Raw genomic sequence first — 115,343 nt, forward strand, 5'->3', positions numbered from 1 at the left:
TCAAGGCCATTGCCCATCAGGGCAAGTTCCTGCTGCAAAGCCAGCATGACGATACCGAAGTCAACGCCGCCAAGAACGTCCGCCTCACCGCCACCGATGGCAAGTTGATCGGCCTGGCCCCGGAGATCGTGCTGATCGCCAATGATGGCTCCTTCATCAAAATCGGCAACGGCATCACGCTCGGGACACAAGGCACCATCGAGCAGAAGGCCGTCAGCTTCCCGCATAGTGGGCCAGCGACCATGGCCGCTGAACTGCCTACGTTTGACAAGGGCCAGACGGATCAAAAGTTCATCCTCCAGTATCAGGCGTTCTCTGAAGCAGCAGAAGCCGCTGCCAATACGGCCTACCGTATCCAGCTGTCGGATGGCAGCGTGGTGGAGGGCAAGAGCGACGAACAGGGACATACCGAGTTGCTACAACGTGATGTCATGCGAATCGCCAAGATTGAACTGTTCAGGGATAAGGAATAGGCCATGGGGCAAGCCAAATACGCCAGCGCAAAAGCGGCACGGTCGATCGGTCGTGATCAAGCACTGACGCAGACCAGCAGAGAGCGCAATAAAACCGTCAATGTGCAAGGCGACATGCCGGGCAACATCATCGTCATTCACGGCGTGAACGATGTCGGTACCGGTTATGGTTCAGTGGAAGGCGGCTTGTGTGAAGGCTTGCGTGAGCGGCTGGGCCGCAACGACATTCTGCCTTGCCAGTATCGCGAGCCGACGGAAGCAGAACGACAAGGTTACTGGCCTGACCCGGATGCCGTATTTTTCAAGCGCGATGACAAACAGATCGGCAAAACACCGGTTATCCCCTTCTACTGGGGATTTCGGGAGATCAAGGATTTAAGCCGACTGAAGTACGGCCAGTTCGTAGATCGTTTTGGCAACCGGCTGGACAAAGACTACTCCAAAGGCGGCGGCCCGTTCGCCAATGCCACCAGTTCCCTGCCCGATATGTGGAATCGCGGTAAATGGGCGGTATGGGGGGCATTGGATGCAGCGGCCGACGATCCACTCCGCCCCGTGCTCAATGCACCAGGCCGGTTGTATATGGTGTTGGCGGCCAAACGCCTAGCTGCACTGGTCGATATGATCCGCGACTATGACACCAATGAGACGGTCACCATCGTGGCGCATAGCCAGGGCTGCATGGTCAGCCTGCTGGCCCAGGCCTTTCTGCTGGAACAGGGCCTACGCCCAGCTGATGTACTGATTTTGACCCACCCACCCTATAGCCTGGAAGAAGGGCGTCCCGTGACCGCCCCCTTGGATCGCGGATCCGCGGGTGAGGATGATCAGATGCGGGGTAACGATAAAGGCAAACGTTACGACTATCTCAAAGGTGGCCAGACTTTTGAAGCCCGCCTGCAGACATTGGTCAACATCGTGCAGGGGGTATGTCAGCATAAACATGCCACGCCGGCATTTCAGTCTATCAAGGGGAAAGACTACCATGGCATGGTCGGCGGTAAATGGCAGCCGACAGCCAATAAAGAACGCGACAACCGGGGTAAAGTCTATCTGTACTTTTGTCCGGAAGACATGACCGTTGCCCTGGAAAACGTGCAGGGCATTGGCTGGCAAGGGGTGCCGACCCGAAAAGGTGGGACCGCCATTACACTGGAAAAAACGGTGCTCCCGCCCGGGGTGACCACCCAGCAATACCAAAGCAAGACCATCTGGCGTGAGCCCTTGAAAGAACTGGGCATGGGGTTTTTCCAGCGGGTATTTACCGCCAAAAAGCGACCTGACCCCAAAAACGGGCAGCCCCCCTTGATCGGTCAGGATCAAGCTCATGACTTCACGATGTGGTTAAAAGGTGAAAACTTTTTTAGCCATGTTGCCACTGGCTGGGCCGGCACATCGAAAATGGATGTGAGCCGGTCCGAACCTGATGAATTGCGCTTTGAAGACCCACAACGAGTGGGCGTGCGCACCATCAATGGCGAGCCGTTGAATAAACCGGTGACAGCAGTGATGTACGAAGGGGCGTATACCGCCAAAGGCGGGCCAGTCGGGGCCAAGGAAAGGGTTGACATGCTCGACCCGGCCATCGCCATCAGCACTGATCGCGGATTCAGCGATTGCTGGCGGTTGGTGCATGACCCCGATCAGGATTCCTTCCTGGGCAGGCTGGGCAATTTGAAGTTGGATAAAGACAAGGCGATAGACAGCCCCCATCCCCCCACCTGGAAACACCAAGTGGTACCAACACCCGATAAGCGCCTCGAAATCGAGAAAACACTCAACCACGGCAAGGAAACCATTGACCAGGTCAAGGTGGTTGATGTCTACGCCTGCTTCACAGACAGCTTCAATCCGTCGCCTACCGGGCAATTGCTGGTCAAGCACAAGGAAAGCCCCAGGCAGGCGCAGCTCCGTTGGCAGAACAGCTACTCGGAGCGATCCTTCCATGGTGCCATCTTTGGTAGCTGGCAGAATCACCGACAGGTCACCGCCTACGATGTGGCGATCGGCCAAGGCAAAGCCAGTAGTGACCCGGAATTCGCAGCCTATCTGTGCGCAGTAGCTGATTGGCGGTTGCAGCAAGACGAGAAATCTAAGCGTCCCGGCATTTTGAAATGGACGAAGTTTTTGACAAAATTCGCCAAATGGTGGGCGGTAGAAGACCCCACACGCAAAGCGTTGATTGAAGACAATGCCAAATACTATTCCAGTGGACAACTGCCTCCCTTGCCCCTGTTGCCTGAAGGGCTACCCAAGCAGGTGATCTGCCAATCGCTGGATATGGCGGGTAAAGTGGCCAATGAATATTCGCATCCGCCACGCATTGGCCCAGCCGGAGCGACAAAGGGGGCCGCATGAAGCGAATGGATACCTGGCTGATGGGCGGGTTGACGGTGATGCTGGTGCTGATCGCCATCCTGTTGGTCAATGAAGCAATACAGTTCAACGAAGCAGACGGCTGGGAGCCGATGATGAACAATCGACTATTATGGGGCGCGGTGGGTCTGGCGCTGATGTTGGGTAGCGTGGCGGCTTGGCGCTGGCGCACTCCCGCACAAAAGGCGGCGGAGACGCCCACTGCTGTCACAGCCCAGGCCCAGCAACGCGACTATGTGCTGGAGATCATCGGCCTGGGTGTCACGTTGGACAAATACCGCCAGAGCGCCTTATGGGAAACCCTGGCCAAGGGCAATGCCTATGTCACCATTCGGGAGCAGAACCCCGAGAAATACCCATGGACAGATTTGGATAAGATTGGTGTTGGAGGCGGTCGTCAGGGTGACTCCCTGGAAAACGGTGCCAAGCGCCTGCCAATGAACTGGGTTGCACCACTCTTCAATACCGGGCCACTGATACGCAATCCCGCCCATATGGAAACCCCCGATTTGCCCGAAACAGGGTTTGGCTCAAGTGTTGAATCATCCGGTATGGCGTGGACCTTGTTTGCCACCGGGCCACGACGTTGGGCAGACCGACCGGATCGGATATTGGATGAAGTGTTCGCCTTCTTTGATACCAACCCGGATGTACCCTACATCGTGCTTACCACCCAGGACGATGCAGATGAGCAAGACAATGCCGCCCCACCCGGCACCCCACCACTATTGCGCGATGGCCACTATGTCACCGCGGTGCCAGATGCGTCTGCACTATTTGTGCTGGCCCGTCGCGAGCGGGTGGATCGATTGCGGCCTTTTGTGTTTGAAGAAAAGGACTATGCCTTTCAAGATGGCGATCATGACCACCCGGGCCCGGCCCGCAAGTTGTTTCTGGACTATATCCAGTTACAACAGAGTGTGCCGCATCCGAGAAAAAAACGAACCGACGGCGGGGATACCTTTTCACAGCGCAACCCCACCATCGAAGAATGGCTACCGTTTGCCGCCAAATTCGCCAAGCGGCCCGATCTACGGGAAAGTGTGGTGTCAGCCCTCAACCCGCTGGATACCCCGCGCATCCCCAGCAACTGGCAGCCCACCCCGTGGTTTCCCATTCCGTGGAATACCTTTCAGTTACAGACCTTCGACGCTCTGCCCACACTGGGCTACCTGCACCGCCCCACCTGGGTCAAGCTGACGGATGCCGAGGGTAAGCCGTTGACACGGCGTGATGACCGTGTCAAAGCCATGCTTGACGGCTGGCAACAGGCCTTGACCACCCTGCCGGAAGCCGAGCGCAAAACCGGCCCGGCACGGGTGATTGTCGGCACAGGTGATAAAACCGACCAGTTGTTGATGCTGCACGGCATGCTCAACCAGTACCACAGCCAGGGCGGCCCGGCTTACGATCCAGCCAAGGCCAACCAGTTCATCGACACCGACAAACGCCTGGGCAATACCGGTGCCGCAACGTGGTTCATGCAGATGGCGATCGGCACCATGGGTAGCTATCTGGAGGGTGGCCCGAGTGCAGCGATCAATCTGCGTGACGAGAATGAGGCGAGCATCATGATGATCACACCGCCATCGGAAGCCAAGCGCAAGCAACAGGGAACCGCGGTATGGGCGCACAAAGGCACCCCCATGATCGATCCCGCGAATTACCAGCAGCCATAGGCATGAGTTGCACAAAACTTTCTTTGCTGGGCAACACTTTCTGGGAATTTATTACTTCCGATGAATAATGCTGATCGTAATCAAGAAAATCGCTGGGATCGGTATTTTTTGAACTGCACTGCTGTAACCATTCTTTTGGGATTATTGACTTATTGGTTTATCACTGACGGGCCAAGCTGGCATTGTTCAATTGGTTGTGCTCCTGTCGTGATGATGGCAATCATGCCAGTGTTCTTTTCTGGGTTGGCGACGATTTTGTGTGCGTGGTGTGTCGTGCTATCAAAAGGCAGGCACCGTCTTGTAGCCGTACTGGTTGCTATACCGTCTACAGCTGGTTGCATCATACTTCTGGTAGAAATGAGCGGTTGGTTTACCGCATGGTGAGAATGAGCGTGTTATCAGTGGAAGGATCGTGAGAAAAGTCATCCGTCTCGGCGACCCGCACCATACCATCGATGGCATCCTGGTGGCGTATGAAGGCCACCAAACCAGTTGTGGGGCGGCGTTGTTGGCCACCGCGCCCAACATGGGAAAAGGTTGATGAGCAAACTCAATACCAGTGTGACAACATAGTACATGGCTCGATGGGTTCGATCTGCAACATCACGCGGTTCACACAAGATGGGCAAAACCGTTTGGACGACGCCACGGTTGCGTCAGGTGGGCATCGCTACTGGTAGCGGTCGTCAAGCACACGATAACGCACATTGCCGGCTCGACCTCACACTTTGTACAATTTCACCAGGGCGGAGAGATGCGCTTTGCCTTTAACTAGCAGGGCCAACTGATCGCGCTACATCTCCACGGGGTCGCCAGCACGGTGAATGAACATGGCATGATGCGCCACCTCCTTGAAACCAATCATCACCCGACAAGTTACAGCCCTTAAGCGACCGTGTTACTCAGCAATGTACAACGCGGTCCCGGCGTTCTCCAGCTCTTGCACCAATCGATCAGATGGCCGCAGGTCGGTAAACAGCGCGGTCACTTGGCTGACATGTCCCATCCGGACCATGGCATTACGGCCAAATTTGCCGTGATCCGCCACCAGGAAAATCTGCCGCGCATGCTCGACGATTGCCTGAGCCACCCGCACTTCCCGGTAATCGAAGTCCAGTAAGGTACCATCCTCATCAATACCTGAAATCCCGATGACTGCATAATCCACCTTGAACTGACGCACAAAGTCGATCGTCGCTTCACCAATGATGCCCCCATCACGTGGCCGCACCACACCGCCCGCGATGATCACTTCAAAATCCTGACGATTGCCAAATATCGATGCCACATTCAGGTTATTCGTAATGACACGCAGCGACTTATGATCCAGCAATGCACGCGCCACCGTTTCCACCGTGGTACCAATGTTCATGATCAGGCTGGCATTATCAGGAATTTGCTCGGCCACCAACTTGGCGATTCGCTCTTTTTCGGATTGATTCCAAACTTTTCGCATTGCGTATTCTTCGTTCTGCACGCTGGAGCCATTTCCCGCTCCACCATGATAACGCTTGAGCACACCTGATTCAGCCAACATATTGATATCACGACGAATGGTCTGTGGCGTGACATCCAGTTCCTTGGCCAGCACCTCGATCGACATATACCCATTTTGCCTGACCAGCTGAACAATTCGTTCATGGCGTGGTTGTCGCATGAATCCTCCGGACATTGAGTTTTTACCATTTCCAAATCAGTCGCATGACAAGCTGCAATCTGTCAGCATTCCGCTGAAGCGCCAACATATATAAGGATTGGCAACTCATTTGGAAATGGCACTACTCTGATTCTACCGGCAGATGGCCGGTATTCAAGCAAATGAGCACACTACACCAATCAGATTGTGCCAAAATACCCTTCAAATATGTTCGTTAATGAAAACGGAGGAGAGTATGTCAGTCTTTTTACTTGCCATTGACCAAGGCACTACCAGCACCCGAGCCATTGTCTTCGACCGCCATGGCGTGGAGCAGTCCAGGTCGCAAGCGGAGCTGACACAATACTTTCCAGCAGAAGGTTGGGTAGAACACGATCCGGAAGAAATCTGGCGCCATACCCTGACTGTCTGCCGTGAGGCACTGGGCAAAAACGGCGCCGGCGCAGATAACATTGCCGCCATCGGCATTACCAATCAGCGTGAGACCACCGTGGTATGGGATCGAGCCACTGGCAAACCGGTACACCATGCCATCGTCTGGCAAGATCGTCGTACTGCGGCCTTCTGCCAACAGCTTTATAGCCCGGAACGCGAGAAGATGCTGGCTCATAAGACAGGATTGGTGCTTGACCCGTATTTCTCTGCGACAAAAATCCGCTGGATTCTCGATAACATACCAGGTCTTCGCAAACGTGCAGAACAAGGTGAGCTGGCGTTCGGCACCATCGACAGCTTTCTGCTATGGCGTCTGACGGGCGGCCGTGTCCATGCCACCGATGCAACCAATGCTGCCCGTACCATGCTGTTCAATATCCGAACCCAGCAATGGGATGAGGAACTACTCACGCTATTTGGCATCCCTCCCTCCATGTTGCCGGAAGTCAAAGATAGTGCTGCTGACTTCGGACACACCGACGAAGCCTTGTTTGGTGTTCGCATCCCCATTCGCGGTATTGCAGGTGATCAGCAAGCGGCCACCGTCGGCCAAGCCTGCTTTGCCCCTGGCATGATCAAAAGTACTTATGGCACCGGCTGCTTCATGGTGATGAATACTGGTGAACAGTTCGTGGAATCCAAGAATCGCTTGTTGACTACTGTGGCCTATCGCCTGAACGGTAAAGCGACTTATGCCATGGAAGGCAGTATTTTTATTGCCGGTGCGGCAGTACAGTGGCTACGTGATGCCCTGAAACTGATCAGCAATGCAGGTGAAACGGAAGCATTGGCCAGACAGGTGGCAACAACCGGCGGGGTTTATCTGGTGCCGGCCTTTACTGGTTTGGGCGCACCTTATTGGGACCCGCTGGCACGAGGCTCCATAGTAGGTCTGACACGAGACTCCGGCATTGCTCATATCGTACGGGCTGCACTGGAATCTGTGTGTTACCAAACCCGTGATTTGCTGGAAGCCATGCGAGCCGATGGGGCCAGCCTGCCACAAGCCTTGCGCGTGGATGGCGGCATGGTGGGCAACAATTTAGTCATGCAGTTCTTGAGTGATATGTTGACAGTGCCGGTGGAACGACCACGTGTCACAGAAACCACCGCACTAGGCGCAGCGTATTTGGCCGGGTTGGGGATTGGCATATACCAGTCGCTGGATGAATTGTCCGCATTATGGCAACTGGAATGCGCCTTCCGCCCCGAAATGGACGAACAGCGCCGTGAGGCGCTGTATCGTGGTTGGCAGGACGCCGTCTCGCGCACCCGCAGCCGCTCCTGAAAGGGGACGAACAGTTGCGGGTGGCACCTGCCTCAAGCTCCTGCATAGTGATCAACAGTGGGGGGAGCCATAGCTTCACCCCTCTGTAGAACATGCATAACTTGATAGCAGGTTTTCGGCAATCACACCGTTGGCGCTGGCGACACTGTGGTCGGCGTTGTGGCTGCTGCACGTACCGGCAAGTACTCGACGTTAGTCGACTGCGGTGTGGCACGAGCATGTTCAGCACCAATTGGGCGATCTGGCATGGTAGCCAAACGGTTCAGGTCACGCCCCAGCATTGAAGCCTGTTCACCACTGTGTGTCATGGTCTGCAGGACCTGGAAAGCCCAAGCGGGCAGTTGTGGATGCAGGCGATAATGTTTCCACACGCGGTCACGGCGAACGCTTACTACGCGTGCATCACGTAGCTTGGCGAGGTGCCGCGATGCCTTGGGTTGCGAGCAGTCAATGGCATAGCACAGCTCTGCTACACTTAATTCATCCTCTGCCATCAACAGAGCGAGCATACGGCGGCGCGTGGTGTCGGCCAATACATCGAAGACATCGTCGGCGTTGATCATGATTTCGTCTCCCGGGGTAACCGCCCCAATCGGTAAGCTATTTAGCTTCAAATCAGTGAGAACCCCGATGGGCTCGGGGCCGTTCATTTGCTTCTCCATGGTTAGCATTCAACCCTTTGTTGCGCATTGGCACAATCCGACAAAGGTCTGAAACTGGCTCCGACATATGGTTGAGCGTAGTCATCCAAAGGTCGGAAAAATCCATATGAAAATTTTCGCTTACGAATTGAGAAAATCGATTGATAAAACAAAAAACGTCAATAAAATCATATGTAAATTAGCAACTACAGACAGTCACCATCGCATGCCAACGTGCTATTTAAAGCAGACTTCTGACCCTATTGGTCAAAGAGTAAATTCAACAAAATCAAGCACGATTCCAAACAAACATTTCAACAAAGCCGATTTTTCGGTCATCGCGCCAAGATACACGGCATCTTTCCCCTGCAAATGACCTGCCATTTCCAGTGGTCTATCCACCATTCAGCCATTTGGCGGACCGAATCAACCAGTTCCGTGCATTGCAAACAGGGTATGGCCCATTCTCAATCCCCGCATTAACACAACCTTGGCACCACTCAGACAACGGGTTACCCCCTTCTCGGCTTAATTGCGACAAGATGCGCGGCATCGTATGATTAAGCAGTACAAGTGACACAATTGCTTGTACTGAGTCGCCGATCAATCGCCATGTAATTGATCAGCCAATGCCCAAAAACACAATTTTTGTGGAACCCATCGCATGTATTTCCTGGTACCCGCCGCAATATTGCGGTGACGCACGGTTTGCCCGTTGCGTCATCTGCCTTGTTATCCAATCGAATTCAGTCAGGTGAAGTAACCGCGCAAATCGGCACAGTATGGCGATGGCCCCTTGAGGAGCCGACATGTCCGTATTTACACACATTGATTTTGATCAGCATGAGCAAGTCGTTTACGCATACGATGCCCAAACCGGCCTGAAAGCCATCATTGCCATTCACAACACCCAGCTTGGTCCTGCCATGGGCGGATGCCGCATGTGGGCGTATGCCAATGAAAACGATGCACTGACTGATGCATTACGCCTGGCTCGTGGCATGACCTATAAGAATGCCGTTGCTCAACTACCAATTGGCGGTGGCAAAGCCGTTGTGATTGGCAATGCCAAAACAGACAAGACCCCTGAACTGTTTCAAGCCTTGGGTGAAGCCATTCAACACCTGGGCGGACGCTACATTACGGCTGAAGATGTCGGCACTTCGCCCGCGGACATGCGGGAGGTGAATAAAACTACCCGTTTTGTACTGGGCACTTCGCAAGAGACAGGCGACCCCTCGCCGTTTACCGCGCTGGGTTGCTTTGTTGGCGCCCAGGCAGCAATCAAGCACCGCCTGAACCGTACGGACTTCGATGGCTTGACTGTAGCACTGCAAGGCCTGGGACATGTCGGCTGGCACTACGCAAAATATCTGCGCGAGGCGGGTGCCAAACTGGTGGTGACCGATATCGACAACATGATTCTGGAGCGTGCCAAACATGAACTGAATGCAGAAATCGTGACACCCGACGCCATCTATGATGTCGATGCCGATATCTATGCCCCATGCGCCCTGGGTGCCACTGTGAATGAGTCCACGCTGGCACGCTTGAAGTGCAAAATCATTGCAGGTGCCGCTAACAATCAGCTAAAGCATGCAGTGTTAGGTGAAGCAGTGCGTAACAAGGGCATCCTGTATGCACCAGATTTCGTGATCAACGCTGGCGGCATTATCAAGGTATGCTACGACTACCTCGGCAAATCACTGCCCGAAATCGATACTCATGTCCGCAAGATCCATCACACCTTGCTGGAAGTGTTTGAACGTGCCGACAGTGAAGACCTGCCAACCAGCGTGATCGCCGATCAACTGGCAGAAGCTCGCTTCAAGCAGGAGCACGCCTGCCTGGCTTAAGCAAATCACCGGGGCTGAGTTCATTCAGCTCCGGTCAATCTACTGGATCCCACCACCCTCCGATTCTTAAATCGCGCCAGTCATTTGGCATGATTGCACATCGACACCCACCCCACTCCTGACTACGATTACGCAAGTATTCAAGTAAATGGAGCTCCCATGACCTTTGACCCCGGACTGTTCTTGCTGGGCTTGGCCCCGTTGTTCGTATTGACTGTCGTGCTGGAGGCTTGGTACTGGCGCGGCAAACGGGCCATGTACACAATACGGGACACGCTCTCCAACGCCACCCTGGCGTTGATGCATCAGGCTGCAGATACTCTGTTTCTGTGGGCATTCGTCAGAACTGTCTACCAATGGTGTTACGACCATGGCGCACAATGGATCAACTTACCCTCCATGTGGGGGGTGCTGGTACTGTTCCTGTTGCAGGATTTTCTCTATTACTGGTTCCACCGCGCCAGTCATCGTATCCGGTGGATGTGGTCATCGCATGTAGTTCATCACTCATCAGAACGGATGAATTTTTCTACCGCTTTCCGGCAAAGTTTGACTTACCCATTGTCCGGCATGTGGCTCTTCTGGGTACCTCTAGCTCTGATCGGCTTTCCGCCGGATTGGGTGATTCTGGCTGTAGGCCTGTCTCTGGCCTATCAGTTCTTTGTCCATACCCAGGCAGTAGACCGCCTGGGCTGGATGGAGCAACTGTTCAACACACCATCGCATCATCGTGTACACCATGGTCGCAACTCGCAATATATTGATAAGAATTACGCTGGCGTTCTGATCATCTGGGACAAACTGTTTGGCACTTTTGTCGATGAACAGGAAGCTCCTGACTATGGCATCGTCCGCCCTATTCACAGCCACAATCCGCTACTGCTGACCTTTCACGAATGGCGAGATATGTTCTGTGATGCTTGGACACATCGTGATCTTCGCTATCTATGGAAACCACCAGAATGGGGTGAGCAACAATTGCATCCCGCACGACAGGAGGAATGTAAGCTGATCAACCGGCAAGCCACGCCACACTAGCCCAGAAGATCTCACCGCATTTCCCTGAAAAGCCGAGGTTGACGAGGTCAGGGACGGCAACTAGACTTGCGCCCATGAAAACCGAACTCAACGAGCTCGAAGCAAAGATCCACCAGCTCGCGAGCCTCTGCCAACATCTACGTCAAGAAAACAACGAATTGCGTCAGGCGCTTGAAATGTCGCAAGAGGAAAATCGTCGACTGAATGACAAAGTCGACGGTGCCAAGATGCGAATCGAGCAACTGTTGCAATCCATGCCGGAAACCCCTGCGGAATGAAAAATCTCGACATCACCATCATGGGGCGGGATTTCCGTATTGCCTGCCCTGAACAGGAAGAAACATCGTTGATGATGGCCGTCGAATTGCTCGATGACCGCATTGAACAGATCAAGAGTGCTGGTAAAGTAGTCGGTGCCGACCGGATCGCCATTATGGCAGCACTCAATATCACCCATGAAATGCTCAATCTGAAAATGGCTAACAGTGATGTAGGCATGGCTGAGTTCCGACAACGGATTCAGCACATGCAGGAAATCATTGATCAAGCCATGCTGGAACAGAACCGCCTGTTCTAATCGTAAAACAACCTTCGCTGGCGTTACCGCGCGAATTTTCTCGTGCCGTCAGCGCCAGCAGATTTCATCTACCCGCCAAGCCTTTACAGCACTCGCCCCAGATCATTTTTCATTGCTCCACAAAAAAATCCCAAAATGATGGTTTCAGGAATGCCGCGGACGATGATAGAATCAACTTCAGGTCCCCTGCGGTGTTCGTTCAAGGCCTAATATTCTTTGAACCAATATAGCAGAACTGGTTGCAATCCTTGATGCCCTGTTGTGCGCGTCGCTTCTGCGATGCACCTGATGGGTTCGGTGTGCAACCGCCTTGAACCTTACGGTTCAAGATGAAGGTCGTACGGCACAGGCGGGGGGCTTTTCCTGTCGACTTCACATGAATGATCATTCACCCTATTCAGGGTCCGTTCCTTCCGACAAATCCAAACTACGCCGCCAACTGAAACAGGCGCGCGCTCAGTTGCCTCTCATAACACGTCAACGCGCTGCCGATCAGCTTTTGCGCCAAGCATTGCACCATGGTTTGCTACAACGATTTCGACGGATTGGCTTCTATATACCAATGCCCACGGAAATCGACTTGATACCATTGATCAATCAGGCATTGTGGATGGGCTGTCAATGCTATTTGCCAGTCGTGCCACCAGCTCGCAGTCGCCATATGCGATTTACCCAAATCCATCAAAACCATGATTGGTATCTAAATCGTTTCCGTATCCTCGAAGTAGCCGCCCCCAACAGTGTCAGCGCCAAACAATTGGATTTGATTTTTGTCCCCCTCGTTGGCGTTGATAGTGAAGGTTTCCGTCTGGGGATGGGTGGTGGCTTCTATGACACAACCCTTGCCTTTCGCCGCCATCGTCATCATTGGCGTATGCCCATGCTGATCGGTGCTGCTTTCGAGTGCCAACGGGTTTCAGCGGTACCGCGCGAACCCTGGGACATGCCACTGGACGCACTCATCACAGAATCTGCATATATAGATTTCCAGAGAAAAATAGCAAGATAATTCAGAAACAGCCACTTGCTGAAAAACCGCTGCAATATTCGGCATTGATAATTAGTGCCTTGGTTATTCATGACATCAATCATCATGCGCACATTACTGCAATTGGCCAGCCTGCTAGCAACTTTGCTGTTCTCATCCCTGACAATGGGCGAGACTTCACCGATTCATATCGTACAGGTGCTGGATCTATCTGGTCCCAATGGCGATACGGGCAAAGATTACATGACCGGTGCCAAAGTCTATTTTGACTCAGTCAACGCTCGCGGTGGCGTTGATGGCCGCCGGATCAATCATGTCTTCCGCGATGATCAAGGCAATACCGCGCAGACAGTCAGTCTGACAACCAAACTATTGGAGGAATACCCAGCTACTGTCCTGTTTGGTTATATGGGAAATGAATCAGTCGCCGCTGTTCTGAAGGATACCCAAATCGCCCGAACTGGCTTGGTGCTGGTGGCCCCTTATACCGGCCTGGACTCAATGTCGGATAGCGCCCGTGTTTTCCATGTCCGCGCCAGTCTGGAAGATGAAACCAGAAAGATTGTGCGTATGACCCTCAGCACGGGACTGGAAAAGCTGGCCGTATTTTATGGAACCGATAGCCTAGGGCGCGCGGGCCTGAAAGCAGTGGAAACAGAACTGGCAAAAGAAAAACGCACCATATTGGCCAAATCACCCTACCTTGGTGGCGGGATTGCTCAAGCCGTGCGGGACATTTCCAATCACCATCCACAAGCCGTCATCCTTGCTGCCCCAACTATTGCCAGCGCCAATTTCATTCGTGAATACCGCCATATCAGCCCTGGTACACAATTTTTTGTCCTGTCTTCCATCAATCATCAAACGTTGCAGGAATTTCTCGGCTCACCTCAAGCCGCGCAAGGCATTGCCGTTACCACCTTGACGCCATCTCCCTCCAATCTGACCACCGGTATCGCACGTGAACATGCCAAGGCCATGAAGACCTACCGAGACGAAGTACCTTCCTACGCCTCGCTGGAAGGCTTCATTGCAGCCAAATTTCTGGTCGAAGCATTACGCAAGGCAGGTACGCCAGAACCACAGCAAACAGCCAAAGCGCTAGCCAATACACGACGTCTTGATTTAGGTGGTTATCTGATCGACTTCAGCAGCGATGGGAAACGTGGCTCTCGCTATGTGGATCTGGCTGTCTTCAGCGGCGCAGGCGTACTAACCAATTGACCATTTCCTTGTCGGCAGGGAGTCTCCAGCACATCGACTGAATCAACCAATGGAGCAACCACGTCATCACAGCTTACCCCGCATTCCCAGTCTGATCTGTACCTTGCGCCCTGCTTGGCTTTACGGCAAAGTCATTGCCTGAACTCTTTCTCTGCCGAGCCCGACGTGATACGACTTGCCACCTTGTTGACTTGCCTGGTTGCCAACACCAGCGATGCGGCAGACCAGCCGCTTTGGGAGGCAGGGCTAGGTGCTGCCGCCATCAGCCTGCCAGACTACCGCGGTGCGGATGAGCAACGGGGCTATCTACTACCCATTCCATATTTTGTATACCGTGGCGATCGTCTCAAGATTGATCGGACCGCTGTGCGAGGTGTGGTGTTTGAAGGCCAACGACTGACTCTGGAATTGAGCGGCAACGGCACACCACCAGTCAACAGCAAAGACAATACCGCACGCAAAGACATGCCTGATTTACACCCGACCATTGAGTTAGGCACAGTCATGAAGCTGCGGCTGTCAGACGATACCTGGCTAGGCGCCACACCCACATTGGTATTACCAATACGTGCAGCCTACACTATTCAACGTCACCCTCGATCTATTGGAACCTTGGCAGGCATCAAGCTAAATCTGGACTGGGCAGCTCGAGCCGCCACATTGGGCTGGAACACTGCCTTGCAGTTTGGTCCCGGTGTATCCAGTCAGCGTTACCAACACTATTTTTACGGTGTGGACAATACCAATGCCACAGCAGACCGACCCACCTACCGCCCCAAAGGTGGTTATGACGGCTTACAACTGACTTGGTCTGCGTCACGGCGTTTGGGCCAGACTTGGGTAGGTGCATTTGTCAGGGCAGACAATATGGCTGGCACGGCATTTGATGACAGCCCATTATTACGTCGCCGTACCACCGTCAGTGCCGGTTTAGGTGTCGCATGGGTATTGGGCCAGTCCAGCATCCGCGTGCCAACCGAAGATTGATCAACCACCGTCAGGAGACCGACCCCATGCGCTATTGGTTGATGAAAAGCGAACCCGATGACTGTTCCATTGATGATCTGGCCCAACTGCCAGAGCAGAGCGTAGCCTGGTATGGTGTGCGCAACTATCAAGCACGTAATTTCATGAGAGATCAAATGGCAGTCGGTGATCTCGCACTGTTCTATCACTCCAGCTGTGCCGAACCAGGTGTTGCTGGCATTGTACGCATCAGCAAAAAAGCCTATCCCGACGAGACGCAGTTTGATACTTCATCTCGCTTCTATGACCCCAAAGCAAGTCGTGACAACCCTCGCTGGCTGAATGTGGACGTACAACTGGTCCGCAAGACCCGCTTGATGCCATTGTCAGAAATGCGCAGTTATCCGGAACTGGAAACAATGATTGTCCTGCAAAAAGGCAACCGGCTTTCAATCACTCCAGTTGATCCAAAACATTGGCAATTCATTGAAGCACGGCTTGTGTAAACATTGGTGTGCATACAGCCTGTCTTCGTCGTCCAGCTGATTTTCAATGACGACACGCATTACCTCTCACCTGCTCACAAAGGCGTTAAATGGAATTCATTTTGACATACCTAGGTATCGGTATTGGTGCGGGTTTTCTCGCCGGATTATTAGGCGTTGGCGGCGGCTTGATCATTGTTCCACTCCTGGTTTTCTGTTTTGAACGGCAAGGCTTTCACGATCCCTTACATATTGCATTAGGTACATCACTAGCCAGTATCCTTTTTACGTCACTTTCCAGTATTCGTGCCCATCACGGCCGCCATGCGGTCAATTGGGGCATCGTCAAACAGATCACACCCGGAGTCCTGTTTGGTACTTTCGTTGGCGCCTGGGTTGCCGGCTCACTCCCCACCAGGCCACTAATGTGGTTTTTTATCGTATTCATTTTCTATGTAGCCTCACAAATGCTGCTCAACATCAAACCCAAGCCGAGCCGTGAGCTCCCTGCCATGACAGGCATGACGGCAGCCGGGCTGACAATTGGAGGAATATCCAGTCTGGTCGGTATTGGTGGTGGGTCACTGTCAGTGCCATTCATGAGCTGGTGTAACGTGAAGATTCATGAAGCCATCGGAACCTCTGCAGCCATCGGGCTTCCGATTGCGTTGGCCGGCGCTGCAGGCTACATCAGCAGTGGCTGGACAATTGCCGGACTGCCAAAGGGTAGCCTGGGGTATGTTTATTTGCCTGCTTTGGCTGGCATTGTGATCACCAGCATGATGATGGCTGGGCAAGGTGCCAAACTGGCCCACAAGTTACCTGTAGCGCACTTGAAGAAAGCGTTTGCCTGCCTGCTACTGACAGTAGGCGGCAAAATGTTGATCGGCATGTTTTAGCACACAACGACATCGAGACATCTCATTATGCGAACCCAACTCTATCCCGCTATCCTCCCGTTCAATCAAGGCATGCTGCCACTGGACGATACGCACACCATGTACTTCGAAGAATCCGGCAACCCACAGGGTATGCCAGTAGTATTTCTACATGGTGGCCCTGGTGCCGGCGCCAGCGCCAAGCATCGGCAGTTCTTCGATCCTGCGTTCTACCGTATCGTGATTTTTGACCAGCGTGGTGCTGGCCGCTCTACCCCATTGGGCGAGCTCAAAAACAACACCACGCCCCATCTGATTACCGATATCGAAACGCTTCGATCCCACTTGGGCATCGATAAATGGCTGGTATTTGGCGGGTCTTGGGGTTCTACGTTGTCACTGGCTTATGCTGAATTCCACCCTGAACGGGTACTGGGGCTGGTACTACGCGGAATCTTCCTATGTCGAGACAGTGAGATCGACTGGTTCATGCGAGGTGTCGGTAATATTTTCCCGGATCAATGGCAAACCTTTGCCGAATTCCTTCCAGAAGCAGAACGCAGTGATCTACTGAATAATTATTACCATCGGCTGACTGACCCGAATCCAGCGGTGCACATGCCTGCAGCACGTGTCTGGAGCCACTATGAAGGGGCCTGCTCGACCTTGCTGCCAGACGATAGTCTGCTCACAGGACACTTCGATGACGATACCGTCGCATTGGGCTTGGCGCGCATTGAAGCCCATTACTTCATCAACAAGATTTTCCTGCCGAACAATAGTTTGCTCAACAATATTAGTCAGATCCGGCATATCCCTGCCGTGATTGTTCAAGGACGCTATGACATTGTCTGCCCAACAGTCAGCGCATGGGATCTGCATTGTGTCTGGCCCGAAGCAGAATATATTGTAGTGCCGGATGCCGGCCATGCAGCTTGGGAGCCAGGTATCTGCAGCGAGTTGGTCAAAGCTTGCGAGCGCTTCAAGGAACGATTGGCTTGACGCGATCGATCCGTTGGGCCAAGGCAGATGACTGGCCTGCCATTTCGTTGTTCCGTTACGAGAGCAGCATGGTGCACTATGCCACCATGCCGCAGAACTTTGGACACCAGCCGCCAAAGCCAATGGATGAAAACAGCGTAATGGGCTGGATAGCCCGCCATTCACTGGAAGTTTTACTCGCTTGCGATGATGGCGTGCCAGTTGGTTTCTGTGTCATGGAAATTCGCCACCCACCCCATGACCAATCCCATTTCACGGCCTATGGCCTAATTCTGGATGTATTTGTCTCGACAATGTACCGCCGTCACGGTATTGCCCGACAGTTGATAATTGCCATGCGCGATCATTTACGTGCACAGCAAGTACACGAGCTGATACTGGATGTTTACGAGTACAACACCCCAGCCAAACAACTTTACATCAATCTGGGTTTTCAAACGGAAAAGACCACCATGGCCTGGAAATTCTGACCGACCAGTACCTCAACCATAAGGAGTACACGCATGTTGAAAGCTTTTGGGATGTCCCTTTCCGGTAACTGTTACAAGGTGAAACTGGCACTGACCCAGCTGGAACTACCTTTTGAATGGCACGAGGTCGACCTGCGTCACGGTGAGCACAAGCAACCAGCCTTTCTACGCATGAATCCTAATGGCCAGATTCCGGTACTGCAGATTGATGAACAGACCTTTCTGCCGGAATCCAATGCGATCCTGTATTACTTGGCCCATGGCACAGATTTGATGCCACAAGGCAAACTGGAACAAGCGCAAGTGATGCAATGGATGTTTTTTGAACAGTATTGCCACGAACCCAATATCGCAGTGGCACGGTTCATTGTGAAGCTCGCAGGCCGTCCAGCCAGCCGCGAGCAAGAACTACAAAAATGTATTGTGGGTGGTTACAAGGCGCTGGATGTAATGGAGCAGCATCTCGGTAAAAACGTGTTCTTTGTCAGCAATCGATACTCAATCGCAGACATTGCACTGTATGCCTATACTCATAAGGCGGAAGACGGCGGCATTTCTCTCGACAACTACCCTGCCATCCGCGCTTGGTTACAACGTGTAGCCAGCCAGGATCGCCATATTGCGATGTAATCGGAGATTGAATCATGAAGCCTGTTCTGCTGACCGCCTTGTGGATGCTTAGTCAAATTGCATTAGCCAATCCAACAAGCGAGTTCAATACCGCCAAACAGCGGATTGATAATGACTATAAAGCCGCCGTGAAGAGTTGCGGCGGCCAACCCAAAGCAGAGCAGGCTGCATGCAAGCGTGATGCCAAATCCACCATGCAAGCCAGCCTTGCCGACGCCCGCAAGCAGCGTGATGCCAATGCCAAATGTCGAGAGTGCGGAACCATTGCCGCAATTAATGAATATGAGGTCAAAGGTGAAGGCTCTGCCCTAGGGGCTGTAGCAGGTGGTGTTGCTGGTGCGCTACTGGGCAAACAGGTTGGCAAGGGTGATGGCAATAAGGTGGCAACGGTTGCCGGTGCAGCTGGTGGTGCTTACGCTGGTTATAAACTTGAAGAACATATGAAGACGCAAAAAGCTTATGAATATGAGGTGAAATTGACAAATGGAAAGACCCAGACCATTCGTCCGGACCCCGCGCATGAACAGCCAAAGTTCCAGATAGGTGATAAGGTCAAACTAAGTGGACAGGAGCTTCAGGCCAGGTAATCTCAACTAAATGTGCTGTGGGCCAAGTGACTGGGTATTGTAGCTTGGCATGACGTTAGCCTAATACCCACAGGCTGGTCGAATCTGTATGAATCCGGTACGCAATTATCTTAAGCTCGTGCCACTGGGTTGCTTTTTGTCCATGCTGACAACCCACGCCACATCGATTTATACCAACCGCGATTTCAGTGCCATTGATCTCCATGCGTTACGAGCCCCCGACTCAGCCAGCGATACACCGGAAACCCTGGTGCGCTATCTGATTGGCCCTGCCAAAGACGATGTTGACAAAGCCCGAAGTATCTTCCGCTGGCTCGCCAACAATATCGAATATGACACTGATGGTTTTTTCTCCGGTCACTATGGTGACTTGAAGCCTGCTTCGGTCCTGAAACGTCGGAAGGCAGTCTGCACAGGCTACACCGACCTGTTTGCAATATTGGCCAAACAGGCCGGACTGAATGTAGTTACGGTAAGAGGTTATGTGAAAGACGTCGCCCATAGCGATGGCGAACCATTTACCGACACGAATCACGACTGGATTGCCATTGAACTTAATGGGCACTGGCATCTGATTGAACCGACCTGGGGGGCCGGTGGTGTAGATGACACAGGGCGCTTCAAGAAGCAATTCTCACCACAATATTTTCTGGCACAGCCAGATGATCTGGCCGACACACATTTTGCCGAGGACTCACGCTGGCGAGCCACTACCCACTCGTCCCTGGGCGCATTTCTGCAGCGTATCCGTCCCTTCCCATCATATTATCAATATCAATTGAGCGACCCAAGCGAGATGAGTTATCGGGTTCACATCCCGTGCAGTGGCTGGCGCCTGACCTTACACGCCCCTGACGATGTCTACTTGACCAGCTCGCTGGAACAAGGCAATCGAAACTTTGAACAACAAACATTTATTCAACGTTTGTCTGGGCGACACCATATTTTAGTCAGTGCACCACAACCAGGCGAATATCTGTTACGCGTCTTCGCCAAACGCAAGAGCGAACCTGGTCATGTGTTTGCACAGGCCCTACGTTATCGATTGATATTCGAACAGGGGAGCAGTTTTCAATTTCCAGTGCATTTCGTCACACTACGCGAACATGCAGGGACATTACTGGCTCCCTTGCGCAGCACTCTAAAATTGGGATCAACTGTATTATTTGCCGTTGGCTTACCTGAAGCCAAAAGCGTCATGGTAAGCAATGGCAGCAATCCATGGACCGAACTTAAGCAAGAAGCATTTGGAGTATATGAAGGCCCAGTCGAAATCAAAGGTAGTACGGTCGTACTCGCCAAATTTGATGAACACTCCAATGACTATTTAAATCTTGTGAGCTACGCAGTAGTAAGCGACCCGAACCCCGTAGGCTTTATGACATGTCAGCCGGGGATGGAGTGATGAGACAGTCGGTCATATGCTGCCAATGCTTCATCCACCGAAATATCCGCCACCTGCTTCGACGCAGGCTGTACAAGCTCAAACGGCACACCCCATGGATGCCATACATGCGCATCTGATTGGCCGAAGAAGCACACCATGGGCTTACCCAATCCTGCAGCAACGTGCATTGCCCCGCCATCTGAACAGACCATGGTGTCCACAACCGATAGACTGGCGATCAGTTCCTGCAAATGTTGTGTCGGGCAGGGCAATATAGGTAATGACTGCAACGCAGCAATAATGCTCGCCGCTTTTCGATCGTCACCTGGGTGATGCGGATTGTGTTCATCCCCGGGAGACCAGAACAACATGAAGCCACAGCCGGTCTGCTGGTGCAAACGCCTTGCCAATGCCACAAAATGCTCAGTCGGCCACCGCTGGCTCGGCTTCCGCGCACTGATGTGCAGGCCTACCATTTTCGTTTCTGGCCGGTACCAGCTCGTAGACTTCAATAGCCGGACAACCTTTTCCACTTCAACAGGATCAGGTGCCAGTACCAACCCTGGTGGCGATCCTTCAATCTTTAAAGGCGCAACCAACGGTGCCATAACCTGCACACAATGCATCGGCACAGTCGGTACGGTTTGCGGCAAATCAATGCCATTCACAGGTTTGCCATCTGGCGTGAAACCAATGATATGACGTGGTAACAGACGTCGTGCCATCCCGGCCGCACGTCCAATATAACCATTACCCGCCAGAATGATGTAGTCATACCGGCAAATCAGCAACTCAATATATAGTCTGAAGCGACGCCACATGTTGGCCCATGCCGACTGCCCAGTTGTCAGGTGTTTGCCTTTGGTATAGGCATAAACGTGATCCAGATGCGGGTTATGGGAAAGTACAGCAACATTGTAGCTATTGACCAAGGCATCGATTCGCGCATTGGGATAATGTTGGCGCAAACTGGCAATCATCGGTGTCGTACACACCAGATCACCGATATTATCTCGACGAATGATCAGAATCTTGATCTGTTCAGGCAAAGCGGCGTGGGTCATGCAACGTGTTGTCTCATCAAAGCAAACGCAGACTGCGTCTGACAAAAGCATCAAATCAATATCGAAATGGAATGACCGAGTAACGCCATCACACAGAAAAACAGGCCTCCGCGACTTGCTCCGTCAACGATAAGCATCAAAACCGGGAGCGGATGAAGCACATTAGGTCAAGCTATTGGCGGTGCTGGTGGCCCGCTGTCGATAAAAGAGTGATACAGCCACTCCAGCCAACAGCCAAAATGCCCAACCGACATCACGGTGGAAGAAGTCATCTGTCTGTACTTTAAGTAAGGCACCACATAGTGACATCGCCAATACTACTCGCCAGCCAGTCATCTCCGGATCGGACTTGCGGAACAGACCGCTGAGCGCCACCACAATCAACGTGGCCCAAACCAGCATGCCCGGCAGCCCCAACTGAACATATTTGTTCAGGAACACATTATGGGCATGGGTATACAACTCTGTCCCAGGCTGATTGGATAGTTCTGGATACAGCCGCTTGAATGTGGTGATCCCATATCCTGCACCATGCCACCATGGTGTTTTCGGGTTTTCCAACGTATGCGTCCAAATCATCCAGCGCGGATCACGCTGTAAGGAACTTTGCACCATTTGTGGTGAGACCGATGCATTCGGCCCGATCTCTTGCGCTGTGCGTTGCCAAAGCTGAACATACATCAAGCTGATTACTACCGTCAGGGCGGCCACAAACATTGCAGCTACCGACCATCGCCGCCGCGTACTCAAATCGGGTAGTACCATCAGTGCTGCCAGCGTCAATTGCGATGCAATCACGATAAATGCCATACGATTACCGGTCACGACCAACGCAAATGTGCTGCCCATCAATAGCAAAATGGATAAATTCCGTTCCACACCTTTTCTGACCAATGACATCATCAGAAAAGGCATGGATATGATCAGGTAACTGGATAATTTACCGACACCAACTAGATAACCCCCTGTCATCTCTGGCATATCACCAGTTGCAAGATAGGCCCTGATCAAATAAAAACCCAGATCAGCCAACATAATACCCGCCATCAACATCATGGTCCGACGCAATAACGGCAACGCCTCTCGTTGGCCCAACCAATTGACACCAATCAGAAAACCAAGCAAACCATGTAATAACTCGGATTTGATATCGCCCAAACTCTCTGGTCGGTCAACAGCCCAAATCAATGACAGGAACGCTACCGTTAAATAAGCCAACCAGTATTTTTTCAATGGAAAACGAAGCCGCCAACGTAATCTGACAACCGCATAACCTGTCAACATCAACAACAGGGTGGCCAACACGTTTCGCAATGCTGTGGTATGCGCCAATGGCAGAATCAACGTCAATAGTGCCGCAATAGTCAATCCCATACCCTGCCACGGCTTATCACCGAACGGCCTGAGCCAACTCATGCAACCGCCAAACGACGATGCTGGCGCCACGCATCAACGGTATTGACCAGCTGTGTCGCACGATGAGCATAAGTATGTGCATCTTGCACACGCTGGTAAGCAGCTTTGGCAAGCTGCCTAGCCTCATCGAAATGCGTCAGATAGTACTGAATCTTGCTCACACAATCATCCATTGATTCGAATTCCACATAATCCGCACCTAAAGTAAAGCTATCACGGCTATGCGGTCTGCGATCGCTGAGCAAAAAACCACCGCAGGCTTGCACACCAAAACAGCGTTCAGGAAGTCCCCCTGGCTGATGGCCCGGATATTCACACGTCGCACCATATTGCAGATTGATTCGTGTCCGTTGAATCAGATCGATCTGCCCCATTAAGTCCAATCCCTTACCATCATTAAAGTAATGGGAAATGCCTAGCTTATCTAGGCGAGCAGCCAATTCATTGAAGAACTGAACTCGCAACCCTTGCCCCCGATGGTTGGCCGCGTCCAAACCACCAAAAAAGCTGACGTCATATTGATAGAAAGCAGGATCTGCCAACATTTCCCAAGTTCTTCCCGCCAAATTGTAGCGTGTGATATCCGTCGCATTGGGCATCAACAATTGCTGTTCGCCAAATCCCATCCCATCCGACAACGAATGACTCATATATATATCAAGCAACTTTAGCCGGGAAAGCAACCACAATCGCCATGCAGGGCGGCCTTTGTAACTTGGAGCATCGCGATTCCAAGCCAAAACAGGCACTCCCGCCGAATTCATTCGCTGCTTGAACGCCGCAATACGCCACGGCCGCTTCGGACATTCATAGAAATTGACCCAAGCCAATTCGGTACGTCGCAGTTGTGCTGACGTAGGGTGCCACACATCCTGAGCAATCTCGTAACCCGCCACCTCAAGCGCATCAATCAACGGATTGCGGCGTTGTTCATTGAACAGGATCAGATTACGCTTCTCCATTGCGTCCTTATGCTTGAGTACTGGCCGTAAAAACCTGTCGATAAACTTGCTCTATGCCAGCAACCATTTTGTCGGCATCGAAATCCTGTGCACGTTGTTGAGCGGCAGCAGCAAATTTCTGCATCCGCTCCGGCGCAGCCAGTAATTCGGCCAACGTCTCCGCCAGAGTCACAGCATCCCCCGCCGGCACTAAACAACCATCCTTGCCATTACGCAATACTTCCGCCATGCCCCCGACACGTGACGTCAGCACTGGTAACCCGGCCGCCATCCCTTCCAGCAAAGCGAGACCCAGGCCTTCCCACAAAGAAGGCATCACATAGAGGTCACCGGCCCGCAAAATGTCTCCCACATCCGTTCGCGTACCAAGAAAATGTACTTGCTGAGTCAAACCCATAATTCGCACTTGGTCTTCCAGACGTGACCGCCAACTCCCATCTCCAGCAAAAACAGCATGAACCGTCGGATCGGCCAATTCAGCCAGCGCCGTCAATAACACCGTGTGCCCTTTCTGCTCCACCAATCGACCAATCGTGACTAATACCTTTGCATCGACAGGCAAGCCAAGCCTTGACCGCGCTACATCACGCGTCAGTTGAGACTGACTACGCTTCAAATCAATCCCATTCATAATGGTCACCACACGCTGCGGACTGATGCGGTCATACCGAATGACATCCTCGCGAATCGCTTCGGATACCGTAATTATCCTGGCAGTACGCTTGCCCAAGTACCAATTGAGCATTTGCCGATGCCATTTTCGCTTGGCATAAGTATTGTGAATGGTGATTACCACCGGGATGCCCGTTCTATTGGCAGCAAAGCGCGCATAGAGGCTGGGGTGGTAAAGATGGCTATGCACCAGATCAATCCGGTGTTGTTGTATGACCTTGACCAAGGCGTCGACAATCGTGCCATCCCATCCACCACGTTGTAGCTTGTGTAATTCGATGACTGGGATACCCAGGGCCTCGACTTCTCCCCCTAATGCGCCTTTTTCCTGCAAGCAACATACGACGGATTGATACTCTTTACCAAGCCTTTGCAGAGTGGAAAGCAACACGTTCTCGGCCCCGCCCACTGGCAAGGTTGCGATCACATGCAGCACGCGTTTAGGCAAACTTGGCCTCCAGCAGTGCGCTGACATGTGGCATCACCGTATCCACGCTGATTTCCGCCATACTATGCTGCGCCGAGCATTCCACATCGGATGCTGGGTGTTCGATAACTACCAGCTTTGAATGTTCCCGAGGCGCCAGCCAACGCCCACGGTGCATGCAGTGATAAAGACTGATCATCGGGATACCCAAGGCACCCGCCAAATGGGTTGGACCCGTATCGACACCAATGTACAGATCCAGCAGGCTCATTACAGCCCCGCTTTCACGCAAACTGAGTTGCCCAGCCAATACGGTAACGCGATCTCTCAGCGCAGACCGCACTTGCGCCACCTTGTCGGCCGGCAATTCCCCACCCAGCAACACAAAATGGGCATTAGGGAACTGACCAAGTGTACGTTGGGCCGTTTCTACAAAATGGCTGATTGGCCAGTTTCGGTAAGGTTTGGTTGGAAAGCTTTCCACCACCATTCCCACCAATGGGTCCCGGTCATTGACACCCGCAGCCAACAATCTACCTTGTGCTACGCTGCGCTCCGCATCACTGACCTGATAAGACAGGTAACGACCGTCAGGCTCAACACCAATAATCTTGGCCAACGGCAGTTGTACATCAACAGCAGGTACTGAATCCAGCTCTGGGCGCCGAATGGCCCGATACAGCCGTCGATTGAGCTGCTCATCGGCTTGATGAAATGCCACAACGCGATCACTGACCCTAAGCGCATAACGTACAAGCGCTTCGTCGAAACCATGCACTATGGCCAAATCCCAACGTTTCCCCGGCAACCACCCTTGCCAAATCGCCGTTTTCTTGGTGATTGAGCCTACCTCACGCACAAATGGTAAGTGCTCCAACACTTCTACCCGCTTGGGATGACCAAGGCAGGTTAATTCGGCGTTCGGATAGCGGGTTGCCAGTGCACGAATCACCGGTGTTGCCAGCAAGGTATCACCGATACGGGTCACGTTGATGTGCAAAATGCGACGCGGTGGTAACAGTTGCTCACCCTTCGCTTGGCGAAAGACCCGCTCCATCTTTTCAACCATGATATCCAGGCTGAAACGACTCACCGCACGTTCACGACCCGCCTCGCCCATCCGTTCAGCCAATTCACGATCACCCAACAGACGGCGTATGGCAGCAGCCAGTGGATCAACTTGTTCAGGCTGAACGATCAGGCCAGTTTCACCATCTGACACGATTTCAGCAATTGAACCGACGGGAGTAGAAACCACTGGCAAGCCAACCAGCATCGCTTGCATGATGGATTGCGGCACACCTTCATTGGCGTAGCTAGGCAACACGAAGATATCCATGGCCTGTAGCCACGGCACCACGTTGTCCTGATTCCCCGCAAATTTCACTCGGTCTGTCAGGCCCAGCTCCTTGACCATTTCCCCCAGTTGTTCACGGCGTGGTCCATCGCCCACAATCAACAATTGCACATCGGATGGTAAGGTTTTGAGTGCCTGCAATAAGTAGTTGTGTCCCTTCCAGCTACGTAGTGTCGCCAGAATGCCCAATGTCGGCACATCCAACGACAATCCCAGCCGTTGTCGGGCTTGGTACTTGTCACCTGGGACAAAGCGCTGGGTATCAATCCCAGTCGGAATACTCTGAATGCGCTGGCCGGCATAGCCATTCTCCTGCATCAAGGTTTCCCGAAGCTTTTCACCTGTCGTCACAATAAAGCAGGTTGCGTCCTGATACAGCCAACGTGTCGAGGCCTTATTATTGATCGGTGCTGAAATATGGCGTGTTCGGACAATCGGTGCCGCATTACGTAACATTTTGCAAGCCAGCGCTGCCAACCATGAGTCGGTCGAACTATGTGTGTTGATAACATCAACGGGATTTTGTTTAAGCCAGTTACGCAATGCCAACAAACCTGGCAGACGCTTTCTACCGATTGGCAATGCATAAACCTCCAACCCACGTGCCTTACCTTCACGATAAATGTTGGCTTCTGGCGGGCAAACCAGAATAGTTCGGTGGCCACGTGCATTCATGCCGGCCATTTCGGTGAGAATACGAATTTCCTGCCCACCCCAGCCACAAGAAGCTTCGGTGTGCAAAATCGTCAAAGGTTTGTCCATCAATGTCTTTCTTTGATTATGTCAGTGGCGGCTACTTGCTTCACAGTGTGGTGCAATTGACCTATCGGTAGTCCATCTCGAACGGCAGACTCAAGGCTCACGAAACTGCATTTGGTATAGCAGCGCATAATGCCCTCCGAACTTCAGGAGCTCCGCATGGGTTCCCACTTCAATGATCTGTCCCTGATTCATCACCACGATACGATCCGCCTTTTCAACCGTCGACAGACGGTGTGCGATGACGATCGTGGTGCGATTTTGCATCAAACGCTCAAGCGCAGCTTGGACTTGACGCTCAGATTGCGTATCCAACGCTGAGGTCGCCTCATCCAGAATCAGAATTGGCGCATCCTTGAGCAGAGCACGGGCAATGGCCAAACGCTGACGTTGCCCACCAGATAAACGAGTACCCTTCTCACCGATCACCGTATCAAAGCCATTCGGCATCTGTTCTATGAAATCACGGGCGTATGCCATCTCGGCGGCCTTCAGGATCTTTTCTCGTGACACGTCTTCGCGGCCATAAGCAATATTGGCGGCCACAGTATCGTTGAACAGCACCACATCCTGTGATACCAGCGAGATATTGCTGCGCAAGCTCTTCAAGTCAATGTCGGCCATAGGCTGACTGTCCAACCAGATTTCACCTTCGGTAGCGTGATAAAACTTGGGTAACAAATTAACCAGCGTTGTCTTACCACTGCCTGACCCACCCACCACCGCCACAGTTTGACCAGGGCGGATGGTCAACGTGATGTTCGACAGTGCCGGGCGATCGCCTTCACGATAGGTAAAGCCGACATTTCTGAATTCGATCTGCCCCTTGGCACGCTGGATCACATGCTGACCCTGATCTGTTTCCGGTTCCGCATCAATCAACTCGAACACCGATTCGGCAGCAGCCAGACCGCGTTGCAATGCATCAGCAACGCCGGTGATTCGTTTGAGTGGTGCAAACAGCGCAGCCATCGCCCCCATGAAAGCGACGAAGCTACCTGCCGTAAAGCTCCCCCCCGCTGCGCGAGTGCTGGCAAAATAAATGATCACCGCCAGTGCCACTGCGATCATGAACTGGGTTATCCCCGTATTCGCAGACGATGCTGCGGTCTGCTTCACGCCAAAGCGACGCAATTTGTCTGCCAGCACCATGAAACGCGAACGCTCATATTGCTGTCCGCCAAAGATTTTGACGATGCGCTGGCCTTCGATGGCTTCTTGCAACACCTGTGTTACTTCACCCGTCACCTGTTGCTGGCCATGAGACAATCCCCGCAAACGCTTTGCAGTAATGCGAATGCTGATGGCCACCACAGGGATGATCAAGAAACAAACCAAGGTCAGCTGCCAGTCCGTAAACAACATCAGACCCAGCAGGCCAATGATCAAACTGCCATCACGAATGGTGACGGTCATGACATTGAAACCTGCCTGCGTCACATTGTTGACATCATTGGTGATACGCGTCATCAAGCGGCCTGAGCCTTGGTCGTCGAAATAGCGAACTGGCAAGTTCAACAGCCGATCGAACATTTCATAACGCAAGTCAGTTACGATTCGGGTGGAAAGCCAACTGGAACAATAGTCGTTGAGAAACGTGGCAACAGCACGCAACAGGTACAAACCGATGATGGTGGCCGGCAGCATATACAAATCGGTATTGCGTTTGGCGTGAACGAAATTTTCGTCCACCAGGGGTTTCATTAGAGACGTGAATGCCGCTTCAGTACCTGAAGCCACCAGCATGGCCACCAGTGAGATGGTAAAAATCTTCCAGTAAGGCTTTGCATAACCTAGCAGGCGGAAGTACAGTTCACGGCTGTTTTGTTTGGATATGGGATCGGACATGCCGTACCAACGGTCTGAATAATCGGCGGATTATACCGGAAGCAACTGGCACGGCCTATGTTTGCAGCCAGCGCTGATCCGGCTTGATTCAGCATGATGTATTGTGGAGAAGCTCCCGATACAGGGCGGTCATCTCGGCAGCCATTTTCTCTGGGGTCATGGTTTCGACAAGCTGGCGGGCTGAAGCCCCCATCTGGGCCGCCAACACTGGATTGGTCAATTGCCGAAGGGCATCCGCAAGACCTTCGATATCCAATGCATCACGCACAAATCCTTGCTTACCCTCCTCAATCAACTCTGCCGCACCACATTTACGGCTGGTGACAACAGGCAGACCACAGGCCATGGCCTCCAGTACCACATTCGGGAAAGGATCGTACAGGGTTGGCAACAGCAACGCGTCGGCCGCTGCATAATAAGGTTTGACATCGCGCTGGGCACCAACAAAATGACAGTGATCGGCAATTTGTAACTGTTGCGCCAATGCCTGATAACACTTGGTATTTTTGTCGTGACCAACAATGACCAGTTGGGCATTGTCTTTTAGTGCCGCAAGTGCCTTTAGTGCAGGTGCAACCCCTTTGCGCTCAAAACCTGAACCGACATAGACAAATAATGGCGTACCCTCATCCACGCCAAGCTGTTGACGTACCACAGCACGATGCTGTCTGCGTAGACCCGGATTGAATTGCCGACAATCAATCCCGCTGTAGATGACCCGCAGCTTTTGTGGCGACAGATTGAAATCTCGCCGGATTTCATCCGCAACCATTTGCGAATTGCAAATCACAGCCTTGAGTCGTGGACTGGTAAACATCGCCGTTTCGGCGTGCAGTACATAATGATGATAGGGATTCAACCAGAGGCTCAACCGCCCCAATGGCGACAGTACCTGCCGCCGCTGGCGTAACCATTCGCGATGCACACCATCACCTGCCCGGTAGACATCACATGCGATCAACCGCTCATGTGATTGCACCAGGTCAAAGCCTTGTCCGTGTTGCGCCTTTGCCACAGCACGTGCAAATCCCCAATCTCGCCAGACATTACCCACATAGAAAGGATTGACACGAATCGCTGTCATGCCTTCCAATTTTTCCCACTTTCGTGTCAACAATGTCACTTTGGCACCGCTCACCGACAAGGCCGCAATAGCACGTGACACAAAACGTTCCGCACCACCAGCTGCATTGTATTTCTGACGGATCAAAGCAATGTGAGGGACAGTATTCATGTAGGCAAAATCAGGAATCAACTGAGAATCAACAAGATGCGTGGCAATATATTTGCGATTTCATCGCAAACAGGGCGTGAGCATATCACTTTTCTCTGATGTGCCCCAACATGGTGCCTTTAACGATCGGTCAGCCATTGCTGAGCGACCTTGGCTACCCGTTCCACTGGAATGGCCTCCAAACATTCACTCCGCTTACCACCGCCACAGCCATCCTTACCACATGGCCGACAGGGATGATCAGATGTCAGCACCTGTGCCGCCACTTGCCATGGCGCCCACTCGATATCGCCACTAGGCCCGAACAACGCCACTGTCGGGGTCTGCATCGCCGCAGCAATATGCATTGGCACTGAGTCCATTCCAATAAACAGGCGGGCCTGGGCAGTCAATGCTGCCAATTCCTTGAGATTGAGCTGTCCTACCAGATTCAGGACTGGCCGTTTCAACCGGCTTTCAATGTCAGCGACAAGCGCACGTTCTTTATCATCCGGCGCACCTGTCAACACAATGGTTTGCCCGGCAGCGGTCAACTGATCAATCAGCTCAGCCATGTGCTCGGCAGGCCAGCACTTGAACCACCACCGCGAAGCCGGATGAATCTGCACAAATGATTTTGGCGTCAGCCCTTGTTGTCTTAACCATCCACCCACTTTGTCCTCGGCCGCCAGTCCTGGTACCAATACCAAACGACGCTCATCCAGATCAGGATACAAACCGATACGACGCAATGCATCCAGATGAATCTCGACGGTATGGCGACGGTTTCCACCAATAATGGGGTAAAGATGGGTGAAACTCTGCTTCCAGAATGTCGGTTTGTTGGCTTGCCCTGCCACTGCCCAACGCACACCCAGCAAGCGTGCCAACCAGGCACCGCGACTGCTGTCGGTAAGATGAATCAGCAAATCATAATGTCGACTACGTAGCGCTTGAAATAGCTTCCACTCAGCAACAACACCAGCGCCTTTCCGTAACGTGACATACAACTGACTGAGTGCCGGATGATCAGCCAACATCGGGGCTGTATCGCTGTAAACCAATGCATCGATTTCAAGATGCGGATAATGTGCCTTGAGCACTGATAAAACAGGAGAAGTCAACAGTACATCACCGTGATGGCGTAACTTGACCACCAGTACACGGCGCACCTGTTCGAAAGGAATTGCGTCAGGAACCATTTGGGGAAATACGATCTGCCTTACATGGCATTAAGCTGGTCGAGCAGATAACGCATCTTGTCAGAATCTTCTGCCTTCAACATGCGATTGATGTGCTGCTGAATTTCAATCAGATCAGTGTTCAACACTTTTTGCTTCACATCCAGCAGATGTGCCGGATGCATCGAGAATTTGCGCAGTCCCAGGCCCAACAACAAGCGTGTCAGGTGATGATCGCCCGCCATTTCACCACAAACCGACACCGGCACACCCACCCGATCCGCCGCCTTGATGGTTTGATGGATCAAATGCAACACAGCCGGGTGGACCGGTTCATACAAATGCGCGACGGCATCGTCACCCCGATCAATGGCCAAAGTATATTGGATCAGGTCATTCGTACCGATCGAGATGAAATCCACGTACTTCAGGAAACTGGAAATCATCACAACGGCGGCAGGCGTCTCCACCATCGCACCAACACGAATGTTCCTGTTGAATGGAATACCTTCGTCAGTCAGGCTTTGTTTGGCCAATTCGATGTGCATCAGCGTCTGCGACAACTCGGTGATCGAGATCAGCATGGGCACCAGCAATTGCAGGTTACCATAGTGTGATGCCCGCAGCAGTGCACGCAGTTGAGTACGGAACATCTGTGGTTCGGCCAAACATAAGCGAATGCCGCACAAGCCCAGCGCCGGATTGATGCTTGCATCGTCCTTTTGCCATTTGGGTATCTTGTCAGCCCCTAAGTCGAGTGTACGAATTGTGGTGGGTAATGTACCCATTTCTTCCGCCACTGCCCGATAGGCTTCAAACTGCTCGTCCTCGCAAGGCATTTCATCGCGGCCCAGAAACAGGAACTCCGAACGGAACAGACCCACGCCAGTTGCACCATTGGCACGTACCTGATCAAGATCGGAAGGCAACTCGATGTTGGACAGCAACTCGACCGCCACCCCATCCTTGGTTGTCGGTACCTTACCCTTCAGGCCTTTCAGTCGTTTACGTTCTTGTATCCAAGATGTTTGCCGTTTCTTGTATTCGGCAAGGATCTTGTCATCAGGATCGACGATGACTACGCCTTGAATACCATCGACGATCAGCAGCTCACCTTCCTGAATCAGCTCATGGGCATGGTGCAACGCCAACACGGCCGGCATATCAAGACTACGCGCCACAATCGCAGTATGTGAAGTAGCGCCGCCAACGTCCGTGACAAAAGCAGCAAACTGGTGATCCTTGAACAACACCATGTCTGCCGGACTCAGCTCATGCGCGACCAGGATGCTATTCTTGGCGACAGGTACCAGCAGGCCATTGGAACCGGGCTGGCCAGCCAGTGCCTTGAAGATTCGCTCGGTAACCTGCATCACATCAGCACGACGCTCACGGAGATATTCTTCTTCAATCTCGTCAAACTGGGCAAGCAACATGTCCAATTGCTGCTTCAATGCCCATTCGGCATTACAGCGCTGCTCTTCGATCAACACACGCGGCTCACGTGACAATGTGTTGTCGTTAAGGATCATGATATGCAGGGACAAAAAGGAACCCAACTCAGCTGGCGCATTCTCCGGGATGCTGCCCCATAGCATCTCGAGTTCCTTACGGGTAGCACGAATGGCCTTGTCAAAACGGACTTGCTCGGCTGGCACCTGGTCAGCGGGAATTTCATAGTGAGCAACATCGATTTCTTCATGCGACATCAAATGCGCATGTCCAATCGCAATTCCTCCTACAACGCCGATGCCGTGCAGCGAGATCCCCATTCAGCCATTCGCTCCCATATCTGAATTATGCGTTACCCATCAGTTTAGGCGTTGCCAGCGCAAGTTTCACGGAAGCGAAACCCGCTTGCAGCCCAGAGGTGATTACTCACCCTCACCGAATTTATCATTGATCAAGGCCTCCAATGCTGCCAACGCATCTGCCTCGTCAGCCCCCTCCACCTCCAGCTGTATCACGCTACCGCGCCCTGCAGCCAACATCATCACGCCCATGATACTTTTGGCGTTGACCCGGCGGCCATTACGCGAGATGAACACATCGCTTTTGAATCGGGCTGCTGTTTGCGTCAGCTTGCTAGATGCGCGCGCATGCAAACCCAGCTTGTTGATGATTTCAATATCACGTTGCAGCATTGCATTCCCCTGGCAAGACGTATCGCACCCCTTCCAGACCACCCGTGATGGCCTTGCTGACGGTGATATCCAATGTCGCATTGCGATAAGTGATGGCCCGCACCAACATTGGAAGGCTGACACCAGCAATGGCTTCGATGCGGCCGGCTTCAATCAGCCGACAAGCAATATTGCTGGGCGTACCGCCGAAAATATCGGACATGATCAGGACCCCATCGCCCTCATCTAGTTCCCGCAGCATATTGCGCGCGCGCGCCAGTGCATCCGCCGGGTCATCCTGCTTGCTGATGGCCATAGCAGCCACGCCAGGCAAATCAGGCCCAAGAATGTGTTTGACGCACGAGATTAGGCTGCTGCCCAACTCGTCATGTGTTATCAGTAACAAACCAACCATTAGTTAATCCAGATCACAGCGTATTGAAATCCGCCTAGGCCAAACTGACGGTTCAACATGAAAACCATGTCTTTACAATTGGAAGACATGGCAGTTTCGCAGTCTTGGTCGACTGGCTCCACCCTGTATTCAGCCTTGGCGGGCGTGCTGCGCCAAGCTTAAGCGGCACCGCACAATTGACTGATTCTACGCGTTTGTGCACAACAGCAGAAGAGGTGCTCGTTTTATGGCAACTTGGCCACTTCAGGTTGTTCATCAGCCCATTTCAATCGTTTCAGCATGCTATCACTTGCATACACCTTACCCTTGGCGTCGATCATCAACACATCCGCTACCTGAAACTGGGTGATGAAATCACGTGCGCTGGCTGGCCCACCAATAAACAGTGGTTTGGTGACAATATCGGAGAGCAGGCCTGCCTGCGATCCGGCTTGTACCAGAACCGTGGCAGCCTGCATACCTTGAGCTGGATATCCGGTTCGTGGATCGATCAAATGGTGGTAGCGTTTGCCAAACAGTTCGAAATAACGTTGATAATCCCCCGACGTACCGATCGCTTCGCCATCCCGCAACTCAACTGTCGCAATGGGGCCATTCTGGCTCGGATGTTGAATCCCCACGACCCAGGCATCATCCCCTTTCTTACCAATCGCAATGACATTACCGCCAAGGTTCAGTAAAGCACTCTTGATGCCCATCTTTCGTAACATGGCCACCTCGCGATCAAGCGCCCAACCTTTGGCAATGCCACCCAGATCCAGTTGATTCGCACTGTTATGACTGGCGACTGATTGGTCGCCAATGGCCAGTGACTGCAAGCTGGGCTTGGTCGCGAGCAGGCGCTTGATCTCGGCGTCATCAGGTAATTTGGATTCGAACGTATCGGCATGAAAACCCCAGGCCTTGATCAAACCACCCATGGCCGGATTGAACAAACCATTCGACCAAGCCTCGAAACGACGAGCATCGCGCAATAGTTGCAACAAATCTGCCTCAGCCGGTTGGGGCTGCGCGCCACGGGCAAAAGCTTCGTTCAGTTGGGTAATCTCGGAAGGCTGCCATGCATGAAAACGCCGATGCAGTTTGTCCAAATCCGCCAATACGGCCGCAGCAGCTTGCTTTGCCTTGACTTCATCCTCATCCAGAATGGCAATTTCGACGCGGGTACCCAATACGAAACTTTCCTGCTTATATGGCTCTTTCGAACATGCTGCCAACAGCACCAGCGCCAATCCAGCCAGACAACGGCTGATAGTTGTCGCCCAGGAACTCATGCCACCGCCCTTTCCAAACCATCGATAAACATACTTGCCACATCAAAGCCCATTTGTTGTGTGATTTCCTGGAAGCAGGTAGGGCTGGTGACATTGACTTCAGTCAGGCAGTCACCAATTACATCCAGCCCTACCAGCAACAGGCCTTCTGTCTTCAAATGCGGCCCTAGTGCGCGGGCGATTTCCCAGTCCTTGTCAGACAGAGGTTGCGCCACACCACGACCACCAGCGGCCAGATTGCCGCGGGTCTCACCTTGTTTGGGGATGCGTGCCAAGCAATATGGGACTGCTTCACCATCAATCAACAGAATCCGCTTGTCACCACGAACAATTTCAGGGATGAAACGTTGCACCATCACGGTCCGCGTCCCTTGCTGCAGTTGGGTCTCCAAGATGCTGCCCAGATTCGGGTCCGACTGTGTCAGACGAAAGATGCCCATGCCCCCCATACCATCCAGTGGCTTGAGAATGATGTCACCATGCAGCGCAAGAAATGCCCGGATCTGATCTGGTTCACGCGTCACCAAGGTTGGTGTAATGAATTCAGGGAAACGGAGAATGGCCAGCTTCTCGTTGTAGTCGCGCAACGCACGCGGATTATTGAACACCCGGGCACCTTGCAACTGCGCCAGCTCCAGCAGGTGGGTGGTATAGAGGTACTCCGTATCAAATGGAGGGTCTTTACGCATCAGCACCGCATCAAAATCACTTAGCGGCCGCTCCAGAGTGGGCGCCAGACGATACCAATGCGTTTCGTCCCCAGTTAGATGCAGCTGACGGATCGTAGCCTGCACCTTGCCATCACATACAAACAATTCATGCTGCAACAGCACATGAATCTCATGACCACGGTCGGCTGCCTCTTTCATCATGGCAAAAGTCGAATCTTTGTAGATTTTCAGGCTGTCGAGTGGATCAAGCAGAATTGCAATCTTCATTATGGGCTTTCATGTCGATAAGCGACTAGCGGTAACGTACCTGCCTGCCACGCCAGTGATAACAGCAAACCACAGCGCCCGGCAGGCCATGCAGGTTTTTCGTATAGTGAGATTATTCATGGGTTCCACCGGCTCGCCAACCATTACGACAAAAACCATACGATGCTGACCTTCATTCCACCACCACCCGAGCATGAATCCGACCCGCGCACACAATACCCTGCGGTATTACTGAAAGCGGCATTGACTGCAGCCAGCATACCGTTCGATTATCGCCCGTCACCAGTACGCATGCCGCAAGGGCGAGCTTTGAACGAGCTGGAGCAAGGCGGAATGGTCAATATTGTCTGGTCAGCCACTTCGGTGGAACGTGAACAGCGCTTGCGGGCAGTACGCATCCCCATCTACCAAGGCCTGATTGGTTGGCGGGTTTGTCTTTTGCATTATGAACGGCAAGATATCCTGGCCAATGTGCAGGACGTTTCCAACCTGCGTAGATTGATTTTTGGCCAAGGTCATGACTGGCCGGATACAGGTATTCTGCGTGCCAACAATTTGACCGTGCAGGATCTACAACGTTATGAAAGCCTGTTCGAATGGTTGCGTGACAATCTGATCGACGTATTTCCGAGATCGGTGATCGAAGTACTGCCCGAGTTAGCCCGCCACCGTAACAAGGGAATCGAGCTGGATCGGCACATCGTGCTGCATTACCCATCTGCGTTTTACTATTTTTTCCACCTCGACGATACCGAACGCGCCCAAGCCGTTGAACGAGGATTGAACAAATTGATCGAAACTGGCGAGTATCGGCAATTGCTGAAGGACCATTTCAAACCCAACATTGATGAGCTGGCCGTTGGTCACCGTCGCATCATTGAACTCAAGAATCCGCTGCTCCCACCTGACACACCACTTACCAACCCCAATTATTGGTTTACGCCGGCCAGCATGACCTGAACAGTATGCAATCCAGCTCGTCACCTACTTGAGCGACAAGGTGATTCAATCACATTGCGTTCATCCAATATGTCTTGAACCAGATAATAAGTAATCAGGCGTACACAAATCATCAGGCTTCATCAGCACAATGCACCTGTCATGACAAGGAGGCCCCTGATGAAAACACGCTATTTGACAGGCTTGGTACTGGTTACTAGCTTAACCATCGCTATGGGTCATGCCAAAACGATCAATTTCTCCGGTTATACATGGGAGGTACGCAATGCCGCCACAGGCGGCCCCGGCCCCAATCGCTGGGATGAAAACAATGTCTGGGTAGATTCGCAGGGCCACCTGCATCTGAAAATATCTTATCGAAACGGCCAATGGCGTGCCGCCGAACTATTCCTACCACAACGTCTTGGGTTTGGTACCTATCAGTTCAAGCTGATCGGACGACCAGATCTGTTTGACGATAACGTGGTCCTGGGTCTGTTCAATTACACCCGGCCAGATGTAGGACCTGATGCCACCAACGAGATCGACATCGAATTTGCGCGCTGGGGCAGTGCAGCCAATCCGATGGGCAACTATACCGTCTATCCCGCTGTTGCCGGCTTGCGGCATTCCTCACGTACCTTCGATGTCCGCCTGAATGGCGATTACAGCACACATCGTTTCAATTGGACGTCACGTCAGGTGGCTTACCAGTCGTTACACGGCCACCAAGATGGAAACCTATATGAGATGAGCCGATGGTTATTCAACCCAATTGATTACAAGCGACTGGTACCACAAAAACCACTACCTGTTCACATGAACCTTTGGCTATTCCAAGGCAAACCGCCCAAGAATAGCAAGGAGGTTGAAATCATCGTGTCCGAGTTCAAATTCACTCCCACACCTCGTTGATCGGTAACCGGCCCAATCGGGCCGGCTCATCCGTTCAACCGATCAATTGGCCTTACTTACCCTGTGCGACATCCATGATCAATCGCGTTACCAGATACAGACGTGGTTCAATTGAGCTCACTAGGATATATTCCGCGTCGGCTGTATGGGCGCCATAACCCTGTAACCCCATACGTTCCAACACTGGTGCTTTGGTTTTGAGCGCGGCAAACGCCGCATCCGTACCACCGCCATGAGCTTCCAGGTCAATCACCAAATTCTTACCCAATTCCTGATAAATGGATTTGGCATGGCCTGCCAAATCCCGCGTGGCTTGCGACAACTCCAACGGAGGGCGACGACGCTCAAAATTCAACTCAACCTTGGCGTCAGGTAATAGCTGCTTTTTCACCCGTTCACGCAGTGTTTGTTCAACCTTGTCGTAGTCTTCCACCTTCAATACACGTACATCAGCCGAAGCTTTCGCCCCTGCAGGAATGACATTACGAGTCAGGCCTGCGTTAGCGATAGTCCAATTCACTTTCACCCCATTGGCCGGATCGGACAAATCTCGCATCTGCAATATCTGATGAGACAACTCATACAGTGCATTGACCCCCTGTTCCGGTGCTGCCCCCGCATGAGAAGCCTTACCTCGAACCACTAGATTGGCCGAGGCAATACCACTGGTTGCCAGCTCCAGCTTGTCGGACGCAGCGCGTGTGGCTTCAAACGAGAGTACGACATCATGTTCGGCCCCCAGCTTCGCAATCATGTTGCGCGATCCGGGCGAACTCAACTCCTCGTCAGCATTGATCAGTACCGTTAAGGTGCCATAATCCTGGAATCGCAACGAATTCAGGATTGAAATCGTGTGCATGATCACTGCAATACCTTGTTTATCATCCGAGATACCCAAGCCGTAAGCTTTGTCGCCGTCTATCCGGAATGGCTGTTGCGCTAATTGGCCAGGCTGATAAACGGTATCCATATGAGCAATCATCAGAATCTTCTTGCTGCCTTTACCTGTGAAGGTGGCCTTGACCATTTTGCCCAACTGATCCGGCGTGTCTTCCATCCGGTACACATCAGCATTGGCATCCAGCATGTCGACCGTGCCCCCCAATGCGGTCAGTTTGCTGGCAATATGCATGGCCAGTCTGTCCAAACCCTCCAGATCGCGACTGCCGGATTCGATTGAAACCAGGTCCTTCAAACTATCCAGCAATACTGACTTTTCCTTTCTGGCTAGCTCCAAAACCGGTTCTACAGCCGCACCCTGAGCCGTTGTGGCCCATAGCACACATGCCGAAATCAACAGATTCAGTTTGAATGGAAAATGCATGCAGTCCTCCCGAAACGATCAATGACGCTGCCACACGACAGCGGGATGAAGGCCGATGTACCGGCTGATTGTTCTGATATTTTTATCTGAGATACCAAGGTAGAGCAGATGCGGCCCAATACCGCTTGCTGCTCATCCCGTCTAAAGTGAACGACTGATTACTTGTATGCCACCCACACCTTGGCGCTGCTGGCCGATGTCAGCGATTGCCAGCTCTTGAGCAGGTTTGACCATTCCTCTTGTACCGTCAGCCATCGTTCATAGGTTCTTCACCGTCAAGATGACCTGTACTGCCCTTGTTATTCACGGTACCGCTTGATGCCGGAGGCATGCTACGGCAGCCCGTTCAGGCTCGCCAACTAGATTCGATCATTCAAAAATAAGCAGGAAGTCACAGCTATCCTCGTGCCCCTCCTCGATACCTTGTTCTCACTCAGCCAGACATCGGCTCGAATGTTTGCCCTGACTGGTCATATCCACCTATACCTAACTGGATGAGCATGCCAATGCCCCCTGAAACAACTATGCCTTTTTGCTGACATCCATAACGCAACCGGAGTGAGACCATGCCATTCTGTGTTTCCAAGCCAATTCAACGTTGGCTGTACATCTATCTGTTACTGGTCGGCAACGCGTTTGCCAATACCACTGTGACCTACCCTGCGCCAGAATCTGCCGATGACGTCCGTTTCCGGGATGTAATCGAACTACTGAAAACGGCGCTGGATAAAACTGCTGGTGAAATGGGTCCCGCTATATTGAAGCCTTCCGACAGTGGCATGACCGAAGCGCGGTATATGGAAGAACTGAAGGCAGGCCGCAGCATCAATGTGGCCTGGAGCTCAACCTCGGTAGACAAGGAAAAAGAGTTCATCCCGATTCGCATCTGCCTTCGCAAAGGCTTATTGGGCTACCGGCTATCGTTGATCTCAAAAAACAAACAAGCAGAAATCGACAAGGTGAAAACGCTTGATGACCTGAAAAAGCTGACATTGGGCCAAGGAATTGGCTGGGGAGACGTCAAACTGTATGAAGCCAACGGCATCAAAGTCACCACAGCAAAGTACGATGGCTTGTTCCCGATGGCAGCAGCTGGCCGGATTGATTTGTTCCCACGTGGTATCACCGAAGCGATTGACGAATATGAACAACGCAAAAAGGCCAACCCGGATCTGGTCATCGAAAAAGGGTTATTGATCCACTACCCATGGCCGTTCTATATCTTCGTCAACAAAAAAGATAAAGCCTTGGCTGATCGCATTGAAAAGGGCTTCCGTACCATGCTGAAAGATGGGTCCTATGATGTGATCTTCAAAAAGTACAACCAGACTGCCATCGATAAAGGCCAAGTGAAGGGCAGGCGGGTCATCGAAGTGGCCAATCCGATGCTACCGAAGGAAACACCATTGTCCGATGCCAGCCTATGGTTCGATCCAACCAAGTAATGCATCACGAGCGGTAATACATGCAAAGCTGCGCGGCCGCTGTCGGCCGCCACTTCGCGTCAGGAGCTCACCATGTGGTATCTGCGCTACACAAGACACTGGCATGTTGTTTGGCTAGCACTTTGCCTGCTGTTCCCTGTTCAATCCATCGCGATGTTGACGGTCATTTACCCCCAATCGGAATCAACCAGCGATCCACGCTTCGAAGATGTCCAGACACTGCTACGTACAGCACTGAATGCCACTACACCAGAATTCGGCCCCTATGAACTGCTGCCATCCAATCAACCTATGAACGAGGCACGCTACCTACGTGAACTGAAGATTGGTAAAACCGTCAATGTCGTCTGGAGCTCCACTTCCGTGCAAAAAGAGCGGGATTTTCTGCCGATCCGCATCCCATTACGGAAAAGCCTGATGGGCTATCGTATTGCCCTGATCAATCAGGATAAGCAGGATGACCTCAATCGTATCCAAACCGTTGAAGATCTGGCCAGTCTGACCATTGGCCAAGGGATGGGATGGGGTGATGTAGACCTTTACAATGCGAATGGCCTGAAAGTACTGACCACCCGCTATGACAGCTTGTTTGCCATGGTCAACATAGGACGGGTGGATATATTTCCACGTGGCATCAATGAAATATTCAAGGAGCAAGAAACGTTTGGCCCGCAATTTAGCAAGTTGGCTATCGAGAAGCATTTAGTGATCTATTACCCCTGGCCCTATTACTTCTTTGTTAACCGCAACAATCCGGAGCTGGCCAAACGACTGGAAACAGGCTTGCGCCAGATGATCTTGGACGGAACATTCGAACAAATCTTCCAGCGCTACCATAAACAGTCCATGGAACGAGCCAATATTCGCCAACGCCGCATCATCCGGCTGACCAATCCGTTCTTGCCGCCTGACACTCCGCTACAAGACAAAACCCTGTGGAACGACCCTGAAAGGTAAGCTGTATTATCAAATTGGTATTACATTCGGATATGGCAATCAACGGATTATAATTATTCAACTTGGTCATGCTGATTTGCAGACTGGCCTGCTCTGACTGGCTCAACGTAGAAAATGTAGCCCAGCAAATATTCATGTTGGCGCCAAATTGTCTATTAGTGACCGGCAAGGGCAACCAGCATTGCATTTATCAGCCGTACGGACCCACCCTGTACCCAATATCAGTCACGAAACACATCACAATAAATTACATTGGCATGTATTTTGCATTCCGGCCCGTCGATACATCTGGTATCGATGTAGGGAACTTTGGCCAGAGCCGCAAACCCAGGAGCAAGCCGCATGTCATCACAATGGATACCTGTAGCCACCGTGACGGTAAACCCGTCTCGTGCCTTACCCTGCTTCAGCTTACCCCCAATCGCATTGGGTTTGCTTCTGGCATTTGCCCCGGTTGCCGAAGCAGCCCCGCCCGTCATCGGCAACTGCCGCATCCTGCCGGCTGACCATATCTTCAATACACCGATTGATGCGCTTCCTAAGCACCCCAGCTCTGACACCTTCATTCGCACCATTCGCAGTACACCGCGCAACCTGCATCTGGACTTGGGAACGCAGATGGATCAGACCAAGGATGACTTCTATGGCATCCCTTGGCAGAACGTGCGTGGTAAAAGCCTAGTCTGGAAAAAACTGGGATTCGATGCCCCATGGGGCGGACAAGGCCGCACGGAAAGCGATTGCGCCGTCAAGACGGCCAGTGGCTATCTCAGCATCAGCCCCTGTACCGCTGCCAATGCAGCCAACCCAATCTTTCCGATTCCCGATCACCCCATTGTCGAAGGCGGTATTCCGACTTCTTCCAGCGATGAAGGTGATCACCATATCCTCGCCATTGATCAGGATAGTTGCGTACTTTGGGAGGCCTATCACGCCTTCCCACGCACCGATGGCGGGTGGAATGTCCATTCCACTGCCCGTTTTGACTTGAACTCCAATGTATTGCGGCCAGACGGTTGGACATCGGCCGATGCAGCCGGCTTTCCCATCCTGCCATTGTTGTTGCGAGCAGACGAAGCGAGCCGCGGTGAAATCAACCACGCACTCCGTTTCACCATTCAATCAAGCAAAATTCGCAACAGCCATGTCTGGCCAGCCCGGCATGACACCAGCAATGGTGGCGGATCACTGGACAAGCCGCCGATGGGCCAGTTATTCAGGCTCAAGGCCAGTTATGTGATTCCGGACAATTTCACCCCACAGGCCAAGGCCATTCTCAAGGCGCTGAAGAAATACGGCATGTACATTGCCGATGGCGGGTCGGATATGTATATCACCGGCGAACCCAGCAACCGTTGGCAATCCGCCACCATTTCGCAAGTGCAATCGGTACCGCACACGCAGTTCGAGGCCGTAGACATCACGCCCGTCACCAAGCGTCCGGGGTTCGATCCGAATTCTGGCTCGGCCCGCACCGGCACCCCACCAGTCGATACTTGTGCGCCATCCGGCCTGGATACCACGCAAAGTTACCAATTGCAGGCAAGGCATAGCGGCAAGGTAATGGATGTGGCCAATGGCAGCACCCTGGCCATTCAGAGCACTGCCAATGCCACGATTGCCAGCCAACACTGGCACTTTGAAAGTGCTGGCAACGGCTATTTCCGCATCGTGTCGGACAAGGATGGCAAGGTACTGGGTTCAACCGGCAGGCAGGCTATCGTCTTGACCAAAGCCAACAACAATAGCCAATTATGGTGCCCGCAAGCGACGGACAACGGCTACTACAACCTGGTCCAGCGCAATAGCAAAGCTGCGTTGGATGTAGAAGGCAGTGCCAAAACCGATGGTGCGCGTGTCATGGTGTGGCCGAAGCATAGCGGACACAATCAGCAATGGAAACCTCAGAAGCCGACGGGCGGCAGCGGCACCCCGGTTGCACAGCGCTGGGTCAACGGTTATTACGTGGGCTACCAGCGCGATTTGTACCCGGTTGATCGGATTGATTTCAAATCTCTCACCCACCTGACCATTGGTCGTATTGAGCCCAAAGCCGACGGCGGCTTGCTGACGACCTTTGATATTGACCCGGTCGAGGGACCTCGCTTTGCCAAAGACCTGGCAAAACGCACCAAAGCCGCAGGCAAGAAAGTCATTTTGATGATCGGCGGGGCTGGCACCCATGAACAGTGGGTATCAGCCGCAGACCCTAGCCGTTTAAACGGCTTTGTCACCAATCTGTTGAAAGCCATGGACGAATATGGCGCCGATGGACTCGATCTGGATTGGGAGCCGCTCGAAGTGGCCGACCAAGCCGCCTTCAAGGCACTGGCGCAAAAGTTGCGCAGCAGCCGGCCCGCCATGCTGCTGACGGTGCCCATCGGTTGGATCAGCCGCAACTTCCCTGATGAAGCCCGACCCTACTTTGCGGAAATCGCCCCGCTGTTCGATCAAATGAATATCATGAGCTATGACATGGCGTCAGGTTTCTGGGGATGGGATACCTGGCACTTTGCGGCGTTGTATGGCGATACACCCAACACGCCTAGTTCAATTGACGTCAGTATCAGCAATTACCTGCGGATTGGCGTACCCGCCAATAAATTGGGCGTTGGCATCGGGTTTTATGGATCATGCTGGCGTCGGGTCTACGAGCCGCATCAGAAGGTGCTGCCCGGCAAACCCGGTGAACTGCCGGTCAATGGCGACAGCGACAATGCAATGAGCTACACCAACATCATGGCGCACTATGCCAAATCGGCCACCCGCAAGTGGGATGCCACCGCCAGGATGAGCTATCTGACCTCACCCTCGCCTTTCGGGCCACAACAATGCAATTTTGTGTCCTTTGAAGACGAGCGTTCGATTGCCGAAAAGGGCGCCTATGCGAAAGCCAAGAAATTAGGTGGCACCATTATCTGGACCATCAATCAAGGCCATCAGCCAGGCAACCCGGCCGGTATGCGTGACCCGCTGTTGTCAGCGACACGCAAAGCGTTTTTGGAGTAATTCAGGACGCAACGTGCGGTTCGGTTGGGCTTGTCAACAGACAAACTGGTCGAACCGCTAGCCACAGTGCCCCTTGGGCCCAGCCAGTTTGGCTGGGCTTTTTTTTCAACAGTGTGCCACCAGCTGGACACGACACGCAGCAAGGCACCGCGCATCCGTGGTCATGCAGTCGCCAGCTCCAGCGGTGCCGTCTGTTCAATTTCGATACTCGCCGCCAATAAGGCAAGGCGAGCCACCACACCATAGGAATAGAAACGGTTCGGCGGACAGTCAGGATCGCCACTACAGTCGGGAATGGAGCACGGTGCCACAAACGACAGTGGTTCAAAGTGCATGCCAGGCGCATTCAGGTTTTCGTCCACACCACGGCCAGTATGTACGCGGTAGAACCCGCCCACCACGAAGCGGTCCACCATGTAAACCACAGGCTCGGCCACGGCATCGTTCACATTTTCGAAGGTATAGACCCCTTCCTGAACGATGACTTCGTGCACTTCCTGGCCTTCCTTGATCACGCTCATCTTGTTACGCTGCTTGCGGTTCAAGCCAATTACTTCATCCGGGCTCTTCACGCTCATCACGCCCATGCCATAGGTGCCGGCATTGGCTTTAATGATCACATAAGGCTTGTCGGTAATGCCATACTGCTTGTATTTCTCGCCAATACGATCCAGCAACAACTCTACCTTGGCAGCCAGACATTCCTCCCCTTTACGCTCCTGGAAGTCGATGCCATCACAGCGGTCGAAATACGGGTTGATCAACCATGGGTCAATATCCAGTAGCTTGGCAAAATCTGCAGCCACCTGATCGTAAGCTTCAAAGTGGTTGGTCTTCTTACGGGTTGCCCAGCCTGCATGCGGTGGCGGCAACAAATTCTGCTCAATGTCTTGCAGGATATCCGGCACCCCTGCAGACAAATCATTGTTCAACAATACGATGCACGGATTGAAGCCATCCACCTTGACCCGATTACCATCACGCCTCAACGGTTCCAGCAACAAGGAATCACCGGAAGGCAGCTCAATAGTGGTAGGTGCGGTTACTTCAGGCGAGATACTGCCCAGGCGTACATTCAGCCCGGCCATTTTCAGCACGGATTGCAGTGTTGCCACGTTCTGTAGATAGAAGGTATTGCGGGTGTGGTTCTCCGGAATCAGCAATAGGCTGCGTGCATCTGGACAGATCTTTTCCAACGCAGATTGAACTGCTTGCACACACAATGGATGAAACTCACGGTTCAAGTTGTTGAACCCCCCCGGGAACAGGTTCATATCCACAGGCGCCAGTTTGAAACCAGCATTGCGCAGATCAACCGAACCATAGAATGGTGGTGTGTGCTCTTGCCATTGAGTGCGGAACCAGTGCTCGATCTTGGGCATGGCTTTCAGAATGCGACTTTCCAGCTCAAGAATCGGGCCTTTTTGCGCAGTAATCAGGTACGGGACGGTCATGGAGCCTGTTCTCTCGTCAAAGGGCCAGCCGAAGCTCGGCAGGCCGGGGATGAATGAAGGGCGGGTATCCAATCAAAGTTGGGGACGCCCGGCCGGATTTCAAGATGGCCGCACCAAGCCCAGTGCCGCCATGCGCCGATACAAGGTATTCCGGCTGATACCCAGCCGACGGGCTACTGCAGATAAATTCCCCGGTGATGCAGCCAGTGCCGCTTGAATAGCTGCCACCTCCTGCTTTGCAAGACTGTCAGGCAAACCAGCCGGTGACTGCAGCAACGCCTGAATATGCTCTACCTGAATCAGGTGATCATCTTCATCCAATAATGCCAGTGCCGCCACTAACACATTACGCAACTGCCTGAGGTTACCCGGCCAGGATTGAGCTGTAATGATCGCCATTGCCTCGTGACTGACGTTGACAAGTTTCGCGACTTCTTTAGCCAACAGCCGTTTCACGATCTCGGGCATACCCTGTCGTGTACGCAATGCCGGCAGTGTCAGACTATAACCATTCAACCGGTAATACAGGTCTTCACGAAAACCACCACTTGCTACCAGTGCCGACAAGTTACGGTGGCTTGCAGTAATCAGACTGAAATTCAATGGGATGGTTTCCACACTACCCAATGGCGTCAGCAAGCGTTCCTGTAGCACTCTCAATAATCGAGCCTGCAACAACATGGACATGTCACCAATCTCATCCAGAAACAGAGTACCACCATGTGCTTGCCGTAACTTACCCACCGCACCTTTTGGGTTGGCGCCGGTGAAAGCGCCAGATACATAGCCAAACAGTTCGGCCTCAATCAATCCGTCAGGCAATGCAGCGCAGTTGACGGCCACAAACGGCCCATTCGCATGAGGCCCAGCAGCATGTAACGCACGAGCGACATACTCCTTGCCGGTACCTGTTTCACCTTGCAGCAATATCGGCAAGCCCCGCCTGAAGACCTTGACCACACGCGCCAATTGCTCAGCCAGTACCTTGTCACCCATTACCGCATCAAGCATGGCGGTAGTCGGCATCGGATGAGCAACAGCTGATTTGGTAACCGGCAAGACACTCAAACCATCACGCTGTGCATACACTTGCACACCGTTGCTCATCAACACCAGTTTGGATCTGACCAGGAACTGCAGACTATTCAAACCACCATCGAATACATCATCACAATAGGTCTGCCCAATATCTGCCCAATCCAATCCCAACTGAAATAAAGCTGCTCGATTGGCTGCCAACAACACCCCATCGCCCCCAAATACGGCGATACCTTCAGCTGGAGTGCCCAACATCTCATGCAAACCATGAAACCGCAAGGTAATAGCCCCAGCAACACCATGATCAAAAAGGCGATTTTCAATCTGTTGTGCGGCCAGACAAACCAATGCCATCCGATGAGCATGACGCAACCGCCGGTCACCAGAGATATCAAGAACACCCGCCAACCGACCTTGCGGATCAAAGATTGGGCTAGCAGTGCAGGTCAGAAAACCATTGCGCTCGAAATAGTGTTCAGCACCATTCACCAATACTGGCTTGCGCTCAGCAACAGCGGTTCCAATTGCATTGGTCCCCATCTGCAATTCCGACCAACTCGCACCCGGCGCCAACGCCACGCGCCGAGCCCGATCAAGAAAACCACCGTCACCACGTGCCGCCAACACCACACCCTCCGGATCGGCCAGTAGTACCAGCGAATCGGTATTGGCTACCTGAGCATACAAATGATCTAGTGCCGGCATAGCGAGGCGACATAAGGCGCCATGACGAGCTTGCAGGTGATTAAGTTGCTGCTGATCGATGCGATTCACCTGCAACGGCGCATCTGGCTGCAAACCTTGTTGCGCACAGCGTTGCCAGGACTGCTGGACCAGCATGGGTAAGGCATAGGGCATTTGCCCCTGAACAAAGAAGGCTGCCCGAGCGGCAGCCGTTGTAGCAAGATCCAACGACATAGACAGACCTCCTCCTGCGCAGGCTCAGCAAGACTGGTGCTGCCCGGCCATGCAACACCTGTGTCAATTTGGTACAGCTTTGCATGGCACACATTACCATGACATTGGCACAAAGCCTTGTGTGATGGCCAATACGACAAGGCGGTGCCAAGTGGCACAACCATTGCAATACAACCACTACCGTCATGGTGCAGACGGATTGAAACCACAGTGTTGCAGACAATCATCAAGGAGACAACATGCTTTACGCCCCCCCCAATCAAACCGGTGCCAAGGTCGATTTCAAGCCACGTTATTCCAACTTTATTGGTGGCGAATGGGTACCACCAGTTGAGCAACGCTACTTTGAAAACATTTCCCCCATCACAGGCAAAGCTTTCTGCGAAATTCCCCGTTCGTCAGATAAAGACATCAACCTGGCACTGGATGCAGCACATGCCGCCCAAGAAAAATGGGCCGCAACATCAGTCACAGATCGCGCCAACCTGCTGAACAAAATCGCCGATCGGATGGCAGCCAATCTAGAGCGCCTTGCTGTCGCCGAAAGCTGGGACAATGGCAAACCCATTCGTGAGACACTTGCCGCCGACATCCCTCTTGCCATCGACCACTTTCGTTACTTCGCCGCCTGCGTCCGCGCTCAAGAAGGATCGCTGGCCGAAATAGACGAACACACCGTTGCCTACCATTTCCACGAACCACTAGGTGTGGTCGGGCAGATCATTCCATGGAACTTCCCAATCCTGATGGCAGCCTGGAAGCTAGCGCCCGCCTTGGCAGCCGGCAATTGCGTCGTCCTCAAACCTGCAGAACAAACACCCGTCTCAATCCTGATCTGGGCTGAACTAGTGGGTGATCTGCTACCGCCAGGCGTGTTGAACATCGTCAACGGCTTCGGACTGGAGGCAGGCAAACCCCTGGCCAGCAGCAACCGCATCGCCAAAATCGCTTTCACTGGCGAAACCACTACAGGTCGTCTGATCATGCAATACGCCAGCCAGAACCTGATCCCTGTTACGTTGGAATTAGGCGGCAAATCACCCAACATCTTTTTCCCTGACGTAATGCGTGAAGATGACGACTTCGTCGATAAAGCTGTCGAAGGCCTAGTGATGTTTGCCTTGAATCAAGGGGAAGTCTGTACCTGCCCTTCCCGCGCCTTGATCCATGAATCGATTTACGACCGCTTCATGGAAAAAGTCCTCGCTCGTGTCTCTGCCATCAAGCAGGGCCACCCACTGAATACCGACACCATGATCGGGGCACAGGCTTCCAGCGAGCAATTGGACAAAATCCTCAGCTATATCGACATCGGCAAACAGGAAGGTGCACAAATCCTGGCAGGGGGTGGTCGCAAACAACTGGAAGGCGATCTGGCCGGTGGCTATTACGTGCAGCCCACCATCTTCAAGGGCCACAACCGTATGCGGATTTTTCAGGAAGAAATCTTCGGCCCGATTGTTTCGGTCACTACATTCAAAGATGAATACGAAGCACTGACCTTGGCCAACGACACGCTATATGGTCTGGGCGCAGGCGTGTGGTCGCGTGATATCAATACCGCCTACCGATTCGGTCGCCACATTAAAGCCGGTCGCGTTTGGACCAACTGCTACCACCTATACCCCGCACATGCTGCTTTCGGTGGCTATAAGCAAAGTGGTATCGGCCGCGAAACCCACCGCATGATGCTGGATCACTACCAGCAGACCAAGAACCTATTGGTAAGCTATTCACCCAAAGTGTTAGGTTTTTTCTAACAACGCCATTATGGCATTGCTTTAAATACACCGCGCTGTAGCATCTTGCACTACAGCGTGGTGTTTAGCGGAATCACGCCATCAATCAATTCTCCCATTCATCCAAAGGAGTCCAACATGCCAGACGTCCTTCAAGTGCTCGCCACATCTGCCGCCCTGGCACTTATTGATCAGCTGCGCCAACAACATGGAGACCTGATGTTCCACCAATCCGGTGGTTGCTGCGACGGCAGCGCACCCATGTGCTATCCAAGAAATGAATTTCAAATTGGCGACCAAGATATATTACTCGGCCACATTGGCGAACAACCGTTCTACATCAATGCATCTCAATACGAGTATTGGCAACATACCCAACTCATCATTGATATCGTACCCGGGCGAGGCGGTATGTTTTCATTGGAGGGACCGACTGGGCAACGGTTTTTAACACGATCCAGGTTATACAGCGAAGAAGAATGGCGCTGGCTGACCCATCAAAAACGAGTAGTACAAGCCCCCTAACCAACAATACCAACTGGCAACAAAAAAGAAATCTGTCAATTTCTCTCAAAACCAATCTAGTCGAGAATATCCACCACCAAACACAATTTCAAGAATCCTTACTATATATGCAGTCTTCTCAACTAAACTCGCTACAACAGCCTTCTCTATAACTGCTGAACGTTGGGTTAGTTTCGATACGAAGTGGGACATTGACGACTTAACCTCCTGGCACGGATAGCCTGGTCAGGAAAAAAACCCAAAAAACAAAAGCCCTTCAACAAACTGTTGAAGGGCTTTTGAAACTTAACCACAAACCAGATTACAACGCCGCATTATATGGCGAGTCAGCAATAGCACAATTCGGTGCTACATCTTCTTTAACGGCCGCTAAGCGGAAGATGTAATTTGTCCGAGCTTCTGTGCCAGCAACGAATGTTCGAGCACTTACACGAACAACATGCCAGAACGCACTGGACTTCGGATATGAATATGTAAAGTTCACCTTACCATCTGCGCCTGTTACAACTTCCGCAGGGACAGTACCAGCGTTACCATTTGTAGGTTGAAGTGTTGTCGGGAACGCATCCGAACGATCTGCCGTTTTTGTTGCCCCACCAAACGAAATACCACGCCAAACCCCAGCACGCGAAAGGCTAAGCCCCTGAGACACCAGGAAAGGTTCTTCCTCCGGCCACTCTGTGGTATAGGTTCCCGTAACAGAACAACTGATACCTGTGCTGAAATAAATCGGATTCACACTTAAGGTCACTGTTGCACCAGGAACAGGGTTACCCTTGATGTCCACTACATATGCCGACATTGCAAGATAGTAGTTTGGATCATTGTCTTTCACTTGCAGCTTGGTATCTTGCGCCAAACCAATTGTAGCCGCTTGCCCGCCAACATCGATTGTTGCAGAACCTTCTGTAACACCAACACCATCCACAATACCGGCTTTGACAATTACTTTGCCTGGCTGAGTACCGGAAGTGAATGACGATGTAGCAACACCAGCTGCATTAGTAAATGCCACTGTTGGCCCAACCACTTCTCCGCTGGAGGTAGAAGTTTCAAGGCGGAAAGAAACAGGTGCATTGATTACAGGGTTATTGCTAGGATCTACAACTCGTGCACTCAAAGTAATACTGTTCTTCTTCTGGTCGCTGCTAACAGCAACTGCGGCTGGCGAAGCCTGCAAAGTTACAACCGAGCCAGTTGTATTACTTGTTCCAATATTCAATGTCAGTGTTGCACGAGATGAAGGCGCGGACAAATCGTAAGCATCCACTGTTGCTACACCAGCATTGGCAGAACTAAACGTTGCATTGGCAACACCACCTACAGCATCAATGGTAATTGTATTTTTACCATTTGCTTTCCAGGTACCCAAAGTGGTGGCCAGTACCACTTTTGTCGTAGTCGTCGGAACAGATACCCGTACATTTCGTTCTTCAGCAACAGCCAGCAGAGAATTATTTGCAGGCTCCGCAAACGAAACACCACCCGTACCTGGTGTAACCGTCAGATCAAGGCTTGCACTTGCACCGGCTGCGCTAGTGATCAGTGTGGTTGCACCTACGCTCTGACCCACAACTGGTAGTAAAGCTTCACCATTCTTATCTGTAGATACTGCTGAACCAGCACCAACACTACCGCTTCCTGTCGAACTTACAGATACAGGGACGCCATTAATGGGATTACCACCTGCATCTTTTAGCACAACAGAAATATTGACCGTAGCGCCTGTTGCAACTGAGCTACTACTACCTGGTGCAAGTTTTGCAGTAACTGTTGTACCTGTTACATCAATGGGAACAAGTGATGTGATTCCATTACCCGATGTAACGGTAATTGTTTCGGTATGATTAACTTTTGATTCAGCGGAAATACCGGCACTGAATTGAGCTGTAATCTTTCCCTGTGCATCCGTCACACTAGCCGCTGCTTGCAGCTCACCGCCAGCGCTACTGAATGAAACAACAGCATCTTTTACTGCTACATTGTTTGCATCCAGTGCTGTTACTGCAACGGTAACCCGATCGCTATTATCGGTTTTAACAGAATTCTTGGGTTGGGTGCTATTTGCATCAGCAATTGTAACAACCGAAAGCTTGGCTACCTGTGGCCCCGTAGGTGTCGGTGGTGTCGTACTACCTCCTCCACCTCCCCCACTACACGCAGTCAAGGCCACAAAGGCCAACGATGTTGCGGCCAACAGCGCACGCTGCATAATCCGCGGAACAAATGACGTCTTCAATTTTGTATTCCTTATAGCGCTGGTTAACTCAATGTAGGCAGGAATGATCCAGACTATCTTGATCTTCTAATGTATTCGGAATTTAAGCCCAAGATTCGCAACAGCGCAAGCTTATGCTCACATCAATGTAGAATAAACGAAAAAAGAGCCCCGCATCATGCGGGGCTCCATTATATGACAGATTAATGCCAAATGGGATATTACATATCCATGCCGCCCATACCGCCCATTCCACCGCCCATTGGCATAGCAGGCTTGTCTTCCGGTAGTTCAGCAACCATACAATCAGTCGTCAGCATCAAACCAGCCACTGATGCAGCATTTTGCAGCGCAGAGCGGGTAACCTTGGTCGGATCCAATACACCCATTTCAACCATGTCACCGTACTCACCAGTTGCAGCGTTGTAACCGAAGTTGCCGCTACCTTCCAGAACACGGTTTACAACAACTGATGGCTCATCGCCTGTGTTGGCAACAATCTGACGTAACGGCGCTTCGATTGCCTTCAGAACGATCTTCACGCCAGCGTCTTGGTCATGGTTGTCACCCTTCACCGCAGCCAGAGTGGAGCGCGCACGCAACAATGCAACGCCGCCGCCAGCAACGATACCTTCTTCAACCGCAGCACGGGTAGCATGCAACGCATCTTCTACACGCGCCTTCTTCTCTTTCATTTCAACTTCGGTCGCAGCGCCAACCTTGATTACAGCAACACCGCCTGCCAGTTTGGCAACACGCTCTTGCAACTTCTCGCGATCATAATCGCTGGTCGCTTCTTCGATTTGCTTGCGGATGGTTGTAACGCGAGCCTTGATGTTGTCTTCGGTGCCAGCGCCATCGATGATGGTGGTGTTTTCCTTGCCAACTTCAATGCGCTTCGCTTGACCCAGATCTGCCAAGGTAGCCTTGTCCAGAGTCAGGCCCACTTCTTCAGCGATAACAGTACCGCCAGTCAGGATCGCGATATCCTCCAGCATTGCCTTACGACGGTCTCCGAAGCCAGGCGCCTTAACAGCAACAGTCTTCAGAATGCCGCGAATGTTGTTCACAACCAGCGTAGCCAGTGCTTCACCTTCAACATCTTCAGCAATGATCAGCAGCGGACGGCCAGACTTGGCAACTTGTTCCAGAACCGGTAACAGATCACGGATGTTGGAGATTTTCTTGTCGAACAGCAGAACATATGGGTTGTCCAGCGAAGCAATTTGCTTGTCCGGATTGTTGATGAAGTATGGGCTTAGGTAGCCACGGTCAAATTGCATACCTTCAACCACTTCCAACTCGTTGTTCAACGACTTGCCATCTTCAACAGTGATTACGCCTTCCTTGCCAACTTTATCCATTGCATCAGCAATGATTTGGCCAATGGAGCTATCGCTGTTTGCGGAAATGGAACCAACTTGTGCAATTTCCTTGCTGGTAGTAGTCGGCTTGCTGATTTTCTTCAGCTCTTCAACCAAAGCCACAACAGCCTTATCGATACCACGCTTCAGGTCCATCGGGTTCATACCGGCAGCAACGTACTTCATGCCTTCTTGAACAATGGCTTGCGCCAGTACGGTAGCGGTAGTTGTACCATCACCAGCAACGTCGGAAGTCTTGGAAGCAACTTCCTTGACCATTTGTGCGCCCATGTTTTCGAACTTGTCTTTCAGTTCGATTTCCTTGGCAACAGATACGCCATCCTTGGTGATGGTCGGTGCGCCGAACGAACGATCCAGCACAACATTGCGGCCTTTCGGGCCCAGAGTAACTTTTACAGCGTCAGCCAGAATGTTGACACCAGAAATCATTTTTTGACGAGCGGAATCGCCGAACTTTACGTCTTTAGCAGCCATTTAATATCTCCTGATTCAGTATTCGCTAAATGGGTTGGCCTGATTAGCCTTCAACCACGCCCATGATGTCTTCTTCACGCATAACCAGCAGCTCTTCGCCGTCTACCTTGACAGTCTGGCCTGCATACTTACCGAAAATCACCTTGTCGCCGACCTTCAGTTCGAGCGCACGGATGTCACCATTTTCGAGAACCTTACCCTTGCCAACAGCAAGGATTTCGCCCATGTCCGGCTTTTCAGCAGCGTTGCCCGGCAGAACGATACCGGATGCGGTCTTTTCTTCAGCTTCGAGGCGCTTCACGATTACGCGGTCGTGCAGAGGACGAATTTTCATAGATATCTCCTGACATGAAGTTAATGTTGAGTCAGCGTGTAAAAAATAGATTGGTGCTGGTTTCACCAACACCACGATAAAGCTATTGTTAGCACTCAACGATTGCGAGTGCTAATAATAGGGGTGGGTATAGGGGATTTCAAGCCCCCGAGCGCAACTAAATGATGGAAGGCACCGATGCCTTTCCTTTGCCTGTACAGAATCGCTGTCTATGGTTCTGAGATTTTGATCCACTGCAACTTGCTTTACACCCGCCCTTGGCATGAAAGCAAACGTGGATTACGGAGCCCGAGGCCAGTCTCCCATATAGTCCGGCATCAACTAAAACGTAGCAGGCTAGCTACACCAGTCGACAGGTTACCTAGCAACGCGCATCGTGAAGAAACATGTCAAGCCTGTCCGTTTCAAGCCAAACACATGATGATCGATCTTGACCCCAAGATACATAATCGCAGGAGAATGTCACCCTTGACATATCTTGGGCGATTTACAACTGCATTTATAACGGCCGCCACATGAACAAGTCACCGCAAAAAACCTGCAAGAATATGATTAAAAATAGAAATCCATACAGCAGCCAAGCAAACTGAAGTCTGATACCTGGGACCTTGCTTGAGTCTACTTGCCAGGACTCAGTCATGGGCCGGGAATCGACTTCACGTCCGTGCAGATACGTTTGCAGATTCCGGGCCATGACAATAGAATTTACAAATCATGCGCACATATCCCAACTTCCGCTCTACCTTGTTTACCCTGGCTTGTCTTGTTCAGGCGCCATTTGTCATAGCCGCATCCGATCCTTGGTTGCCGTCACCTGGCGAGTACCAAATCGATATGACCTCGACCACTCGCACATCGACTCCAGTGGGTGTAATAGAACGTATAGAGCGGCATGACGGTGCCACTGGCAACACCACCGTTACATTGAAAAGCCCCGAATCAGCCAACCCCATCGTTATGACCTATCCCGGCAAAGGACCGGTACGGTATTGCCAAATCGGATACGCGGCAGCACCGGTAAGTACATGTGTCGCCAACCTGACAGCATCCGGCGATTCGGCTATTGCTCAATCATTTTGTCAAGGACAGCAACAAGATATGACCTTCCGCAAGCTGGGTAATGGTGTGTGGGAGAAACAGATACGTGTTGTACCTACTACCACCCCTCCAATGCCTGCGAATGTCGCAACCGCGATGACACCGGTCATTGAAAAAATGGAAGCTCGTATAAAAGTCGCGCCACCAGCCGAAGCTGCCGCACTTCGCCAGCAATTACAGTCAATCAAAGGGGCAGGTACACCGGCAGCAGGCCCTGAAGTCGAAAGCATTCAACGTTGGACGCTAGTCTCCAACCATTGCAGCAAGAAGCCCTGAGTAGTAAGCCACCTCACATTGGGAGAACATCTCGCTATCCTGTCGCTACTCACCAGACCAAGCCATAGAATCGCCAGGGTACTCAAGCATACAGGGACACCTACGCCAGTTAGCTCGCTAATATTTCAGTGACCATCTGTTTTCGCTTACTTAATTCGCTGCAACCACCTAAGGAGATATGCATGAAGATCAGCGTTGAAACCACTGCTGCTGCCCCTATGGAGGAAGTCTGGCGCGCTTATACCACCCCTGAGGATATCAAACAATGGAATGCTGCATCCGACGATTGGCATACAACCACGGCCATGGTGGATCTGCGCGTGGGTGGGTCTTTTTGCTCGCGAATGGAAGCAAAAGATGGCAGCATAGGTTTCGATTTTGCCGGCAATTATACGAATATCATGAGCCAAAAGTTAATCGAATATACCTTTGGCGATCGAACGGCACAGGTCGAATTCGACAATACGCCGACTGGCGTGAGGATCCGTGTGACTTTCGACAGTGAGCCCACACATTCCATTGATCAACAACGCGATGGATGGCAGGCCATTCTCAATCGCTTTACGCACCATGTTGAGACTAGCTAGCCGGTCGCTCAGTAACTAAAGCATGTTCAACTTTGGCCCGCAAACATGGCACATCTTGTTTGCGGGTCACTGCAATCTTAGGTACCACAAATCCACGCTTAACCTTGGCTTGGTACCGATCACCCACAAATGGCCTCTTGACGTCTCACATTCATCCTGTGATTTTCATCTGATTCTGGTTCAATCACCATCAAAGTCGTCCAGCAGTAATGGCCTGTTAGTTGATAGCATTCTGTGAATCCAGTTAATTACCCTCTGCAAACATTTACACAGCAGGAAAGCCACAGCCACATTTCTTTCGCAGTGCAGCTATGTAGATAACCGGCAAGAGTGGCATCCAGTTTGCATTTACAATCTAGGTGTCTGTACACCAATCGCTAACAATGGGCGAATAGCCGAGTCTGACTGCCCGCACTCGCATCTCCACATATCACTGTTGGCCGCTCCCCAACCTCTCCACCAAGAACTCTACAGCCACTCGCACTTTTGGTATCTGGTAGCGTGTCTGTAGGTACAGCAGGTAGATACCCGCCTCCCCACCACGATTAACTGATATCGGCTGATCGAGTATGACTTTCACTAGCTCACCACGACTCAAGCAACCCTTCAACCCCCATTCCGACAGCAATACCAAGCCACGATGCTTGCAGGCCATGGCGATCAGACTGGCGCCATCATTGCTAATAAAGGTGGGTGTGATAGGTATTTCACGCCAACCGTCATTTCCTGAACCTTGCCATTTGATCACTGCATTGGGGCCACGATACATCAGTGCATAATGATTTTGCAGATCATCCAATGTGCGCGGCGTACCCATCCGCGCCAAGTATTGCGGCGAAGCAGCAAGAATAAAGTAGTTGGGATCGAGCTTACGCACCACCACACGGTCTTGTGGCTGACTACCACCGCGGACGGCAATATCGATCTGATCACGTCCTAGGTCAACCAAGGCATCACTCAAATGTACGTCCAACACAATATCTGGGTAGCGGCCACTGAAATCCTGCAGCGCGGGCATAAGCAGCAATTGCCCATAACTCGGCATAGCACTGATTCGCAGAGTACCGCTGGGAGTGCTGTTACGTAAGCCAACCAACTCGTCAGCGTCGTTGAGCTGGGCCATGCCGGCACGTACCTGTTCTAAATAAAGGGTTCCGACCTCAGTCAGTCTCACCGTGCGCGTCGTCCGGTGCAACAACTCCACACCCAGCTCCCTCTCCAGGTCAGCAATACGCCGGGAGATGGATGACGCCGGTACACCAAATATCTTGGCTGCTCGCGAAAAGCTAAGGGTATCAGCTACTTTGAGCAGGTATTGCAGGGCACGTAGTTTGTCCATGGATTTCATCCTTGTTAACTCAATTATTGTCATAAAGACAAAAGAATTTGGCAAATACAACAGATTCCATCCTGAGTTAGCTTGCACTACGATGTTCTCATCGCAAACACATGCCAATGAAAGGCACAAAGGAAACCGATATGTCCATCATGCTCAAAGCCCAATACGCCGAACGTAGCCTGGTACCGCAAGCCGTCATCGAAGCGGTCCCATTTGATCGCCCGACCTTGGCTCAAGGTCAAGCCTTGGTGGCGGTGTTAGCTGCACCCATCAACCCCAGCGACGTACTAATGCTAACCGGCCAATACGGTCAGCTCCCATCCTTGCCAGCGGTGGGCGGCAGCGAAGGTGTCGGCCGCGTGGTGGAATTGGGGCCAGATACACAGGGGCCAGCAGTGGGCCAAACTGTGCTGTTGCCCGTAGGCACCGGCACCTGGGCGACGCACGTGGTAGTACCTGCTACTCGCCTGATCCCATTGCCGAATGAGGCTGATCCCAAGCAACTATCCATGCTCACGGTCAATCCACCCACCGCGTCTTTGTTGCTCAGCGACTTTGCTAACTTGCAGCCGGGTGATTGGGTTCTCCAGAATGGTGCCAACTCAGGTGTAGGAAGCTACGTGGTGAAATTGGCCAAGCTACGAGGTCTGAAAACGGTCAATATCGTACGACGTGAATCAGCCCTGGCTGGTGTACAAACACAAGGGGGAGACATAGTCTTGATTGACGGTGATGACTTGGCTGAACGTGTAAAAGTAGCCACTAGTGGCGCCGCCATTAAGTTAGGCATTGATGCTGTGGGCGGCACCGCTACCATGCGACTCGCCACCAGCTTGAGTGAAGGCGCCACTATTGTGAATTACGGCGCACTCAGCGGTGAACCATGCAACATATCGCCACGCGAACTGGTATTTCGCGACATCACGCTCAAGGGCTTTTGGCTAGCACGATGGTTCCGCACCGCGCCACAGCCGCTGCAAATTGCACTACTAACCGAACTGGCTGGCCTGATTGCTACCGGTAAACTCAGCACACAGATCCAGGCAACCTATGATGTTGCGCAGATTAAAATAGCCATCGCCACTGCAGCCCAAGGAGAACGTCAGGGTAAGATTCTGATCACGCCATTTCACGCCTGACCAACGCTATATTATCAAGTATTACACCGGCATCCTCGGCGAGATGCCGGCCGCTGGACATGAATCTGGGAGTAGTGGCAAGAACGGCTATGTCGATACACCAGCGAATCAGCATACCCTTCCCATTCACAACTGAACCATGAGCAAAGGTCAACGTCGTACAAAACTATGGGCGATAACTTTTTTGACCGCCTCTCCCTCCCTGATCAAGGCTGCCACATCTACTGAGATGGTGTCTTGCTTCCGATTTGGTAGTGCAGTTTCAACCAAGCGGCTCCAGCGTAGTGTCTTTTCACGTTGCAAGTCATGTCGATACTCGCTTCGTTCGACAAATAAAGGCCGTTTGTCCCCATCGATTTCGATCCATTCACTTGCTGAGACACGGCCATTATAAGTTTGCCTGCGTCGGTAGATGAGCCGCCCCTCTTCGAATCCATAATAACGGACCTCTTCATTTGTCCCCTGTTGTTCAGGGATACCCTCAGCCTTGATTGCAACACAACCAGTCCAGTTGCCAAGGTGGACTGGCTGCATTTCACCAAGACGATTCATTTGCGGTGAGTCGTACACACGACTGTGAGCCACCCCCGCAAAGGGCTTTGCCCATGCCAGGTCAGGATGCTGATCCGGCTTGACAACCAATTCCGGATCACCCCCAACCCAAGGTTCACTGCAGGAGCCGTAAAAACCGAACAACTCAATAAGCGCATTTGGACTGATATGCCATTGCCCCTCCTTATCCTGCAATACCCGCAACTTTTGTATCTCGTCCTTACGAAACGAATCGGTAAGTGCAGCTTGACTCCCCCCAGCAGGCACAAGCGCCAACTGTTTTCCTTCGTAGGCTGCACTGAACACACTCGACGCAAAAGTGGTACGTATGTGCAATGCATCTGCCAACCTCGAAGCTGGTTGTGTACGCAATTGCATAGTCAATGTAGGAATGGCGTTCGGATAGATGCCTCGGTTGCATGCTTCATCAAAACACGGCAGCTGCAGGCCGGTCAATCGATAGGCACCAGGACCGGCTAGTGATTCCGGCACCCGGATTACCATGGTGCTTGGTCCCATGGAACTTAGCCAGCCAGGGTCAAGTACTACCGATCGTTGGACCACAATTTGGTATTTGTGAGTAGTACATCCAAACGGCACGGGAATCTTTGGACACGATCGGCTTTTGCGTGTTTCCTTGCGCACCCCCTTCTCGTCCGGCTTGCTGGCTTCGTAGATTGCGGTGATATGCAACTTTGCTGGGTCAAAACCCAGTGTCGCCCGATTAAGGAAGGTAAGACGAACAATACCGTCAGGCGTCAATCGACTGACGTCGTCATTGTTCTTTGTCGAGAACCAGCCAGCATGAACCTGCCCAATTATCGGTACTGCCAGCAGCAAGGAAATAATGATATGAGCATGATTACGGTGCACACGAACCCTCACAAATATTGCTTGATGCCACGGAACAAGCTGAATGTCGATAGCACGAGAAGTCTGTTGCTCGACTCAATGAATAGCCTAGTGAAGATCAACAGCAGAGGCCATCAATTCATACCCACATCATTCTGAATTCTACGGTGAGATAGCTGTTAAACGCCCTCCATTCACCAAAAAATGGCACACACCCCCCTCTTTCGGTAACCACACACCGCTAAGCCCAAACCTAGTGAAACCTCATGAAACTTGACGATAGCCGTGCAGAGATATAAAGTGCGCTCCGCTTGGAGGGATTACCCCAGCGGTCAACGGGTCCGGACTGTAAATCCGGCGGCTTAGCCTTCGAAGGTTCGAATCCTTCTCCCTCCACCAGTGAAAAAACCAAGCGCTATGCTTGTTTTTTTTATTTGCCGCCAGCGACAGCCATACAAGCAATAACAGCCATTCGCCATACAAACAAGGTTGCAGATAAAACACGAATTTTTGAATACAGGCTGATCTGTAACAGTCTTGATCCAATCAATAGTCAGCCCCAATTTACTGGAAATCAAATCAAGGGAGTGTGAAATAGAAGGTCGCCCCGTCATCTACTGCAGCCTTCGCCCAAATACGCCCTGCGTGCCGATGTAACACGCGTTGTACCGTTACTAGCCCAATACCAGTCCCAGGAAAATCGTCTTGCGTGTGCAAACGCTGGAATGCATTGAACAACTTATGGGCATACTTCATGTCAAAACCAACACCGTTATCACGTATAAAATAGATCGTCTCGCCTGCTTCCATTACAACCCCCAATGCAATAAGTGCCGCAGGCTGCCGGCCAGTGTACTTCCAAGCATTACCAAGCAGATTATTGAGCATGATACGTAACAGTCCAGGGTCGCCACGCACCATCAGATTCGGTGTAATCTCGGTATGAACATGCCGATCAGGTTCATACCGTCGTAGCGTCTCCAGTATTTCTTCAGCCAGTACACTCAGGTTGACTGGAATACAACGCAGCTCGGCTCGGCCCACCTGAGATAATATCAGCAGATCATTGATCATCAATCCCATCGTATGGGCAGCATTCCGTACTTGGCCCAGGTAATACCGAGCAGTTGTATCTAGTATTGCATCATATTCTGTCAGCAGCATGCTGCTATACCCGTCAATGCTACGCAACGGTACACGCAAATCGTGCGCGACAGAGTGGCTAAATGCTTCAAGTTCCTGATTAACACGTGCAAGCTCGGCATTAATTTCATTACGTGCACGTGCCATGGTCAGATGAGTACGTACACGAGCCAGCAATTCGGAGGTGGTAAATGGCTTTGCAAGATAATCATCTGCGCCATAGTCCAATCCTTCCAGCATCGCCTCCTCTCCGGCCCGTGCTGATAGAAGAATTACTGGAATCGTTCGGGTCTGCAGATTGCCGCGCAGTTCCCGCAATAACCCGAAGCCATCAAGCCTAGGCATCATCACATCGCTGAGAATCAAGTCCGGTGGGTTCTCCTGAACACTAGCCAAGGCTGATAGACCGTCACCCACAGCTTCCACATTCCAATGGGGGCTCAGCAATCTACATAGGTATTCACGCATATCTTCATTGTCGTCAGCCAGCAAAATGTGTCCGTCAGCTATTGAACATGACTGACTCCACTCTGTCTTGGTTTCCGCCAAACCAATGGTATCCATCCCTACCTGGGATTGATTCGCTGAATTGCGTGATGTCCAATGAGATGCCTCAAGTACATAAGACGATATCCGAACTGGCGCTGGTGGCGCATCATGGCCCACAACAATTTGACCAGGCAGCAGATGAGCTGCTCCGCCTGGAATCACGACTGTGAATGTGGTGCCTTCGCCTTCAACACTGGAAACCCGCACCGTACCGCCATGCAAATTGACAAGATCCTGTACCAGCGCCAAGCCTATCCCAGTCCCCTCAAAGCTACGCCCGCGTGCTTGTTCAACACGATGAAAGCGTTCGAAGAGATGGGGGAGCTCATGAGCAGGGATGCCAATTCCAGTATCACGGACCTGAAGTTCTACCTGGCCATCATTCCAATGCAGTGAAACTTCTATTTCTCCTTCATAGGTAAATTTATATGCATTCGACAATAAGTTAAGGACTATCTTTTCCCATTGTGCGCGATCCACATAAACTGGCTCAGGTAACTGGGGGCAATTGACTATCAGCTTCATCCCTGCGCGCTCGATAAGTGCACTGAATGTAAACGCCAATTCAAATGTCAATTTGGCCACATCCGTCGATTGAAACGTAAGCTGCAAACGCCCCGCTTCAATACGGGTAAAGTCTAATAAGCTGTTGACCAGTTGAAGCAACCGAATACTATTGCGATGTACAACCTCAAGACCTTCACTACTCAACGTGTGTGAGCCGGCCATTGCATCTTCGACAAGCCCCAGGATTAAGGTTAGTGGTGTTCGGAATTCATGACTGACATTACTAAAGAAAGTGGTTTTGGCACGGTCAAGCTCAGCCAGTGTTTCTGCACGTTTTTTCTCCGCCTCGTATGCACGAGCATTTGCCATCACATTCGTTACCTGATCTGCAATCGCGCGGAAAAAAGCGCGATAACGCTCGTCAAGCTGACGATGTGGACTGATACCCGCCACAAGCAATGCATAAGGCATTGATCGGTTTGAAAGCGACAGTGGTAACACAATGGCTTGTTCTACCCGCCCATGCCAGCGGCCTTCCGGTAGCGACCCGAAACGACGAGTGACATCCCCAACAATGACTTCTGCAGCAGTTTGAATAACAGTTGCGAACGGCCAAGATATTGAGTTAGCTGCTTTGCTAAAGGGCACACTGGCAACCATATCCCGACCTTCGCCTTCGAACCAGCCGCTCGCCCCCACTAACTGTGCACAATCAGCTGTTTCGTTAACGGCATAGAGCAGTACAAATGGCAGGTCCAGTTCATTACCCGACAATACCGTAACGGCAATCCGGTATGCTTCATCCTCAGATTTGGCTTCTGCTGCTCGCTCCGCCAATTCATGAAGCATTCGAATCTGGCGCTCGCTTTGTACCTTTACCGTCGTCTCCTGAACAGTATTGAGGAGACCGCCGATCTGACCATCATCTCCGGGAACCGGGCTATACGAGAAAGTAAAATATGTTTCCTCAGCCATATTCCCGCTGTTGATGAATAGCTGCAGGTCTTCGGTCCAAGTAGCTGTACCGCCAGCCAACACACTGCTGGCCATGGGCCCCGCCACATCCCACACTTCAGCCCAAACTTGTGCGGCTGGTGCTGCAAGTGACGCAGGGTGCTTATCCCGCAATATCGGGCGATAGGCATCATTATATAGGTGTAGCAACTCAGGCCCCCACCACAACAACATGGGAAAACGACTACCAAGTACAACACCAAGCATGGTCTTAAGGCTACTTGGCCAGTTTTCCAGAGGACCTAACTTGGTCTTGGACCAGTCCATCGCACGCATAATCGCCCCCATCTCACCGCCACCGACAAAAAAGTCAGCAAAGGTGCTGACTGGCGTATTGTCATCAGCAACAACTTGAGCGTTGTCAGCCCCAACCATTAAATACTGGATGTTTGTATCGCTTTGAGGATTTAACCAATCACGCTCAAGCTGAATGGCCGTTGCGCACATATCCTTGAACATCACTGGCTTGTGTATATAGCCATTAGCACCCAAACGGTGCACTTCATTCTTATCCAATGACAGATCTGATGTGCTAAAAATCAGCACGGGCAATGATTGGGTGCGCTGATCCGCCCGTAAACGCGCAAGTACTTGAAATCCATCAAGACGAGGCATGTGAAGATCAAGCAACACAAGTCGGGGCAAGGCTATTGACATCTTGTCTGGTGAGCCATCTTTTCCCAAAAGGTAATCCAGTGCAGCCTCACCGTCATGCACGATCTGGATAATGATGTTCGACTTGTTGACTTTGAAGGCGAATAGAAACAACTCCGCAGTTGCAGAGTTATCTTCTACCAGCAGAATATCTGGTGCATTTAAGCTCATAATGACAAGCGGTGATCATGTCCCATTGAATAGGCAACGGAAGTACCAAGCCAATACAGTGCGGCAATCTACTGCGCTAAGACACATTTCAAACAAAGTAGGCTGTAATCAAAAACACTGTCTAGCAGAACCTGTTCAAGATCTGTCACAAGCATCCACCAGCCAAGGCGAGATCGAACTTTCATTTGGCATAGGAGCCAGGCTAGAGGTGAATCGCCAAGTAGGATACAGCACCTAAAATCCTCAGCTGATTTATGCCCAAAGCGTACTTTAGTGGTGAAAGTGTGCTTGTCCTACACAAAAGCTCGCATGCCAGACATGCAAAAGCCATAGCTTGGGATGCCATTGGCAAGTTCGATCCCGCCTTGTCCACTAGCAGTGGTAAAACACAACACAAAAACCGGAATGCAGGCGTGACACACGAGAACATTGAGCACGGATTGCAGTTGTGTAATAAAACTTTGAATAGACTTTTAGAGCTGATCAGATGACCTATATCTCTTTAAGCATAGGGCTGTCTGAACCGGGCTGCCTATGCTTTTTCCAGACACATCTATTTAAATTTTTCGTATAAATACATACACATCTAGGCAACCATCCAAATTGAAATTAGGCATGCCCGTTACCACTACACCCACTTCGAGCTGTATCCGAGATTGCTTGTATTCATTCTCATCACTTCATAATTTAGCTGGCTTCCCAGCGTCACGATGACAAACTCATCACAATCAATAGATGAAATGTAAAATGGGCCGCCAAAGCGACCCATTTCATTTTGACCAACAGTTGACGGGATAATCATTATTTGATCGACAACCCTTGCTCAACGTACACCATTAAATGGTGATAAACCATTTACTCCACAGTGACACTTTTTGCCAAATTACGTGGTTTATCAACATCTGTGCCACGCTGTAGCGCAGCATGATAAGCAAGTAGCTGAACTGGCACGGCATGCACAACCGGGCTCAAAACACCCACATGACGTGGTGTACGGATGACATGCACCCCCTCGGATTCACTGAAATGGCTATCCAAATCAGCAAACACAAACAGTTCACCACCACGAGCACGGACTTCCTGCATATTAGATTTCACCTTTTCCAACAGGGCGTCATTGGGCGCAATCACAACTACAGGCATATTATCGTCTACCAATGCCAATGGGCCATGCTTGAGCTCCCCTGCCGGATAGGCCTCTGCATGAATGTAGGAAATTTCCTTCAGCTTCAGTGCACCTTCCAGTGCAATCGGATAATGTACGCCACGCCCCAAGAACAGTGCATGTTCTTTTGGTGAGAAACGCTCTGCCCAGATTTTAATTTGCGGCTCAAGATTAAGCGCATGCTGTACGCTGCCTGGTAAGTGCCGCAGGGCGTCCAAATAGCTGTGCTCCTGCTCCACAGTCAAACATTGCTTCATCTTCGCCAGTGTGACGGTCAACGCAAACAAAGCCAACAGCTGAGTCGTAAATGCTTTTGTCGAAGCTACACCAATTTCTGCGCCAGCACGCGTGTAGAACACCAGATCAGACGCTCGTGGAATAGCACTCTCACGCACATTGCAGATCGACAGTGTTTTGTTATGACCGATTGACTTCGCATATTTCAGCGCTTCCATCGTATCCAATGTTTCACCTGACTGTGAAATAGTCACAACCAGCCAATTAGAGTTGGCCACAGCGTCACGGTAGCGGTACTCACTGGCAATTTCTACTTGACAAGGTACCTTGGCAATCGATTCCAGCCAGTAGCGAGCAACAGAACCAGCGTAGTAACTGGTACCACATGCAAGAATCAGCACACCCTCTACTTTGCTGAGCATGTCAGCAGCATTGTCACCAAACAACTCTGGTGCAAAACCTGCCTCAAGTAGCGGCTCAATCGTGTCGGATAACGCTTTAGGTTGCTCGTGGATTTCTTTCTGCATGAAATGGCTATATGGACCAAGCTCAAGTGAAGCGAGGGATACATCGCTTACATGCACTTTGCGATCCGCAGGGGCACGATCCTTGTCCAAAATGACCACTTGGTCTCGACGCAGCTCAGCCACATCACCTTCTTCCAGGAAGATTACGCGACGTGTAGCTGAAATGATGGCTGAAACATCAGACGCAACAAAGTTCTCCCCCTCACCCAAACCAATCAGCAATGGGCAACCCATCCTTGCGCAAGCCATAACTTCTGGCTGATCCTTTGCCATTACTGCAATAGCAAAAGCACCCACCAGCTCTGATACCGCCTTCTGCACTGCAGCAAACAAATTACGCTGCTGGGTATAGTAGTAATGGACCAAATGAGCGATGACTTCGGTATCTGTTTGAGACTCGAATCGATAGCCCTTTGCCTTGAGCTCCTGGCGTTTTTCATCATGATTTTCAATGATGCCATTATGAACAACCGCAATCAGGTCACCCGAAACATGCGGATGTGCATTCGGTTCAGTTACACCACCGTGTGTCGCCCAACGAGTATGTCCAATCCCCATTAAACCCGATAAGTTGATTTCACCGGCTGCAGCCTCCATCTCCGCAACCCGCCCAACTCGGCGCACGCGTTTGATTTCGCCATCCAAGACAGCAACGCCAGCTGAATCATAACCCCGGTATTCCAGTCGTTTCAGCCCTTCTACCAGAATGGGCACTACGTTACGTTGAGCAATAGCTCCCACGATTCCGCACATCTTAAATCGCTCCTGCAGGGCCTTTTGCCCCGTCATTTACAGTTAGTCTATCTTGTCTTTCGCTGGCCGTTTCCAGGCCGGGATCGAAATTTGTCGGGCTCTAGCCAAGGTCAATTGATCTTCGGGAGCATGGCGCGTGATGGTAGAACCAGCGCCAATAGTCGCTCCTTTGGCAACAACAACAGGGGCAACCAACATGGATCCTGATCCAATAAATGCGCCATCTTCTATGACCGTATTGTGCTTGTTGACACCATCATAGTTACAAGTAATGGTACCCGCACCAACATTAACACCCTTGCCAATCATGGCATCACCCACATAGCTAAGGTGATTGACCTTGGATCCTTCGCCGATTTCTGACTTCTTGATTTCGACAAAATTACCAATGTGAACGCCACTGGCAAGGTGTGCGCCTGGGCGCAAACGTGCAAACGGGCCAATCCGACTATCTGCGCCAACACGCGCATTCTCTATATGGCTGAATGCGGCCACTTGGGTGTCCGCTGCAATCTCAGCATCTTTGATAACCGTATTCGGCCCAACGCGAACACGGTCACCCAGCACTACCTTACCTTCAAACACACAGTTGACATCAATGATAACGTCGCGCCCAATTTCCAATTGACCACGAATATCAACCCTGGCAGGGTCAAGCAGCGTCACACCTTGTTGCAACAGACGATCCGCCAACTCCAACTGATGAATACGCTCTAACTCTGCAAGCTGAACTTTGCTATTCACACCAAAAGTTTCCCAGCTGTGAGCAGGATTCACAGTAGCAATCTCCACACCGTCTGCTACTGCCATACCCACCACATCAGTCAGATAGTATTCACCTTGTGCGTTTTGATTGGATAGACGACCAAGCCACTGATGTAAATGCTTGTTTGGCAAAAGCATAATACCTGTATTGATTTCTCGGATATGTCGCTCGGCCTCCGATGCATCCTTCTCTTCAACAATACTAATTACCCGTTGATCAGCGTCACGCACAATACGGCCATATCCGGTGGCATCATCGACAATATCCGTCAGCAATACCATCTTGTCACCCTGACCTGCATCCAACATTTGCTGCAAGGTTATAAGACGAATCAAGGGCACGTCACCATAAAGCACCAACGTCGATCCAGTCTCAGGAAGAGCTGGCAATGCCATCTGGACTGCATGACCAGTACCCAGTTGCTGATCTTGCAATGCCCATTCACAACTCACATCAGCAAGTGCTTCCCGCACCAAATCGCCACCATGACCATAGACAATACATAGTTGTTCTGGATTCAACGTCATTGCCGTATCGACCACATGACGTAGCATGGGTCGACCAGCGATAGCATGAAGTACTTTGGGTAGATCGGAATACATGCGCTTACCCTTGCCTGCCGCAAGAATAACACATGACAGAGCCATATATTTATTTATCATAAAATTCTGATTTGCTGATACGAGCAATAAAAAAGGCAACCCGAAGGCTGCCTTTTGCGTTTGGTGCTACTTGCTTGCGCACAGGACTTAATGACCTTTCTTGCGCAACTTCTGAATCGCAGCCAACTGTGCCACAGCTTCGGCCAATTCAGCCTGGGCTTTGGCATAATCCAGATTAGCAGAACGATTCGTCAATGCTTCTTCGGCTCGTTTCTTGGCTTCCAACGCTTTGGCTTCATCCAAATCACCACCACGTACAGCGGTATCGGCAAGGATTGTTACCACATGCGGTTGAACCTCAATCATGCCGCCAGACACGAAAACGAAAACTTCTTCGCCCGCGCCATTAGCCGGTACGATTCGTACCGGCCCCGGCTTGATCATTGCCAAGAGCGGTGCGTGACGTGGATAAACACCGAGCTCGCCGCCTTCAGCCGGGGCAACCAAAAATTCGGCCGTTCCGGAATAAATCGACTCTTCGCCGCTTACCACATCTACATGCATCGTCATCGCCATGATCCCTCCTAGTAAGTACAGGTACGATTACTGCAGGGTCTTAGCTTTTTCGGTAGCTTCATCAATGGTACCGACCATGTAGAACGCCTGCTCTGGCAGATGATCGTAATCGCCACTGATGATGCCCTTGAAGCCTTTGATCGTATCTTTGAGGGATACATATTTACCAGGTGAGCCGGTAAATACTTCTGCAACGTGGAATGGTTGGGACAAGAAACGCTGAATCTTACGAGCACGTGCCACAATTAACTTATCTTCCGGTGACAGTTCGTCCATACCCAGAATCGCAATGATGTCGCGCAGCTCTTTGTAACGTTGTAATGTAGACTGAACACCACGAGCCACATTGTAATGCTCTTCACCAACCACCAACGGATCTAGCTGACGAGAAGTCGAATCCAGCGGGTCAACCGCCGGATAAATACCCAATGCAGCAATGTCACGAGACAGAACAACCGTAGCATCCAAGTGAGCAAATGTTGTGGCAGGCGATGGGTCGGTCAAATCATCTGCAGGTACATAAACCGCTTGGATCGAAGTAATCGAGCCAGTCTTAGTTGATGTAATACGCTCTTGCAAGCGACCCATTTCTTCCGCCAATGTTGGCTGGTAACCTACCGCAGAAGGCATACGACCCAACAAAGCTGATACCTCAGTACCTGCCAAGGTGTAACGATAAATGTTGTCTACGAACAACAATACGTCACGACCTTTACCGGAGGCATCCTTCTCATCACGGAAGTATTCAGCCATGGTCAAGCCAGTCAACGCAACACGTAGGCGGTTACCTGGTGGTTCGTTCATCTGACCATATACCATTGCTACTTTATCAAGGACGTTCGAGTCCTTCATTTCATGGTAGAAGTCGTTACCTTCACGAGTACGCTCACCTACACCAGCGAATACAGACAGACCGGAGTGTGCCTTCGCGATGTTGTTGATGAGTTCCATCATGTTTACGGTCTTACCGACACCGGCACCACCGAACAGACCTACCTTACCGCCCTTTGCAAATGGGCACAGCAAGTCAATTACCTTGATACCAGTTTCCAGCAATTCAGTCGCAGAGCTCAGCTCGTCAAAAGCTGGCGCCTTACGGTGGATCGACCATTTAGAGTCAGCCTCAACAGGGCCGGCTTCATCAACGGGATTACCCAAAACGTCCATGATACGACCCAGCGTAGCTGTACCTACTGGAACCGAAATCGGGGCTCCAGTATTGTTAACAACTGTGCCGCGCTTGATACCATCCGTGGAACCCATCGCAATGGTACGGACCACGCCGTCGCCGAGCTGTTGCTGTACTTCCAGCGTCAGATCGCCTTCGGCCAACTTCAGTGCGTCATAGACCTTCGGCATAGCATCGCGAGGAAATTCCACGTCGACGACAGCGCCGATGATCTGAACGATTTTACCTTGGCTCATCGTTGCTTCCTAAAACGTTAAATACGGTTACCTATTGGCGATCTGCGCTTATACCGCTGCCGCACCGGAGACGATTTCCGCCAATTCTTTCGTAATGGCGGCTTGGCGAGTCTTGTTATAGACCAGCTTCAATTCGTCGATGATATTACCGGCATTGTCAGAGGCAGCCTTCATAGCCACCATCCGAGCACTTTGTTCCGACGCCATATTCTCTGCTACCCCCTGATACACCAAGGCATCGATATAACGTAACAACAATTGCTCGACAACGGTCTTCGGATCGGGCTCGTAAAGGTAATCCCAAGCATGCTCACGATCACCAAGTTTTTCGCCACGGATCGGCAACACTTGTTCAACAACCGGCTCTTGCTTCATCGTATTGATGAAATGGTTGTAGACAATGTGAAGCTCGTCGATTTTACCTTCCAAGAAGGCATCGACCTGAACCTTGACCGGACCAATCAACGATTCCATGTGCGGCGCATCACCGAGACCGGCGACATGCGACACGACGTTGGCACCCATGCGCTGCATAAAGCCGAAACCCTTACCACCGATTGTGGTAACGTCGACTTGCACACCCGCTTGGCTCCATTCTTTCATCTTGTTGACCGTGATACGCAAGGCGTTGGTATTCAAACCACCGCACAAGCCTTTATCCGAGGTCACGACGATCAAACCAACACGCTTGACCGTTTCGCGTACAGAGAAGAACGGATGCTGATAATCCTGAAATGCTTGAGAAAGATGCGCCGCAACACGACGCACTTTCTCACCATAAGGCCGGATCGCTTTCATACGATCTTGGGCCTTACGCATTTTGGACGCCGCAACCATCTCCATGGCACGCGTGATCTTTTGCGTGTTTTGCACGCTCTTGATCTTGTTGCGTATCTCTTTTCCGCTAGCCATGATCAGAACCTATCCAAAGCAATGTTTCGATTAATAAGCCGAGCTTGCTTTGAACGATTCGATCGCAGCGCATGCTTTCTTCTCGTCGTCACCGGACAATTCGCCGGTTTCATCAACGCGCTTCAACACATCAGCCAGATTGGCACGTGCATAGGAGCGGAAAGCAGATTCGAATGCCAGCGCTTTTTCAACCGGGATATCGTCATAGTAGCCCTTGTTGACTGCCAACAACGTGAGTGTCATTTCAGACACTTTGAGCGGATGGTATTGACCTTGCTTCATCAATTCGGTTACACGACGGCCACGCTCAAGCTGCTTGCGTGTTACATCGTCCAAATCAGAAGCAAATTGGGCAAACGCAGCCAATTCACGATATTGCGCCAAGTCAGTACGAATACCACCTGACAACTTCTTGATCGCCTTGGTCTGTGCTGCACCACCTACACGGGAAACCGAGATACCCGCGTTGATCGCAGGACGGATACCGGAGTTGAACAGGTCCGTTTCCAAGAAGATCTGGCCGTCAGTAATCGAAATTACGTTGGTCGGTACGAAAGCAGAAACGTCACCAGCTTGGGTTTCAATGATTGGCAACGCGGTCAACGACCCTGTTTTGCCCTTCACTTCACCATTGGTGAATTTCTCAACATATTCTTCATTAACACGTGCTGCACGCTCCAACAAGCGGGAGTGCAAGTAGAATACGTCCCCAGGGTACGCTTCACGACCCGGCGGACGGCGTAGCAGCAACGAAATCTGGCGATAAGCAACCGCTTGCTTGGACAGATCGTCATAAACAATCAACGCATCCTGACCACGATCACGGAAGTACTCACCCATGGTGCAACCAGAATATGCAGAAATAAACTGCATTGCAGCAGACTCAGAAGCGGACGATGCAACGATGATGGTATGTCCCATCGCGCCGTGCTCTTCCAGCTTGCGTACAACGTTCGCAATCGAAGATGCCTTCTGGCCAATCGCAACGTAAATACAAATTACGCCGGTATCTTTCTGATTGATGATGGTATCCAGCGCAACAGCTGTTTTACCTGTTTGACGGTCACCAATGATCAACTCACGTTGACCACGACCAACCGGTACCATCGCATCAATAGCCTTTAAGCCAGTTTGCATTGGCTGGCCAACCGATTTACGCGCAATTACACCAGGCGCAATCTTTTCGATCGGATTAGTCAACTTAGCATTAATAGGGCCCTTGCCATCAATAGGCTGCCCCAGAGAATTGACAACGCGGCCAATCAACTCTGGACCAACGGGCACTTCCAAAATGCGACCAGTACATTTGACTTCATCGCCTTCGGAAATGTGTTCATACTCACCCAGAATTACCGCACCTACGGAATCGCGCTCCAAATTGAGCGCCAGACCAAATGTATTATTCGGGAACTCCAGCATTTCGCCCTGCATCACCTCGGACAGGCCGTGGACGCGGACGATACCGTCAGTGACCGAGACCACGGTGCCTTTGGTGCGGCTTTCCGCGCCGTCAGCCAGGCCGGCGATCTTGCTCTTGATCAGATCACTGATTTCAGAGGGGTTTAACTGCATGATATCTCCTAACTCTTAAGCCTGAACGCCATGGCTTGCAGCTTGCCACGAACGGATGCATCGATGATTTCATCACCAATTTCAATGCGCACGCCACCCATAAGGCTGGGATCCACACTAACCTGGGCATCCACTTTTTGCTTGAAGCGCGTCTCAAGCTTCGCAACAAGGCCTTGCAATTGTGCGCCTTCCAGAGGAAAGGCAGACACGACACGCGCTTCTACCGTGCTGTTGAGTGCAGATTTCAGCTGCTCAAACTGCGCCGCAATTTCGGGCAACAATACGAGGCGGCCATTTTCTTGCAAGGTAGTAATCAGATTTTTAACCTGATCATCTACCTTGTCACCCAACAAGTCCGACAACAACGACTTCACTTGACTGGCGGAAAACTTCGGGTTGGTCACGACTTCTTTAATATCGTCATGGACAACCACGGCCGCCAACACATTTAGCACGTCGGACCACTTGGCAAACGCATTGCTTTCCTTGGCGAGGCGAAACAGCCCTTCTGCGTAAGGCCTAGCGACTGTAACGATTTCTGCCATGAGATTCTTACAATTCCGCTTGAATCGAAGCCAACAGATCGGCATGCTTGGCCGCGTCGATTTCCTTGCGCAGAATCTTTTCTGCGCCGGCTACCGCCAGACCAGCCACCTGAGCGCGTAGCGCCTCTTTGGCCCGAAACACTTCTTGATCGATCTCCGCCAGCACCGCAGCTTTTTCGCGATCCCCAGTTTGACGCGCTTCTTCTTTCGCTTCGTCAATCAGTTGAGATGCACGCTTTTCAGCTTGGGCGATGATTTCGGATGCTTGTTGCTTGGCTTCGCGCAACTTTTCAGCTGCGGCTTTTTCAGCATTCTTCAGATCTTGATTGGCACGATCTGCAGCAGCCAAACCATCGGCGATACGCTTAGCGCGCTCGTCCAGCATCTGCGTCAGCGGAGGCCAAACAAACTTCATGGTGAAGATCACCAGCAGGGCGAAGGTAATCGCTTGCCCAAGCAGTGATGCATTAATATCCATGGTTGTTTTTCCTCGTTAAATCATTATCAAACCAACTGAACCAACCTAAGGCTCAATTAGCCAGCGATGCGAGCGAGGATCGGGCTCAGGAACGGATTGTTGAAGGTGTACAGCATTGCAACACCAACGCCGATCATGGAGATCGCATCCAACAGACCAGCGATAATGAACAGCTTAGTTTGCAGTACAGGGATCATTTCTGGCTGGCGAGCAGAGGATTCCAGGAATTTGCCACCGAGGATCGCGAAGCCCAGAGCGGTACCGATCGCTGCCAAGCCAATAATGAAGGCGGCGGCGATAACGGTCAGGCCTTGTACGTTAGCAATCAGTTGTGCTGCTTCCATTTATATCTCCTAGATTAAGGACGTGTTACTAAAAGGGTTTGAAAAACGATTACAGCTTCAAATTTAGTGATCCTCTACCGCCAGGCTCAGATACACGATGGTTAACATCATGAATACAAACGCTTGCAGTGTTACCACCAGAATGTGGAAGATCGCCCAAGGCGCACCCAACATCCACTGAATCCACCACGGCAGCAGTGCAATCAGAATGAAGATCAGCTCACCGGCATACATATTGCCGAACAGACGCAGTGCCAACGAGATCGGTTTAGCAACCAATTCGATCATCTGGAATGCGAAATTGATGGGCGCCAGCACAATTGCCATTGGACCACTAGCATGGAATGGCGCCGTAAAGAGCTCTTTGGTGTAGCCACCAACACCCTTGGCACTGATACTGAAACCAATGATCAGGAACATTACCGAAATTGACATAGCAAATGTCTGGTTCACGTCAGCAGTCGGTACTGCACGCAAATAGTGAACACCAAACCAACCAGCGACTTTAGGCAACAAATCAACCGGCAAGAAGTCCATCGAATTCATCAGGAAAACCCAAACAAAAATCGTGAGACTCAAAGGACCAATGACTTTGCTTTTAGCATGAAAAGCATCCTTGATTTGAGAGTCGACCATTTCGACAATCAACTCAACGAAGTTTTGCAAGCGCCCAGGCACACCAGATGTTGCACGGCGAGCCACCAAACCAAAAATGAATAAAAAGATAAAGCCGAGGAACAGACCAATCCAGAATGTATCCAAATTGAAGCGCCAAAAACCTTCACCATGAGACTGCAGGAAGGTTAAGTGGTGCTTGATGTACTCGGTTGCGTTTGCAGGTGCTTGTGCGTGTTCTGCCGACATTATTTTCAACCACTAGTTTTTGAACATGAGCGCCACCCAGTATCCAAGCGTTGTCGCCAGATACCCCCCGAACAATGCGGGCGCGGACAAGTTGTTTCTCAAAAAAATCACCGCCAGCGCGAACAAAATCACGACAGCAGTGAACTTGAGCATTTCTGCAGCAAAATGCGCCCTGACAATCACTTGAGGCGCACGATTGCGACCGCCATATGCCACGACCGCATAAACCAAGCTGGACCCCACGCCGATCGCCCCACCAATCAGTGAGGACAGCGCAGTACCCTTGCCCGCCAGCCACCATAGAAAGAAGGTCAGCAAACTTACAAACATGAGTTGCAAGCTGACAACCCGACGAACTTGGTGATTCAAGAGCGGAACCTGGCCTTAACAAACCTGTCGATTGTAGTCATGAAAAGTCTTAATAGTCAACACGATGATCGCCACGCAACCGCATCAGGGTTGATTTATCAGTGCTTTTTGATATTAGAATGTTCGGAAAGCCATTCCGGATATGACTACATCAGCACAGAAACTTGATATCCGATTGTAACAACGAATATTCAGCTCAAGAAAAGTCTTAACGCAATCGCTCCAACAATCCATCCAATTGATCCAGTGAGCCATATTCGATGGTAATTTTACCCGCCCCACGCCGGCCGGATTGAATGCGAACCTTGGTACCAATACGCTCGGAAATCTCTTCCTCCAGGCGCAGCACGTCTGGATCCGCTATTGGCTTTTCGCGCTCAGCAATAGGCTCCAACAAGTGCTGAACCAAACGCTCGGTATCGCGCACCGACATGCCTTTCTCAGCTATCTGTCGTGCCACATCAATTTGCTGCATTATCGGCAGACTGAGCAACGCGCGCGCATGTCCCATATCCAACAGCCCTTCGGACACCAAGTCACGAACCGGCTCTGGTAAATTGAGTAATCGCAACAAATTGGATACGGCACTGCGAGAACGGCCAAGCACTTGCGCGCAAGATTCGTGCGTCATACCAAACTCATCAACCAGACGCTGAATACCCAAAGCTTCTTCCAATGGATTGAGATCTTCTCGTTGGATATTTTCAATCAACGCCATGGCAAGCGCAGCCTCATCAGCCACAACCCTTACTACAACCGGCACGTGCATTAACCCGGCCATTCTGGCCGCACGCCAACGACGCTCACCGGCAATAATTTCATACCCCCCGGATACCAGCAGACGCGCCAAGATAGGCTGCATCAAGCCCTGCGACTTAATTGATGCCGCTAGCTCGGCTAGTGCCACCTGATCCATCCGCGTACGAGGTTGATATTTGCCTGGCTTGAGTTGGTCAATTTGCAGATTGAGTAACTGCTCAGCCGGCACATCCACCCGAGTTTCACCAAGGAGCGCATCCAGGCCGCGCCCAAGCCCTTTTAGTTTAACCATGGGTATCAGCCAACTGTTGCTGCGCCAACAGGCGCTTTTCGCAGGATTTCTTCCGCCAACGCAAGATAGGCTTGCGCACCTCTTGACCCTTTGTCATAAGCCAATGCTGGCAAACCGTGACTCGGCGCTTCAGCAAGACGAACATTACGCGGAATGACCGTGTCATAGACCTTGTCGCCGAAATGCTGCTTCAGTTGCTCTGCAACCTGCTGAGCCAAAGTGCTACGTGAGTCATACATTGTACGCAGCAAGCCTTCAATTTCGATTTGTGCATTCAAACTTTGACGAACCTTGCGAAGGGTATTGATCAGATCCGTCAGTCCTTCCAGTGCGTAGTATTCACACTGCATGGGAATCATCACCCGCTCAGCTGCCACCAAGCCATTCAGCGTCAGCAAGTTCAAGGCTGGTGGACAATCGATAAGCACGAAGTCGTAATCTGCATGTAATGGTTCAAGAGCGCGCTTTAGACGAGTCTCCCGCCCCTCTAAGTCAACCAATTCAATCTCCGCCCCTCCCAACTCCCGATTGGCCGGCAGTACATCAAAGTCCCCACCCTCAGAGCGATGCAGGGCTGTGCGTATATCCGCCCCACCCAACAACACGTGGTACACAGACAGAGGCAGTTGCCCCTTTGCCACACCACTCCCCATGGTGGCATTACCCTGTGGGTCAAGATCCACCAGCAACACTCGCTTACCGATAGAAGCCAGGCTGGCGGACAGATTAACGGCTGTTGTTGTTTTACCAACTCCACCTTTTTGATTGGTGATGGCAATGATTCTAAGCATTGGACACCGCCTGCATGATCACCAGATGACGCTCGGCATCCAACCCTGGGATGTGAAGCGGCGTAACGTTCTTTAAGATAATGTCTTTTGGTAGCAAAGCGATTTCTTCGTAAGGGTGGACACCTTTCATCGCAATCCAACAACCATCGTCCGCCACTAAAGCTCGACTTAGACGAATGAAATCATTCAGATCAGAAAATGCGCGAGAGGTAATCACATCGAACGGCTCCTCCACCGTCAGCGCTTCGACCCGGCCTGTCACCACCGTGACATTATTAAGCCCCAGGTCAATCACCGCCTGACGAAGAAAAGTCGTTTTCTTATGGTTACTATCGAGTAACGTCAGCGACCAATCCGGTCGGGCAATGGCCCAGACTATCCCTGGCTGCCCCCCCCCAGATCCGACATCCAACACATTTTTAGCCCGCACATACGGTAATGCAGCCAGACAATCCAGCAAGTGGTGGCTGACCATACGAGCATGATCCCGTATCGCGGTCAATGCATAGACTTTATTCCATTTTTCAAGCAAGGCCAGGTAATCAAGCAGCTTGCGCTGCACATCTTCGGACAGCTCAAGGCCTAACTCGGCGATACCTTGTGCCAATTGGTCGGCAAGTATCATGCGGATTTCTTTCCTGATTCGTCAAAACCGCGTTTGAGATGGATCAACAGCAGACCAATAGCGGCCGGCGTGATGCCCGAGATACGCGAGGCTTGGCCCAACGTTTCCGGGCGATGCGTATTGAGCTTCTGCTGAACTTCTTTCGACAAACCTTTGACTTGTGTGTAGTCGATATCCTCAGGTAGCTTGACATGCTCAAGCCCTTCTCTGCGGGCGACTTCATCGGCCTGACGATTGATGTAGCCCTCGTATTTGACCTGAATCTCGACCTGTTCCGCAACCTCTGGATCCACAACACCCACACCAGCGATCGGCAAGGACATCAATTGAGCATAAGTCACACCGGGTCGGCGTAACAAATCCGCCAAACGATACTCGCGCTCGATGGCTTGCCCCAATACACGTTCAGCGTCCTCACGCGGCAAATTACGCGGATTTGCCCAGGTAGATTTGAGTCGTTCGAATTCAGTTGCAATGGCATCACGCTTGCGGCAGAACGCATCCCATTGCGCGTCGCCCACCACCCCCAACTTACGCCCCATTTCGGTCAGCCTGAGATCCGCATTGTCTTCACGCAATTGCAGACGGAATTCGGCACGGCTGGTAAACATACGATATGGCTCGGTGACACCCCGAGTGATCAAATCATCCACCAACACGCCAAGATAGGCGGCATCTCGTGCAGGACACCACGGATCACGCCCTTGCACTTGCAGAGCAGCATTGATACCTGCGAACAGACCTTGCGCAGCAGCTTCTTCATACCCGGTTGTACCATTGATCTGCCCGGCAAAGAACAACCCATGAATGGATTTGGTTTCAAAGCTGGACTTCAAATTACGCGGGTCATAGTAGTCATACTCAATGGCATAGCCAGGGCGCAGAATATGCGCATTTTCCAGGCCTTGCATCGAGCGCACTGCAGCCAGTTGAACATCGAATGGCAACGAGGTCGAAATCCCGTTTGGATAGATCTCGTTGGTTTGCAGACCTTCTGGTTCAAGAAATATCTGGTGGCTATTCTTGTCGGTAAAACGATTGATTTTGTCCTCAATGGATGGGCAGTATCTGGGCCCTACACCCTCGATGATTCCGGTAAACATCGGCGAACGATCAAAACCAGAACGGATGATCTCGTGCGTCCGCTCATTGGTGTGAGTAATCCAGCAAGGCAGTTGCTTAGGATGTAATGTGCGGCTACCACGATAGGAGAATACTGGCTCTGGCGCATCACCAGGCTGCGCTTCCAGTACACTGTAATCAATGGTACGGCCATCAATACGCGGAGGCGTACCTGTTTTCAATCTGCCAACAGGTAGCTGTAGCTCCCGCAGCCGGCTGGCCAACGTGATGGAAGCCGGATCACCCGCACGACCACCGACATGATTTTCCAGGCCAACATGGATCTTTCCACCCAGAAAAGTCCCCGCTGTCAGTACGACTGATCGGGCAGTAAAGTGAATACCAATCTGCGTGACGACCCCTGATACTCGATCACCATCCAACAATATGTCATCAACCGCCTGTTGAAACAGTGTCAGATTGGACTGATTTTCCAACATGGTGCGAATCGCTGCCTTGTATAGCACACGGTCAGCTTGAGCCCGCGTTGCACGCACTGCTGGGCCTTTTGAGGAATTCAGAGTACGAAATTGGATACCACTCATATCTGTAGCCAGTGCCATGGCACCACCCAAAGCATCCACTTCCTTGACCAAATGACCTTTGCCTATCCCGCCAATGGACGGATTGCAGGACATTTGGCCAAGCGTCTCAATATTGTGAGTCAGCAACAAGGTGTTTGCGCCCATGCGTGCAGCCGCCAAGGCAGCTTCTGTGCCAGCATGGCCACCACCTACCACGATCACGTCAAATTCGGTCGGAAACAACATGGTCACAATCCACAAAGCTTGCAAAGGGGCGAGGATTTTACGTGATATTGCTAGGAAACACCAGATTATCTGGACAGTTTTCCAATAAAAACATCATGTTAATCAAAAATACATTGCATCCAGCAGATATCAATTGCCTTGCTGACCAACATATTCTTGTCTTCAATGAAACTTGAAGCATATGAAAACAACTAAATATACGTAGTCCAGAACGACGCTCATTTGTCGTGAGAGGGGGTCGCAATGTCTGCAGTTCGTCGGGCCGCTGTGGCGGGCGCGTTTTATCCTGGGCAGCACGATCAGTTGATGCGCATTGTGGATGATTTGATCGTGGATGCCGAGCGTCATGTTGTACTACCAGCCCACCCGAAAGCCATCATTGCACCTCACGCTGGCTATGTCTATTCCGGTGCAGTAGCTGCGAATGCCTATGCTGCCCTCAGGCCATTTCACGCACAAATTGAACGGGTCGTTTTGCTTGGGCCAACCCATCGTGTACCGATTCGCGGATTAGCGCTACCAGGTTGTGAAGCATTTGCCACACCGCTGGGTACTGTGCCCATTGATCAGTCCAGCTGCCGACGCCTCTGCGAGCTACCTCAAGTAGAGATCAGCGCTGCCGCGCACGCACTGGAACATTCATTGGAGGTTCACCTACCCTTCCTACAGCACGTACTGGATCACTTTTCACTCGTACCACTGGCAGTGGGCGACGCCAGCAGCGATGAAGTAGCACAAGTCATCAATTTGTTATGGGGCGGGCCTGAAACGTTGATCGTGATCAGTTCCGATCTCTCTCATTACTTGCCTTACAGCTTGGCTCAACGGGTTGATCATGATACCTGTGAAACCATTCTGGATCTGAACGACAACATCAATCACCAACAAGCCTGTGGCGCAACGCCTATCCGCGGCCTATTGAAGGTTGCCAAACAGCGGTTCCTGACCCCCTATCTGCTGGATATGCGAAATTCTGGCGATACAGCTGGCGATAAGGAACGCGTTGTTGGCTATGCAGCCTTTGCTTTTATTGAGCCAGCATCATGATTGATACTGCCTATGGCCCATTGGTATTGAACCTGGCCCGACAAGCCATTGCCGGATCACTGGGCCTTCCCTGCCATCCACCCGAACTTCCAGCAGCACTGCAAGTGTCTGGTGCCAGCTTTGTCACCCTAAAACGACAGGGTGCGCTGCGTGGTTGCATTGGCAGCTTGGAGCCCCACCGTCCTTTAGCCGATGATATCCATCACAATGCCATTGGTGCCGCGCACCGCGATCCAAGATTCCCACCGCTGTCGCTGGAAGAATGGCCGGATACGACGGTGGAAGTGTCAATCCTAACACCTGCCGAGCCCATGTTTGTTACCGACGAAATGGATTTGTTGCGCAAACTTCGTCCGGGCGTCGATGGCGTCACACTGAGCTATCGTGACCACCAAGCCACTTTTTTACCCCAAGTATGGGAGCAGCTACCCGAGCCCGTTGAATTCATCCATCAATTGAAACGCAAAGCTGGCTGGTCGATGGATTTCTGGTCGGATCAGTTGATGGTGTTTCGCTACCAGGTACAAAAGTTTGCCGATCCGGCAAGAAATCGAGGTTGAAATGACACTCCATCATCCCGCCCAATACTGGCACATGCTGGACGATGGCCGCATGCAGTGTGACCTGTGTCCTCGCGACTGTCGACTTCATGAAGGACAACAAGGCCTTTGCTTTGTCCGAATGCGGCAGAACAACCAGATGGTGCTGACCACATATGGCCGATCTTCCGGTTTTTGTATCGATCCCATCGAGAAAAAACCACTCAATCATTTTTACCCTGGATCCAGCGTTCTGAGCTTTGGTACCGCTGGTTGCAACCTAGCCTGCAAGTTTTGCCAAAACTGGGATATCTCCAAATCCCGCGAGATGGATACGCTCGCAGATGCAGCCTCTCCAACGACTATCGCCCGTGCAGCACAAGCAAGCCATTGTCGCAGCGTTGCGTTCACTTATAACGACCCGGTGATTTTTGCCGAGTATGCAATGGATATAGCTGATGCTTGCCACGATCTTGGGATCCAGACCGTTGCAGTCACTGCAGGTTACATTCACAAAGCCCCACGACAAGCGTTCTACGCCAAAATGGATGCTGCCAATGTCGATCTGAAGGGATTTACCGACGAGTTCTACGTCAAACTTTGTGGGGCCCGATTGACCCCTGTACTGGATACTCTCTCCTACCTGCATCACGAGACAAATGTCTGGCTGGAGATCACCACATTGTTGATCCCCGGGCATAATGACAGCAGCCAGGAAATCAGTTCGCAATGCGAGTGGATTGCACGCGAACTTGGGCCAACCGTGCCACTCCATTTCACTGCATTCCATCCAGACCACAAGATGCGAAATGTGCCGCAAACACCAGCAACTACCTTGTACCGAGCCAGAAATATCGCACAGCAAACCGGCTTGCAATATGTTTACACAGGCAACATCGTGGATACCGAGGGCGGTACCACTTACTGCCCAAGTTGCCATTCTGTAGTCATTGTTCGTGATTGGCATGCCATTGTGGACTATCAACTGGATGAGCAAGGTCGCTGCCAACAATGCCACACGGCCATCAACGGCCGATTCGACAGCTTTCACCATGCTTTTGGACGGCGCCGAATTCCAATTCACCTTGGCACATAGCATTCGCACCATTGCCTACTGGCAGTGGGAGCAGTCATCACCAAAAGCAAAGAGCTGACCTATCATTACGAGTGCCAGCTTTTTACCTACAACGCACATACACATATGAACTCAAGCTGGCCATAAGTCGGCCGTTGGCGACCAGTTACTCGATTCACCCAGAAAGCCTTACATTCGTTCACTACAATCAGAAGCAGCCATTTTGCGTGAGCATGATCCATGGTCGCACCTACCTTACCTACGAATGAGACCGAACGGCTGGCATCGCTTTACCAGATGCACCTGCTGGATACACCGGCCGACGCCACATTTGATCGCATCGTAAGGCTGGCCCGGCAGCATTTTCATGTTCCGATGGCATTCATCTCACTCATTGACAGTGAACGCCAGTGGTTCAAATCCACACTAGGATTCAAACTACGCACCTGGCCCAGAAACCAGTCCTTTTGCGGCCATACCATCCTGCAGCAGCAAACGCTGATCATCCCGGATACACTGAATGATGAGCGCTTTGCAAAAAACCCGCTGGTGACCGGCCCACCTGACATTCGTTTTTATGCCGGACATCCCCTGCTCAACCATGAAGGATATGCGGTAGGAACACTCGCGTTACTGGACATTGTGCCGCGAGACTTGTCGCTTGAAGAATTGCAGTCACTGCATGACTTGGTGGATTGGGTAGAAACCGAACTCTGGGTTCGCGATTTGGCGCATACCCAACGAGATCTGCTGGCAGAGCTGGATGAAATACGTCGTGAAAGTTATATCGACCCTATGTTGCGCACCTGGAATCACCATGCCATTGAAGACATCCTGCAGCGCGAAGTAGCCAAAGCCAGCCGCGATCAGCGGACCTTGGCTGCCATGCTGGTGAATTTCGATCAGTTCGATGTCATTCGTGCGCAATATGACGCGGCTGTTGCAGAAGCGGTACTGTTCGAAGCAGCAGACCGCATCCGACACGCCATCCGCAGCTACGATGCCATTGGCCACTGGCAAGGCGCCCAGTTTCTGGTGATTTTCCCTTCTCCCGGCGGGGAAAGAGTCAAAGCAATCGGCGAAAAAGTGCGTAATCAGCTATTGTCCCGCCCATTGGAAATCGACCAGTCAACCATCCCGCTACATGCCAGCATGGGCTTAGTCGCAGTTGACTTCCAACATGGCCAACCCACTTGCAACAACATATTGGATAAGTTACAGCTGGCGTTGAGGCAGGCACAACGGACCGGACCTGATCAAATCATTCGTATCGACCTGCCCTGAACATCATCAAACAGGCAAGACAGGCTTCCAAGCGGTTTCCCCAATCGTTTATCGGGAAAACAGATGTATAATTCGGTCAGGACGCCGCGCCCCTATATGCGGCTTTTTGAGGCTTACGCAATGGACTCCAGTAGTAGTCACTATTTAACGCTCCAAGCAATCAACATAGCCTAACCCGCGGGCGCTCTTTTTCGCCGCCCGCATTCGCCGGGTAAGAGAGCGCCATGAACGCAAACGAACAAAAACCGCAGGAAAGCCTGCAAGAAAGCCTGCAACAGGTTCAACGCCTGATTGCACGTCACAAGCTGGTTGAAGGGCTGGTCCACAAGCAGGACATGCCCAAGCACGATCTCGTCGAAACTCTCGTCCATCGTCAAAACCTGGTTGAGCTACAGCAGAAGCTGGAGCAACTTCACCCTGCCGATATTGCGCACATTCTAGAGGCTCTACCTGTTGACGAGCGCCTGCTGGTATGGGACATGGTCAAGGCTGATCGGGATGGCGACATCCTGCTCGAAGTATCCGATGCCGTGCGGGAGACCTTGCTCGCACACATGGATAGCGATGAAATCCTAGCAGCAGCCGAGCAACTGGATGCAGACGAAATTGCCGATCTGGCACCGGATTTGCCACAAGCAATTGTCCATGAGCTGATGGATTCGCTCGACAAGGAAGAACGTGAGCAAGTCCAAAGCGCCCTTTCTTATGACGAGCACCAAGTTGGTGGGATGATGGACTTCGAGATGGTGACGATCCGCGATGATGTCACACTGGAAGTAGTCCTGCGCTATCTGCGCCGATTTGATGAACTACCCAATCACACCGACAAACTGTTTGTCGTCGACAAAGCCGAGAAGCTGAAGGGTATCCTGCCGATCAAACGCCTGCTGGTGAATGATCCAGATAAGTCCGTAGCTGAAATCATGGCACAGGATATGGTCACCTTTCACCCGGAGGAAGATGCAGGTGATGCAGCTCAAGCCTTTGAACGTTATGACCTGATCTCGGCGCCGGTAATAGACCGTGGCGGCAAATTGATCGGCCGGCTGACCGTGGACATGATGGTCGACGTGATTCGTGAAGAAACCGAAAATGAGATGTTGAACCTCGCAGGTCTGCGAGAGGACGAGGATCTGTTCTCGTCGGTGTGGGCATCCGCCAAAAACCGTTGGCCCTGGCTGGCCATCAACATTTGCACCGCCTTTGTTGCGTCACGGGTGATTGGCGCATTTGAAAATACCATCAGTAGTCTGGTAGCGCTTTCTACCTTGATGACCATTGTTGCCGGAATTGGCGGCAACACAGGTAATCAGACGTCAACCTTAATCATTCGTGGCCTGGCGCTGAATCAGATCAATGCCAGCAATGCCCGCCGCCTGATCATCAAAGAATTGGGTATTGCATTGCTTAATGGCCTGGTTTGGGGCAGTGTCATGGGTTTTATTGCTTGGCTGCTTTACAAACAGGTATCGCTAGGACTTGTGATGATGGCCGCCATGGTACTCAACTTCCAGGTTGCAGCATTGGTCGGCATTTTTGTTCCGCTAACCATGCACAAAATGGGGCGTGACCCCGCATTTGGCTCAAGTGTGCTACTGACTGCGACGACTGACAGTATGGGCTTCTTCATATTTCTTGGTCTCGCAACAGCATTTCTGCTTTAAGCCGAACCAATACAGGCAGGTTCAATACCTGCCTATCTGGTCAATTAATAATGCCTATCATCCGCCAGTTGGTTCAGATACCTTCGCCAGCAGGTTTATCTCCACTGCTACAAATTAATTGATTCGTCTAACGGATTCGCGCACGATCAACTCTAGTGTTAAATCAGGCGAATCCACAGGTTCACCACGTATCAGCTGCAACAATGATTGCGCAGCCATCAAACCCGCTTCGTAAACAGGTTGTCGGACCGTCGTCAAAGGTGGCGTGGCGTAACTTGAGGCAGGCAGATCATCGAAACCAATGATCGATATGTCCTCCGGTACCCGGATACCTCGTCGGTATAGTGCCAAGCGGGCACCGTAGGCGCTCTGATCATTTGCAGCAAAAATGGCCGTGAATTGTTGACGTGACTCCAATAACTGGTTGACAGCAAGCATGCCGCCACTTTCCAGAAAATTGCCTTGCACAACCATATCGGGCTCGTAAGCGATACGTTCATTCATCAGCGCATCGCGATAGCCCTCCAACCGCACGCGCGCATCTTCGTGTTCAACTGGCCCTGCGATAAACGCAATACGCCGGTGCCCCATTTCGATCAAATGCTGTGTAGCAAGTCGCGCACCATTGTATTGATCGAATTTAATGCCCAATGCGCGCCTGGCCGCCAACCGATGGCCTGTCGCCACAATCGGAATACGCTGTGCAAATGTAGTGATCTGCGCTTCAGACAAACTGCCGGACAAGATCACGATGCCGTCGACACGGCGAGCGATCAGTAATTCGACCCGGTCGCTTTCCTCGTCCTGCTGCCAATGACCACTGACAATTAAGGGGGCATAACCTGTGCCGATCAAGGCAGATTCAATACCGCGCAACGATTCCGTAAAAAACGGGCTGACCACATCCTGCGTCAGAATGCCGATCGTCATGGCCCGACCGCTCTTTAGGCTTTGTGCAAGTAAATTGGGTTTGTAGTTGAGCTGCGCGATGGCTTGTTCCACTGCGCGGCGCTTGGCATCTGAGACCCTGGCCGAGCCATTCAAAATGCGAGATACCGTTGCTGGTGAAACCCCTGCGGCACGAGCAACTTCGTGCACAGTGGCTGTTGGTGAGTAGTCCGTCATTATTTTAGTCATCCCTTTGCCAAGTGGGTATCCCAACATGGCGTCAAACATGCCAACGATATCCCTAAATTGTCTTACTTCCAACTATATATGGCGAGTTGATTGGTTTTTTACATCAAAACGATGCAAAAAATGCATGATTTTCATACTTCATATCAATTCGCAGCATTGCTTTGTCAGATTGGTCACAAATTGAATTTAAGTTGATGAAGCAAAAAGTTGTGTCATGCCTATTGCATGTTGATGTGAACTATCGCTATTATGAAATCGTTTTCAAATCATCACAAGCAATCAGGAGCAACTTTTTTTGCCATATGACGTGTTTGCAGTGCCAATAGCTTACCTTATCACCCGGAAACCCGCCTCGAAGCAAAGCCAGTAGTTAGTTTGACTCATCTGATGCAGTATTTGTTTACCAAAGTAGTCGTTACATAAGACGAAGTCGTTCCAACTTGCCAAACTAGGCAGTCGAGCATGACTCATTCGGAGAATAGACACGATGAATCCTTCGCATCTGATTGCCAGACAACATACTTCCTGTCACTTATATTCAGAAAATACTAAATATCACCCACTGTTGTTAGGTCACTCCAGCAGCCGTTCCGCTAAAGATATTGAGCTTCAACCTAATGATTTATCTATTGAAAATAAAGAAAATCATGGTGACTTGGCTATCAACAACAGTGATAGTCGTCAGTCAACGACTGAAAACGGTTACATCTTCCTTTGTAAATCATTCTCTGGTACTGCATATCACGAATCATTTCGTGTGAAAATATCCCATTATTGCAACGCAATATCTGAAAGCAGATACATCATCTGGAACAAATTCAGGCTGGATAGGCACGTATTGATATGAGGCCAGCAAAGCGTTACCTGATTCGCATTCAGGTCATTACATAATCACGGTTTGTCACATCAGATCAAATATTGAGGAAGGAAAAAGGACTCACCTTCCAACATGACATTGTGGTAAAAAGTTGGGCCGACATGCCCAAAAAAATTGAGCCCAAATGATGAACATGGCGGTCATTAATTGTTAACCGTCGCATATCCTGATTCCATGCCTACTGGGACCGAAAATGACCAAGCAGCACATTGAATATGCCCCCTCGACAGATCGTTGAATAGTCAAGATGCACTTTAAGCTAGAAAAAAACAAACAAGATACGCCACAATTCGCGCCCGCTCTATTACGCAATCGTCAGGACGATGTATCAAGCAAGTACCGATCATGCCAAAGCACAATGATGAGCAATTGTTATAGCGCCGGCTGGGGATGATCAGTATTGATGAGTAGGCAACGACCACATACCACGTTGCGCTTCGCCTTTAACAGTAATGAAACAGCAAACCAATGAAGTCCCGCATGACAGGGACTGGTATGGATTCCACCAGGATGGAGGAGCAATAAAATGAAATTTAGCTTGAAGCGTTCAATGATTGCACTGATGCTGACAATAGGTAGTACGGTGCAGGCCAATACAACAATTACCATCGCCTCGTTTCCCGATCTGGACAGATCGGCCAAGGTCGCCATCCCACTTTGGAAGAAGAAATATCCCAAGATTGACATCAAGGTAGTATCACTCAGCTATGCTGACCACCACAATGCCATGACAACCGCGCTAGCAACGGGGGCTAACTTACCTGATGTCATGGCGGTGGATATGGGCTTCATTGGTAAGTTTGCCGAATCAGGTGGACTGGAGGACCTTAGCAAAGCACCCTATAACGGCTTGCAGCTCAAAGATAAGCTGGCCCGGTTTTCCATACCACTAGCCATGAGTGGCACCGGTGCCTTATCCGCAATGCCAACCGACATTGGACCTGGTGCACTCTTTTACCGCAAGGATCTACTGGATAAAGCTGGAGTATCTGAAGAAGACCTGACCAAATCGTGGGAATCGTTCATTGAGGTTGGCAAAAAGATCAAGGCTAGTACTGGCGCGTATATGTTGGCCAGCGCTAATGACATCAAGGACATCTACATTCGAGCTGGCCTGCAGGATGGCGAAGGGATCTATTTTGATAAAACCGGCAAGGTACTGGTGAACTCACCCCGTTTCGAGAAAGCCTTTCAGTTGGCCAAGCAGGCACGAGCGGCAGGCATTGACAGCAAAGTCAATGCTTGGTCAAACGAATGGTCTGAAAGCTTCAAGCGCAACAAGATCGCTGCCCAGATGATGGGGGCCTGGCTGGCTGGCCATCTGCACAATTGGCTGGCGCCAGATCAAAAAGGCAAGTGGCGATCCGCCGTGCTGCCTGGTGGTGTTTATGCATCATGGGGCGGTTCGTTCTATGCGATCCCCAAAAAAGCCAAGAACAAAGCCCTGGCTTGGGAATTTATCAAGTTGATGACAACCGATAAGGAACAGCAGTTAAGCGCTTTCCGCACTGTGGATGCCTTCCCAGCTTTACTTGAAGCACAGACAGATCCATTTATCGATCAACCGATTGACTATCTGGGTGGACAAAAAGCTCGGCGTCAATGGCTGGAAACGGCACGCCGGATCCCGGCTGTCGATGTCGACAAATTTGATCCGGTTGCAAATGAAATCGTTAATACAGAACTGGAAAAAGTACTGGAACAGGGCAAGGACATCAAGACAGCCCTGACGGATGCCAAAAACCTGATCGAACGCCGTGTACGTCGTTGAATTACTTCTGCCGGGGATGTGGCAAGTTTCTCTCAACTCACCGGCACCCCATCTCTAACGCTGATCCGAATGAGATAAGCAATGACGATTTCCAGCTCGACCGCGGTCAACTTCGACCCACCCGTTGCCACCATGCCCCGCCACCGCAAGCTCAAACTGTGGGATTGGGCACCCTATGTATTCATCAGCCCATTTTTCATTCTGTTCCTGATCTTTGGGGCGTTTCCGCTGGGCTTTTCAATCTACCTGTCGTTTCATCAATGGGATCCAGCCATGGGGCTGGAGGCAATGAAATGGGTCGGTTTGGAGAATTACATCTTTGTATTGGGTGACGATTGGTTTCGGCAATCACTTTGGAACACCATCTGGATTGCGATCGTATCCGGCGCACCGCAACACCTGATTGCCATTCCGCTGGCCTTTTTTCTGAACATTGCTTTCGGCCATTGGCGCAATACCGTGGTAGGTATGTACTTTTTGCCCTTCATCACCTCGACAGTAGCGATTGCTCTGGTTTTCAATTCACTGTTTTCACGCGAGTTTGGTGTAGTCAACCAGCTCCTGACCCATCTTGGCCACCTGCCGATACTGGAGTGGGTGTTTCCGTCAACCAATATCGACTGGACCAAACCCGAATACGTACGCTGGCAAATCGCTTTTGTCGTGTGGTGGCGTTATCTGGGATGGAATACCGTTCTCTATCTGGCTGCCCTGCAGACCATTCCCCGTGATCTGTATGAGGCCGCCCTGGTTGATGGAGCAACCCGGTGGCAACAGTTCTGGCACGTCACGGTCCCATTACTGAAGCCCATGATGTTCTTCGCCATCACACTAACGCTGATTGGCAACCTGCAACTGTTCGAAGAACCGTTCATCTTGACGGGGGGTACAGGTGGAATCGGGCAGGTAGGCAAAACTGCCGCCATGCACATGTATAACACTGCCTTTGTCGAAAGCGATTTCGGTACGGCATCGGCAGTGGCGTGGCTGTTGTTTCTGTTTATTGCAGTGCTGACATGGCTGAACAATAAACTGTTCAATCATTCAGGGCTGAAAGACCACTGACGCCCGGGGAACCATCATGCAACACAAGCTGACAGTCTCGTCGATTGCTGCCTACGCTGTGGTATTAGGTGGCGCCGTGATCATGCTGTTACCATTTTGGTTCATGTTCGTGTTTGCTACCCGAAGCGATGCGGAGATCTTGTCAGTACCGCCTCCCATCTGGTTTGGCAATGCATTGCTCGCAAACCTGAACCAATTGCTGGAACGATTGCCCTATTTCTGGCACAACCTGAGCATGAGTTTTTATGTGGCCACCGCCACCACGTTGGCTAATCTGTTTTTCTGCAGCCTCGCGGGTTATGGTTTCGCTATGTACGACTTCAAGTACAAGGGTACAGCCTTCGCTATTGTATTGGGGACCACGCTGCTACCGGCATTTCTCAGCATGATTCCATCAGTGTTGATCTTCACGTTGTTCGATTGGATGAATCAGCCACGCGCCTTGATTGTGCCAGGTATGTGTGCCGCCTTCGGCGTATTCATGATGCGGCAGTACATCGCTACCGCGATCCCCAAAGACCTGATCGAAGCAGCCCGCATTGATGGCTGTACCGAGTTCGGTATCTTCTGGCGGATCATCGTGCCGTTGGTAACACCCGCTTTCGGCACGTTGGGACTGGTCACGTTCATCGGCACCTGGAACAACTTCATGAGCCCATTGGTAGTGATGCGAGATATGGAAATGTTCACAGTACCACTGGCACTGCGGTCACTAGCAGGCACAGGTCAAGTGCCCTACGGTGCCATTGCAGCCGGCTCGGCCATTGCTGTACTGCCTTTGCTGGTGATGTTTGTATTGGCGTCAAAGCGTTTGATAGAAGGCATGACCGCCGGGGCAGTCAAGGCATGATGACAACAACGATAGATCGGTTTGATCAACTTACAAGCCCTTTGTATGGGCGAGAGAACCCAACAATGAAACCCACTGATACACAATTCATGCAGTTTCCCCGCGACTTTCTATGGGGGGCAGCAACCAGCGCTTACCAGATCGAGGGGGCAGCAGATATCGATGGTCGCGGTCCGTCCATCTGGGACACCTTCAGTCGTACGCCAGGTAAGACTCGCAATGGTGAAACTGGTGATATAGCCTGCGAACACTATTTCAGATATGAAAACGATATCAAATTGATGTCCGATCTGGGCCTGAGTGGCTATCGTTTTTCCCTATCCTGGTCACGCGTACAACCAGACGGCAAAGGTACCTGGAATGAAAAAGGCTGGGATTTCTATGACCGGTTGGTCGATGAACTGCTGGAACACGGCATCCGCCCTTTTGCCACCTTGTTCCATTGGGATCTGCCACAAACCCTACAACAGGAAGGTGGGCTCACTAACCGTGTCGTAGCTGATTATTTTGCCAATTATGCGGCGCAAGCAGTACATCGCCTTGGGGACCGCTTGGCCAGCTTGGCTACCTTGAACGAACCATGGTGCTCTGCTGTTCTTGGTCATGAACAGGGCAAATTCGCCCCCGGTCTACGTGATACCAAGTTGGCTTATCAGGCTGCGCACACCTTATTGTTAATGCATGGAAAAGCCATCCAAGCCATGCGTGGCACTCTAGCCAGCTTGCCACTCGGTATTGTGCTGAATCAAGCGCCTATCCATACCGCCACCAACAGCGAGGCTGATCGTCAGCAGGCAGCCATCGACTACGCGTTGTTTGTGCAATGGTATATGGACCCTATCTTCAATGGTTGCTACCCGACCTTAGGGCTGGAAACCTTGGGTAAAAATGCCCCACACTACAATGAAAACGATTTCGGATTAATTTCACAGCCCATTGATTTCCTCGGTATCAACTATTACACCCGTGGTTGGACCAGCACCAGCAAACCACCCATACAACCACCAGCACCTTACGGTGTCAATGACATGGGTTGGGAGACCTACCCAGAAGGGCTGACCGAGCTGCTATTTGAGCTCCAAGCCAAATACAAGTTACCCCCCATCTATATCACCGAAAACGGAATGGCAGTGGCAGACCAATGCATTGATGGCCGGGTCACCGATACCCCACGTATCAACTTTGTACAACATCATCTGCAGGCACTGAACCATGCCATGCAGCGCGGGCTGGATGTCCGCGGCTATTTCTACTGGAGCCTGTTTGACAACTACGAATGGGATTCCGGCTACGACAAACGCTTTGGCCTGATCCATGTCGATTACACCACCCAGCAACGCACGTTGAAAGATAGTGCTTTGTGGTATCGCGACTTCATCGCTAAGGCTCGCCTGGGCATCCCACTTGAGACCTGAGCATGACTATCGCCCCCCCTCATCTGGTCGAGAAAAGCTACGATAGACGCCATCGTGTCATTCATGACATCAATCTAAAAGCCCAACCCAGCGAATACATCGTGTTCGTTGGGCTGTTCGGTGTTTATCTGCAATTACAAGCTGACAAATGTGCGCTGTTCAACCGAGCCTGCCATGCCATCACAAGGCGGCTTTTTGTTGCAATAAAAATGAAAACGATTTCCTAGCAAGCCATCGACCATCACCCATGATCACTCTCCGCCACAAAACAACGTGGTGTTTGGCGGGGTCGGTATCCCCACCACCCCGTATTTTCTTCATATGGCGTTTTCCTAAAGCGCGTCAGCAGCTCAACCTGACAACTTCATTGCAAGTCCCTGCAGTGCTGTTGTCAGGTTCAACTGCAGCATGAATCAATTTGTGATTGGCAGCGGTTACAAGGCTTACCACCCGATTACAAGCAGATTTCAGGATGCTTTGCATCCATTCTTGTCCGGCAGCAAACGGGCCCGCGACGGTTTCGCCAAGTTGACGCCCCAACCCGGCACCGATTCGCCACTGTCTTGACTTCACCGGTACACAATCACAATAAGGAGACAACAATGAAGTGGCAGTTGAAGGCAAGCATTGGGATAGTCATATCTGGCTTGGTGCAATTGACCAATGCCGGACAATTTGAATTCAATGGCTATATGCGCGCCGGTGTCGGGCTGAACAGCAAAGGGGGAACACAAGTCTGCTTCGGTTTGCCTGGTGCCGATACCAAATGGCGACTGGGCAATGAATGCGATTATGTAATCGAACCCAACCTGATCTACCAATTTGGCAAGCAGGATGATGGATCAAGTTGGAAAGTACAATTCATGCCTTCCGTCTACCGCGCCTGGGGACAAAATGAGTTTGGTGACGATATTCGAGACAATGGCGTGCCTGTCGGCAAGTACCATGGCACTGATGAACTGATCACCCGCATGGGCCAAGTCTTCATCGCCAGCGAGAATATACCGCAACTGGGCGATGGTGGCGTATGGGCCGGTCGGCGATTCTATGACCGGGTACAGTTGGGTATCAACGACCAGTTTCTGGAAAACCACGATGGTGATGGTGCGGGCATCGAAAATATCCATCTCGGCGACGCCCGCCTGAGTTACGCCTTGCTGATGAACCCACGTGCTGGCACCCGAACCAAAACCGGGATCAACAGCGCTAACAACCAAACCTATGAACATGCCTTCCGCCTGACAGATATCAAAACCGTGACAAATGGCAGCCTGGCCATCTATGCAGGCCATCGCCGCAACGCGTATAGCCCCGATATCGTCGACAACGTCGAGCACAAAAGCGATAAAACCTATTCGCGTATTGGCGTCTATCACAACCTGGCCACGCCAAGCACGGGGGGCAGCAACTTCCTAGGCTTCAAATACGAGAAACAGGATCAGACCAAGATTTGGCGCGTAGTCACACAGCAAACCGGCATGATTGCCAGTGTTGGAACTGGCTGGGACCTCATAACGGAATACCGGGTAACCGATAACAATAGCAAACAGGAGAAATGGTTCTCGATCGGTGCTCGCACTGATACCCACGTCATTGGCCCGTTCCGTTTCCTTGTCGAACTTGGCAACGATCAGGTCAAACCCAATGAAGGCGAAACCCGCAACATGACCAAACTGACACTGATGGGCGCTATTTCAGCCGGCAAAGACCCTGGCTCCCGCCCGACCTTTCGCCTGTTCTACACCTACGCAAAATGGAACGAGGCCGCCCGAAAAGTACTGGCCAACAATTGGATAACAGGTGACCGCACCAACCGTGTATACGGCAACGACACCAGCGGTGCTTCGATTGGAGCCCAGGTCGAGGCCTGGTGGTAATCCATTCATTACGACATACGACGATGGTGGGGTAACACCCATCATCGCCTGATTGCTACAGCTCACTGATATGAACCACTTCTACAAATGACTGCCGCGTCTCCGTCACTCGACGAATCCACCGTCTGAAGGCTATAGGCATAGTGCAAATCAACCGACATCGGCAGGGTGCGGCCCATTGGCATCACTTAACCTCGCCCGTGTAAATTTGTCTGTCCCTGCTGCCTGCCCCTGCCTGATATAACTGAGTAGATAAGCTTCATCAGTCACTGGTGACTTGGACTTGATCATCAGACATGCAAACCATACAAACCCAGAAGAAACACCCGAACAAGCCAACAAGATCAAATCTCATCAAGTGCACCTTGCAAGTGACGTTGATCGGCCCACAAATCAATTTGCCAGTGCCCATTTTGATAAGATAGCCAGTTCAACGCCGCATTGGGAATAGGATAGTCGCGTGGCTCGTTGATCGCCGCACCAGTTGCCAGCCTATTCACCATGTGTAACACGCCTCCATGGGTCACAACCAACACCGTCATGCCGACATGGGTCGCCACAATTTGCCGTAATGCCATACTGACACGCGCTGCAAAACCAACCAGAGATTCGCCACCATCGGGCAAAGTAAAATGCAAATCACGTGCTGCAAATGTTGCATGGATAGCTGGATGTAACTGTGCAGCTTCCGCATGCGTCAACCCTTGGAACACACCGAAATGTCGCTCGCGCAACAGTTGCATTTCAACAATTGGCAAACCCAGTTGTAATGCCGCGGCCCCCGCTGTTTGGCGAGCCCGGGTCAGGTCGCTGCTGTAAATGGCATGGAAAGTATGCACAGACAATCCATTGGCTGTTGCCTCTGCTTGTGCCAAACCATTTGCATTCAACCGGATATCAAGATGACCTTGCAGACGACGTTCGACATTCCAGTCCGTTTCGCCATGGCGTACCAGGCACAGCCTTGTTTTCATCCCACAACCACCTGTGTCAAAACAGCTATTCTACAAGCGTGGTAGGAAGATCATGCAAAAGAAAACGCCTTGCAGTCGGCAAGGCGTTCTGGGAGAAAATTGGAGTGGCAGCTTACACTGCCACCCCAAGCTACCTGCCACGATCAGCGCGGCACGGCAGGGGCAAATCAGGCGCCGGGCTTAGTCAGCTCAGACCAAACCACATATACGCAGCCCGCACTTTATCCCTAGCACTCGTAAGGATACTTGATAATTTGTGCGTTTAACGGCGTTATTATTCGGGATTACCCGAATCCAGGTCACATTGTTATTTCATTGGGATCTTCTGATCCAACACTGCCACCGCCGTAATTGCATTATCCGGGCTACCTTCAATGATCCTGTCCGAATAGGTTAGATAGGTCAGTGCATTCCGTTTCGGGTCCACAATGCGTACGACACGTACATGCTTGAAAATGAATGACGCACTCTCTCGAAACACTTCCTCCTGCTTTGGCAGTGGTTTCACAAACTTGATCGGCCCCACTTGCCGACATGCAACCGAAAACCGGGATGGATCTTTTGCCAGGCCAATCGCTCCTTTAAAGCCACCAGTCTTGGCACGCGATACGTAGCAAGACACACCTTGCACAATTGGGTCGTCAAATGCTTCCACCACAACCTTGTGATCCGGCCCCAGCAATTGAAAAGCCGTATCCACCGAGCCGATCTCCTCGGCCCCGGCCAAACCACACCAAGCAATCATCACACCTGCCAGAAATCGTTTCATTTTCTCCCCTTCAGTTTGCAATTGGCGCTTGAAAACACCATATCCTCTGACCAGCGGTCGGCATGGCACTTGCACCTATTCACAATCAATGCAACCATACTGTCAATAATAACAGTCAATTTACCACTATGTACGACCTAAAGCTTACTGCGGAATCCGTTCGCCTGATTCAACTTGCTGCACAAGGCCTATTGACCAAACCACGTCGTAAAGCCACCAAGACCGATGTGCTACATACAATCCGGCAGATGGGTGCATTGCAAATCGATACCATTCACGTCGTAGCCCGTAGCCCCTATCTGGTGTTGTGGAGCCGGTTAGGCGCCTATCAATCGAGTTGGCTGGATGAGCACCTGGCAGAAGGGGCACTGTTTGAATATTGGGCACATGAAGCCTGTTTTCTACCCCGCGAGGACTATGGATTGTTTCGCCATCGAATGGTTGACCCGTTATCAATGGGCTGGAAATACTCGCATCAATGGATGGAACAACATCAGGCAGCCATTGCTGAATTGTTGCAGCACATCCGTAACAATGGCCCGGTTCGTTCCGTCGATTTTGAGAGAAAAGATGGCAAAGGTGGTGGTTGGTGGAGTTGGAAACCAGAAAAACGTTCATTGGAAGTCCTGTTCACCGCCGGTGTATTGATGGTTGCCCGCCGACAACAGTTTCAACGGGTCTATGACCTTCGGGAACGCGTTCTGCCCGACTGGGACGATGTCCGTGATCTCAAACCAGATGACCAATGCAAAGCCCAGTTATGGGAACAGGCAGTCCAGGCATTGGGTGTCGCCCGCGCCAGCTGGATTGGCGACTACTATCGCACTGGCCGCCTCGTACCACAACCTGCCTTACATCGGCTATGTGACGAGGGCAGATTGGTCTGCGCCCGTGTAGATGGCTGGAAGGATGAGGTCTATCTTCACCCCTCCCATCTTGCCCTGGTTCAGCAAGCCATGGCAGGGGAACTGACGGCAACCCACAGCACGCTGCTATCTCCGTTCGACCCACTGGTCTGGGATCGTAAACGTGCATCGCAACTATTCGGCTTTGACTACAAAATTGAATGTTATACCCCAGCCCCAAAGCGGCAATTCGGTTACTTTGTACTACCCATACTTCGCCGTGGACAACTGGTGGGCCGACTGGATGCCAAGGCCCATCGCCAGCAGGGCATTTTCGAAGTGAAAGCGCTGTATCTCGAACCAGGTATTCGTACCAGTAAAACCCTTGCCAGAGATGTCGCTCAATCCATACAAGCCTGCGCAGACTGGCATGGCACCCCTCGGGTAGTGGTTGCTCGCTGTGAGCATACCGACTTCCTGAAGCAGTTACGTGCCACACTGTCGGAAAAGGAAGGCCACACACAGTAGAATGGATAACAACCCTCTATTGTCGAGCCCCATCTATGCGAATCTTTCTCACCGGCGCCACCGGTTTTGTCGGCCGTCATCTGATTCCCCGTCTTCAGGCGGATCAGCACCAAGTTGTCGCATTGGTCAGACAGGACAAAGCAGCCGCTGAGTTGTCGAGTATTGGAGTTGAAGTCGTGCGCGGCGACCTGCGCGATATTCTGCCTTGGGGGGAAGCCATGACCGGCTGTGACTGCCTGATCCATGCCGCAGCCAAAGTTGCAACCTGGGGAGTCTGGCGAGATTTTGAGCAACACAATATCGTGGCAACACAAAAGCTGCTGGAAGCCGCACGGTACACCGGCATTTCCCGGTTCATCTACATTAGCAGTGAATCGGTCATGCAAGGCCCACTACCATTGGTGGATGTCGACGAAACATCGCACACCGACCAACATGTATCCTATTACGGTCGCAGCAAATATCTTGCTGAACAGGCTGTTCTTGCCCATCAGGGCAATATGCAATGCATTGTGCTACGTCCCACTTTCGTCTGGGGCCGGCATTGCCCTGCTATTGACACCATTACCCGCAAAGCACGACGTGGCATGTTCATCTGGGTGGATGATGGTCGTTCACCTTTTGAACATTTACATGTACTTAACCTGGTCGAAGCCATTACCTTGTCGCTACACAAGGGCCGCCACCGCGATATCATGTTGATCACGGATGGAGAACGCCACACGGTACGCGATTTTTTCGTCCCATTACTCGCCACACTTGGCGCCCCTTTACCTACCCGCTCGTTTCGTGGCAGCACACTCGCCGGATTCGTCAACATCACAGAGCGCCTCTGGCAAACATTGCACCTACCGTTTTCCCCACCCATCAACCGTTTCGAACTGGCCTTCGTGTCGCAGCCACGGCGGTTCAAGATTCAGCGTGCAATGGACATTCTCGGATACGAACCAGTTATCAGTTTTAGAGAGGGAATTGGTGCTTTACGGCAATAGGAACACAGGCAACACTACTTACTACCATGTCACTTGTCGGCAACTCAGGCAATACCTTGCTGAACGGTTCCCCACACTGCGTGATCCAGCAATTGGACATCATCCTGGTCATTACAGCATTACCTGCAATTTCACCGTCTATGGTCGGACGGCATCAGATCAGGTAATCCCCGCTGGCCATTGCACTGATGCCACGGTGGCCATAGCAAGATTCTGAAACCTGTATCACCGCCAGCTTGGTGATCGAGGCAATGTCAACCCACGGTGCCTGTTCCAATCAATTTGCAGTCGCAATTTGTGCGTTGACATGCATGGGCAGCGCATTGGGATCAAATGGTGATCGAGGCACAAATTGCTTGATCACACCTTGCTGGAAGATCAAACAATGTGTCGATCCACCGAACTGGAAGTATCCCAATTCATCCCCCTTGTTCACATGCTGCCCAACGTACACCTGAATATTGCAGGACGAAACTTCGGCCATCCCAATGAATACGCACGCCACTTCCCCAATCGATCGATGGTCCGATTGGATTACCACAATCGCCCTTGCGGCAACGGCAGTAATATAGCCTTGCGAATCATTAGGGCCAGCTGGGTCCAGCCCTTGCGATTCTGCTTCGGAATAGTATGTACCCGGCACATTGTAGGCTGCCACGATGGTGCCGCAAATGGGTGCATGCCAGCGATGGTAGTTATAGGCACTCAGGAAAGCCTGGTACACCGTGCCCTGTTCAAATGTACGGGCCAGCTCTCGGTGTTGGTTGGTAAAAATATCTTCCAACGAATAGGGTTGTGATTTAAACCAGAAATAGTCCTGCAGACTGACATTATCCTGAATATTGTAGGGCGTAGCCTCGCAAGCACTGATAACCACTTTTGGATTATCCGGTTCAGCGACTGGACGTGCCCCTGGATTGAAACGGCGAGTGAAGAAATCATTCCACGAGATAAATCCCCAATGCGGTAACGATGGATCGCATTGAATCCCTTCCATGCTATAGCCAGTGGTCGGCTTCGAATCAAAAGCCGTCGAACTGAACCAGCCTGTCGGATCATTGGTATTCAGATACGTGCAGGAATCTGCACTACTGAGATACACACACCAACTGTTCAGTATTTTCTGGAGTTGTGCATTCAGTGCCGGCTCGCGAAACAATGCAAAACCGGCTGGCATACACATCGGCCAGTCCAGCAGCGCATTCAGTGGGCAGCCGACCAGCTCGGAAGTACTGAATGGCGAAGACATGGTGATCACCTGATTGATCATTAACACCAACTCGTCAATCGATTGATAACCCAGATCAAAGTCTGCGGCCAATGCCTGATTGATTGCATTGGTAAAACCCATGCGCAGAAACGGATCATCATGGATCAGATTCGCCAATTGTTGCACCACAGGCTTAAGTCGCACATCACCACGCTGAGCTTTCGCTTTAGCCGCCAAGCCACGACGAAACCCAGCCAATACAGACTCATTATCCGGCAGCCACCCACCCAAACGACGCTTTACATTTGATACGCTGGTCATCGCACTTCTCCTTGATGTGTAGCTACAAGCTCCATGCATCCCTTACTCTACAGGCTTTGACGGACGATCAAGCGAAAGCCCACCAATACCCTCTGGATGCAGCCTAGATGACGTTTCTTACATCGCCAAATCGGGAAATGGGGAAATAGCGGCCTTAATGCCAATGCACAAACATCAAACAGTCGCACGATTACCAAGGCTTAATACTCAACACTCATATCATATTGAGGACACATGCCACTCGCAGCTGCGGTGTCTTCGTTCAAGCACAAAAAAACTTGGCGCATCATCACTGATGCGCCATACGTCGCCAGACTTCCTAACGACCTACCAATCAAAAAGTCGCATCCGATATTTGGGTTGGAATGTTCGGGTTGAGCGTGACAACATGCGTCGCCATGTTGAACAGCTGTGGCTGTATGACAAAACGCCACCCACCGTTTCGGTAGTAAAGGAAATTGAAGGCATTGGGCGCCGGCATCTGCTGATTGGCGTCACCATAGTCATCAAAGCTGATGAACGAGATAACCTCACGCCCCTGATTCCGAATGAGCTGATTGATTTGCTGATTACCCGGATGCTGATTGTGATACACCCGAATCATATTTGCACCCAATGGCGATTCCGTCACTACCAGTGCACATCCATTCATCGCGGCCGTAAACACAAACTTGCAGCGTGGATTCACTTTCGGCACATCCACAAACCCTGGTAACACCATGCCTTGTACAAAGGGACACCAATAGGCTTGAATCGGCTGGTCCCCATGAAGTACCTGCCCTACGGGTGTCAGCGTGACTTGGTGAGCTTGCCCCTCACCCTGCAAATCAAATACACCCTCTTTCAGCGTATTCAACATCGTATTCTGCATTTGATTGGCCCGGTTGGCCTGGCCTCGCATAAACCAGGCAACACCATTGATTGCTCGCTGCTTGATGTACCAGAGCGGGTCTGCCATAAAGAGTGCGTTGTGTCCGTTCATATCAACCTTAACTGGATTATTGTTGTACCCTGATGTCGCTGACAGTTAGGCAAGCCAATGCGTTGCGACACCGAAACACAGCATATGACTGCCCTCGCCCGAATTAGTTACGTAGCTAGTAACATAATGTTGGAATGGTTCGCATGGCATTCAGATCAGCGGATGAATCCCGATCGTCAGGCAAGGGTACACGCCTGGACCATAGCGGGTACCACAATGGGTCAACATGATCATCCGCGCTTACATTCCGAACATGAACACACAGAGCACGGTCGCAAGCACCAAACTGCACAAAGTTCACCTGAGTCTCGATCAAACACACGCGATTTGGCCCATCTGATTGATTAGGAAAAAAGAGCTGGAACGCATCATCCTCCCAAAAGCAAATTGGACAGATATCATTTGAACCTGGTGGTTCGGTGAATACTTCATGGCCACATCACGGGCAAGTAAACATAGTTATCACGCTATTCTCAGTTATCAGGAACAGCCAGTCCACACTCCACGACAGACATAGGCTTTCCCATATACGAATATTTCACGTGCGTCGTGATAAGGCATCACACCAGGCTGCCGATCGCCAACGCTCACCCAAGGCAAAGCAACTATGCCGCATGTCAGCGACTATATTGGAAGCACAACCTTCGTATCTTGGATGGATCTTTGACGAGTTCCTCCCAGGCAGTCATATATTGAATTTGACGGCTAGGAAAGGCAGTAGGGTTTTGTCAGACAATCATCAATTGAACACTCATGCCCAAGTCAGCGGATCAGCGACGCCATATGACACCGCAATCGAAGCTGGCTTATCCCTCGCTGGCGCCCTCGGAAATACCCCGTTATTAGCCGTCCGAAGTTTCGATCGGCGAGGTATCGTACACCATTGGAATCCCGCCTGTGAAACCAGGTATGGCATAGCCACCAAGGATGCGCTAGGCCGGCCAATGAACGATTTGTTGGATGTTGAAGAGGTCTCAGGTGAAAATCTGAACGAAGCCATTCAGCAAATCTGGCAGGGCACGTTGCCTGGCCTTTCTCGTGAATTACGGTTAAAAACAGTAGGTGGGCAAACCAAATTAGCCTACGTAACAATGTTTCCGGTGTTCCGCCATGGGCAAGTAAGCGACATATTCTGCATGGACCTCGACATCGCAGCGTTCAAGCCATTGAAAGGGTCAGTCCCCAGCGATGTACTCCGATTCAAGACCCTATTTGAACGGTCAGCTGACGCCATCATTCTGCTAAATGAGGATAGCTTTCTGGATGCAAATCCCGCTGCAATGAAGATGTTTGGCTATACCGACAAATCCGCCATGGTCGGGCAACACCCTGAGAACCTCTCCCCTCCCCTACAGCCTGATGGCCGCAACTCACGCAGTAAGGCCCGAGAAATGATCAGCCTGGCACACCAGCTTGGCAATTATCGCTTCGAGTGGGTACATCGTCGGGCATCAAACGAAGATTTCTGGGCCGAGGTGTTACTGACCGCAATATCGCCTAGCGAACAGGCCCTACTGTATGCCGTATTGCGTGACATTTCCGATCGCAAGGACGTAGAGTTGAAAATGCGGCTCAATGCACAGGCTTTTGAAAGCAGCCGGGAAGCAATTCTGATCACCGACAGCAACAAACAAATCATCTCCATCAATCGTGCCTTCATGGAAATTACCGGCTTCTCAGCCAGCGAAGCATTAGGTAATTCACCGAAAATGCTCAGCTCTGGCCTGCACGACCAGGACTTCTACCGCAACATTTGGGATACGGTACGCGTTCTTGGCCATTGGGAGGGCGAGATATGGGACCGCCATCGTGACGGAAGAAGCTATCCTCAGTGGATGACAATAAGTGCTGTCATAAATGCAGCAGGCGTCATTACCAACTATATCGCTGTTTTCTCTGACATTACCCACCGTAAAGCTTCGGAAGAACACACCCGATATATCGCTGAGCATGATTTTCTGACCAACCTACCAAATCGAATCTTGTTGCTTGATCGAGCAACGCAGGCCATTGGCGCCGCCCAACGCAATGGCAAGCAATTGGCAATCTTGTTTCTTGATTTGGATCGCTTCAAAAACATCAACGACTCTCTTGGTCATCATATCGGGGACAGATTGTTGAAGCAGGTAGCTCAGCGATTGGAAGCCTGTGTCCGCAGCAGTGACACTGTCAGCCGCCTTGGTGGTGACGAATTCATCATATTGTTAATTGATGTGGATAACGTCGAGTCAGTCGGACACATTGCAGACAAAGTGCTCAAGGAGATTACAAACACCTACTTGGTCGATGATTACGAATTCGACATCACTGGTAGCCTTGGCATCAGCCTATATCCAATGGATGGCAACGACATGGATACACTGATTAAGAACGCCGACGCGGCTATGTATCACGCCAAGGAACGAGGTAGAAACAACTATCAGTTTTTCTCAAAGGAAATGAATGTTCGCTTGGTAGAGCGGCTCACCATGGAGCTCGCATTGCGCAAAGCGCTCGACAATGAAGAGTTTATGCTGTTGTATCAACCACAAGTCGAGCTCTGCAGTGGCCGGATTACCGGTGCAGAAGCACTGATCCGTTGGATGCACTCAGATTTTGGAGTCGTTCCGCCAGGGCGCTTCATCCCTGTTACCGAAGAGTCAGGCCTCATCATACCTATCGGCAAATGGGTGCTGGAAACAGCTTGCCTGCAGGCCAAAGCTTGGGAAAAAGCAGGCTACCCAATTGTTATGGCAGTTAATCTATCCAGTGTTCAGTTTCGTCAGAAAGATTTGTTGTCAACGATTGTTAGCGCCCTGCAAAGGGCAAATCTCGACCCACACCTCCTTGAATTGGAAATAACGGAGGGCATTATCCTTGAAGGAGCAGAACGAACAATTGAAACGATGAATGCGCTGGTTAGAATAGGCGTGAAATTGTCAATTGACGACTTTGGCACAGGCTACTCCAGCCTGAGTTATCTGAAGCGTTTCCCCATCAACAAACTCAAAATCGATCGGTCATTTGTTCGAGACATTGATACCGATGCTGGTGATGCAGCTATCACGAGAGCCATCATCGACATGGCTCGCAACCTGAACCTTAAAGTAATAGCCGAGGGCGTAGAAACCAAGGCTCACCTGGATTTCCTTCTGGCACATGGTTGCGACGAGTATCAAGGATACTATTTCGCAAAGCCCATTCTTGCAGAAGAGTTCGAGCGCATGTTGAAAATTCCGGAAGGAGACACATAGCCTCGCGCACCAGCAACTTTTGCATCAAACATGTGACGATTCTGATATTGTGTTTCCGAACAAAAGGGGGACAATGCCCCCTTAAATATAAGCGGATATTGTCGTGAAATCTTGCATCGGCATGCAATTCTCCGGTAACAACAAGTATCACTATTCAGCGGTCAAGACAGGTGGCGTTGCCACTACACAATTTGGGTTACCTGCAACATAGCGGCCATAGAGCAGGACGAAATTGGATTCAACAGGTGCACCATTAAATGCACTGACCTGTACCGTATACCACCCGTTCGCTGCAAATGGTGGGACATTCACCAAGGGACGGAAGTCAACAGCAGCGACGCGGTCATCATTCCGATATACAGTCCCGTTTGGAGACACTGCCACAATTTCCAGATTCGAAAACTGTATATCAACATCAATACGTACGCACTCATTACCGCCCTTGAACAATTGTACAACCCAAGGTCGGGCGTTTACATTGACGAAATTAAATACCGTGCCAGGAATACGCAAACTGGAACAATTTATTCCCAAGCAACCAGACACTGAATCATCATAAATTTCCGTACCAGCAAAGACGGAACTTGTACCACACAGCATTGCAACTACCATCAAGCATTTGGACATGACAATCTCCTTACATTACCACCGAAGATGGTGCAACCTGACTAGCAAAAATCGCACCTGTAGACAATGTAAAGCTATGTATTGATTCCTCGTTAGTAAGTAATGTCAGAAAAAACTGTGATGCGTTCATGGACATACCATTATGCACAACTGAATTACCATGCCACCTGCAAAACGGCAATTTATGTAAACAATTTATTTTTCAAATTGGTCCATATTACAGATAATTCTCATGAATCATTTATAACAGTTTCATATAAATGACTAATCAGATGTGATTGGCAGGATAACTTGTAGGGTGGAAAAGCAAAACCAAAAACTGGAAGGAATATAGGACTTGGGAAACATGGAGAAATACCCTACATTTCACACTTAATCTACTTTGTGGCAATACTCAAGCTCTTTTTTTCAGATATAGTAGGCAACAGGTCGGGGGAATTATCAAATCGATAGCTACCTGTCGTTCCATGTGAAACCTACCTATTGTTATTCCCATGTACTGCATTCCGCTACACAACCCTATTGACATAATGCGATGTTCGCTTAGATCCGATTTTTCTGCCTGCCCGGCTCCACTTGCAAAAAATTTGGCCCTGCAGAGAGCACCCATTCTTTGTAAGACGGGGCCACGAAGGGGCCAATTATAGCTAAACTTAGTTGAATTTTATGGGTCGATACTGAACAGAACGACCTTAAATAGACATTTTTAAACAAGTTTATGGAATCAGTTTAAACATTCTTGAACTCACATCTATTTGCCAATACAGAATCGGCTGAAAATTTCACCTAGCAAATCATCGGCAGTAAATTCCCCTGTAATTTCATTCAGAGCATTTTGGGTCAAACGCAGCTCTTCGGCGAACAGTTCAATCTGCTGATACTGCATTTCCGCCTCGCCCAGATGTTCTGCGGCACGACGAATAGCGTCGAGATGTCGTTCTCTGGCCATGAACACACCTTGCCCATCGCTTTCAAAGCCCACTGCGGCCAGCAATTGTGCACGTAGCAGATCAATACCATGGCCCCGTTTGGCAGAAAGATACACAACGGGAATACCATTGGACTCTCCCAGACAGGGAGCCTCTCCTGACAGGTCGATCTTGTTGAATACCTTCAGTCGACGTAGCTGGTCAGGAAAACGCTGCATGATGGTCTGCTCAGCTTCCGTCAAGCCATGTCGTGCATCAACCAGTAATAGCGCGATATCTGCTTTCTCGATGGCCTGCCACGTACGGTCAATCCCGATCAGCTCAACCTGATCGGTGGTCTCACGCAATCCTGCGGTATCAATGATGTGTAGTGGCACACCATCAATATGTATTTGCTCACGAATGGCATCACGTGTTGTCCCGGCAATATCTGTCACAATTGCGACATCTTCGCCTGCCAAGGCATTCATCAACGATGACTTACCTACATTGGGCTGCCCGACAAGCACTACATGCAAGCCTTCGCGCAAGATACTGCCCTGCTTCGCGCTACGGCGCACTTTTGCCAGTTGTGATTGAATGTTCTTTAATTTGCCCAATGCATCGGCAGTCTGCAAAAAATCGACATCTTCTTCTGGGAAATCCAATGTCGCCTCCACCAGCATACGCAAATGGATGACTTGATCCACCAAATGGCGTACCTGACCAGAGAATTCCCCACGCAACGAGCGCATCGCCGAACGTGCAGCCTCTTCACTGCTAGCATCAATCAAGTCGGCTACCGCTTCTGCCTGAGCCAAATCCAGCTTGTCATTGAGAAAGGCTCGTTTGGTAAACTCACCTGGCTCTGCAATTCTCGCACCAAGACCGACACATTGAGCCAGCACACGGCGCAAAACAATCGGCCCACCATGTCCTTGCAATTCCAGAATATCCTCACCAGTGAACGAGTTAGGCCCAGCAAAAAACAGGGCAATGCCTTCATCTAGCACATCGCCTGCGGCATCCCGAAAACGCGCAAAAGTAGCCATCCGAACTGTTGGCAATTTACCCAGCATTTGCTCAGCAATTACCCGGGTAGCAGGGCCCGAAATACGGATTACCCCTACTCCCCCTCGGCCCGGTGCAGTCGCAATGGCTGCAATGGTATCGTTGGTCAGCATGATTTCAGTCTATAAGTAAAAACGGCAGGCGCATGGCCTGCCGTTAGATTGTTACTCATTTCACCTGCATTCAGGCATGTGCAGCTTTTTTCGCTTGTTCGACTTGGTGCTCAACAAATTTCTGCTGTGCAATGGTCAGCAAGTTGTTGACCAACCAGTACAGTACCAGACCAACAGGCATGAAAAAGAACATCACCGAGAACGCAATTGGCATGATTCGCTGCATCTTTGCTTGCATTGGGTCAGTTGGCTGAGGGCTCATATAGGTTTGGACAACCATGGAACCTGCCAATAACAATGGCCAAACGAAGTATGGGTCGGTTGCAGACAGGTCGATAATCCAGCCCATAAACGGAGCATGACGTAATTCGACAGCTGCCACCAGCACCCAGTACAAGGCCATGAAGATCGGCATCTGCAATAGCATTGGCAGACAACCACCCAGCGGATTGATCTTTTCTGTTTTATACAGTTCCATCATGGCTTGATGGAACTTTTGCCGATCATCACCAAACTGTTCTTTCAAGCGCTCGAGACGAGGTGCCATCGCCTTCATCTGTGCCATGGAACGATAGCTGGCAGCAGACAGTGGATAAAGAATAGCCTTTACCACTACCGTCAACAAGATAATTGCCCACCCCCAGTTACCAACCAAGCCATGCAATTTTTCCAGCAACCAAAATAGCGGGGATGCAATTACTTTAAAAATGCCATAATCTTTGGTCAATTCCAATCCTGGCGCCAATTTGGCCACCATCGCCGTCTCAATCGGACCAACAAACAACGGCACACCGGTCTTGAATGTCTGACCTGGAGCAATCGCAGCCACATCCCGAATTACGCCCACCGAATAAAGGTTACCGACCTTTTTGATGTCGTAACGCAACTCAGTCTTGCCATCACAGCTCTCGGCTGGCGTTTTGGCTGAAGCCGGCAACCAGACAGCGGTAAAATAGTGTTGAACAATGCCGATCCAGCCGTTGTCGCAGGAAGCCACGTATTTGTCACGCGCCTTGTCCTTATCGATGTCACTGAACTCCAGTTTCTGGAATTTCTTCTGTTCGGTGTAGACCGCAGGCCCCGTGAAGGTATACAGCATCTTCGGATCGCCCACTGGCGCCTGACCATCGCGCAACAAGCGATAGTAAGATGACATAGTCACCGGCATGGTGCTGCCATTGGTGATCTCGTAATCAACATCTATCACGTAACTGCCACGTTTGAATGTAAGCAATTTGGCGATTTTAAGTCCACCAAGCTCAGGTGCTTCCAAACGCACGGTCACGGAATCCTGGCCTTGTGGTAGCTTCACTTCATTACCAGGCAATTTGAATAACGTGCGTGGACCAGGCAAATTAGGCATGCCATCAGCAAACAGACCGGTCTGGGCAATGTAGGTGCGATCTTTGACATCTTGCAGCAAAGTGACTGGCTTTTTCGGGTCCGTCACATCACCATGTTTCAGCAATGCAACTTGGCGGATATCACCACCTTGCGCATCGATCTCCAACTGCAATACGTCAGTAGTCACTTTAAGACGTCCTGACGACTTGAGTTGAGCGCTGTCAGCTGCTGACATTTCAGCGGGTTTACTTGCTGAAGTGTTGGCTGTTTGGTTGGCCACGACCGCAGGCTTTGGCGGGCGGCGACTTTCTTCAAACTTCTGCCAGCCAAACAAAATGGCCACAGAGATAACCATGAACACGATTAGACGACGCGTTTCCATGCAAGTCCTGTAGAGAGCAGATCAGGGGACCGGGTCATAGCCGCCCGGGTGGAACGGATGGCACCGGCAAATGCGTTTCGTAGCAAGCCAGCCGCCTTTAACGGGACCGTGCTTGCCGATGGCCTCAAGGGCGTAGTGCGAGCAGGTGGGCGAAAATCGGCAACGCGGCCCGAACATCGGGCTGATCGCATATTGATACAACCGGATCAGGACGATGAGGAAGCGCGACATTTTCGACGAATCCTTCGGAACAATTCGAGCAATTCTGTTCGAACAGCAGCCGCTTCTTCATGACCAAACACTTGACGCGGCCAGACTATAACATCCAGCCCGCCCAGCTCGCCATCATTCAGCCTGAAAGTTTCACGCACGATACGCTTCATTGTATTGCGTCGAACTGCCTGTTTAGCCAGCTTTTTGCTGACAACCACGCCCAACCGGGCCTGGGGCAGATCATTACGCTTCCCGAGCACCTGCAAGTATTCGCCACGAACCGAACAGCGGAAATTAAAAACGGATGAAAATTCATCCGTTTTTAATAACCTTTTGTCACGGCCAAAGCGCGACAAACCGCGCAATCCGCTTAAACTGCCAGACGGTGACGGCCCTTGGCGCGGCGTGCGGCAATCACGGCACGGCCGCCACGGGTTTTCATACGGACGAGAAAGCCATGGGTGCGCTTGCGACGAACCACGGACGGTTGATACGTGCGTTTCATGTGTTACCCCAACAGAACGGAACGAATTAAACGTGGGATTAGACGATTTCATCCAAGCTGTTGTCAAGGTTTATTTTTTTCAGGTGCTGTGGATAAGTCCCGGCAAACTGGCTAAAATGTGGCTCTCTTGTCCCCTCGAAAAATAGTTTGAGGTTGTCACGTTTTAGAAAGACGTGACGCGCGACAAGAACTGGGCAGGTAAGCTTCTTTATGCGCTCATCCGATGCTGGATCAGACTTTAAAGAAAGCAAGTGATGGTCGGGTTTTTCAATCTTGGTACTGATCTAATTCTAAAGTCAGTCAACCTATGGATTGATTTGATCGGGCATTCGACTGCCCGATCCGTGCTTGCTATCGTCGGCATCTCTTACCCGGTCGCTCTGTCGCGTCTAGTACGCGGCTTTTTCGTTTTTGCGAAACTATACGACCGGGAAGGTAGGCATTTTCAGATGGCACGCACCCAACAAGAAGCACGACCTGTACACGCGGACATCCGCTGCCGCGTCATATCGTCAACACCACGCCTTTTATAGTGATATTTGAACAAGATGCCGTCACAAGAGCAGTTTTGGCCCGAGTGCCTGTCTACGTTTGAACGCGAGCTCTCTGCCCAACAGTTCAACACGTGGATCAAGCCGCTCAAGTGCGAATCAGATGATGAAACGCTACGCTTGATTGCGCCCAACCGGTTTGCCATCCAATTCGTCAAAGATCGATTCCTGACCCGGATTGAGGAGTTGGCAGTCGAATACTTCGGCCGACCGGTCAGTGTCGGCTTGGCATTGGCGCAGGCAGAAAGCAAGGGCGCCAGCAATGGCACCACCGATGCAACTTCGCCCAAGGCACCGGCAACCGCCAAAGCGACCGCATTCAAGCAAATTGGCGCCAGCAATGAAACCACGCGGTTGATCCCAACTTATACCTTTGACAACCTTGTCACTGGTAAAGCTAACCAATTGGCTCGTGCCGCAGCCATGCAGATCGCCGAAAACCCTGGCGTGGCCTACAACCCCTTGTTTGTCTATGGCGGTTCTGGCCTAGGGAAAACCCATTTGGTACACGCCATTGGCAATCTGGTTCATCATCAGAATCCACAAGCGCGGATTCGTTACATCCATGCAGAACGGTATGTATCCGACGTCGTCAAAGCTTATCAACACAAGGCTTTTGACGAATTCAAACGCTACTACCACTCGCTGGATCTACTACTAATCGACGACATCCAGTTCATCAGCGGCAAGAGCCGTACACAAGAAGAATTTTTCTATGCATTCAATGCATTGATTGAAGCCAACAAGCAGATCATCATCACCTGCGATACCTTTCCCAAGGAAATCAAGGAGATGGATGACCGTTTGGTATCTCGTTTTGGCTGGGGGCTGACTGTCGCCATCGAACCACCAGAGCTGGAAATGCGTGTCGCCATTCTGCTGAAGAAAGCCGAACAGGAAAACTTCAAGCTGGATGACAACGTCGCCTTCTTCATTGCTCGCCATATCCGCTCAAACGTACGTGACCTGGAAGGTGCATTGAAACGGGTATTGGCCTATTCACGCTTCACTGGCAACCCGGTGACAATGGATCTGGTCAAAGATGCGTTGAAAGACGTACTGGCCGTTGAAAACCGACTGGTATCCATCGAAAACATCCAGAAAGTGGTTGCCGACTTCTACAAGGTCAAAGTCGCGGACATGCACTCCAAAAAGCGCAGTCGCAACATTGCCCGCCCACGTCAGATTGCCATGGCATTAGCCAAGGAACTGACGCAAATGTCGTTGCCTGCCATCGGCGAAGCCTTTGGCGGTCGCGACCATACAACGGTGCTTCATGCTTGCCGGACCATTGCTGATTTCCGGGAATCCGACATGCAACTGAAGCACGATTTTCAAGTCTTGATGCAAATGATCAAAGGCTGATGGGCTCCGGCGCCCGGTTTGGAATGACCGCGCTGAATTTGTTAAAATTTTCGGCTTTGGCCGAAACGCTCACACGGGAAAATAGCAAATGGTACTGATGCAGGCTGAACGCGACCTCATTCTGAAGCCGTTGACCACCGTTACCGGCATCGTGGAACGCCGCCATACACTGCCGATCTTGTCCAATGTACTGATCGAAAAGAAAGGTTCGCAGCTGACCTTCCTCGCCACTGACCTGGAAATCCAGATTACCAGTCAGGCACCAGGCGAATTACCAGGCGAAGATTTCGCTATTACGGTATCCGCCAAAAAGCTACAAGACATCCTCCGCGCCATCCCTGATCAAACTCAGGTGTCGCTGGAACACGCTGACAGCAAGTTGACCGTTAAAGCAGGCAAAAGCCGCTTCAACCTGCAAACCTTGCCAGCCAATGATTTTCCGAAGTTGGCACCCGCCATGGGTGACGTGGTGGCTTTCGAATTGCAGCAAAAAACGCTGAAGCATCTGCTATCTATGGTGCAATACTCGATGGCCCATCAAGATATTCGTTATTATCTGAACGGCCTGTGTATTGTCACTGATGGCCACGAACTGAAACTGGTTGCTACTGACGGTCATCGCCTTGCCCTGATCAGCCATCAGCTGGACGGTGCCGTCGACAAGACGGACTTGATTCTGCCGCGAAAAACAGTATTGGAACTGTACAAACAGTTGAGCGACAGTGATGCGCCTATTCGCATTGAGATTGGCCAGAATCAAGTACGCTTTGCTTTTGGCGATGTCGTACTGGTATCGAAGGTGGTCGATGGCAAGTTCCCGGATTACAACCGTGTCATTCCAGCACGTAATGACAAACACCTGAACATTGATCGCCAACAATTACAGCAATCTTTGCAGCGCGCATCCATTCTCTCCAACGAGAAGTTCCGTGGTGTACGTCTGGTATTGATGAATGGCCTGATCCGCATTCTCTGTAACAACAGTGAACAGGAAGAAGCCCAGGAAGAGGTGGAAGTAGATTACCAGGGTGAGACGCTCGACATTGGCTTCAATATCACCTATCTGCTTGATGTGCTAGGTAATATCGGCGATGAAATCCTGCACTTCAGCTTTGGCGATGCCATGGGTAGTGTGCTGGTCACCGTGCCAGAAAATGAGCAGTTCAAATATGTTGTGATGCCCATGCGCATTTAGTCAGCCATCATACATATACCCACACGCCGGCCTATGCCGGCGTCAGCGTTTTAATCGGTATTGCGAAACAAGCCTGAAAATGGCCCGCAGTATTGATCATTCGGGAAGCAATGCCTCTGGCGATGCTCCTCCCAACCAGATAACGACCAGCCGCAATACAGCGCGGTAACAGCAGTTGAGGGCAAGATGTCTGATCAAACAAACCCGGCACCAAACGGCGACAACAGTTACGACTCCAGCAGCATCAAAGTATTGAAAGGCCTGGAAGCAGTCCGCAAACGTCCGGGGATGTATATCGGCGACACGCAGGACGGCACTGGCTTACACCATATGGTGTTCGAGGTGCTGGATAACGCCATTGATGAGGCACTGGCCGGCCACTGCAACCACATCAAAGTCATCATCCATCCAGATAATTCCGTTTCGATTGAAGATAACGGTCGCGGCATCCCGACTGACATCAAGGAAGATGACGAATTCAAACGCTCCGCTGCCGAAATCGTCATGACCGAACTACACGCTGGTGGCAAGTTTGACCAGAACTCGTACAAGGTTTCGGGTGGCTTGCATGGCGTGGGCGTGTCTGTGGTCAACGCCCTGTCTGACTGGCTGCGCCTGACAATCCGTCGCAATGGCAAAGTGCACAGCATGGAGTTCCGCCAAGGTGTCGCGACCGAGCCGCTCAAGATTGTCGGTAACACCGAACATCGCGGTACCGAAGTTCACTTTTTGGCATCGATCGAAACCTTTGGCCTGGTTGAATTTCACTATGAGATTCTGGCCAAGCGGATTCGCGAACTCAGCTTCCTCAACAACGGGGTCAAGATCGAGCTAATCGATCGCCGCCAAGGCAAGGAAGAATTGTTCCAATTCGAAGGTGGTGTGAAAGCCTTTGTGGAATACATGAACCGCAACAAGACTGCCCTGCACCCGCATATTTTTTACTCGCTGGGTGAAAAGGATGGCATGTCGGTCGAATGTGCCATGCAATGGAACGACTCCTACCAAGAGTCCGTGCAATGTTTCACCAACAACATTCCGCAGCGTGACGGTGGCTCACACCTGACCGCACTGCGCAATGTAATGACCCGCACGCTGAATCAGTACATCGAACAGAATGAAATCGCCAAAAAAGCCAAGATTGAAACCAGCGGCGACGACATGCGTGAAGGCCTGACCTGCGTCCTGTCCGTCAAGCTGCCGGACCCGAAATTCAGCTCGCAGACCAAAGACAAACTGGTCTCCAGCGAAATTGGCCCTATCGTACAAGAAGTATTGTCTCAAGCACTGACAGACTTCTTCCTGGAAAACCCCGTCGATGCCAAAACCATCACGGGCAAGATCGTCGATGCAGCACGTGCCCGTGAAGCAGCACGTAAAGCCCGTGAACTAACCCGCCGTAAAGGTGCGCTAGACAGCTTCAACCTGCCTGGCAAATTGGCCGACTGCCAAGAGAAAGACCCAGCCAAATCCGAACTGTACCTGGTAGAGGGTGACTCTGCGGGTGGCTCAGCCAAACAAGGTCGTGACCGTAAATACCAAGCCATCCTGCCGCTACGCGGCAAGGTGCTGAACGTAGAAAAAGCCCGTTTTGACAAGGTTATCTCCAGCGAACAGATCGTCACCCTGCTGACCGCACTGGGTACTGGTATTGGCAAGGAAGATTACAACCCGGACAAGCTGCGTTATCACCGCATCATCATCATGACCGATGCGGACGTCGATGGCGCACACATCCGTACCCTGTTACTGACCTTCTTCTATCGCCAAATGCCGGAGCTGGTAGAACGTGGCCACATCTTCATCGCCCAACCACCTCTGTACAAAGTCAAGAGTGGTAAGCAAGAGCGCTATTTGAAAGATGACCACGAACTGAAGCAGTTCCTGCTCAGGCAAGCGCTGGACGGTGCAGAACTCTACCCACGCGAAGGTGCCGAACCCATTACTGGCGCCACACTGGATGAATTGGCACGTGAATACCTGTTGGCAGAAGCCGTTATCGAACGCGAAAGCCGTGTCATCGACCCAGCCGTTCTATACGCCATGATCAGCAACCCAGCCTCAATCAGCCTGCGCGACAAAGATGCCGCAGAGGCCGCCGCCAAGCACATTCGCGATGCCATTGGTGATAGCAACTACACCATCGAAGCGGTACATGACGACAAAAACGACGCCTGGGTACTCAAGATTGCTCGCATGCAGCATGGCAATGCCAGCTTCTGGTATGTGGATGTCGACTTTTTGCAAAGTGGCGATTACCAACAACTGCGTAAAACCGG

General features: G+C 51.3%; 98 protein-coding genes, 1 tRNA gene, 1 other RNA gene and 2 pseudogenes (1 of these 102 running past the window's edge). 50 read left to right on the forward strand and 52 right to left on the reverse strand.

Going from position 1 to position 115,343, the window contains the following annotated elements; all coding sequences use genetic code 11:
* From FFS57_RS03645 to FFS57_RS25695, 5 genes are all read left to right on the forward strand, one after another.
* Positions 1 to 473 (forward strand): DUF2345 domain-containing protein (locus FFS57_RS03645; protein WP_137936409.1); only part of this gene is annotated, 473 nt, incomplete at its 5' end.
* A 3-nt stretch (positions 474 to 476) separates the two neighbouring features.
* The gene (locus tag FFS57_RS25110; RefSeq protein ID WP_171013579.1) at positions 477 to 2,831 is read left to right on the forward strand and encodes a T6SS effector phospholipase Tle3 domain-containing protein; all 2,355 of its coding nucleotides are present in this window, start codon (positions 477 to 479) and stop codon (positions 2,829 to 2,831) included.
* On the forward strand, positions 2,828 to 4,528 hold the full coding sequence (locus tag FFS57_RS03655) for a type VI lipase adapter Tla3 domain-containing protein (RefSeq protein WP_137936410.1): 1,701 nt from the start codon (positions 2,828 to 2,830) through the stop codon (positions 4,526 to 4,528). The genes FFS57_RS25110 and FFS57_RS03655 overlap by 4 nt, the downstream gene beginning before the upstream one ends.
* A gap of 60 nt (positions 4,529 to 4,588) precedes the next feature.
* Complete coding sequence (locus FFS57_RS25115; RefSeq protein WP_171013581.1) at positions 4,589 to 4,912, forward strand: hypothetical protein; 324 nt, start codon at positions 4,589 to 4,591, stop codon at positions 4,910 to 4,912.
* A 28-nt stretch (positions 4,913 to 4,940) separates the two neighbouring features.
* A complete protein-coding gene (locus FFS57_RS25695; protein ID WP_502705894.1) occupies positions 4,941 to 5,069 on the forward strand; it encodes a hypothetical protein in 129 nt (42 codons plus the stop codon).
* Between the two features lie 357 nt (positions 5,070 to 5,426).
* Here FFS57_RS25695 and FFS57_RS03665 read toward each other — a convergent pair whose 3' ends face one another.
* Positions 5,427 to 6,185 (reverse strand): DeoR/GlpR family DNA-binding transcription regulator, encoded by a 759-nt coding sequence (locus FFS57_RS03665; RefSeq protein WP_249383872.1) that lies wholly within the window; start codon positions 6,183 to 6,185, stop codon positions 5,427 to 5,429.
* Between the two features lie 235 nt (positions 6,186 to 6,420).
* Here FFS57_RS03665 and glpK point away from each other — a divergent pair, with 235 nt between their 5' ends.
* Complete coding sequence (glpK, locus tag FFS57_RS03670) at positions 6,421 to 7,908, forward strand: glycerol kinase GlpK (RefSeq protein WP_137936412.1); 1,488 nt, start codon at positions 6,421 to 6,423, stop codon at positions 7,906 to 7,908.
* A gap of 122 nt (positions 7,909 to 8,030) precedes the next feature.
* Here glpK and FFS57_RS03675 read toward each other — a convergent pair whose 3' ends face one another.
* On the reverse strand, positions 8,031 to 8,471 hold the full coding sequence (locus tag FFS57_RS03675) for a metalloregulator ArsR/SmtB family transcription factor (protein ID WP_137936413.1): 441 nt from the start codon (positions 8,469 to 8,471) through the stop codon (positions 8,031 to 8,033).
* A gap of 887 nt (positions 8,472 to 9,358) precedes the next feature.
* On the opposite strand from FFS57_RS03675, the gene FFS57_RS03680 reads away from it, so the two are divergent.
* The 15 genes from FFS57_RS03680 (at position 9,359) to FFS57_RS03750 (ending at position 20,655) form a co-directional block, all read left to right on the forward strand.
* Entirely contained in the window at positions 9,359 to 10,405 is a 1,047-nt protein-coding gene (locus FFS57_RS03680; RefSeq protein WP_137936414.1) for a Glu/Leu/Phe/Val family dehydrogenase, read from the forward strand.
* A 159-nt stretch (positions 10,406 to 10,564) separates the two neighbouring features.
* Positions 10,565 to 11,443 (forward strand): sterol desaturase family protein, encoded by an 879-nt coding sequence (locus FFS57_RS03685; protein WP_137936415.1) that lies wholly within the window; start codon positions 10,565 to 10,567, stop codon positions 11,441 to 11,443.
* A gap of 74 nt (positions 11,444 to 11,517) precedes the next feature.
* Positions 11,518 to 11,721: a coiled-coil domain-containing protein gene (locus FFS57_RS03690; protein WP_137936416.1), complete on the forward strand. Its 204-nt coding sequence runs from the start codon at positions 11,518 to 11,520 to the stop codon at positions 11,719 to 11,721.
* Positions 11,718 to 12,020 (forward strand): cell division protein ZapA, encoded by a 303-nt coding sequence (locus FFS57_RS03695; protein WP_137936417.1) that lies wholly within the window; start codon positions 11,718 to 11,720, stop codon positions 12,018 to 12,020. The genes FFS57_RS03690 and FFS57_RS03695 overlap by 4 nt, the downstream gene beginning before the upstream one ends.
* A 180-nt stretch (positions 12,021 to 12,200) precedes the next feature.
* Positions 12,201 to 12,380, forward strand: a non-coding RNA gene (gene ssrS, locus FFS57_RS03700) — 6S RNA.
* A 16-nt stretch (positions 12,381 to 12,396) separates the two neighbouring features.
* Entirely contained in the window at positions 12,397 to 13,029 is a 633-nt protein-coding gene (locus FFS57_RS03705; RefSeq protein ID WP_137936418.1) for a 5-formyltetrahydrofolate cyclo-ligase, read from the forward strand.
* Positions 13,030 to 13,113: 84 nt separating this feature from the next.
* Positions 13,114 to 14,232 carry an ABC transporter substrate-binding protein gene (locus tag FFS57_RS03710; RefSeq protein ID WP_171013583.1) on the forward strand — a complete coding sequence of 373 codons (1,119 nt, stop codon included), beginning with the start codon at positions 13,114 to 13,116 and terminating at the stop codon, positions 14,230 to 14,232.
* A gap of 165 nt (positions 14,233 to 14,397) precedes the next feature.
* On the forward strand, positions 14,398 to 15,219 hold the full coding sequence (locus tag FFS57_RS03715) for a MipA/OmpV family protein (RefSeq protein WP_171013586.1): 822 nt from the start codon (positions 14,398 to 14,400) through the stop codon (positions 15,217 to 15,219).
* 26 nt (positions 15,220 to 15,245) lie between these two features.
* On the forward strand, positions 15,246 to 15,704 hold the full coding sequence (locus FFS57_RS03720) for an EVE domain-containing protein (protein WP_137936421.1): 459 nt from the start codon (positions 15,246 to 15,248) through the stop codon (positions 15,702 to 15,704).
* Between the two features lie 89 nt (positions 15,705 to 15,793).
* Entirely contained in the window at positions 15,794 to 16,582 is a 789-nt protein-coding gene (locus FFS57_RS03725) for a sulfite exporter TauE/SafE family protein (RefSeq protein ID WP_137936422.1), read from the forward strand.
* 27 nt (positions 16,583 to 16,609) lie between these two features.
* Positions 16,610 to 17,563, forward strand: a complete 954-nt coding sequence (gene pip, locus FFS57_RS03730) for a prolyl aminopeptidase (protein WP_137936423.1) — start codon at positions 16,610 to 16,612, stop codon at positions 17,561 to 17,563.
* Positions 17,560 to 18,033: a GNAT family N-acetyltransferase gene (locus FFS57_RS03735; protein ID WP_137936424.1), complete on the forward strand. Its 474-nt coding sequence runs from the start codon at positions 17,560 to 17,562 to the stop codon at positions 18,031 to 18,033. Before pip ends, FFS57_RS03735 begins: the two co-directional genes overlap by 4 nt.
* Positions 18,034 to 18,066: 33 nt before the next feature.
* A complete protein-coding gene (locus tag FFS57_RS03740) occupies positions 18,067 to 18,663 on the forward strand; it encodes a glutathione S-transferase family protein (RefSeq protein ID WP_137936425.1) in 597 nt (198 codons plus the stop codon).
* A 14-nt stretch (positions 18,664 to 18,677) separates the two neighbouring features.
* A complete protein-coding gene (locus FFS57_RS03745) occupies positions 18,678 to 19,250 on the forward strand; it encodes a glycine zipper 2TM domain-containing protein (protein WP_137936426.1) in 573 nt (190 codons plus the stop codon).
* Positions 19,251 to 19,338: 88 nt separating this feature from the next.
* Entirely contained in the window at positions 19,339 to 20,655 is a 1,317-nt protein-coding gene (locus FFS57_RS03750; protein ID WP_137936427.1) for a transglutaminase domain-containing protein, read from the forward strand.
* Here FFS57_RS03750 and FFS57_RS03755 read toward each other — a convergent pair.
* From FFS57_RS03755 to gshB, 14 genes and pseudogenes are all read right to left on the reverse strand, one after another.
* Positions 20,637 to 21,701 (reverse strand): glycosyltransferase family 9 protein, encoded by a 1,065-nt coding sequence (locus tag FFS57_RS03755; protein WP_171013588.1) that lies wholly within the window; start codon positions 21,699 to 21,701, stop codon positions 20,637 to 20,639. The two genes, FFS57_RS03750 and FFS57_RS03755, sit on opposite strands and share 19 nt — an antisense overlap.
* 162 nt (positions 21,702 to 21,863) lie before the next feature.
* Complete coding sequence (locus tag FFS57_RS03760; RefSeq protein ID WP_137936429.1) at positions 21,864 to 23,117, reverse strand: O-antigen ligase family protein; 1,254 nt, start codon at positions 23,115 to 23,117, stop codon at positions 21,864 to 21,866.
* A complete protein-coding gene (locus FFS57_RS03765) occupies positions 23,114 to 24,079 on the reverse strand; it encodes a glycosyltransferase family protein (RefSeq protein ID WP_137936430.1) in 966 nt (321 codons plus the stop codon). Before FFS57_RS03765 ends, FFS57_RS03760 begins: the two co-directional genes overlap by 4 nt.
* Positions 24,080 to 24,086: 7 nt before the next feature.
* A complete protein-coding gene (locus tag FFS57_RS03770) occupies positions 24,087 to 25,199 on the reverse strand; it encodes a glycosyltransferase (protein ID WP_171013590.1) in 1,113 nt (370 codons plus the stop codon).
* Positions 25,192 to 26,235: a glycosyltransferase family 9 protein gene (locus FFS57_RS26075; RefSeq protein ID WP_283204899.1), complete on the reverse strand. Its 1,044-nt coding sequence runs from the start codon at positions 26,233 to 26,235 to the stop codon at positions 25,192 to 25,194. Before FFS57_RS26075 ends, FFS57_RS03770 begins: the two co-directional genes overlap by 8 nt.
* Positions 26,212 to 27,300, reverse strand: a pseudogene (locus FFS57_RS25705) (glycosyltransferase family 4 protein); the annotation flags it as partial. The gene FFS57_RS26075 and the pseudogene FFS57_RS25705, both read right to left, overlap by 24 nt.
* An 87-nt stretch (positions 27,301 to 27,387) precedes the next feature.
* Complete coding sequence (gene msbA, locus FFS57_RS03780) at positions 27,388 to 29,142, reverse strand: lipid A export permease/ATP-binding protein MsbA (RefSeq protein ID WP_137936433.1); 1,755 nt, start codon at positions 29,140 to 29,142, stop codon at positions 27,388 to 27,390.
* An 88-nt stretch (positions 29,143 to 29,230) separates the two neighbouring features.
* A complete protein-coding gene (locus FFS57_RS03785) occupies positions 29,231 to 30,376 on the reverse strand; it encodes a glycosyltransferase family 4 protein (protein ID WP_137936434.1) in 1,146 nt (381 codons plus the stop codon).
* Positions 30,377 to 30,495: 119 nt separating this feature from the next.
* A complete protein-coding gene (rfaQ, locus tag FFS57_RS03790; protein ID WP_137936435.1) occupies positions 30,496 to 31,557 on the reverse strand; it encodes a putative lipopolysaccharide heptosyltransferase III in 1,062 nt (353 codons plus the stop codon).
* Between the two features lie 20 nt (positions 31,558 to 31,577).
* Positions 31,578 to 33,308: a phosphoenolpyruvate--protein phosphotransferase gene (gene ptsP, locus FFS57_RS03795; RefSeq protein WP_137936436.1), complete on the reverse strand. Its 1,731-nt coding sequence runs from the start codon at positions 33,306 to 33,308 to the stop codon at positions 31,578 to 31,580.
* A 102-nt stretch (positions 33,309 to 33,410) separates the two neighbouring features.
* Positions 33,411 to 33,680, reverse strand: coding sequence for an HPr family phosphocarrier protein (locus FFS57_RS03800; RefSeq protein ID WP_137936437.1), 270 nt, complete (start codon positions 33,678 to 33,680; stop codon positions 33,411 to 33,413).
* Positions 33,667 to 34,074, reverse strand: coding sequence for a PTS sugar transporter subunit IIA (locus tag FFS57_RS03805; RefSeq protein WP_137936438.1), 408 nt, complete (start codon positions 34,072 to 34,074; stop codon positions 33,667 to 33,669). Before FFS57_RS03805 ends, FFS57_RS03800 begins: the two co-directional genes overlap by 14 nt.
* A 224-nt stretch (positions 34,075 to 34,298) precedes the next feature.
* A complete protein-coding gene (locus tag FFS57_RS03810; protein WP_137936439.1) occupies positions 34,299 to 35,348 on the reverse strand; it encodes an FAD:protein FMN transferase in 1,050 nt (349 codons plus the stop codon).
* A complete protein-coding gene (gene gshB, locus FFS57_RS03815; protein WP_137936440.1) occupies positions 35,345 to 36,286 on the reverse strand; it encodes a glutathione synthase in 942 nt (313 codons plus the stop codon). The genes FFS57_RS03810 and gshB overlap by 4 nt, the downstream gene beginning before the upstream one ends.
* A gap of 162 nt (positions 36,287 to 36,448) precedes the next feature.
* On the opposite strand from gshB, the gene FFS57_RS03820 reads away from it, so the two are divergent.
* Both FFS57_RS03820 and FFS57_RS03825 read left to right on the forward strand, forming a co-directional pair.
* Positions 36,449 to 37,246, forward strand: coding sequence for a transporter substrate-binding domain-containing protein (locus FFS57_RS03820; protein ID WP_137936441.1), 798 nt, complete (start codon positions 36,449 to 36,451; stop codon positions 37,244 to 37,246).
* Between the two features lie 159 nt (positions 37,247 to 37,405).
* The gene (locus FFS57_RS03825; RefSeq protein ID WP_137936442.1) at positions 37,406 to 38,140 is read left to right on the forward strand and encodes a glycoside hydrolase family 16 protein; all 735 of its coding nucleotides are present in this window, start codon (positions 37,406 to 37,408) and stop codon (positions 38,138 to 38,140) included.
* A 52-nt stretch (positions 38,141 to 38,192) separates the two neighbouring features.
* Here the strand turns inward: FFS57_RS03825 and FFS57_RS03830 are convergent, their stop codons facing one another.
* Entirely contained in the window at positions 38,193 to 39,464 is a 1,272-nt protein-coding gene (locus tag FFS57_RS03830; RefSeq protein WP_137936443.1) for a M20/M25/M40 family metallo-hydrolase, read from the reverse strand.
* Between the two features lie 566 nt (positions 39,465 to 40,030).
* On the opposite strand from FFS57_RS03830, the gene FFS57_RS03835 reads away from it, so the two are divergent.
* The 3 genes from FFS57_RS03835 to FFS57_RS03845 all read left to right on the forward strand — a co-directional run bounded on the left by FFS57_RS03835 (position 40,031) and on the right by FFS57_RS03845 (position 44,875).
* Positions 40,031 to 40,909, forward strand: coding sequence for a substrate-binding periplasmic protein (locus FFS57_RS03835; protein WP_137936444.1), 879 nt, complete (start codon positions 40,031 to 40,033; stop codon positions 40,907 to 40,909).
* Positions 40,910 to 40,981: 72 nt separating this feature from the next.
* Positions 40,982 to 41,866 carry a substrate-binding periplasmic protein gene (locus FFS57_RS03840; protein ID WP_137936445.1) on the forward strand — a complete coding sequence of 295 codons (885 nt, stop codon included), beginning with the start codon at positions 40,982 to 40,984 and terminating at the stop codon, positions 41,864 to 41,866.
* Positions 41,867 to 42,208: 342 nt separating this feature from the next.
* Entirely contained in the window at positions 42,209 to 44,875 is a 2,667-nt protein-coding gene (locus FFS57_RS03845) for a glycosyl hydrolase family 18 protein (RefSeq protein ID WP_137936446.1), read from the forward strand.
* A gap of 161 nt (positions 44,876 to 45,036) precedes the next feature.
* On the opposite strand, the gene gshA is transcribed toward FFS57_RS03845, so the two are convergent.
* Positions 45,037 to 46,329, reverse strand: coding sequence for a glutamate--cysteine ligase (gshA, locus tag FFS57_RS03850; protein ID WP_137936447.1), 1,293 nt, complete (start codon positions 46,327 to 46,329; stop codon positions 45,037 to 45,039).
* Positions 46,330 to 46,428: 99 nt separating this feature from the next.
* Positions 46,429 to 48,285: a sigma-54-dependent Fis family transcriptional regulator gene (locus tag FFS57_RS03855; protein WP_137936448.1), complete on the reverse strand. Its 1,857-nt coding sequence runs from the start codon at positions 48,283 to 48,285 to the stop codon at positions 46,429 to 46,431.
* 239 nt (positions 48,286 to 48,524) lie between these two features.
* Between FFS57_RS03855 and adh the strand changes: the two genes are divergently transcribed.
* Positions 48,525 to 50,045: an aldehyde dehydrogenase gene (gene adh, locus FFS57_RS03860; RefSeq protein ID WP_137936449.1), complete on the forward strand. Its 1,521-nt coding sequence runs from the start codon at positions 48,525 to 48,527 to the stop codon at positions 50,043 to 50,045.
* Positions 50,046 to 50,162: 117 nt separating this feature from the next.
* A complete protein-coding gene (locus FFS57_RS03865; RefSeq protein WP_137936578.1) occupies positions 50,163 to 50,549 on the forward strand; it encodes a DUF779 domain-containing protein in 387 nt (128 codons plus the stop codon).
* Between the two features lie 301 nt (positions 50,550 to 50,850).
* On the opposite strand, the gene FFS57_RS03870 is transcribed toward FFS57_RS03865, so the two are convergent.
* From FFS57_RS03870 to groES, 3 genes are all read right to left on the reverse strand, one after another.
* Entirely contained in the window at positions 50,851 to 52,788 is a 1,938-nt protein-coding gene (locus FFS57_RS03870) for an Ig-like domain-containing protein (RefSeq protein WP_137936450.1), read from the reverse strand.
* A 200-nt stretch (positions 52,789 to 52,988) separates the two neighbouring features.
* Positions 52,989 to 54,626, reverse strand: coding sequence for a chaperonin GroEL (gene groL / locus FFS57_RS03875; protein ID WP_137936451.1), 1,638 nt, complete (start codon positions 54,624 to 54,626; stop codon positions 52,989 to 52,991).
* A gap of 43 nt (positions 54,627 to 54,669) precedes the next feature.
* Positions 54,670 to 54,960: a co-chaperone GroES gene (gene groES / locus FFS57_RS03880; protein ID WP_137936452.1), complete on the reverse strand. Its 291-nt coding sequence runs from the start codon at positions 54,958 to 54,960 to the stop codon at positions 54,670 to 54,672.
* Positions 54,961 to 55,674: 714 nt separating this feature from the next.
* Between groES and FFS57_RS03885 the strand changes: the two genes are divergently transcribed.
* Positions 55,675 to 56,334, forward strand: a complete 660-nt coding sequence (locus FFS57_RS03885) for a hypothetical protein (protein ID WP_137936453.1) — start codon at positions 55,675 to 55,677, stop codon at positions 56,332 to 56,334.
* Between the two features lie 182 nt (positions 56,335 to 56,516).
* Positions 56,517 to 56,921, forward strand: a complete 405-nt coding sequence (locus FFS57_RS03890) for an SRPBCC domain-containing protein (RefSeq protein WP_137936454.1) — start codon at positions 56,517 to 56,519, stop codon at positions 56,919 to 56,921.
* 430 nt (positions 56,922 to 57,351) lie between these two features.
* Here the strand turns inward: FFS57_RS03890 and FFS57_RS03895 are convergent, their stop codons facing one another.
* Positions 57,352 to 58,260 carry a LysR family transcriptional regulator gene (locus FFS57_RS03895; protein WP_171013593.1) on the reverse strand — a complete coding sequence of 303 codons (909 nt, stop codon included), beginning with the start codon at positions 58,258 to 58,260 and terminating at the stop codon, positions 57,352 to 57,354.
* A 149-nt stretch (positions 58,261 to 58,409) separates the two neighbouring features.
* On the opposite strand from FFS57_RS03895, the gene FFS57_RS03900 reads away from it, so the two are divergent.
* Entirely contained in the window at positions 58,410 to 59,399 is a 990-nt protein-coding gene (locus FFS57_RS03900; RefSeq protein WP_137936579.1) for a zinc-dependent alcohol dehydrogenase family protein, read from the forward strand.
* A gap of 150 nt (positions 59,400 to 59,549) precedes the next feature.
* Here the strand turns inward: FFS57_RS03900 and FFS57_RS03905 are convergent, their stop codons facing one another.
* Positions 59,550 to 60,824 (reverse strand): hypothetical protein, encoded by a 1,275-nt coding sequence (locus FFS57_RS03905; RefSeq protein WP_137936456.1) that lies wholly within the window; start codon positions 60,822 to 60,824, stop codon positions 59,550 to 59,552.
* 292 nt (positions 60,825 to 61,116) lie between these two features.
* Here FFS57_RS03905 and FFS57_RS03910 point away from each other — a divergent pair.
* Positions 61,117 to 61,202 (forward strand) — tRNA-Tyr (locus FFS57_RS03910).
* Between the two features lie 180 nt (positions 61,203 to 61,382).
* Here the strand turns inward: FFS57_RS03910 and FFS57_RS03915 are convergent.
* From FFS57_RS03915 to mnmG, 16 genes are all read right to left on the reverse strand, one after another.
* The gene (locus FFS57_RS03915; protein ID WP_137936457.1) at positions 61,383 to 64,841 is read right to left on the reverse strand and encodes an ATP-binding protein; all 3,459 of its coding nucleotides are present in this window, start codon (positions 64,839 to 64,841) and stop codon (positions 61,383 to 61,385) included.
* 855 nt (positions 64,842 to 65,696) lie between these two features.
* Positions 65,697 to 67,523: a glutamine--fructose-6-phosphate transaminase (isomerizing) gene (glmS, locus tag FFS57_RS03920; RefSeq protein WP_137936458.1), complete on the reverse strand. Its 1,827-nt coding sequence runs from the start codon at positions 67,521 to 67,523 to the stop codon at positions 65,697 to 65,699.
* 42 nt (positions 67,524 to 67,565) lie between these two features.
* Positions 67,566 to 68,930, reverse strand: coding sequence for a bifunctional UDP-N-acetylglucosamine diphosphorylase/glucosamine-1-phosphate N-acetyltransferase GlmU (glmU, locus tag FFS57_RS03925; protein WP_137936580.1), 1,365 nt, complete (start codon positions 68,928 to 68,930; stop codon positions 67,566 to 67,568).
* 108 nt (positions 68,931 to 69,038) lie between these two features.
* Entirely contained in the window at positions 69,039 to 69,467 is a 429-nt protein-coding gene (locus tag FFS57_RS03930) for a F0F1 ATP synthase subunit epsilon (protein WP_137936459.1), read from the reverse strand.
* Between the two features lie 27 nt (positions 69,468 to 69,494).
* Complete coding sequence (atpD, locus tag FFS57_RS03935) at positions 69,495 to 70,892, reverse strand: F0F1 ATP synthase subunit beta (RefSeq protein ID WP_137936460.1); 1,398 nt, start codon at positions 70,890 to 70,892, stop codon at positions 69,495 to 69,497.
* A gap of 48 nt (positions 70,893 to 70,940) precedes the next feature.
* Positions 70,941 to 71,804: a F0F1 ATP synthase subunit gamma gene (gene atpG / locus FFS57_RS03940; protein ID WP_137936461.1), complete on the reverse strand. Its 864-nt coding sequence runs from the start codon at positions 71,802 to 71,804 to the stop codon at positions 70,941 to 70,943.
* Positions 71,805 to 71,834: 30 nt separating this feature from the next.
* Complete coding sequence (gene atpA, locus FFS57_RS03945) at positions 71,835 to 73,376, reverse strand: F0F1 ATP synthase subunit alpha (RefSeq protein WP_137936462.1); 1,542 nt, start codon at positions 73,374 to 73,376, stop codon at positions 71,835 to 71,837.
* 8 nt (positions 73,377 to 73,384) lie between these two features.
* The gene (locus FFS57_RS03950; RefSeq protein ID WP_137936463.1) at positions 73,385 to 73,921 is read right to left on the reverse strand and encodes a F0F1 ATP synthase subunit delta; all 537 of its coding nucleotides are present in this window, start codon (positions 73,919 to 73,921) and stop codon (positions 73,385 to 73,387) included.
* 7 nt (positions 73,922 to 73,928) lie between these two features.
* Entirely contained in the window at positions 73,929 to 74,399 is a 471-nt protein-coding gene (locus FFS57_RS03955; protein ID WP_137936464.1) for a F0F1 ATP synthase subunit B, read from the reverse strand.
* Positions 74,400 to 74,455: 56 nt separating this feature from the next.
* Entirely contained in the window at positions 74,456 to 74,743 is a 288-nt protein-coding gene (gene atpE, locus FFS57_RS03960) for a F0F1 ATP synthase subunit C (protein ID WP_137936465.1), read from the reverse strand.
* Between the two features lie 63 nt (positions 74,744 to 74,806).
* Positions 74,807 to 75,607 carry a F0F1 ATP synthase subunit A gene (atpB, locus tag FFS57_RS03965; protein WP_137936466.1) on the reverse strand — a complete coding sequence of 267 codons (801 nt, stop codon included), beginning with the start codon at positions 75,605 to 75,607 and terminating at the stop codon, positions 74,807 to 74,809.
* Between the two features lie 12 nt (positions 75,608 to 75,619).
* The gene (locus FFS57_RS03970) at positions 75,620 to 75,976 is read right to left on the reverse strand and encodes an ATP synthase subunit I (RefSeq protein WP_137936467.1); all 357 of its coding nucleotides are present in this window, start codon (positions 75,974 to 75,976) and stop codon (positions 75,620 to 75,622) included.
* Between the two features lie 208 nt (positions 75,977 to 76,184).
* A complete protein-coding gene (locus tag FFS57_RS03975) occupies positions 76,185 to 77,027 on the reverse strand; it encodes a ParB/RepB/Spo0J family partition protein (RefSeq protein WP_171013597.1) in 843 nt (280 codons plus the stop codon).
* 5 nt (positions 77,028 to 77,032) lie between these two features.
* Entirely contained in the window at positions 77,033 to 77,818 is a 786-nt protein-coding gene (locus FFS57_RS03980) for a ParA family protein (protein WP_137936469.1), read from the reverse strand.
* Positions 77,811 to 78,443 (reverse strand): 16S rRNA (guanine(527)-N(7))-methyltransferase RsmG, encoded by a 633-nt coding sequence (gene rsmG, locus FFS57_RS03985; protein ID WP_137936470.1) that lies wholly within the window; start codon positions 78,441 to 78,443, stop codon positions 77,811 to 77,813. Before rsmG ends, FFS57_RS03980 begins: the two co-directional genes overlap by 8 nt.
* The gene (gene mnmG, locus FFS57_RS03990) at positions 78,440 to 80,335 is read right to left on the reverse strand and encodes a tRNA uridine-5-carboxymethylaminomethyl(34) synthesis enzyme MnmG (protein WP_137936471.1); all 1,896 of its coding nucleotides are present in this window, start codon (positions 80,333 to 80,335) and stop codon (positions 78,440 to 78,442) included. The genes rsmG and mnmG overlap by 4 nt, the downstream gene beginning before the upstream one ends.
* Before the next feature lie 243 nt (positions 80,336 to 80,578).
* On the opposite strand from mnmG, the gene amrB reads away from it, so the two are divergent.
* The 5 genes from amrB (at position 80,579) to mgtE (ending at position 85,944) form a co-directional block, all read left to right on the forward strand.
* Complete coding sequence (gene amrB / locus FFS57_RS03995; protein ID WP_137936472.1) at positions 80,579 to 81,382, forward strand: AmmeMemoRadiSam system protein B; 804 nt, start codon at positions 80,579 to 80,581, stop codon at positions 81,380 to 81,382.
* On the forward strand, positions 81,379 to 81,942 hold the full coding sequence (amrA, locus tag FFS57_RS04000; RefSeq protein ID WP_137936473.1) for an AmmeMemoRadiSam system protein A: 564 nt from the start codon (positions 81,379 to 81,381) through the stop codon (positions 81,940 to 81,942). The genes amrB and amrA overlap by 4 nt, the downstream gene beginning before the upstream one ends.
* 1 nt (position 81,943) lies before the next feature.
* Complete coding sequence (gene amrS, locus FFS57_RS04005; RefSeq protein ID WP_137936474.1) at positions 81,944 to 83,017, forward strand: AmmeMemoRadiSam system radical SAM enzyme; 1,074 nt, start codon at positions 81,944 to 81,946, stop codon at positions 83,015 to 83,017.
* 219 nt (positions 83,018 to 83,236) lie between these two features.
* Positions 83,237 to 84,280, forward strand: coding sequence for a sensor domain-containing diguanylate cyclase (locus FFS57_RS04010; RefSeq protein WP_137936475.1), 1,044 nt, complete (start codon positions 83,237 to 83,239; stop codon positions 84,278 to 84,280).
* Positions 84,281 to 84,504: 224 nt separating this feature from the next.
* Complete coding sequence (gene mgtE, locus FFS57_RS04015) at positions 84,505 to 85,944, forward strand: magnesium transporter (protein WP_137936476.1); 1,440 nt, start codon at positions 84,505 to 84,507, stop codon at positions 85,942 to 85,944.
* Positions 85,945 to 86,058: 114 nt separating this feature from the next.
* On the opposite strand, the gene FFS57_RS04020 is transcribed toward mgtE, so the two are convergent.
* On the reverse strand, positions 86,059 to 87,081 hold the full coding sequence (locus FFS57_RS04020; protein WP_249383873.1) for a LacI family DNA-binding transcriptional regulator: 1,023 nt from the start codon (positions 87,079 to 87,081) through the stop codon (positions 86,059 to 86,061).
* Positions 87,082 to 87,568: 487 nt separating this feature from the next.
* Between FFS57_RS04020 and FFS57_RS04025 the strand changes: the two genes are divergently transcribed.
* From FFS57_RS04025 to FFS57_RS04055, 7 genes are all read left to right on the forward strand, one after another.
* Positions 87,569 to 87,928 carry a hypothetical protein gene (locus FFS57_RS04025; protein ID WP_137936478.1) on the forward strand — a complete coding sequence of 120 codons (360 nt, stop codon included), beginning with the start codon at positions 87,569 to 87,571 and terminating at the stop codon, positions 87,926 to 87,928.
* Between the two features lie 556 nt (positions 87,929 to 88,484).
* On the forward strand, positions 88,485 to 89,729 hold the full coding sequence (locus tag FFS57_RS04030; protein WP_137936479.1) for an ABC transporter substrate-binding protein: 1,245 nt from the start codon (positions 88,485 to 88,487) through the stop codon (positions 89,727 to 89,729).
* Between the two features lie 81 nt (positions 89,730 to 89,810).
* Complete coding sequence (locus tag FFS57_RS04035; protein WP_171013599.1) at positions 89,811 to 90,794, forward strand: carbohydrate ABC transporter permease; 984 nt, start codon at positions 89,811 to 89,813, stop codon at positions 90,792 to 90,794.
* Positions 90,795 to 90,810: 16 nt separating this feature from the next.
* Positions 90,811 to 91,644: a carbohydrate ABC transporter permease gene (locus FFS57_RS04040; protein WP_137936480.1), complete on the forward strand. Its 834-nt coding sequence runs from the start codon at positions 90,811 to 90,813 to the stop codon at positions 91,642 to 91,644.
* A gap of 65 nt (positions 91,645 to 91,709) precedes the next feature.
* The gene (locus FFS57_RS04045) at positions 91,710 to 93,059 is read left to right on the forward strand and encodes a GH1 family beta-glucosidase (RefSeq protein WP_137936481.1); all 1,350 of its coding nucleotides are present in this window, start codon (positions 91,710 to 91,712) and stop codon (positions 93,057 to 93,059) included.
* A gap of 2 nt (positions 93,060 to 93,061) precedes the next feature.
* Positions 93,062 to 93,286, forward strand: coding sequence for a hypothetical protein (locus FFS57_RS04050; RefSeq protein WP_137936482.1), 225 nt, complete (start codon positions 93,062 to 93,064; stop codon positions 93,284 to 93,286).
* 375 nt (positions 93,287 to 93,661) lie between these two features.
* Positions 93,662 to 94,936: a carbohydrate porin gene (locus FFS57_RS04055; protein ID WP_137936483.1), complete on the forward strand. Its 1,275-nt coding sequence runs from the start codon at positions 93,662 to 93,664 to the stop codon at positions 94,934 to 94,936.
* A gap of 344 nt (positions 94,937 to 95,280) precedes the next feature.
* On the opposite strand, the gene FFS57_RS04060 is transcribed toward FFS57_RS04055, so the two are convergent.
* Together FFS57_RS04060 and FFS57_RS04065 are read right to left on the reverse strand one after the other, a co-directional pair.
* A complete protein-coding gene (locus FFS57_RS04060; protein WP_137936484.1) occupies positions 95,281 to 95,910 on the reverse strand; it encodes a histidine phosphatase family protein in 630 nt (209 codons plus the stop codon).
* A gap of 307 nt (positions 95,911 to 96,217) precedes the next feature.
* On the reverse strand, positions 96,218 to 96,679 hold the full coding sequence (locus tag FFS57_RS04065) for a CreA family protein (RefSeq protein ID WP_137936485.1): 462 nt from the start codon (positions 96,677 to 96,679) through the stop codon (positions 96,218 to 96,220).
* A 128-nt stretch (positions 96,680 to 96,807) separates the two neighbouring features.
* Here FFS57_RS04065 and FFS57_RS04070 point away from each other — a divergent pair, with 128 nt between their 5' ends.
* Together FFS57_RS04070 and FFS57_RS04075 are read left to right on the forward strand one after the other, a co-directional pair.
* Entirely contained in the window at positions 96,808 to 98,052 is a 1,245-nt protein-coding gene (locus tag FFS57_RS04070; RefSeq protein ID WP_137936486.1) for a winged helix-turn-helix domain-containing protein, read from the forward strand.
* A 35-nt stretch (positions 98,053 to 98,087) separates the two neighbouring features.
* The gene (locus FFS57_RS04075; RefSeq protein WP_137936487.1) at positions 98,088 to 99,044 is read left to right on the forward strand and encodes an NAD-dependent epimerase/dehydratase family protein; all 957 of its coding nucleotides are present in this window, start codon (positions 98,088 to 98,090) and stop codon (positions 99,042 to 99,044) included.
* Between the two features lie 277 nt (positions 99,045 to 99,321).
* Here FFS57_RS04075 and FFS57_RS04080 read toward each other — a convergent pair whose 3' ends face one another.
* The 3 genes and pseudogenes from FFS57_RS04080 to FFS57_RS04090 all read right to left on the reverse strand — a co-directional run.
* Entirely contained in the window at positions 99,322 to 100,575 is a 1,254-nt protein-coding gene (locus FFS57_RS04080) for a phosphatidylserine decarboxylase family protein (RefSeq protein WP_137936488.1), read from the reverse strand.
* A 334-nt stretch (positions 100,576 to 100,909) separates the two neighbouring features.
* Entirely contained in the window at positions 100,910 to 101,557 is a 648-nt protein-coding gene (locus tag FFS57_RS04085) for a hypothetical protein (RefSeq protein WP_137936489.1), read from the reverse strand.
* Between the two features lie 115 nt (positions 101,558 to 101,672).
* Positions 101,673 to 101,984, reverse strand: a pseudogene (locus FFS57_RS04090) (CPCC family cysteine-rich protein); the annotation flags it as partial.
* A 316-nt stretch (positions 101,985 to 102,300) separates the two neighbouring features.
* On the opposite strand from FFS57_RS04090, the gene FFS57_RS04095 reads away from it, so the two are divergent.
* Positions 102,301 to 104,790, forward strand: coding sequence for a sensor domain-containing protein (locus FFS57_RS04095; protein WP_502705895.1), 2,490 nt, complete (start codon positions 102,301 to 102,303; stop codon positions 104,788 to 104,790).
* Between the two features lie 150 nt (positions 104,791 to 104,940).
* On the opposite strand, the gene FFS57_RS04100 is transcribed toward FFS57_RS04095, so the two are convergent.
* The 6 genes from FFS57_RS04100 to rpmH all read right to left on the reverse strand — a co-directional run bounded on the left by FFS57_RS04100 (position 104,941) and on the right by rpmH (position 109,953).
* Positions 104,941 to 105,417 carry a hypothetical protein gene (locus tag FFS57_RS04100; RefSeq protein ID WP_137936491.1) on the reverse strand — a complete coding sequence of 159 codons (477 nt, stop codon included), beginning with the start codon at positions 105,415 to 105,417 and terminating at the stop codon, positions 104,941 to 104,943.
* 751 nt (positions 105,418 to 106,168) lie between these two features.
* The gene (mnmE, locus tag FFS57_RS04105) at positions 106,169 to 107,509 is read right to left on the reverse strand and encodes a tRNA uridine-5-carboxymethylaminomethyl(34) synthesis GTPase MnmE (RefSeq protein ID WP_137936492.1); all 1,341 of its coding nucleotides are present in this window, start codon (positions 107,507 to 107,509) and stop codon (positions 106,169 to 106,171) included.
* Positions 107,510 to 107,579: 70 nt separating this feature from the next.
* Complete coding sequence (gene yidC, locus FFS57_RS04110; RefSeq protein WP_137936493.1) at positions 107,580 to 109,235, reverse strand: membrane protein insertase YidC; 1,656 nt, start codon at positions 109,233 to 109,235, stop codon at positions 107,580 to 107,582.
* Between the two features lie 21 nt (positions 109,236 to 109,256).
* Positions 109,257 to 109,466 (reverse strand): membrane protein insertion efficiency factor YidD, encoded by a 210-nt coding sequence (gene yidD / locus FFS57_RS04115; protein ID WP_137936494.1) that lies wholly within the window; start codon positions 109,464 to 109,466, stop codon positions 109,257 to 109,259.
* On the reverse strand, positions 109,442 to 109,804 hold the full coding sequence (gene rnpA, locus FFS57_RS04120) for a ribonuclease P protein component (protein ID WP_137936495.1): 363 nt from the start codon (positions 109,802 to 109,804) through the stop codon (positions 109,442 to 109,444). Before rnpA ends, yidD begins: the two co-directional genes overlap by 25 nt.
* A 14-nt stretch (positions 109,805 to 109,818) precedes the next feature.
* The gene (rpmH, locus tag FFS57_RS04125; RefSeq protein ID WP_137936496.1) at positions 109,819 to 109,953 is read right to left on the reverse strand and encodes a 50S ribosomal protein L34; all 135 of its coding nucleotides are present in this window, start codon (positions 109,951 to 109,953) and stop codon (positions 109,819 to 109,821) included.
* 548 nt (positions 109,954 to 110,501) lie between these two features.
* Here rpmH and dnaA point away from each other — a divergent pair.
* The 3 genes from dnaA to gyrB all read left to right on the forward strand — a co-directional run.
* Positions 110,502 to 111,869, forward strand: coding sequence for a chromosomal replication initiator protein DnaA (gene dnaA / locus FFS57_RS04130; protein WP_137936497.1), 1,368 nt, complete (start codon positions 110,502 to 110,504; stop codon positions 111,867 to 111,869).
* A gap of 88 nt (positions 111,870 to 111,957) precedes the next feature.
* Positions 111,958 to 113,064 carry a DNA polymerase III subunit beta gene (gene dnaN / locus FFS57_RS04135; protein WP_137936498.1) on the forward strand — a complete coding sequence of 369 codons (1,107 nt, stop codon included), beginning with the start codon at positions 111,958 to 111,960 and terminating at the stop codon, positions 113,062 to 113,064.
* A 186-nt stretch (positions 113,065 to 113,250) separates the two neighbouring features.
* Positions 113,251 to 115,343: the 5' portion of a DNA topoisomerase (ATP-hydrolyzing) subunit B gene (gene gyrB / locus FFS57_RS04140; RefSeq protein ID WP_137936499.1), read on the forward strand. 334 nt of this gene lie beyond the right edge of the window; the window shows 2,093 of its 2,427 coding nt (coding positions 1–2,093); the start codon lies at positions 113,251 to 113,253; its stop codon lies beyond the right edge, outside the window.

Source organism: Chitinivorax sp. B (genome assembly GCF_005503445.1).
In the GTDB taxonomy this organism is placed as follows: Bacteria; Pseudomonadota; Gammaproteobacteria; order Burkholderiales; family SCOH01; genus Chitinivorax.

Coding starts and splice junctions, on each gene's coding strand:
- FFS57_RS25110 (WP_171013579.1), top strand. CDS start 477: ATGGGGCAAGCCAAATACGCCAGCGCAAAAGCGGCACGGTCGATCGGT.
- FFS57_RS03655 (WP_137936410.1), top strand. CDS start 2,828: ATGAAGCGAATGGATACCTGGCTGATGGGCGGGTTGACGGTGATGCTG.
- FFS57_RS25115 (WP_171013581.1), top strand. CDS start 4,589: ATGAATAATGCTGATCGTAATCAAGAAAATCGCTGGGATCGGTATTTT.
- FFS57_RS03665 (WP_249383872.1), bottom strand. CDS start 6,185: ATGCGACAACCACGCCATGAACGAATTGTTCAGCTGGTCAGGCAAAAT.
- glpK (WP_137936412.1), top strand. CDS start 6,421: ATGTCAGTCTTTTTACTTGCCATTGACCAAGGCACTACCAGCACCCGA.
- FFS57_RS03675 (WP_137936413.1), bottom strand. CDS start 8,471: ATGATCAACGCCGACGATGTCTTCGATGTATTGGCCGACACCACGCGC.
- FFS57_RS03680 (WP_137936414.1), top strand. CDS start 9,359: ATGTCCGTATTTACACACATTGATTTTGATCAGCATGAGCAAGTCGTT.
- FFS57_RS03685 (WP_137936415.1), top strand. CDS start 10,565: ATGACCTTTGACCCCGGACTGTTCTTGCTGGGCTTGGCCCCGTTGTTC.
- FFS57_RS03690 (WP_137936416.1), top strand. CDS start 11,518: ATGAAAACCGAACTCAACGAGCTCGAAGCAAAGATCCACCAGCTCGCG.
- FFS57_RS03695 (WP_137936417.1), top strand. CDS start 11,718: ATGAAAAATCTCGACATCACCATCATGGGGCGGGATTTCCGTATTGCC.
- FFS57_RS03705 (WP_137936418.1), top strand. CDS start 12,397: ATGAATGATCATTCACCCTATTCAGGGTCCGTTCCTTCCGACAAATCC.
- FFS57_RS03710 (WP_171013583.1), top strand. CDS start 13,114: ATGCGCACATTACTGCAATTGGCCAGCCTGCTAGCAACTTTGCTGTTC.
- FFS57_RS03720 (WP_137936421.1), top strand. CDS start 15,246: ATGCGCTATTGGTTGATGAAAAGCGAACCCGATGACTGTTCCATTGAT.
- FFS57_RS03725 (WP_137936422.1), top strand. CDS start 15,794: ATGGAATTCATTTTGACATACCTAGGTATCGGTATTGGTGCGGGTTTT.
- pip (WP_137936423.1), top strand. CDS start 16,610: ATGCGAACCCAACTCTATCCCGCTATCCTCCCGTTCAATCAAGGCATG.
- FFS57_RS03740 (WP_137936425.1), top strand. CDS start 18,067: ATGTTGAAAGCTTTTGGGATGTCCCTTTCCGGTAACTGTTACAAGGTG.
- FFS57_RS03745 (WP_137936426.1), top strand. CDS start 18,678: ATGAAGCCTGTTCTGCTGACCGCCTTGTGGATGCTTAGTCAAATTGCA.
- FFS57_RS03750 (WP_137936427.1), top strand. CDS start 19,339: ATGAATCCGGTACGCAATTATCTTAAGCTCGTGCCACTGGGTTGCTTT.
- FFS57_RS03755 (WP_171013588.1), bottom strand. CDS start 21,701: ATGACCCACGCCGCTTTGCCTGAACAGATCAAGATTCTGATCATTCGT.
- FFS57_RS03760 (WP_137936429.1), bottom strand. CDS start 23,117: ATGAGTTGGCTCAGGCCGTTCGGTGATAAGCCGTGGCAGGGTATGGGA.
- FFS57_RS03765 (WP_137936430.1), bottom strand. CDS start 24,079: ATGGAGAAGCGTAATCTGATCCTGTTCAATGAACAACGCCGCAATCCG.
- FFS57_RS26075 (WP_283204899.1), bottom strand. CDS start 26,235: ATGGAGCGGGTCTTTCGCCAAGCGAAGGGTGAGCAACTGTTACCACCG.
- msbA (WP_137936433.1), bottom strand. CDS start 29,142: ATGTCCGATCCCATATCCAAACAAAACAGCCGTGAACTGTACTTCCGC.
- FFS57_RS03785 (WP_137936434.1), bottom strand. CDS start 30,376: ATGAATACTGTCCCTCACATTGCTTTGATCCGTCAGAAATACAATGCA.
- rfaQ (WP_137936435.1), bottom strand. CDS start 31,557: ATGGTTCCTGACGCAATTCCTTTCGAACAGGTGCGCCGTGTACTGGTG.
- ptsP (WP_137936436.1), bottom strand. CDS start 33,308: ATGGGGATCTCGCTGCACGGCATCGGCGTTGTAGGAGGAATTGCGATT.
- FFS57_RS03800 (WP_137936437.1), bottom strand. CDS start 33,680: ATGCTGCAACGTGATATTGAAATCATCAACAAGCTGGGTTTGCATGCG.
- FFS57_RS03805 (WP_137936438.1), bottom strand. CDS start 34,074: ATGGTTGGTTTGTTACTGATAACACATGACGAGTTGGGCAGCAGCCTA.
- FFS57_RS03810 (WP_137936439.1), bottom strand. CDS start 35,348: ATGAGTTCCTGGGCGACAACTATCAGCCGTTGTCTGGCTGGATTGGCG.
- gshB (WP_137936440.1), bottom strand. CDS start 36,286: ATGAAGATTGCAATTCTGCTTGATCCACTCGACAGCCTGAAAATCTAC.
- FFS57_RS03820 (WP_137936441.1), top strand. CDS start 36,449: ATGCTGACCTTCATTCCACCACCACCCGAGCATGAATCCGACCCGCGC.
- FFS57_RS03825 (WP_137936442.1), top strand. CDS start 37,406: ATGAAAACACGCTATTTGACAGGCTTGGTACTGGTTACTAGCTTAACC.
- FFS57_RS03830 (WP_137936443.1), bottom strand. CDS start 39,464: ATGCATTTTCCATTCAAACTGAATCTGTTGATTTCGGCATGTGTGCTA.
- FFS57_RS03835 (WP_137936444.1), top strand. CDS start 40,031: ATGCCATTCTGTGTTTCCAAGCCAATTCAACGTTGGCTGTACATCTAT.
- FFS57_RS03840 (WP_137936445.1), top strand. CDS start 40,982: ATGTGGTATCTGCGCTACACAAGACACTGGCATGTTGTTTGGCTAGCA.
- FFS57_RS03845 (WP_137936446.1), top strand. CDS start 42,209: ATGTCATCACAATGGATACCTGTAGCCACCGTGACGGTAAACCCGTCT.
- gshA (WP_137936447.1), bottom strand. CDS start 46,329: ATGACCGTCCCGTACCTGATTACTGCGCAAAAAGGCCCGATTCTTGAG.
- FFS57_RS03855 (WP_137936448.1), bottom strand. CDS start 48,285: ATGTCGTTGGATCTTGCTACAACGGCTGCCGCTCGGGCAGCCTTCTTT.
- adh (WP_137936449.1), top strand. CDS start 48,525: ATGCTTTACGCCCCCCCCAATCAAACCGGTGCCAAGGTCGATTTCAAG.
- FFS57_RS03865 (WP_137936578.1), top strand. CDS start 50,163: ATGCCAGACGTCCTTCAAGTGCTCGCCACATCTGCCGCCCTGGCACTT.
- groL (WP_137936451.1), bottom strand. CDS start 54,626: ATGGCTGCTAAAGACGTAAAGTTCGGCGATTCCGCTCGTCAAAAAATG.
- groES (WP_137936452.1), bottom strand. CDS start 54,960: ATGAAAATTCGTCCTCTGCACGACCGCGTAATCGTGAAGCGCCTCGAA.
- FFS57_RS03885 (WP_137936453.1), top strand. CDS start 55,675: ATGCGCACATATCCCAACTTCCGCTCTACCTTGTTTACCCTGGCTTGT.
- FFS57_RS03890 (WP_137936454.1), top strand. CDS start 56,517: ATGAAGATCAGCGTTGAAACCACTGCTGCTGCCCCTATGGAGGAAGTC.
- FFS57_RS03895 (WP_171013593.1), bottom strand. CDS start 58,260: ATGGACAAACTACGTGCCCTGCAATACCTGCTCAAAGTAGCTGATACC.
- FFS57_RS03900 (WP_137936579.1), top strand. CDS start 58,410: ATGCTCAAAGCCCAATACGCCGAACGTAGCCTGGTACCGCAAGCCGTC.
- FFS57_RS03915 (WP_137936457.1), bottom strand. CDS start 64,841: ATGAGCTTAAATGCACCAGATATTCTGCTGGTAGAAGATAACTCTGCA.
- glmS (WP_137936458.1), bottom strand. CDS start 67,523: ATGTGCGGAATCGTGGGAGCTATTGCTCAACGTAACGTAGTGCCCATT.
- FFS57_RS03930 (WP_137936459.1), bottom strand. CDS start 69,467: ATGGCGATGACGATGCATGTAGATGTGGTAAGCGGCGAAGAGTCGATT.
- atpD (WP_137936460.1), bottom strand. CDS start 70,892: ATGAGCCAAGGTAAAATCGTTCAGATCATCGGCGCTGTCGTCGACGTG.
- atpG (WP_137936461.1), bottom strand. CDS start 71,804: ATGGCTAGCGGAAAAGAGATACGCAACAAGATCAAGAGCGTGCAAAAC.
- atpA (WP_137936462.1), bottom strand. CDS start 73,376: ATGCAGTTAAACCCCTCTGAAATCAGTGATCTGATCAAGAGCAAGATC.
- FFS57_RS03950 (WP_137936463.1), bottom strand. CDS start 73,921: ATGGCAGAAATCGTTACAGTCGCTAGGCCTTACGCAGAAGGGCTGTTT.
- FFS57_RS03955 (WP_137936464.1), bottom strand. CDS start 74,399: ATGGATATTAATGCATCACTGCTTGGGCAAGCGATTACCTTCGCCCTG.
- atpE (WP_137936465.1), bottom strand. CDS start 74,743: ATGGAAGCAGCACAACTGATTGCTAACGTACAAGGCCTGACCGTTATC.
- atpB (WP_137936466.1), bottom strand. CDS start 75,607: ATGTCGGCAGAACACGCACAAGCACCTGCAAACGCAACCGAGTACATC.
- FFS57_RS03975 (WP_171013597.1), bottom strand. CDS start 77,027: ATGGTTAAACTAAAAGGGCTTGGGCGCGGCCTGGATGCGCTCCTTGGT.
- FFS57_RS03980 (WP_137936469.1), bottom strand. CDS start 77,818: ATGCTTAGAATCATTGCCATCACCAATCAAAAAGGTGGAGTTGGTAAA.
- rsmG (WP_137936470.1), bottom strand. CDS start 78,443: ATGATACTTGCCGACCAATTGGCACAAGGTATCGCCGAGTTAGGCCTT.
- mnmG (WP_137936471.1), bottom strand. CDS start 80,335: ATGTTGTTTCCGACCGAATTTGACGTGATCGTGGTAGGTGGTGGCCAT.
- amrB (WP_137936472.1), top strand. CDS start 80,579: ATGTCTGCAGTTCGTCGGGCCGCTGTGGCGGGCGCGTTTTATCCTGGG.
- amrA (WP_137936473.1), top strand. CDS start 81,379: ATGATTGATACTGCCTATGGCCCATTGGTATTGAACCTGGCCCGACAA.
- amrS (WP_137936474.1), top strand. CDS start 81,944: ATGACACTCCATCATCCCGCCCAATACTGGCACATGCTGGACGATGGC.
- FFS57_RS04010 (WP_137936475.1), top strand. CDS start 83,237: ATGGTCGCACCTACCTTACCTACGAATGAGACCGAACGGCTGGCATCG.
- mgtE (WP_137936476.1), top strand. CDS start 84,505: ATGAACGCAAACGAACAAAAACCGCAGGAAAGCCTGCAAGAAAGCCTG.
- FFS57_RS04020 (WP_249383873.1), bottom strand. CDS start 87,081: ATGACTAAAATAATGACGGACTACTCACCAACAGCCACTGTGCACGAA.
- FFS57_RS04025 (WP_137936478.1), top strand. CDS start 87,569: ATGAATCCTTCGCATCTGATTGCCAGACAACATACTTCCTGTCACTTA.
- FFS57_RS04030 (WP_137936479.1), top strand. CDS start 88,485: ATGAAATTTAGCTTGAAGCGTTCAATGATTGCACTGATGCTGACAATA.
- FFS57_RS04035 (WP_171013599.1), top strand. CDS start 89,811: ATGACGATTTCCAGCTCGACCGCGGTCAACTTCGACCCACCCGTTGCC.
- FFS57_RS04040 (WP_137936480.1), top strand. CDS start 90,811: ATGCAACACAAGCTGACAGTCTCGTCGATTGCTGCCTACGCTGTGGTA.
- FFS57_RS04045 (WP_137936481.1), top strand. CDS start 91,710: ATGAAACCCACTGATACACAATTCATGCAGTTTCCCCGCGACTTTCTA.
- FFS57_RS04050 (WP_137936482.1), top strand. CDS start 93,062: ATGACTATCGCCCCCCCTCATCTGGTCGAGAAAAGCTACGATAGACGC.
- FFS57_RS04055 (WP_137936483.1), top strand. CDS start 93,662: ATGAAGTGGCAGTTGAAGGCAAGCATTGGGATAGTCATATCTGGCTTG.
- FFS57_RS04060 (WP_137936484.1), bottom strand. CDS start 95,910: ATGAAAACAAGGCTGTGCCTGGTACGCCATGGCGAAACGGACTGGAAT.
- FFS57_RS04065 (WP_137936485.1), bottom strand. CDS start 96,679: ATGAAACGATTTCTGGCAGGTGTGATGATTGCTTGGTGTGGTTTGGCC.
- FFS57_RS04070 (WP_137936486.1), top strand. CDS start 96,808: ATGTACGACCTAAAGCTTACTGCGGAATCCGTTCGCCTGATTCAACTT.
- FFS57_RS04075 (WP_137936487.1), top strand. CDS start 98,088: ATGCGAATCTTTCTCACCGGCGCCACCGGTTTTGTCGGCCGTCATCTG.
- FFS57_RS04080 (WP_137936488.1), bottom strand. CDS start 100,575: ATGACCAGCGTATCAAATGTAAAGCGTCGTTTGGGTGGGTGGCTGCCG.
- FFS57_RS04085 (WP_137936489.1), bottom strand. CDS start 101,557: ATGAACGGACACAACGCACTCTTTATGGCAGACCCGCTCTGGTACATC.
- FFS57_RS04100 (WP_137936491.1), bottom strand. CDS start 105,417: ATGTCCAAATGCTTGATGGTAGTTGCAATGCTGTGTGGTACAAGTTCC.
- mnmE (WP_137936492.1), bottom strand. CDS start 107,509: ATGCTGACCAACGATACCATTGCAGCCATTGCGACTGCACCGGGCCGA.
- yidC (WP_137936493.1), bottom strand. CDS start 109,235: ATGGAAACGCGTCGTCTAATCGTGTTCATGGTTATCTCTGTGGCCATT.
- yidD (WP_137936494.1), bottom strand. CDS start 109,466: ATGTCGCGCTTCCTCATCGTCCTGATCCGGTTGTATCAATATGCGATC.
- rpmH (WP_137936496.1), bottom strand. CDS start 109,953: ATGAAACGCACGTATCAACCGTCCGTGGTTCGTCGCAAGCGCACCCAT.
- dnaA (WP_137936497.1), top strand. CDS start 110,502: ATGCCGTCACAAGAGCAGTTTTGGCCCGAGTGCCTGTCTACGTTTGAA.
- dnaN (WP_137936498.1), top strand. CDS start 111,958: ATGGTACTGATGCAGGCTGAACGCGACCTCATTCTGAAGCCGTTGACC.